Source organism: Hominimerdicola alba (genome assembly GCF_900112155.1).
In the GTDB taxonomy this organism is placed as follows: Bacteria; Bacillota; Clostridia; order Oscillospirales; family Ruminococcaceae; genus Hominimerdicola; species Hominimerdicola alba_D.
Genome location: NZ_FOKQ01000001.1, coordinates 115,344 through 230,686, shown reverse-complemented (window position 1 = coordinate 230,686; position 115,343 = coordinate 115,344). Strand labels below are relative to the sequence as shown.

The window sequence follows — 115,343 nt, the reverse complement described above, 5'->3', positions numbered from 1 at the left end:
CCGCACGATAATCGGGTTCAATTTTTCGCTTATGGTGCTGGGCGCGACAGGGGTAATTGCCCCGACTACATCTGCACTTCTACACAATTCATCTACCCTTGCGATATCACTGGCGAGTATGAGGAATTATCTTAAATAGCAGAAGACCGCTTTTCGGAAAAAGAAAAGCGGTCTTTTTTTCTGGTATCAGCTGTGATATTCCGACAGCAGATTTTTCAGCGCACTGACACTTGAAGAATGCAAGTGCCTTACAGGTGTACCCGATTTCTCGGTATGCTTTTTGACACCTCCCAGCATCTTGTGGGAACAAGTCCCCGTGAACACGATAACAAGGTCGGGCTGACCTATCTTGTTCTCAAAATCCGCAGGCATCTGTGTGAACACCTTCGACTTACATTTGTAATACTTGCAGATATCCTGATATCTGGTCGCCATGCGGTCATTTCCGCCAACTATAACAACGCTCATTTTAGTTCCTTTCTATGATTAGTTTACACTAACCTCAGTCGAAATAAATATGGTTAGCTATTACTAACCATATTTATTATACCATAGATCGTTGAGTATGTCAATAGCTTTGACGGGTTTTTTTCACATATTTAAAAGCTTCTGTTACGCCTGCTTTTCAGCCCTGATGAAAGCCTGACTGCACCATTCCAGTACCTTCGGGAACACATTGTCAAAGTCCTGCGGTGTGTACTTCCCGCTCAGTTCAAGCATATACCTGTCTTCGGGACTGACCTTTTCTATCAGTTCTTTCTTTGTCAGCAGAAATTCTCCGCTTTCAAGATAATGCAGATTCTGTATCAGAAAGAAAAAACCTTTCATGGTAAATGGCAGCTTCGCCGCACTGTTTTCCTTGTCCGTATGTATATATCGGTGGCACAGCTCATGGTAAAGGTTTCCGAGACTTACCTTTACATAGTTGACCTCGTCTTCTCTTCCTGCTTCGGGCAAGAGCCCTGCCAGCGTGCCGTAAAGGTCTTTGGTAGTGTATCTCAGCTGTATCACTTCAAGTGGATTCCAGCGTGCAAGTTCCTCTCTGCCGCAGATAAACCCGCAGGACTTTTCATATTCCCCGATCCTTTTGAGTATCTCACGGTAGATATCCATATCCTCAGCACACAGCCCGTCTATGACCGTCATTATATCGATATCGCTGTGCTCGGTGGCTTCACCCCTGAGAAAGCTTCCCTGCAAGCCAAGATATACCAGCCTTTCACCAAAAGTGCACCTGCACTCGCTTATCAGCTTTTCCAGATGATCTTCAAGTATGAACATGATACCCTCCTGAATTTATGAAATATTTGAACAGGTGAATAGTGTATCACACTTGATGATATTTGTCAATAGCTTTTCGGGATTAATGGGACTATCGCGACAATATCATTAATGCACGCAGGATAGTTCACCCCAGTGCCACATCAAGTGCCATCATCAAGGTAAATCCCAGAGAGAACATCAGCACACCGATGTTAGAATGCTCACCCTCGGACATTTCCGGTATAAGCTCCTCCACCACCACATATATCATCGCACCCGCCGCAAAGCTCAGAAGATAGGGCATCGCGGGCAGTATAAGTCCCGCAAACAATATGGTAAGCACAGCACCTATCGGCTCTACGGCTCCCGATAATACGCCGTCTGCAAAGGCTCTGCCCTTGCTTTTGCCCTCAGAGTGAAGAGGCATGGATATTATGGCACCCTCAGGAAAGTTCTGTATCGCAATACCAAGTGCAAGTGCGAAGGCTCCACCTGCATTTATCTCCGCTGTCCCCGATAAAAGCCCAGCATACACGATGCCCACAGCCATTCCTTCCGGGATATTGTGAAGTGTCACTGCTAGCACCATCATAGTTGTGCGAGCGAGCCGTGACGGCATACCCTCGGCTTTCTCGGCATTCATGTGAAGATGCGGTATGACCGTATCGAGAAGCAGCAGAAAAAGCACTCCGCACCAGAACCCAATAACAGCAGGCAGGAATGACAGCTTTCCCATACTTTCCGACTGCTCCATCGCGGGTATTATCAGGCTCCATATCGAAGCGGCGGTCATAACACCTGCCGCAAAGCCAGTCAGCGTTCGCTGTACACCTTTGCCAAGGCTTTTCTTCATAAACAGCACACAGCCCGAGCCTAAAGCTGTCCCCGCAAAGGGCAACGCAAGTCCGAGAAATATTTCCCTTGTCATAGCATCACTCAAACCTTCCTTATGTAAAAATCACACCTGTCAGCATCTTTGCCGAGAGTTCCTTTTCGCTCAAAAACAAGCCCAGGCAGGCTGCCGTAAACACGTTCGTCATTGTCGCAAAATATCTTTGTGATTTCGGGACAGCCAAGCTCCGTGAAGTATTTTTTGTAAGGACATTCCAGGATATCCATTCGGTATTCGCCCTTTTCTTTTGGGTAGAACCTGTTCTTAAAACCGCAAGACGAGCCGAATTTCATTTTAGTTATAGGATCCCACATTCTTACGAAAAGTGCGGGCATGAAAGGTATCTTCATTGCCTTTTTCAGACCATTGCTTGCCTTTGCACATATTGTAACAGCCGCATTTTCGATGACCAAATATGCCTGTTCGTCGGTCATAAACTCCTTGCAGGTGATGTACACCGCGGCGGCAGGGAATATTTTTTCGTCAGTGTGCGAATGGACACCCTTTGGCAGGTCAGCGTATTTTTCAAGATATTTATTGAGCCTTGATTCGGCTCTGCGCCAGAGTTTCAGGCATTCCTCTTCGGAAAGTATCTTGCCTATCTCGTGGCGCAATTCTATTTTTGCTGACATTATCTGTACGGCAGACTTCATTTTAATTCTCCTTTCGCGAGACGATTAGTGTTAACTAACCATATTGTAATTATATCATACTCTTTTTAAAATGTCAAACTAAAATATAAAAAACACTTGACAAATGATAGAGAACAGTGTATACTAATAACGTTGGTGTACACTTTTCATTTACTATTTCGGGAGGTGAGATCATGCCGAGAGACAAAACGCAGAGCCACGAAAGGATCATTCAAGCTGCCAAAAAGGAGTTTATGGAGTACGGCTTTACAGATGCTTCACTCCGAAGGATAGCAGCTGAGGCAGGTATCCAGGTTGGCGGGCTTTATAAGCATTTCGGAAGCAAAGAGGAAATGTTCGCTTCGCTGGTGGATCCTGCGATAGAAGGGCTTATGCAGTGCTTCCATGAGATTGAAGACGATTATTTTGATGAGATCGGCAAGGTGGCGGCGGAATCTATATGGGAAGACCAGACTGAGACAGTCAGATTTATGAGCTACATCTACGACCATTTTGACGAATTCAAGCTGATAGTTTGCAGGTCACAGGGTACAAAATATGAAAACTTCACCCATGACATAGCAAAGCAGGAGGAAGAAGTCACCATAAGATATATGAACGCGCTGAAGAAAAGCGGCATAGCTGTCAATGACATAGATGAAAAGGAGTTTCATCTGCTGGTTACGGCAAGCGTTGAAGCTATACTTCAGGCTGTAATACATGATTTCACGAAAGAGGAAGCCATGCACTACGCTCATACGCTAGAAAAGTTTTATCTACCGGCGTGGAAGGCTTTATTCGGTCTTTATAGCAATCCAACTAGATAAATTCACAAAATCATATCGCAAAAGCTAGGATATATGGGTTTTGAGACGGGATCATGTCTGAATTTTAAGGCTGATTGCTATAGTACAAGGGAAACGCATCATCGGCGTTTCCCTATTATACAGTCTATAAGTTAGTTAGAGCTAACCATTTTTAAACGGAGGAGAATTATAAATGAAGAAAAAACGAAGTCTTTTATCTTGGGTGCTTGAATTTGCAGGGAGAAAGAAAGTCTATTTCGTAGGTAGCGTTTTACTTGCTATCCTTGGAGTGGCTGCATCATTTATCCCGTATCTGATAATGGCGGATATTGTAGAAAAGCTGCTTGTAGGAAACAGAGAATGGGATTATTACCTGAAACAGATATTGCTGATGGGGCTATTCTGGGTGATAAGAGTCACACTTCACTCATTCTCGACTTCATTATCTCATGTAGCAACATTTACTGTGCTTGGCACTATCCGAAAACAGCTCTGCGAAAAACTTTCAAAGATACCCCTTGGCTCCGTGCTTGATGACAACAGCGGCAGCTACAAGAATATCATCGTTGACAGAGTGGACTCCATGGAAACTACTCTTGCGCATATCGTGCCTGAGTTTACAGCGAATATCCTGCTGCCTGTCATAATGTTCATCTATCTGATTACTCTTGACTGGCGGTTAGGTTTATCTAATCTCATTGGTGCTGCCATCGGTATCATCTGCGCAACGGTCATGTTTGCAAGAAGCAAAGGCGGCTTTGAACTATCCATAGCAAAGACCAAAAAGCTCAATGATACCGCAGTGGAGTACATAAACGGAATAGAGGTAATCAAAGCCTTCGGAAAGACTGGCAGTTCATATGAGAAATTCGTGACAGCCGCAAGAGAGGGTGCAGATGTTTTCATCGACTGGATGCGCAGGTGTATCTGGCCGCAGTCGGGAACGATGGCTTTTCTTCCTGCGACATTCTTAGGTGTTCTGCCGGTCGGTCTTTTGCTTGTGAAGAACGGTTCCCTTACTGCGGTGGACTTCATCACAGGCATCATTCTCTCGGCAGGACTGATAACGCCCCTTGTGGTAGCATTTTCTTACATGGACGATATCCTGAAAATGAAAACCATCTTCGGTGAGGTGACAGAGATCATTGAGCGTGAGGACATGGTAAGACCACTTGATCTGACAAAGAAGCTTGTCGGTTCGGACATAAGGCTTTCCGACGTGCGTTTCACCTACAAGGACAAGGAAGTACTGCACGGGATCAATATGGAGATAAAACAGGGCGAGATAGCTGCCATCGTCGGTCCGTCGGGTTCGGGAAAGAGCACTATTGCAAGGCTAATCGACTCGCTTTGGGATACCGATTCCGGCGATATCACGTACGGCGGTGTGAATATAAGAGACTTGCCCCTTGATCATTACATGGCTCAGATATCCTATGTGGCTCAGGAAAACTATCTTTTTGATTTGTCGATAAAAGAAAACATCAGGCTGGGCAGATCGGGGGCGACTGACGAAGACGTTATAAATGCGGCAAAAGCGTCGGGCTGTCATGATTTCATTATGGGGCTTGAAAACGGATATGATACGGTTGTCGGCGGAGCAGGCGGACATCTTTCGGGCGGCGAGCGGCAGAGAATATGTATCGCAAGGGCGATGCTGAAAAATGCACCTGTTGTCATACTGGATGAAGCGACCGCTTATACCGACCCCGAAAACGAAGCTCTTGTTCAGGCAAGCGTTGCAAAGCTGATACAGGGCAGAACGCTGATCGTGATCGCACACCGCCTTTCAACTATCGTAGATGCGGATAAGATTTTTGTTGTCAACAATGGAAATATCGAGGCTTGCGGTACACAGCAGGAACTGCTTGAAAACTGTGAGCTTTACAGAAAAATGTGGGAAGCACACAGTATGGTGAAGGACAGCGACAGCGGAAAGGAGAAAGCTTATGCTTGAAATGATAAAAAAGTTCTTTGACTTCTGTAATGACAGGAACAGACGAAAATTTTACAAGGCTATCGTACTGGGTGTCATTGAAGCAATGTTCACCGCCATGAAGATACCCGCCGCATTTGTGGCAATAAAAGCGGTGCTTGACGATCATATCAACACAAAGTCGATGCTGACCGTCATAGGTCTGATGCTGATAAGTACACTTGGAAAGACGGTGATAAGCCGCTTTTCCACCATGCTCCAGACAGAAGCAGGATATGATACTGCCGCACTCAAACGTATCGAGATAGGCGAGCATCTGCGGTATCTTCCCATGGGCTACTTCAATGATACAAGTCTCGGGCATATCACATCGGTGGCTACAAACACTATGGAGCAGATGGGTGATATAGCCACCCGTGCCATTATGCTGGTATTGCAGGGCGTTATCACTACTGCGGTCATCGCGCTTTTCATGTTTTTGTTCGATGTTCGTATTGGTCTTATCTCTCTGGCTGGCATCGGCGTTTTTATACTGGTGAATCAGTGGACGAACCGCTGTGTTGCAAGGGTCGCTGATGAAAAGCTTTCAGCTGACAGAGAAATGGTAGGCGTGATACTGGAATACATTCAGGGCATTTCGGAAATCAGGAACTACAACATCATCGGTCTCAATCAGTCGAAGCTCAAAAACTCCATTGAACGCAAGAAAAATGCTGATATTTCCGCAGAGCTGGCGGCAATTCCCGCCGTCGGCGTTCAGAATCTGATATGCAAGCTGATAGGCGTTGCGATAGCGGGCGCATCGGTCTATTTCTATCTTAACGGAAGTATGGGGCTTGTACACACCATAACTATGCTGCTGTGTTCCTTCATGGTGTTTGAATCGCTGGATTCGGCAGGTATCTACACCGCTCTTCTCCGTGTTATCGGAAAAGGCGTTGATCTGGCGAATGAGATCCTGGACATCGAGCAGATGGACACTGACGGAGAAACCATCACACCTCAGAACAGGGATATCCGCCTTGAACACGTCAGCTTTGCCTACGAAAACAGGAAGATCATTGATGATGTATCGCTGGAAATAAAGGAGAACACTACCACTGCTATCGTTGGTCCATCGGGGGGCGGAAAGACTACTATAACTTCTCTTATCTCCCGTTTCTGGGATGTTCAGGAGGGAAAGGTCACACTCGGTGGAAGAAACGTCAAGGATTACAGTTTTGATTCGCTGATGGAGAATTTCAGCTTTGTATTTCAGCGGGTATATCTTTTTGAGGACACTATCTCCAACAATATCCGTTTCGGCAGACCCGAAGCGTCAATTGAGGAAGTCAAGCAAGCTGCCAAGAAAGCCGCCTGCCACGATTTCATTATGTCGCTTCCAAAGGGCTATGATACCGTGATCGGCGAGGGCGGTGCGACACTTTCAGGCGGCGAAAAACAAAGGCTTGCCATTGCCCGCGCGATAATGAAAGACGCGCCTATCATAATACTGGACGAAGCAACAGCAAATGTTGACCCCGAAAACGAAAAGGAACTCACCGAAGCCATTGAGAACCTGACCAAGCACAAGACCATCATCATGATCGCCCACAGGCTGAAGACTGTGAGAAACGCCGATCAGATCATCGTTGTGGACAAGGGGCGCATAGTGCAAAAAGGACGGCACGAAGAATTGATGGCGCAGGAGGGCATCTACAAGAACTTCATCAGCGGCAGAAAACAAGCGGTAAGCTGGAAACTGGCATAACTTAAAATTCACTATAAGGAGAGTTAAAAAATGAATGATAAGAAATTACAGGCAAAAGATTTTATCACGATAGGCATTTTCACGGCGCTTTTGTTCGTTGTAGAGTTTGCCTGCGGAATATTGGGATTTATCCACCCCTACATAGTGGCGTCTTATGTAGTACTGATACCGATAGTCGGTTCTATCCCGATGATGCTGTTTTATACGAAGATAGAAAAATTCGGTATGCTGACCATAATGTCCGTGCTGGTCGCGATCATCATGTTCGTTACGGGTATGGGATATCTTGGTGCACCGTTTATCATTGCCGCCGGTGTCATAGCCGATCTGATCGCAAGATCGGGCAGATATAAGAGCTTTAAGAAGACAATCATCAGCTATGGTGTTTTCTGCCTGTGGATATGTGCGAATTATTTCCCCGTAGTTATCACAGCAAATTCTTACAGAAAAAATCTGATCGAAGGTGGCTACTCAGCAGAGTACTGTGATAACCTGTTCCGAGCTATCAACTCAAAAACCATCGCAGTACTGCTTATACTTTGCTTTGTTTTCGGCTGTGTGGGGGCTTATGTGGGCAAGGCTGTTGTAAAGAAGCATTTTGAGAAAGCAGGTATCGTGTAATGTCCTTAAAACTCGATCCCAGAACAAAGCTGTACATGATATTCGTGGTGTCAGCGGTGGTTATGATGAGTGCCACAACGCCATTTCTGTGGGCGGTTCGGATATCCATGACCATGATACCGATACTTTTGCTTATCATTGAAAAGCATTATGCGGCGGCATTTCGGTTCCTGATACTGTATGCGGCAGCCCTGATAGTTTCATTCCGATTCCTTTCTGAAAACTCAAAGGGGTTTCTGTCGGCGTTCCTTGTGGGGTATTGCAGTATCATCGTGCAGTTCATGCCTGCGATGATAACTGCGTGGTATGTGGTGAGGACTACAAAGATTGGCGAATTTGTCTGCGCAATGCAGAAAATGCACATCCCCGACGGTATCACTATCTCACTTGCGGTAGTCATGAGATTTTTCCCCACCATAAAAGAAGAATACACCGCAATCCGTGATGCCATGAAAATGCGGGGTATCATGTTGGGCGGAGGAGATGCCGCTGGTATTATAGAATACCGGATGATACCGTTGTTGTTTTCCTGTGTGAATATCGGAGATGAATTATCCGCAGCCGCTGTGACAAGGGGCTTAGGAGGAAAGGTAAAAAGAACCAGTGTGCAGGTGCTGAAAATGAGCGTGGCAGACTATCTGCTGATGCTTTTGTTCACGGCAGCACTTGCCGTTTTTGTGGTTTTTAAGTATATCAAATGATGCAGACGATAGCGAAGATAGATAACGTCACGCACAAGTACAAGGGTGCAGCTGAGAACTCGCTTGACGGCGTTTCTCTGACGATACATAAGGGCGAAACAATTCTTTTATGCGGTGCATCGGGCTCCGGAAAGACTTCTGTGATACGGCTGCTGAACGGACTTATCCCGCATTACTATCATGGCGATATGACGGGTTATGTCACGGTGAACGGGCATGATATCGCTAAAACTCAGCTCTATGAGCTTGCGGGTATCGTGGGTACAGTCTTTCAGAATCCGAGAAGCCAGTTCTTTTCGGTTGATACCGACGGTGAGATCGTGTTCGGTCCCGAAAACATCGGGCTTGAACCCAAAGAGATCAACGCAAGAAAAGAGATCATAGCAGAACAGATGAAGCTGGACAAACTGCTTGGCAGAAGCCTTTTTGAATTATCAGGCGGCGAAAAACAGCGGATAGCCTGTGCTTCGGTGGCAGCGCTTCTGCCCGAGATCATATTGCTGGACGAGCCTTCATCGAACCTGGATATGCAGGCAGTATCAATGCTGCATGACATAATCTGTGAATGGAAAAAGCAGGGCAAGACCATAATCATTTCCGAACACAGGCTCTGGTATCTGAAAGACATAGCAGACCGTGTGATCTATATGGACAAAGGCAGGATCGTCCGTGAGTGGTCGGGCAATGATTTCGCAGAGCTTTCGGAAGAAGAAACAAAGCAGATGAAGCTTCGCCCGACGAACATAAACGAGCGTTATCTTGCACTGCTTTCGGGCAATGATGAATCGGGCTCCAGGCATACAGATGTTTCCGACGGGATAATTCTCAGGGAATTTTATTTTTCCTATAATCACAAGCCCTGTCTTCTGCGAAGAAAGATATTTACAGCCGCTGACGGTGATGACCTCAGCTTGTGTATCCCGAAACTTACTATTCCCAAAGGAAAAGTGACCGCAGTTATCGGCAGCAACGGCACTGGAAAATCAACATTTCTCCGATGTATCTGCGGGCTGGAAAAGGACTGCACGGGCGTTATCATATCAAAGGGGAAGGAATACAGAAAACGTCAGCGCATCGGCTTTTCCTACATGGTCATGCAGGATGTGAACCACCAGCTATTCACCGACAGTGTGGAAAAAGAGGTGCTGCTTTCGATGAAAGAAAAAGACATAATCAGGTGCCATGAGATACTCGATACCCTCGGCTTGCTGGAATATAAGGGCACTCACCCAATGGCTCTTTCCGGCGGACAGAAACAGCGTGTGGCAATAGCATCTGCAATTGCAGCAGGCGCAGAGCTATTGCTGTTTGACGAGCCGACCTCCGGACTGGATTATGCCCACATGGAAAAGGTAGGAGAACTTCTGCGGCAGCTTGCGGATTCGGGCAGTACAGTGCTTGTTTCAACTCACGATCCCGAATTTATAGAGCTGTGCTGTGATCACACACTTCGGATAAAAAAAGGCAGGGTGGATTCATTGGATTGACTGTTATCATGTTATATATGGTGCTTCTGTTATGACACGTTCTAAAGTATTTTTCGGTAAGTCGTTTCCTCTGCAAATGCTGAGATAGTGTGCTGATAAATAGATTTACAAGGGCTCTGTACCACAAATGGTAAACAGCTTCATCGAAGAACACAACCGACTTTTAAGCCTGTGGGAACAGGTGAAGGATTATTATACTCTCTCCGATAAGGGTGAGCTTTCAGAAAGCGAAAAGCTGATGTTGTCGATTTGCAAACGTGCGATGACGGACAATGGCATATATACTCGTGCAGATTTTGACCAACTGAAAGAACGAACCGGAATGATCAACAGAAAGATAAGCAATATGAGTAACAGGGCTGTTTCACCAAGCACCAATACAAAACCTCCCACAGCTTTTACACTGCGGGAGGTCTAGAAAAAACTGTTATAATTTCAAAAAACTACTTGACAGTAATGCTGAACGCTCTGCTGCTGATATCAACGGTATCCCATTTGCCGCCGACCTTTGCGCATATGACCATCTTGTAGGTCTGACCGGGTCTGAGCTTGGGCGAGGTAAAGCTTGTTGTACCCGCTGGGATATCCTGATTGACTACAATCCATTTGCCCGAGGCGAATACAGCCACGCCGTAGTTCTGAGCACCCTTGACATTTGTCCAGTTCAGCCTGAACTGGTGGTATTCCTCGTTGTATTCGATGGAAGTTACCGAAGGGAATCTCGTTTCGGTATCCTTTGGAGCAACAATGACAGCGTTTGAAACATCCTGTACCCAATTGCCCGATAACATCGTTACCACAGCCACCTTGTACTTTTTACCTTCTTTAAGGTTTCTGAGTTCATAGGTATTATCGGTGCAGGTATCAAAGAGCTTCCATTTGCCGTTCACGTATCCCGCGATACCGTATTTTTCCGCACTGCCGACTTTATCCCAGCTGAGCTTTACAGCGTTGTAGCCCTGTTCATATGATATCTTGGGGGCAGTGTAAACGAGCTTGGGTATGGTAACTTCCTTGGTGTCATTATAGGTCTTATTGTTGAAAGTAACAGTCGCTTTGTATATGGTTTTCCCCTCGGAGGTATAGGTCGGATCAATGGTTTCCGTTTTTATCAGAGCATTAGAACTGCTTACCTTTCCGCATTCAGCACAGGTGGAGGATATCGTCGCCCGCGAATAGTCCTTGCTCCAGTTCCATGTGGGTTCTACGAAGCTGTGACCCTTTGCCTTGACTACGGTAGCCGAAAGCAGTATCTCTTTGGTACCCTTATCATCAGTGTAGTATTTTCCATCGGAACAGATGTAGTATTCGATGTTGCCCTTTTTTGTGCAGGTGGGCTCGACTGCTGCTACCTTTGTATATGTATGATGAACGGTAACGGGTACGCTTATACCCTTAATTGTAAGATAATGCTCGGTATCATTCGGAGTGAATATCGCCTTGAAGTTTTTTGTGCCAATGTCGCCAACGCTAAGGTTGCTGTCTTCCCAGCTCCATGTGCCGTTATCTGCTTCGGGAAGCTTGACATCGGCAAGCGTGCTGCCGAAAGGCACATTGACATTATCAGGGATGTTGTATACGGGACGCTCCTTTATGCAGAAAGTTTTAGTTACAGTGCCGTAAAAATCGCCTATGCCGTTTATATGCATCGTAGCAGTGCCGACATCGATGTTGTTTTCGTAGGAAACGGTATAATCAACATTTTCTTTCAGTCCCCTTGTGCCGAAGTTTATCTCGTGCTTAGGCCTTATGATCCTGCGTGTGAATTGCTGATCAAGGATATCTGCTATATCTGCCTTATCAATAGCTTCAGCACCGAGCTTGCGGATGCCTGTAATGTATTTTTCATCACCTGTTTCATAATACTCATGATCATTGTCAAGCTTAAATTTCAGATTGCTCAGTCTGCTGTTCTCGGTATAATATCCGCCTAACAGATAATAATTACCTGAAACGTTCCTGTAGAACGGACCGTCACTATCATCGTTGAGAAGATCGTAATATCCGCCCCTGACATAAACATATGCACTGACCGTATTTGTTCTGGTGATATCATATCCGCTTATATATGTTCCGCTGAGAAGCTCGACAGTTCCTCTGCTTATCATTATCAGGCGAACGATATTTTTATTGACAGCAGTGAGCCCGCCGCCGTGTCCGCTGTCAAGGAACGTGATATGACAATCGTTGTGATCTATATATAGATAGTTCTGTATCTTACTTGAACCTTGACCGTCAAAATTTATCGTATTGCCGTTGAAGTCTACAGTAAATGTTTTGCCGTTATTTATCGTGACTTTAGAAGAGATGGTGAACGAATCGGTCAGCATGATAGTATCGCCGTCATTGACTTTATTTACAGCACTAAGAAATTCGTCAAGATTTGATGCATCATAAACCGATGTAGTGTAGATCGGATCGCCTAATTCGGGCATATCAACTATTACGATATCGTTATCGGTCTCATTGTCTGCATAAGCTGTTATCGCGTTTATGCCGTAAAAGCCTTTCAGAACTCTTCCTGATGGAACAGCACCCGCAGCGCAAAGCAGTGCCAGCATACCTGCAAATGTGCGTTTTGTGATATTATGGGTCATAAAGATCCTCCTCCTGTTGATCAATGATATGTTTGATTCCAGATACATCCGTCGGATTTCATACAAAAATTATTATATCATGATTTGATTCAAATATCAAGAAAATTTAAATATTCATGAATGCCTTCTTTCGATTTCGTGAAATATAACAAATAGCATTAATGATTAAACCACATTTGATACAAACAAATATCATAATACAGCTGTTTGGGCTTTTACCGATACATAGCAGCTGATTACAAATGCTTTTCAAAATCCGCTTAAAATTTCTGACTGCTCTATTATTTGCTCTAATAATAATAGTATGTTGAAGAATTAAAGCGGTTTATTACAATATAAATGGTAGTATGTTACAATTTTACATCATCCTTTCGTTTTAGTAAAACAAATAAAAAAGCGGTGAGAGCAGTCCGTTGGTATGACTATATGTGTGCTGACGGGCTGTCTATTTTACATTTAAACTGCTGTTGCTACAGTTCAAAATTAAAGATAGATAGCGGAGAATTTGGCTCACCGCCTTTTGGATATACCTTTGACATCAAAGATAACTACTACTCCAAAGCGAATCGACCAAGCTCTGTTCGGTGGCGACTTCTCCTATAAAAACGAGATTTGAGTAACAACTCCCTTATAGTTGCTTCCTTTCATAACTCTGAGGGGAAATCAACGCTGATCGTGGTAAACAACGTTTAACTACCGAAATACAGTAAAAAGCACAGCTGAAAACCACTAAGCCAGCACCATTAATATATTGCTAATGTTTATTATTTTTTGATATATGTTTAAAGATATTTAAATACATTGACAAATTGTATTTGCTTTGATATTATATACTTGGTAAAATGTCTATAATTTACCATATTTTTTTTGAAAAGGAATGATTAAAAATGAAGAAAGTTTTCAAGCGGTTCGCTTCTTTCGCAATGGCATTAACTATTGCAGGATCTGGAGCGGTAATAACAGGGACTTTTTCACCGAATTCTGTCGGGATAATGACAGCACAAGCATCTGTAATTGAAGGGAAAGCGGTTTCTGACTATTCTCTTTATACAGGAGGAGTTAATACTGACCTTACGATCAAAAGGAAGCCTGATAACAAGTCTGCGAGTATGGGAGTTTTAAAAAAAGGTACACCTGTTGTAATATACGAAGTTAACAATGGCTTTGGCAGAATAGATAAAGGCTGGATCCAACTTCGTTATGTAACTGTTGACCTGAATACTGTTTTTAAAGATATTAAAAATATCAAAAATATAAAAGCTGTAGAGTTTGTATTCAAAAATCAGTTCATGGTTGGAAAACCGTCAAATGATTCTAAAAAGAATACTTTCGCACCAAAAGAGACCATAAAACGATCTGACATTGTTTCTGTAATTTACAATATGGCAGGAAAACCATACACTCATTATGAGAGGATATTTAAAGATGTGACTTTTGATAAACCGTGTAAATATGCTGTAACATGGGCATATAGAAACGATATTGTAGCGGGGTATGCAAACGGTAATTTTGGCATCAATGACGATGTTACGATCGAACAAGTAGCACAAATGCTTTTCAAGTATGCAAAGCTATGCGGATATGACACATCATTCACCAAAGGTGAATCATCAAAGTATAAGCAGAGTGACTGGGCAAAAAAATCAGGTGCTGTTGACTGGGCTGTTCATCAGAAAATATTAACAAAAGCTAACACTAACTCCTCATATAATGCTACCCAAAAAGCAAGTCGCGAGCTGTGTGCAGACATGGTTAAAAATTTAATGGAGAATCATTTATAAGGATCAATAAGAATTAAAAGCGAACCGCCCTGCTTTGCACATAAAGTACAAAGCGGGGCAGTTTAGTTTGGCTCTCCGCGTTTTTTCTGCACGAAGCTCGTCATATTCGCTAAATTCCAAATAATGTAATCCGCAGTTTTTTACAAAATTTATGTATAAGATATCTAAAATGTCTGAATCACTTGATAAAAATAAATGAATACGATATAATAATTAACGTTAAGTTAAATCATTGACCTTTTTCCTCGGATAATACAGAGTATCCAGTGGAAAATCTTTTTTCGTAAAGAGGAGGAAAGCAAAAATGAGAGTACACAATACCGGAAAACGTTTTGCTGCCGGAGTACTGGCAATTACCCTTGTAGGGGGCGCTGTGCCCGCAAACATCGGGGTATTTGACCTGTCAGGCAGTACTGTTGTTGTGGCAAGCGCAGAAGAGTCGGAACAGAACATTTCCAAAGCAACCATAACAATGAAAGCACACTCACCCAAAGTCCTTTCAGTAGAGCTTGACGGAACTATACTTCAGAAAAACATCGATTACACCGTTTCTTATACCCAAAAGGATACCGACGGAAATACCATTGAGTTTTCCGAGCCCCCTAAAGCGGCAGGCAACTATCAAGCTGTCATCACCGGTATCGGCGATTATCAAGGGGTTGTATACAGAGCCTTTGATATCGTAGGAAGCGGTTACGAGGGTATTTCGATTATCGACGGCGGTCAGGGTACCCATACACCTTCAAATGAACATCTCTGGCTGATATTCGACAAAAACAAAAACACCAAGTGGTGCAGCAGAGTAATAAGCGCAGGCGAATATGCAAACAGAGACAGTGACTGGCTGCTGTTTGAAGCAGATACACCTTTTGCAATTCATAACTATGTTCTGACTACCGCAAATGATACTTCAAGATACACGGGCAGAAACTGGAAAAGCTGGCGTATCTACGGAAGCAACAGCGCTGCGGCAGCGGAATACTCCCCTACTTATACCGACCATAAAGTAACAGATATTGACGAAGATATCTGGTCACTGGTACATCAGGTAACAGACGATACTGTTTTAGAACCTGTGAATTTCACCGAATTTCCGTATGCTGTCCCTCATAACAAGTGCAAGTATAAGTATTATCTGCTTATTCTTGATGATATCGTTGATTCATATGATAATATCGCGCAGATGTCCGAAATAGAGTTCAATGCCGATCTGCCTGTAACAGTTACTCATGTTGATGCTGTACCCGTGGGCTGTCTTAACGAAGGCAACATCGAATGCTGGTACGATGAGTACAACGATAAGTATTATCTCGATGAAGAAGCAACAAAAGAGATAACCGAGGAAGAAGTCATTATCCCCACCATAGGCAGACATACATACGGTGAACCCGAATGGAACTGGGACGAGAAAACCCAAACCGTTACTGCCACATTCACCTGCGAAGCCTGCGGCGAAAAGCACACTGTTGATGCAGAGATACAGCGCAGTTCTATCGCGGCGACCTGCACCACACCCGCATATACCAGCTACACCGCTGTCGTTGAATTTGAAGGTGAAACATACAGGTCTAAACCAAAAATTTATAAGGGTGCAGGCGCTCTTGGTCACAGCTACGGCAGACCCGAGTGGAAGTACGACGAAAAGAATCACACCGTGACGGCAACTTTTAAGTGTGAACGCTGCACAGATGTGCAAACCATTGATGCGACCATCACTTCAAAGACTACCAGCCCGACTTATATCAAAGATGGTAAGATAGTTTATACCGCTGCCGTAAAGTTTAACGGTCAGACCTACACCACAAATAAGACAGTGATTTTAGACAAGCTCACCTACACTCCTCCAACGATCACCTACCTGAAGGGTGAGGGCGCTGTAAAGCTCCAGTGGACTGATATTAAGGGTGCTGAAAAGTACGGTGTTGCAGGCTTTATAAACGGCAAATGGAGAATGATCGATGAGGGCGAGGGTACATCCTATATACTAAAAGACCTTCAGGCTGGCAAGGAATACAAAGTATGTGTAGCCACAAAACTTAACGGCGAATGGTTCACCGATCCGTCCAATGCTATCACAGTAACTCCAAAGCCCAAGGCTGTAAAGGACAATCCCGCTGTTACCTATGCAAAGGGCAATAACGCTGTCAAGCTCAGCTGGGATACTGTTGACGGCGCCGAAAAGTACGCAGTTGCAGGATATGTAAACGGCAGATGGCAGATACTGGCTGAGGGAATCGGTACTTCATATGTGCTGAGAGACCTCAAGGCAGGATTCCAGTACAAGGTAGCAGTATCCGCAATGTTCAACGGCAATTGGAACACAGATTTCAGTAATGCCATAACTGTGACCCCAAATGCAGCTGCCACTTCTCCATATCCCAAATTCGAGACACAGGTTAAGGACAACAGGATAGGCTTCAAATGGGAAGCAGTTCCAGATGCCGAGCAGTATGCGATAGCGGTATACCGTGCAGGCAGATGGGTCCCCATGAAGCAGTTTGACAGCAGCGTTCACACATGGACAACACCCCAGGTCAAAAGCGGTACATACACGGCTGTTGTAATAGCTAAAATAAACGGCGAATGGGTAACAGCTCATGCTTCCTCAAACGCTGTTACTATCAAGGTATTCTGATACCGGCTGATAATAATTTATCAGAATATTACAGAAACAACAAAGCGGCAGGGACAACAGTCCTTTGCCGCTTTATTCTAATTTTGTTGACATAGCTTTTCAAATATCTTCTATATGGTTATCCCGCTGACCACCTGACTTATAGTAAACAAAGTAATAAAATAATGTCAGCAATATTTATCCCTGTCGATCAGCATTTTAAGTGGTGTGCTAAAGGGATCGTCAGAATTTTCTATTATGATTTTAAACTCATTTCTTTTGGTAGGGTATGCACTAAACCTCTGATATATCTTTGTTAAGCTTTGCCCTTGTTTATTTGAGGTTTTCGTGGTATAATACATTGTTGTGGCGGGCTTAGATATGCCACATTACATATTTAACGAATAAGAGGTCGATCTCATGAAAAAACAACTTATCTGCGGACTTGCAGCGACAGTGCTCACTACATCCGGCGGCGGAACAGCACTCGGAAATGCAGTTGAAATGAATTTTGAGATTTCGGCAAGTGCAGCTCAAAATCTTGCATTCGGGGATTTCAGGTATGTAAACAGCGATACAGGTGTTACGATAACAAAGTATGTCGGCGAGAATAATAAAGTCATTATCCCTGATACTATCGACGGAAAACCTGTTACGGCCATCGGTGACAATGCGTTCAATTCGTGCTTTGATATTAAAAGTGTAACTATACCGAACAGTGTTACAAGCATCGGAAACGACGCATTTAACTCTTGCTGGGGTCTTACAAGCATAAACATCCCGTACGGTGTCACAAGCATCGGAGATTATGCGTTTGTAGATTGCGCCCTGACAAGCATAAACCTTCCCGACAGTGTTACGAGCATTGGAGATTATGCATTTTCATCATGTTCAAAACTGACAAGTATAGATATCCCGCGCAACGTTTCGAGCTTTGGAAAGAATGTATTCGCTGTATTCGTTGATGGCTCCAATCTTAAAAGTATAAACGTTGATCCCGCCAACAGCTACTATACCTCAGTAGACGGTGTTATGTATAACAAGGATATGACAGAACTCGTGGCTTTCCCGAATGGTAAAACAAGCATAGTGCTCCCTGACACTGTTAAGGGTATAGACGAAGCCACTTTTCAGTACTGTAGAAATCTGGAAAGCGCGATCATTCCGGGCAGCGTTAAAAGTATAGGTAAAGAAGCTTTTTCCGAGTGCAGTAAACTTAAAACTGTAACTATCCGTAACGGCGTTAAGAGTATAGGAAAATCCGCTTTTGAAGGCTGTGAAAAGCTCGAAAGCGTGTCTATCCCTGACAGCGTTGAGAGCATTGGCGATAATGCGTTTTATGACTGCAAGGCTATGACAAGAGCGATTCTCCCGAAGAGCAATATAAGTATCGGTAAATACGCTGTCGGTTACTACTACTATGAAAACTGGGATAATCCATATGCTGACAATTCCGAGACCCGTTTGCTCCAGAACTTCAAGATATACTGCTACGAAGGCACAAACGGCGAACAGTACGCGAAAGACAACAAGATCGCCTACGAACTGATCGAATCTGCAACCCCTGTCGTTACATACACCCCTGGCAAAGGCTGTGTTACCCTCAACTGGGAAGCAGTCGCAGGCGCGGAAAAGTACGCTGTCGGGATCAAAATAAACGGCAGATGGACTGCCATAGAAAAAACATACGACACTTCATATGTGCTGAAAGGTCTGAAAGCAGGCGTTAAATACAACGTTGCGGTCATTGCGATGCTTAACGGCGAGTGGTACACCAATTTAAAGGGCGCGATAACCGTTACCCCAAATGAGCCAGTTTACAACTACCCTACAGTAACAGATATCGAATACAATGAGCAGTTCCACCAGTTCAGACTGACCTGGACCGCAGTTGAAGGTGCGACAGAGTACGGCATTGCATTGAAAATCGCGGGCAAGTGGAAAATTCAGGCTTATACCGACAAGACCACATACACTTCACCCAAACTCAAACCCGGCAGCGTTGCCGAAGTTGTGATCTGTGCCAAGGTAGACGACGAATGGGATACAAGAAATATCGACAGCAGGGCTTTCAAGATCACAGTGAGTGAAAAAAAGACCGTAGACAGCGGAACTTGCGGCAAGGACGTGACATGGACGCTTGACGATGAGGGTACGCTTACTTTCAGCGGCACGGGAACTATATCGCGTTCCACGTATATTGATAAAGATGTAAAAAAAGTCATCATCGGTGATGGTATAACAAGCATCGGCGGCGGTGCTTTCTCCGACTGCAAAAACCTTTCAAGCATCAATATCCCGGACAGTGTTAAGATCATCGGCAGTTACGCTTTTACCGGATGTACAAGTCTTAAAACCGTAACTATCCCCGAGACTGTTACGTTCATCGGCTATAAGACCTTTGGTTACATGGATGACAATTACTTGTATGGAGAAGGGATCTACGGCTTCAATATCCGTTGTTATAAAGGCACTGCCGCTGAGGACTATGCTTACGATAATGGAATCCCCTACACACTTCTTAATGATAAATTACCTGATTTTACAGCCGTTCCGGGCAAATATAGTGCAACACTCAACTGGGGAGCGGTCAAAAACGCAGAGAAGTATGCTGTTGCAGTCGAGGTGGACGGAAACTGGACTCTTGTACAGAAGACAACAGACACTACATACACGCTGAAGGGTTTGAAGCCGGGTACAAATTATAAAGTAGCGGTCATAGCAATGTTCGGCGGCGAATGGAACTATGATTTCTACAATGCGAGATGTATTACCACGAATGCCGATCCTACAGTACCAGATGTTGAATACAACGAGGAATTCCACCAGTTCAGACTGACATGGAAAAAGGTCGAGGGCGCTGAGAAATACGGCATTGCCGTAAGAACTGCGGGTAAGTGGAAAATTCAGGCCTGCACTGATAAGACAGTCTTCACTTCTCAAAAACTTAACCCCGGAAGCACCTTAGAAATTGTCATCTGCGCCCGTGTCAACGGCGAATGGGATACAAGCGATATAAACAGCAAAGCTTTCGAGGTCACTGTAAAATAACAGAATATCATAAAACAGTCTGCTTTTGCAAAAGGAGAAAATCATGGATTATAAAGTATTGGATGATTTTGAAAAAGTTAGTGATGTAAGTCCTGAAACTATCAAAAAGTATGAGGATTTGCTTCCCGCTGAATGGATCGGGTTTTGGAAAGAGTATGGATACGGTTCCTTCATGAACGGTTATTTAAGGGTGATCGACCCTGATGAATACAAGGATTTTTATAATGAAAGCGTTTTAAAGCTCTACAAGGAGGAAGCTATACCGGTCATGGTAACAGCCTTTGGAGATATTATCGCTTTTAAGATCAGTTTTAAAAATGATGAAAAAAAGTGGAGTCTGGAGTGTGCGTATTACAGATATGTACGTTCAACATTTTTTCTGCCATCGGTAGAACACTTCTTTGAGGGACTTTGCACTCCCGAGGTTTTTGGTTTTGAAGAGAATTTTACATTTATAAAGTATGCCGAGGCGGTAGAGAAACTCGGAAAACTAAAATACGATCAGTGTTTCGGATACGAGCCGATATTAACGAAGCGAAGCAAAGAAAAGCTGACTGATCTTCGTATTGTGGATACAAAGGCTTACTTAAAAGCAGCATTTGTACAGAATAGTAGAATCGAAGATCTTATGCTGGATGGAAAAGTCATAGATGTCTCATATTCCGCGAAAAAAGAAAAGAAGCCCAAAAGGGTGATCGCAGACAACCCATATGAACTAAAGCCCATCAATGAACCTGCACTTAAATTTGATAATTTCAATTTCAAATTATGTATCATACAGGTGCTTATGTATGAGAAGAAGCTTCTGAAACCTGTATTTGATATATATGAGTTTTCCAAGTGTTATCCGCCGCGGGAGATCAATATAGATGAAGAAGGTTATGACCCGATCAAACCTGCCATTGAATATTTTAAGAGACTTGAGATACCGACCTCTCTTGCTGATGAGATCAAAGAGATAATCATGGATGGCGGCAATGATATCTATGGTCAGATAATTCCGTTCTGGGACGGAGAGGATGAATATTTTGACCTGAAAAGAGTATCGGATGCAGAACTATCTCAGTTTCCGAACCTGAAGCACATGGTACTTATTAACAGCCCTGAAAATCTTGGCAAAACGCTGTTAAATAGACTGAAAAAACATGGAATCGAAGTAAATGAATGATAAGCGGATAACTGCTTTTTCCTTAGCAGTTATACAAAATAATACGGCAGGGATGAACAGCTTCCCTGCCGTGTTTTTATTCAAGTTAGATCTTTGCCGCTTTCAGTGGCATCCTTAGTGATATGCCAGGTATCGTCGGTAAAGGATAAATGCAGTATACGCCTTTCGCCGTTATTATCGATGATGACCACCGCGCCTTTCACATTTTTGTCTTTATCGGCTGTACTCACAGAAGATGACCGTTCATCGTACTGCATATCGATTTTTATGATCCTGCATTTTGGGTATTTACTTTCGATAATGTCAGTCATCATTCTTCCCCTGCGGTCTTTGTTCGGTTTAAACAGCCGAATCAGGATGATGAACGGAAGCAGAAGTATCAGAAATAAAAGGTTGAGTTTATTCATGTTTTTCCTCCCTGCATAGTTTATTATCTTGTCTAAAATAGTATAGCATACTTTCGTACAGAAAGCAAGAATGGATTCTTTTCACTCAGATTTTGATCGACAATCTGTTCCGATCATGGTAAGATTTAGTTTGTAAAGCAAATAATTTAGCTGATGATCAGACTACTGCATCCAGGCTTCCAAATTTGAATTCTTTCAGATTATTTTATCCATCTCCACCCCCAACATATAAAAAACGTCTCTCTTCGGAGGGACGTTTTTTTAATTGTGTCATGCGTAACACAAAGGATAAAGCTTAATATACACATATGAGTATTCTCTCCAAACGCCGTCGCAGACCGAATGCAATTCACATAAAGTTATTTTTAAATTAACACAACGTTTGTAACTTTCCGGTGATTTGCTCGTCTAATATAGTGTATGATAGCAGAGCACATGGTTGATAACTATTTATTTGAAAGTGAAGGTAATAAAAATGAAGAGAAAACTATTCTGTGAAATTTCCCCACTAACTTACGCATTGTCAGTCAAAAAGTGCGAAGCCCTCAGGTTTTTGCACGATATCAAGGACAAGCACACATTCGCACGCACATTCTCCGAAGACAAACTTGAATACCTGATCTACAAGCACAACTCCCTTATCCGCAGAAGACTTGGCAACGTTGATATGCATCTTCAGGAAAACAAGGCTGTTAACCTTTCCCTTGCCGCACCCAAGATAAACACCGTGCTTATCCGCCCCGGTGAGACTTTCTCATTCTGGAACCTTGTGGGCAGTCTCACGGTGAAGAAAGGCTACCGCGAGGGTCTGACCATATTCTCCGACCACCCGTCATCGGGTCTCGGCGGCGGCATGTGCCAGATGACTAACCTTATCCACTGGATGATACTCCATTCCGAGCTCACCATCACCGAGCACCACCACCATGACCAGATAGACCTCTTCCCCGATTTCAACAGGACCATACCCTTCGGCACTGGCACTTCCATAATGTATAATTACCTGGATTACCGCTTCCGCAACGATACCGATAATACATACCAGCTTATCATCTACACCACCGATGAATACCTCTGCGGCGAGCTGAGAGCCGAGAAAAGGCAGTCCTACAAGTTCCATATCCAGGCTGAGAACGTGTACTTCTCCCGCGAAGACGGCATAGTATACCGCAACGGCGATGTTTACCGCGACAAGATAGACCGCCGCACAGGCGAGCACGTTTCAAGAGAACTGATAAGACACAACCACGCAAGGGTGTGCTATGATACCTCAGACCTGACAATAGTCGAGGAAAAGAACGCAGGCTGAAAAAGCAGCAATATACCTATAAAGCAAAAGACAGATATCCCGCAGGATACCTGTCTTTCTTTATATAATATCATCAGGTGAGGAAATCAAACCAATCAGCCGAGAAGTTCCAGCAGCTTTTCAGCCGCTTTCTCGGTGTCCTCGGGGCTGCCGAAGGTGGAGAATCTCAGATAACCCTCGCCGCACTTGCCGAAGCCCTCGCCGGGGGTACCGACTATCTGTGCTTCGTTCAGCAGCTTGTCAAAGAACTCCCAAGAACCCATGCCATTGGGGCACTCCATCCAGATGTAAGGCGCGTTCTTGCCGCCTGTGTACCAGATGCCCAGCTTGTCAAGAGCCTTCATCAGGGTGCGGGCATTGTTCTTGTATACGTTGATGTTCGCGTGTATCTGCTGCTGTCCCTCAGGGGTGAATACCTCGCAGGCAGCGCGCTGTATAATGTAAGATACACCGTTGGTCTTGGTGGTGCGGTTGCGTACCCACATATCATTGAAGTTCATGCCGTTGCGCACAAGGTCCTTGGGTATAACAGTGTAGCCCAGACGTGTACCTGTGAATCCAGCAGTCTTTGAAAGTGAGCATATCTCAATTGCGCAGGTGCGTGCACCCTCGATCTCGAATATGGAATGAGGCAGACCCTCTTCCTCGATAAAGGATTCATAAGCCGCATCGAACAGTATAACAGAACCGTGAGCATTAGCCCAGTCCACCCAGACCTTCAGCTGTTCCTTGCTGAATACAGCACCTGTGGGGTTGTTGGGTGAGCAAAGGTATATCAGCTCAGCCGATGTATCATCATCGGGCAGGGGCAGAAAACCATTTTCTCTGGAAGAAGGCAGATGAACTATCTCTCTGCCCCCCATGATGTTTGCATCAACATATGCAGGGTATGCAGGCTCGATTATCAGCGAACGGTTTGAACGGTCAAAGATATCAAGGATATCACCCAGTTCGTCCGATGCACCCGAGGATACGAATACCTCGTCATCTTCCAGGGCTACTCCCCTGCCGCGGTAATAATCAGCGATAGCCTTTCTCAGGAAAGGCGCACCGCACTCGGGCATATAGCCGTTGAAAGTCTTGGCATCAGCCTGATCGTCAGCCGCCTTGTGCAGACCCTTGATAACAGCGTCGCAAAGTGGCAGAGAAACATCGCCTATGCCCAGACGAAGGATATGCTCATCGGGGTGTGCAGCCTGATAAGCCTTAACTTTCTGACCTATGTTATAAAAAAGGTACGAAGCCTTTAAATGGGAATAATTCATGTTAGGTGTAAGCATTTTTATCACTCCTGTATCTTCATTTCGTATTTATCCTTGTGTGCTTTTTCGGGAACGGGTGTGGGATAGTTTCCGTTGAAGCAAGCCTTGCAGCAGCCCGCACCCAGATTCAGCTTGTCCAGCGCTTCCATGGGCAGATATCCCAGACTGTCAGCGCCCATCTCAGCCGCTATCTCTTCGGGGGTACGGCGTGCCGCTATAAGGTTCTCCTCCGAATCTATATCAGTGCCGTAGTAGCATGGGTGCAGAAAAGCAGGTGCAGATACGCGGAAATGTATCTCCTTTGCTCCCGCCTCTCGGAGAAGTGCAACTATCCTGCCCCCCGTAGTGCCGCGTACTATGGAATCGTCCACCAGCACAACGCGCTTGCCCTTTACAGTCTCTTCTACAGCCGAAAGCTTTATGCGCACCTTGTCCACACGACTCTCCTGTGTTGGGGATATGAACGTCCTTGCAACATACTTGTTCTTGATAAGCCCTATGCCGTAGGGTATACCCGACTTCTGTGAGAATCCCAGCGCCGCATCAAGTCCCGAATCAGGCACTCCTATTACGATATCTGCGTCCACAGGACAGCTCTCAGCCAGTATATGTCCTGCTCTCAGCCTTGCGGAATGTACCGATACACCGTCGATAACGGAATCGGGACGAGCAAAGTATATGTACTCGAATATGCATATGCTCTTGGGCTTTTTGACGCAGTGTGAACGGTCTGAACGCACACCGTCCTTGGAGAATATCAGCATCTCTCCCGCTTCGATATCACGGACGAACTTCGCACCCACCGCAGTGAGCGCACAGCTCTCCGATGCCACCACATAGGTGCCGTCAGGCATCTGTCCGAAGCACAAGGGTCTGAAACCGAAGGGGTCACGGCAGGCAATGAGTTTTGTGGGGCTCATCACCACAAGGGAATAAGCGCCTTCGATTATGTCCATTGCGGAAAGCACTGCTTCCTCGATAGAGCCTCTGATAAGACGCTGCTTTGTTATTATGTAGGCGATGGTCTCAGTATCGGAGGTGGTATGGAATATAGCCCCCGAAAGCTCCAGCTCGCTTCTCAGCTCTCCCGCATTGGAAAGATTTCCGTTGTGAGCCAGCGCCATGCGCCCTTTCATGTGGTTGACAACTATTGGCTGACAGTTGCGCCTTTCGTTGCCGCCTGTGGTAGAATATCTTACGTGTCCCACAGCCATATTGCCCTGTGGCATTTCTGCCAGTACACGGTGGGTGAATACCTCACCTGCAAGCCCCACATCTTTGTGGGCGGTGATGACACCGTCCTCACAAACTGCGATGCCGCAGCCCTCCTGACCTCTGTGCTGCAAAGCGTAAAGACCGTAGTATACTATCTCGGCAAGATGGGATTTCTGCGGGGAGTATAAGCCGAATACCCCGCACTCCTCATGCAGACCGCTCATTTGCCGCTCCTCTCTGCCGCTGCTGAAACGAAGCCCATAAACAGCGGATGAGGACGGTTAGGACGGCTCTTGAACTCAGGGTGGAACTGTACGCCCACATAGAAATCACGTTCAGTGAGCTCAACAGTTTCCACAAGTCTGCCGTCAGGTGACATACCGCTGAGGGTAAGACCCGCATTTGACAGTGTATCGCGATAATCGTTGTTGAATTCGTATCTGTGGCGGTGACGTTCGCTTATCTCATTCTTGCCGTAGCATCTCTCCATGGTTGTTCCCTGAGAGATAACACATGGGTAAGCACCCAGACGAAGCGTGCCGCCCTTGTCGATGCTGTCGCTCTGACCGGGCATAAAGTCGATGACCTTGTGCTTGCATACCTCGTTGAATTCGCCCGAATCAGCATCGCTGATTCCGCATACATTTCTGGCATATTCGATAACAGCTATCTGCATACCAAGGCATATACCGAAAAACGGGATATTGTTCTCTCGTGCGTACTTGACAGCCTGTATCATGCCCTCAATACCTCTTCCGCCGAAGCCTCCGGGGACTATGATACCGTTAACGCCTGCAAGGGACTCGCCGATATTCTCAGCCGTGAGCTTTTCCGAATCCACCCAACTGATATCAACGTGTGTACCGATGGAATATCTTTCTTGGCGAAGTGCCTCAGCCACCGAGAGATAAGCATCGTGAAGCTCGGTGTACTTACCTACCAAAGCTATCTTTGTAGTGGTATCAGCAGACTTTATCCTCTCCACCATCTCGCACCATTCATCAAGATGCGGGCGGGGAGCAGTTATTCCCAGCCTGTCACAGACAACATCGGAGAATTTAGCTTTCTCCAGCATCAGCGGAGCTTCATAAAGATCAGGCAGTGTGATGTTCTCGATAACGCACTCGGGGCGAACGTTGCAGAAAAGTGCTATCTTCTGGAAGATAGATGGCTCCAGAGGTCTGTCACAGCGCAGTACGATGATATCTGGATTAATGCCCATGCCCTGAAGTTCCTTTACGGAATGCTGTGTAGGCTTTGACTTGTGCTCGTCCGAACCGCTCAGGAAAGGAACCAGTGTAACATGGATAAACAGAGCGTTCTCTCTGCCCACTTCAAGGGATATCTGCCTTACAGCTTCAATAAAAGGCTGAGATTCGATATCGCCGATAGTACCGCCTATCTCGGTGATGATAACATCAGCATCGGTCTTCTTGCCCACAGAGTATACGAATTCCTTGATCTCATTGGTGATATGAGGTATCACCTGCACCGTTGAACCCAGATATTCACCTCTGCGCTCCTTGTTAAGAACATTCCAGTATACCTTACCCGTGGTCAGATTTGAATACTTGTTCAGATCCTCGTCGATGAAACGTTCATAGTGTCCAAGGTCCAGATCGGTCTCGGCACCGTCCTCGGTAACATATACCTCACCGTGCTGATAAGGGCTCATGGTACCGGGGTCTACATTTATATATGGGTCGAGCTTCTGTGCAGCCACAGTCAGCCCGCGGGATTTTAGCAATCTACCTAGAGAAGCCGCGGTAATACCCTTACCAAGTCCCGAAACGACTCCTCCCGTAACAAAAATATATTTTCTCATCAGGCTGTCCTCCTTATTCCGCACTTGCGCCGTAGTTTGAAAGTACTCTTGCCGAAGGGTCGTTGACGTTGCAGCCTTCCCATGACTTGTTAGGCATCCAGAAATCAACGATCATCTCGCTCTGACCCTCATAATATTTCTCGAAAATCTCGCGGTAAAGCAGAGATTCCTTAGTGAAGGGCTGAGCGTGTGTGTACTTCTTTCTCAGTGTTTCAAACTCTTCCTCTGTGTAATAATCCTCAGCATAAGCCTTCAGATAGTTTACCAGAGAATGTCCAACAGCGTCGGAGAACGCAGCCTTTTCTCTCCAAAGTATATTCTCGGGAAGAACTCCGTCAGCCTCAAAAGCTTTACGCAGCAGGAACTTGCCCTTGCCGTAGGTGTTGAGCTTCTTTTCGGGGTCTATCGCCATTACGTATTTAACAAAATCAAGGTCGCCGAAAGGCACTCTTGCTTCAAGTGAGTTTACAGAGATACATCTGTCAGCACGCAGAACATCATACATATGAAGCTCGCGTACACGCTTCTCGGCTTCACGCTGAAATTCCTCAGCAGAGGGAGCAAAATCGGTGTACTTGTATCCGAAAAGCTCATCGGATATCTCACCTGTCAGCAGTACGCGGATATCGGTCTGCTCATGTATAGCCTTGCAGATAAGGTACATACCCATGCTTGCACGGATAGTGGTTATATCAAATGTTCCCAGCAGATGCACAACATCGTCCAGTGCCGCAATAACATCGTCCTTTGTTATGATTATCTCAGTATGCTCAGAGCCGATATAATCAGCGGTCTCCTTAGCATATTTCAGGTCGATGGCGTCTTCCGACATACCGATAGCGAAAGTCCTGATGGGCTTATCGGATTTCTGCTGTGCGACAGCGCATACCAGTGAAGAATCCAGACCGCCCGAAAGCAGGAAGCCTACCTTTGCATCAGCCACCAGACGCTTCTCGATACCTGCAACAAGCTTGTCATGAATGTTCTTGTAGATAGTCTCGTGATCATCATGACATACATGATCAGGTCTTGCGATATCATTGTAGCAGTGGAACTTGCCGTCCATATAATAGTGTCCGGGAGGGAAAGGCATGATCTTGTCACAGATGTCCACAAGGTTCTGTGGCTCGCTTGCGAATACAACAGCACCATCTTTGTCATGACCATAATAAAGGGGACGTATGCCGATGGGGTCACGGGCAGCGATGAACTTTCCTGTCGCACCGTCAAAGATTATGCAGGCAAACTCAGCATCCAGCATAGCGAACATATCGGTATTGTACTGCTCCCACATTGGCAGAAGTATCTCACAGTCCGAATCGCTCTGGAAACGGTAGCCCTTGCTTGCAAGATCATCTCTGATCTTCTCAAAGCCATAAAGCTCGCCGTTGCAGACAACATAGCTGTTACCCAGCCTGAATGGCTGCATACCATCAGGGGTAAGACCCATTATCGCAAGCCTGTGGAACGCCAGGATACCACTCGGTACAGCCTCATAACGGCTGTCATCAGGTCCTCTTGATTTTGTCCTTTCAAAACATTTTTCCATAAGGTCACGGTCAGCTTTGACCGAGCACCAACCCATAATACAACACATAATCTGATTCCTCCGAAAAACGGAACTTGGCTGTCGCATTTCTGTGGCAGCCATTTCCTTATAATTTAAGATAGGATTTTAGTATAACGCTTATTTAACACCGAACAGCAGCTCGTCGTAGGTCGGGAACGGCCAGAACTTTGCAGCTGTGATCTTTTCTGCCTCATCGCATGATGCACGGAGCTTTTCCATAACACCGAGAAGTTCATCTCTGATGATGTAAGCGGTATCGGTAACGCTGTCTGAATCCTTCACCTTATCGAGAACGCTGTCAAGTTCGTCAAGGCTCTGATAAGCCTCTCCTGCATAGCCGGACAGCTTCTTCACTGTCTCGGTCTCATAGGTGCAGGCAAGATCGGTAGCAAGTGATTTCTTTGCATTTGCGGTCTTTGCAACGAATGCTGCATATTCCTCGATAGCGGGAAGTATCTCGCGGCGAGCCAGCATCTCCATGGTCTTGGCTTCGATAACAACAGCCTTGCAGTAGTTCTCCAGAGTGATCTCTGTACGGCTGCGGAGCTCAGCTTCGGTGAATACCTTATGAGCAGTCAGCATCTTGACGTTCTTCTCGTCCATCAGATGAGGGATAGCATCGGGAGTTGTGCGGTAGTTCAGCAGACCGCGAACCTCAGTAGCTTCCTTGATCCATGTATCATCATAGCCGTTGCCGTTGAAGATGATGCGCTTGTGATCGGTGATGGTCTTCTTGATCATCTCATGGAGAGCGTCCTCGAAGTTGTCAGCCTTTTCCAGTCTGTCAGCGTAGATCTTCAGGCTCTCTGCCACTGCTGAGTTCAGCATGATGTTAGCACAAGCGATGCTGTCAGCAGAACCGACCATTCTGAACTCGAACTTGTTGCCTGTGAATGCGAAAGGCGAAGTACGGTTACGGTCTGTGGTATCTCTTGTGAATCTGGGCAGTACGCTTACACCCAGCTTCATTACAGTCTTCTCAACGCCCTCATAAGGAGTATCGTTCTCGATAGCCTCAAGGATACCCTCAAGCTCCTCACCAAGGAAGATGGAGATAACTGCGGGAGGTGCCTCGTTAGCACCCAGACGGTGATCGTTGCCCGCGGTAGCAACGGAGATTCTCAGCAGATCCTGATAATCGTCAACAGCCTTGATAACTGCGCACAGGAACAGCAGGAACTGTGCATTCTCATAAGGTGTCTCGCCTGGAGTCAGCAGGTTAACGCCTGTATCGGTAGCGATAGACCAGTTGTTGTGCTTACCTGAACCGTTGACACCGTCAAAAGGCTTCTCATGCAGCAGGCAGACCAGACCGTGCTTCTGTGCAACCTTCTTCATGATCTCCATTGTCAGCTGGTTGTGATCGGTAGCGATGTTTGTGGTAGCGTAGATAGGTGCAAGCTCGTGCTGTGCAGGAGCAACCTCGTTGTGCTGGGTCTTTGCAAGGATGCCCAGCTTCCACAGCTCCTCGTTCAGGTCGGACATATAAGCCTCAACTCTGGGCTTGATAACACCGAAGTAGTGATCGTCCAGCTCCTGACCCTTGGGAGGCTTAGCACCGAACAGTGTTCTGCCTGTATAGATAAGGTCTTTTCTCTGATCGTACAGCTCCTTGGGGATGAGGAAGTATTCCTGCTCGGGTCCCACAGAAGTAGTAACGTGTCTTACCTGATCGTTGCCGAAAAGCTTCAGGATACGCAGTGCCTGCTTGTTGAGAGCTTCCATTGATCTCAGCAGAGGTGTCTTCTTGTCCAGAGCCTCACCGCCGTAGGAACAGAAAGCAGTAGGAATGCACAGCGTCTTGCCCTTGATGAATGCATAAGATGTAGGATCCCATGCGGTGTATCCTCTTGCTTCAAAAGTAGCTCTCAGTCCGCCCGAAGGAAACGATGATGCATCAGGTTCGCCCTTGATGAGTTCCTTGCCCGAGAAGTCCATGATAACTCTTCCGTCGGGAGAAGGGCTTATAAAACTGTCGTGCTTTTCAGCAGTGATGCCTGTAAGGGGCTGGAACCAGTGAGTATAATGTGTAGCTCCCTGCTCGATCGCCCAGTCCTTCATAGCCTCGGCAACTGCATTGGCAACAGTGATGTCAAGCTTCTCGCCGATCTCAATAGTATTCTTCAGTGAATTGTAGACTTTAGATGACAGTCTTGATTTCATAACTCTGTCATCAAAAACCTTGCTTGCAAACAATTCGGGTACCGTACTCATTATGATTTCCTCCGTTCGTTATAAACAAAAGCGTCTCCGATGAACAGAGAGTATTATCCCTGTACCGAAGACGCCATTGCCTTATAAATATAGAAAATTATATTTAGGAAAGACTTTATACTTTCCATATGCCTTTCCAATGTCAACAAAAAAAGACAAAGAGCCTTGAAACCTAAGCTTCATTCAAGACCTCTTTGCCTTCCATGATTCGTATTATACACCATCCCGAAGCATTTGTCAAGCACGTTTTTCACAAAAGTCGTGAAAGTTTACAAACCGAATCTTGCAAAATTTTCACAAATCTTGCAAAACCCCTTGACAAAAATGAAATTGTGAGATATAATACTTGCAAATACTGCATGAGCAATGGCGTTCATTCTTTTTTATTGCCGTGAAGCGATTCACGCCGATAAAAAAGGGTGAACGTTTTTTTTATGATAAGGAGTGCTGAAAATGAAACTTGAAGGCGAAGTTCGTATACCGTCCGGCTGTGCGATAGCGGCAGTCATTTCAAGAGAGGGTAAAGGGATAACGGGAGATGTTATCTATAATGCCATGAAACCAATGCACGACCGTTCAAACGGTCTGGGCGGAGGATTTGCGGCTTACGGTATCTATCCCGAATACAAAGATCTGTATGCTTTCCATATCTTCTTCGATCACCGTTCCACCCGCAAGGAATGTGAAGCTTACTTAAAGGAACGTTTCGAGATCGTAAAGGGTGAGCTGATACCCACCCGCAAGATACCCCAGATCACTAATGAACCTATTATATGGAGATACTTCTGCGCACCGCTTGGTTCAATGGTTGCTTCCGAGCAGGTTGACGAAAATGAATTCGTAGCACGCACAGTAATGAAGATCAACACCGAGATGAAGGGTGCATACGTATTCTCCAGCGGCAAGAATATGGGATGTTTCAAAGCCGTTGGCTATCCCGAAGACGTTGGTGTATTCTATAAACTGGAAGAGTACGAAGGCTATTCCTGGACAGCCCACGGCCGTTACCCCACAAACACCCCCGGCTGGTGGGGCGGTGCTCACCCCTTCTCCCTGCTGGACAGCTCCATCGTCCACAACGGCGAGATATCTTCCTACGATGCAAACCGCCGCTTCATTGAGATGTTCGGCTATAAATGTACATTACAGACCGATACCGAGGTCATCACCTATATCCTCGACTATCTGCTGAGAAGACAGGGTCTTACTATGGAGGAAGCTGCTTCCGTTATCGCAGCACCTTTCTGGTCAACGATAAACTCGAAGCCCGAGAAGGAAAAAGAAAGACTTACATTCTTAAGACAGGTGTTTCCAAGTCTGCTGATAACAGGACCTTTCTCAATAGTATACGGCTGGAACGGAGGACTCATGGCTCTTAACGACCGCCTGAAGCTCCGTTCGATGATAACCGCCGAAAAGGACGATAAAGTATTCATAGCCAGCGAAGAAGCCGCAGTAAGGGTAATGGAGCCCGATGCCGAGAACTTCTACGCACCAGCGGGCGGAGAGCCTGTTATAGTAAGAGTCAAGGAGGGTAAATTCTGATGATAGATCATTTTATATATCCCGAGTTCGAGGTAGTGCGCAACGATAACCGCTGCATACAGTGCCGTGTCTGTGAAAGACAGTGCGCCAACGAAGTACACAGCTTTGACCCCGACCGCGGAATCATGCTTTCAGACGAAACTAAATGCGTAAACTGCCAGCGCTGCGTATCTCTATGTCCCACAAGAGCGCTCAAAATAGTAAAGAGCGACTGCCGTCTCCGTGAGAACGCAAACTGGGCTGACGATACTATCAAAGAAGTTTATAAGCAGGCAAACAGCGGCGGTGTGCTGCTGTCATCAATGGGCAACCCCAAGCCTCTGCCCGTTTACTGGGATAAGATCCTGATAAACGCATCTCAGGTAACAAACCCTCCTATCGATCCCCTGCGTGAACCTATGGAGACCAAGGTCTTCCTCGGCAAAAAGCCCGAAAAGATCAAGCGCAACGAGGACGGAGAGCTTGTCACCGAGACTTCTCCTCAGCTGGAACTCTCCATGCCCGTTATGTTCTCTGCCATGAGCTACGGCTCTATCAGCTATAACGCTCACGCTTCCCTCGCCCGCGCAGCTACCGAACTGGGTATCTGCTACAACACAGGTGAAGGCGGTCTGCATGAAGACTTCTACGTATACGGACCCAACACCGTCGTTCAGGTTGCATCGGGACGTTTCGGTGTTCACAAGGATTACCTGGAAGCTGCCGCAGCTATCGAGATAAAGATGGGTCAGGGCGCAAAGCCAGGTATCGGCGGACATCTCCCCGGTGCTAAGATCGTCGGCGACGTTTCCAAGACCAGAATGATACCAGAGGGCTCAGATGCTATATCCCCTGCACCTCATCACGATATCTATTCCATCGAAGATCTCCGTCAGCTGGTATTCTCCCTCAAAGAGGCTACCGAGTATAAAAAGCCTGTTATCGTAAAGGTAGCAGCTGTTCATAACATCGCAGCTATCGCCAGCGGTATCGCCCGCAGCGGTGCTGATATCATCGCTATCGACGGCTTCCGCGGCGGTACGGGCGCAGCTCCCACACGTATCCGTGATAACGTTGGTATCCCCATAGAGCTTGCACTGGCATCAGTTGACCAGCGTCTGCGCGATGAGGGCATCAGAAACAACGTATCCCTGGTAGTAGGCGGTAGTGTACGCTCCGCAGCAGATGTTGTAAAGGCAGTAGCACTTGGTGCAGATGCAGTATATGTTGCAACAGCAGCACTGCTGGCTATGGGATGTCATCTATGCCGTACCTGCCAGAGCGGCAAGTGCAACTGGGGTATCGCAACCCAGAGACCCGAGCTTGTTAAGCGCCTGAACCCAGATATCGGTTCACGCAGACTTGTAAACCTCATGGACGCATGGCGCCACGAGATCAAGGAACTTATGGGCGGCATGGGTATCAACTCCATCGAGAGTCTCCGCGGCAACAGACTGATGCTGCGCGGTGTAGGGCTTACCGATAAGGAACTCGAGATACTCGGTATCTCCCACGCAGGCGAATAAGGAGGGTCATTAAGATGAAAAGAGTATTTGTTAACGAGGAATGGTGCCTTGGCTGCCACCTCTGCGAATATAACTGCGCTTATGCCAATTCAGGACTTTCCGATATGGTAAAAGCGCTGAAGGGCAAGGATATCTTCCCACGCATACACATCGAAGAATCCGAGGGCATAACCTATGCGGTTTCCTGCCGCCACTGTAAAGACCCCCTCTGCGTAAAGAGCTGTATAGCAGGTGCTATATCCATAGAAGACGGTACAGTAAAGATCGATAAGACCAAGTGTGTCGGCTGCCTTACCTGCGTTCTCGTATGTCCTTACGGCGCGGTAGCAGCAGGTCCCGAGGGTGCAGCACAGAAATGCGAGCTTTGCCTTGCAAACAGCTGCGGATCTCCCGCCTGTGTAAAGGGATGCCCCAACAATGCCATAGTTTATGAGGAGAGGTGAGCAAAGTGGCTGAATATGTTATCATAGGAAACGGAACAGCCGCAGTCGGCTGCATAGAGGGTATCAGGAGCATCGACAGCGAAGGTGCTATCACCGTTATCTCGAGCGAAGAGCACCACGTTTACTCCCGTCCTCTTATATCCTATCTGCTCGAGGGCAAAACAGACCTCGAAAGAATGAAATACCGCCCCGCGGATTTCTACGAGAAGAATAAAGTCAATGTAGTATACGGCAAAGCCGCAAAGATAGATACCAAAAAGCAGGTAGCAGTTCTGGAAGGCAAAGGAAAGTTCGGTTATGACAAGCTCTGTATGTGTACAGGCTCTTCCCCTTTCGTTCCTCCTTTTGAGGGTCTCGATAAGGTGAAGGCTAAATATTCCTTCATGACACTTGATGACGCTCTTGCACTTGAAAAGGCACTCACAGATAAATCCCGCGTGCTGATAGTCGGCGCAGGTCTTATCGGTCTTAAATGTGCCGAGGGTATCGCTGAAAGAGTTGGCAGTATAACCGTCTGCGACCTTGCAGACAGAGTTCTCTCCTCTATCCTCGATGCTGAGTGCGCTGCATATATGCAGAAAGAACTGGAATCCCACGGTGTAAGCTTCATGCTGGGCGATACCGCTGTTAAGTTCGATAAGAACAAGGCTTATATGAAGAGCGGTTCCGAGGTGGAATTCGATATCCTCGTACTCGCCGTAGGTGTAAGAGCCGAGACCGAGCTTGCAAAGCAGGCAGGCTGTGACGCTAACAGAGGCATCATCATCGACACCAAAATGCAGACCACCTCAGCAAATATCTATGCCGCAGGCGACTGTGCCGAGGGTTATGACAGCTCCATCGGCGCAAACAGAGTACTGGCTATCCTGCCCAATGCCTATATGCAGGGCAGATGCGCAGGCATAAATATGGCAGGCGGCTCTTCCGAAATGACCGACTCTATCCCCATGAACTCCATAGGTTTCTTCGGTCTCCACTGCGCAACGGCAGGTGCTTATCCCGAAGACGGCGAGATATACGAGGAGCGCACCGATAAGGGAATAAAAAGGCTGTATTTCAAGGACAGCAAGCTCGCAGGCTATATGCTCATAGGCGATGTCAACAGAGCAGGTATCTATACTTCTCTTGTACGCGAAAAGACAGTCCTTGACGAAGAAGAGACCGAAAAGGTCAAGAAAATGCCGTCACTGGCTATCTTCTCCAATGATAAGCGCAAAACAAAACTCGGAGGTGTGGTATGATGAATATAAATGCAACAGGGCTCGATTATAAAGAGCTCAACGAATCCATAAGACAGGTACACGGCAGCTGTACAATAACCAACTGTCTCGGACAGAGATTCATCGCCGCAGGCATCTCCAATATGACACTGAAGATAAGCGGTATCCCTGGCAACGCCCTCGGCGCATACCTCAACGGCGCAAAGATAGAGGTAATGGGCAATGCTCAGGACGCCGTAGGCGATACCATGAACGACGGCACCATCGTTATCCACGGCAACGTAGGCGACGCTGTGGGCTACGCTATGCGCGGCGGACATATCTATGTTCAGGGCAATGCAGGCTACCGTTCGGGCATACATATGAAAGCCTATGAGGATAAGCAGCCCGCCCTCATCATCGGCGGACGTGCAGGCAGCTTCCTTGGCGAATATCAGGCAGGCGGAACTATCGTCGTACTTGGTCTTAACGGCGATGATAAGCCCATAGTCGGCAACTTCCCTTCCACAGGTATGCACGGCGGAAAAATGTTCCTGCGTTCCGACTGCAAGGGTATCCACTTCCCCCATCAGGTACACGCCCGCCCCGCTACCGAAGATGATCTCAAGGAGATATCTCACTATCTCAGAAGATTCTGCGTCTACTTCGGTCACGAACTAGACGAGGTACTTGACCACCCCTTCACTGTCGTTACCCCCGACAGCAGCAACCCCTACAGACAGATGTACGTTGCAAACTGATGGTCATCACTGTTAACCAACATTGTTTAGCCCATAAGAATCAACACATATCGAAAAGCCCTTGCTCTCACCCCCTGAGAGCGGGGCTTTTTGCTATATATCCAAAACTACGGAATAAACCTTTCCACGCAGTACAGCACTTCTCAGCCTGATATTCAGCAATCAGGCACAGCAGGATATCAAATTGCAAAACGATATATAATATTTGTATTGCAATACTATTTTTCTGTTTTTCAATAATTTCGTATTGACAAACGAGTTTTGATGTGTTATAATACGAACATGCAAAAAGGATCGCCTATCAGTAAAACGATTTTTAAGGAGTTATGAATAAGATGTTATTTGTGTTTTTGGAGTTTATAATTGGAGATATATTTTTTATAGTAGATATATTTAAAACTATCATGTTAATTCTTACTATCTGGAATATATTTAACTGCATAGCAGATGATTCAAAAATAGAAAACCTTATATCATCTCTTACTGTTTTATTGGGAGCGGTATTTTATTATCTTTTATTTAATATAAGCCTAGACGTAGGCGATAACGGTTCAGCTTTTTATTACAGAACTCTTTCACCTGAGTATTGGCTTATCGATTATGTAGTTGTTTTAGGATTTATCGGATATTTTATATTGCTGTATAATAAGGCAAATAAACTTTCGCCGCTGTTATCAGCGCTGTCTATAGGCACAGTGGTAATCCTGAATATCTTTCAGATCGCATATGCTTTCCAGATCAGCGTACATCTCCAAGATTCAAATAAACTTATATATCTGTACCATGCCAATATCCTGCTTATGTCAGCAAGAGTAATATATAGACATATGAAAGAACAGGTCGAAATTTTCAGAAACAGGCTGACCGAAAATGAAGATCATAAAAAAGTCGGTCATATATCCAATAAGATAGATAGTCTGTCGAAATATTCATTATTTATTTTTGTTGTATTTCTATTGCTTGTTGCCTTGATCGAGCTGATATTCGTACTTCTTGGACAAGGACTTGATGCACCCATTAAAGCATTTACAGAAACAGCAGATTGGAAATTCTCAAAGTATATAAAACCGCCTTATTTGAAGTAAGGTACCACATATCGATTAATGTAGCCTCAGACTGGCAAAAAAACATAAAGGAACACATTTCAGTAAAACTATATTAAGGAGAAATATTTGATCATGTTAGGATTGCTTATTGTGGGCATTGTAGCTTTTATTATTCCCGGGATACTTACATGGTGTAATGTATATAACTGCATAGCAGATAAACCAAAGAAGGAAAAACTCACATCAACTCTCACTATTTTAATCGGAGGAATGCTGTATTTCCTTTTATTAGATATTGAATTTGAACCTGCAGGTGATTGGTATGAGGTGATCAATACATTACAACATCACAACATTCTGTCATCTGAGTATTGGCTTATTAAATTTATAGTTCTTTTCGGATTTATCGGATATTTTATATTGCTGTATAATAAGGCAAGTGAACTTCCGCCGCTGTTGTCCGCACTGTCTATAGGTGCAGTGATGATCCTGAATATCTTCCAGATAGCATATGCCTGCCAGCTCCTTGTAAATGTAAAAGGTGATATAGATTGTTTGCTATATCTGTACCATGCCAATATCCTGCTTTTGTCAGCAAGGGTAATACATAGACATATGAAAGAACAAGTCGAACTTTTCAGAAACAGGCTGACCGAAAATGAAGATAATAAAACTGCCGACCGTTTACTTAATAAGGTAGATAGTCTGTCTAAATATTCAATCCTGATATTTATTGCCTTTTTCTTCCTTGTAGCTTTGATCGAGCTGATATTCGTGCTTTTGGGTCAGGGATTTGATGCACCCATCAAAGCATTTACCGAAACCGCAGACTGGACATTTTCAAAACAGATACCACCCCCTCCTGTGGATTATGACGGGCACTATCTGTGTACTGTTGCCGCAGGCGGACATCGTAAAGTTGTAAAACCTCTCAGGTTAGGTACAAGACGTAATGAAACCATAGTAGTTAATCGTCAATTGTGTATCGCAAACGCTTTTGAAGAACTGATACAAGTGAAAACTCCGAAATTCCACAAAAAGATCAGAACATTTTATAATACACACGGCTATCCGCTGTCACGAAAGATCACATCACCTGCCAGAGCAGATATAATATACATTATCATGAAACCATTGGAATGGGCATTTCTTATATTTCTCTATGCCTTTGATCTTCGTCCCGAACAGCGGATAGCAAGACAATATAAGTACATTGAACCAAGTAAAAATTAATATGTGACCCCGAAAACAAAAAGCCCTCGATAATGCTGCACAGCATTATCAAGGGCTTTTTTTCATGCATAAAACTCTGTGCATATCATACATATCCTACGCGAAAACATTGTACAAACAACTGTTTTTAAATTTAACCCGGACATATTTCTGCAAGAGTTGTACAAAAACGTACAACTTTTTCATTAAATACACTGTTAGTAAGAAAGGTTTTACCGGCTGAATGCCGTTTACATAGATAGTACCGATACGCACGATGGCAGGCAGCCACCCACTGTGACTACGGCACACCCGGGAGGCGTGTTATACTGTACCGGTTCAGCAGCTTGACAATTGAATATTATCGTTCAAAATGCAGAAACAAATTAGGCGAAAAGTATCAGAAAATAGCGTATGAATTGTAGGTTATAACCATATTTGATAACCATTTTATCTGTATTTGTCACATTGACTTTCTTGCACAAATATGATATAATATAAGTAGTATTTTAGATATTTTTATATACTATTAACAATATTTTAAGGAGGTATAACTATTGAGAAAACCAGTGCTAAGAATAATAGCCGCCCTCACTGCAGCTGTTTGTATGGCTTTTACTTCTATCCCGGCATGGGCGGCAACACAGACTGATCCTTCAATGATAGATTATAATCAAAGCGTTATGGAAGCCCGTGAGAACTATATAAAGAAAGTCGGTGAAGCCGCACTTTCCTACACCACCGAATTAATAGATGTCAGCGCACTCAGACTCAGGGCAAATTCGGACGATATCAGTGATTTTCAGATGGCAGTACAGGCTAATTATCCCGAGCTTTTCTATTGGAGATCCACTCGCTATTATCACAATGGTACATATGTCACCCAGATGTGCCCCGTTTATTCGTATGATAAAGATACAGCAATGAGTATGCTGGCTGAGTTCTATAACGAGGCTGACAAGTATCTCGCACTGGTAAATGACAGTATGTCAAACCTTGAAATAGCCATCGTCCTCCACGATGCCATTGTAAACGATGTGGCTTATGAGTTACCCGACGTGGCAAACAAAGATACTTACAGCCTGATGCTGGAAAAAGTCGGCTACTGCGATCTATATTCAAAGGTCTATGCCTACCTCCTTTCACAGTGCGGCATACGTTCCGAGATAGTTTTCTCTGACTCGATGAACCACGAGTGGCTGAAAGCCGAGCTTATCCCGGGCAGATATTTCAATATCGACATAACCTGGGACGACCCTACCCCAAATGTCAACGGCAGAGTTCACCACACATATTTCGGACTGAGCGATACCGCCCTGCAAAGCGATAACTCTCACTATGATTATGACAGCATATATCCCGATGATAAATACTTTGATAACTCGGGCATAAATGACCTGGATACTGCCATCGTAGAGCTGAACGGCGAGCTGTATGCGATTTATGAGGGCTCAAACACCCGTGACAGACAGCTTGTCAAGCTAGACATCGTTCTCGGTCAGAACAGCGGCAAACTTGAACGGACTACCGTTTCAAGGCTTGATAACATGGTATGGTCGGCCGGAAGCCAGGGATACTGGATGGGCATTTATACAGGACTTTTCAAGCACGGCAGCAAGCTATACTATAATACCCCCGATTCAATCTGTTGGATAGACCCAGCTACCTCAGAAAGCGGCGTTCTTGTAAGACCAAGCAAACCCTCCGGTAAGTACATTTACGGCTGCTATATCGATAATGGTAAGGTATATGCGGTATACAAGTCTTCACCAAATGATTCGGGAACTCTCACATACTCGGCTGTGTATGACCTGGGCGATGAACCCTATACTCCCCCCGTACATGAGCATAGCTATTCTTCAACCCCCACATGGAACTGGTCTGAGGATATGAGCAGAGCCACAGCAACTTTCAAGTGTAACGGCTGCACCGATACCCAGACAGTCAATGCCAATATCGTTTCATCATATAACAGCAGCGGCGACCTCATCTATACAGCCACTGCTCAGTTTGGTGGAAGAACTTACACCGATGTCAAGACAGTTTCGCTGTATACGCTCACTATCCCCGAGGCGCTCAAGATCGTCGGTTCGGATAAACCCGCAGTCAACGGAAAGTATTACAGCGGCACGAAGGTCACTGTAAAGCCGCGTGATGAGTTTGGTGTATCAAAATATTCACTTGTGAATATCTCGGATTATAAACAGGATTCCGACGGTTCTCTCACAGTTACAATTGCAGGCAACGCCGAGATCAAAGCTGAATACAAGGTCTACACCACATTTATAGAGGGTTTCAGCGTTACCCTTGGCAGCCGCATAGGTCTTAATGTTTACTTCAAACCCGAATATGATATCGTAAATGACGGTTATATCAACATCATCGCAAACACTGGTGAGACCAGGATAAATTTCAGCGATATCACTCCTGATGAAAACGGCAGATACAAGGCAACATTCTATATGTCCGTCAAGGATATAGATGAAAAGGTAAACATCAGCTTCGGCAACGGCAGCGGCAATAATGTTGAATTCTCACTGATGAATGATAAGGACTTTGTAAAGAGCATTGATTACAGCCCCACTGATTACCTCAACGTCCTCAGTAACAGCAGCGACCAAAAGCTTGCAGCCCTTGCTGAATCGGTAAAAATTTACGGCGATAATGCCAAGGCTTTCTTTGATGGCAGTGCACCCGATAAAACAGTGACCGGCCTGACGGCTAATGATGTTAAGATCTTTGCACCTTCAGTGACCGCCGGCACAAGCACTGTGTACTACGGACAATCCCTGCTGCTTCGTTCAAATACGGCTCTCAGGCTGTATTTCAAAGGCAGTGTAAGCGGATGCAGAGTGACAGACAGCAGAGGAAGGAACGTTTCATTTGTTACAGGCACAGCATCGGGAATGAACTATGTTGAGATACCCGATATCACAGCTGAAAAGCTTGAAAACACGTTCAATGTCATCCTTGCAGACGGCGGCAAAGTAACACTTAGCCCAATGACTTACGTCTATGAAACACTTCTCCACTATCAGAATGATTCTTCAAAGGCACAGCTTTGCAGCACTGTCAGGGCGCTGTACAACTACAATAAGGCAGTACAGAATTATCTTAGCTGACAACTAAAAATATCACTCGGGGACGGTGGAATATCGTCCCCGAGTTTTTGATGCAAAAAAGAGCTGTCCGCAAAGGGACAGCTCCATAGCTTTTATTCTGTTCTGAGTGCGATAACAGGGTCTTTCTTCGCCGCGATACGTGACGGGAACAGACCTGCAAGCAGAGTAAGAACAATGCTTATCGCTACCAGTATCACCGCCGCCGCAACGGGGATCGATGCCCTCATGGGTACGGTGGTAAGGTGTGCGATTATAATGTTGATGGGTATGGTCAGCAGGTAGGAAAGACCTACGCCAAGCATGCCCGCTACAAATCCTACTATTACAGTCTCCGCATTGAATACACGGGAGATATCGCGCTTTGAAGCACCTATGCTTCGCAGTATGCCTATCTCCTTTGTTCTTTCGAGAACGGAGATGTAGGTGATTATGCCTATCATGATAGATGATACTATCAGTGAGATAGCTACGAATGCTATCAGCACATAGCTTATCGCATTGATGATAGAGGTAACAGAAGACATCATCTTGCCCACGATATCGGTATACTCTATCTTTGCTGAATCCTCAGCTTCAGCGTTGTATTCATCGATTATCTCAACTATGCGCTCCTTAGCGGCGAAATCCTTGGGGTAGATATTGATGCCGCTGGGGCTTTCAAGAGTTGCATAACCAAGGGTGAGCATATTTGCATCGTAGGTGGAAGTTGAATACTTGCCGCTGTTTGCCAGAGCATCTGCGTTATCCTTTGCAGACTCGGTTATCATGTTCTGCATCATTTCCAGCTGTTCATCTGTAAGGCTTGCAAGAAACTCTTTCTGCTGGTCGGTGAGACCGCCCATAAGACTTCCGCTGCCGCCGTTCTGCATAGCGCTCATATCCAGCCCCGACATTGCGTCCATGCCCATATTTGTGAGGTCGGACATCTGCTGCTGTGTACCGCCCTGAGCCATCAGTGCGGCAGCTTCTTCCTCAGTCATACCTTCGGGGAGCTGACCTGCCATAAGTGCGGCAAGCTGTTCATCGGTGAGCTGAGGCTGCTGTTCAGAAGCAGGAACTTCGGAAGGCACCTGCGACATCAGTGCTGCGAAATCCTCATCGCTCATTCCTTCGGGCTTCTGACCCTGCATCAGTGACGTGATCTGTTCATCGGTAAGTCCCGCCATAAGATCTGTCTTATCTGCCTGAGTGCTGTCAACAGTTTCAGCGGAGGTGGGGTTTTCCTCGTTGGTATTTTCATCCTCTGGCTCAGGGTTTTCGGGCTTGAATTTAAGACCTGTGAAAACATCGATATCAGGTGAAGCCTGCTGGTCTTTAACTATCTCGCTGTTCTTGACTTCGTTCACGAGATACTCCATAAGCTCATGCTTATATGCGATACCGCCGTTGAGAGAAGTCGCAGTAGCATCCTCATTTGGGCGGATGATACCAACAACGCTGACTTTCAGACCATTGTTTACAACGTCAGTCATGTAAGCCTCGTCCTCTTTCATGTCCTCCCAAATGCCGTCCTTTTTACGGTAAAGATCAGTGGAAGGTACGACCATGAAATCAAGGTCAAGGAGTTCATCATAAGTATAGCTGTGCTGTTCGTTTTTCAGCTTTACATCTTCGCCCATAACTGCACGGCGTACTATACCGTTTATCTCGGTGGAATCAAGAAGACCCAGGGAGTAAAGGATATAATCGTTTATCTCATTGTGCTTATCTATTATCAGCACTACCTCTTGGTAGTTTTCAGGCATACGTCCTGCAACTACATCATACTGGGCATTGATGAGGTCTTCATTTTCAATCATCTCAGACCATACATCCATACTGCCCATGCCCATTGAGCTGCTCATGGACATTCCCATCATCTGGGTATCGCTGAGGTATCCCATATCAAGAAGTACCTGTGAGGGGTTTACCTGATAAACGCCGTCTGAAGTATCCGCCTTGAAAACATTGAGCTTGGTTGCATAGCTGTACTTGATATCAGTGGTCAGCTTCTTTATCTCATCATTGTTATCGAGGAAGGTCTTGAACTTTTCAAGGTCGTTGACCTTTGTCTCCTGCATCAGGGTATTTATCATCTGCGCCATCTGATTCTGTGAGTATACCTTATCCATACCGTGGTCGGGCTCAGCATCGCGGGCTTCAGCCATGGTATCCATTATTTCGCTGAGACTGGTGGTAGTCTTTTCGATAGTCAGCGGGAATGTGGACAGGGTATCCGACTGCACCTGATCAATATAGATCTGCACACCGTTGGATATTGAAAGTATCAGTGCGATACCGATAATACCTATGGAACCCGCAAAGGAAGTCAGCAGAGTTCTCGCCTTTTTGGTCATCAGGTTATTGCGGCTGAGGGAGAGTGCTGTAAGGAAATTCATTGAAGTTTTCAGCTTTTTGCGCTCTGCCTTTTTCTCGGAAGCAGACTTTTTATCAGCCTTTATATCCGCTTTGAACGGGTCGGTATCATCGGTAACCTTACCGTCCAGAAGCCTGATTATACGCGATGAATACTGCTCGGCAAGCTCAGGGTTATGGGTTACCATTATTATCAGCTTGTTCTTGGAGATCTTTTTGAGTATCTCCATTATCTGTACGCTGGTCTCGGTATCCAGTGCGCCTGTGGGTTCATCGGCAAGCAGGATATCTGGGTCGTTTACAAGTGCTCTTGCTATAGCCACACGCTGCATCTGTCCGCCTGACATCTGGTTAGGCTTTTTGTTCAGCTGGTCGCCCAGACCAACCTGTTCAAGGGCTTCCACCGCCCTTTTTCTTCTTTCGCCCTTTGATACGCCAGAGAGAGTCAGCGCAAGTTCAACGTTTGCAAGCACCGTCTGGTGGGGTATCAGGTTGTAGCTCTGGAATACGAAGCCTATGGAGTGATTTCGGTAGCTGTCCCAGTCGGCATCTTTGAAATCCTTGGTTGACTTGCCGTTGATATTCAGGTCACCTGAAGTATACCTGTCAAGTCCGCCGATGATGTTCAGCAGAGTGGTCTTGCCGCAGCCCGACTGTCCCAGTATGGAAACAAATTCGTTCTCACGGAAATCGATGCTGACACCGCGGAGGGCATTGACCTTGCTGTCACCGACCTCATAATCCTTGGTGATGTTATTCAAACTTAACATACATTACTTTCCCTTCTCTAATTTAACACTTTCTAGCTCTCCGGCATATTCGCCGAGATTGTTTATAAGTTTACAGCTGACCTCATAGAAAGTTTTAAGGTCTTCCTTCGGGATATCCTTTGAAACTTCCGAAGATATCTTCAGAAATTCCACCGAAAGCATATCACCGAGTATTTTTCCCTTTTCGCTTGGGATATAGCGCATACCGCGCTGTTTGTCCTTATCCTCGGGGTTGCGGATTATATACCCGTCATTCTGCATATCCGTCAGCATTCTGGAGATAAGCGCTTTATCATAGCAGGACATCTCTTTCAGCTCAGTGGCAGAACATCCGCCCTCGGTACCGTTGATGATACCTAAGCATACCGCCGATGAGATATTCAGTTCCTTTGATGCGGGGATACAGGAATATATCCTGGCAAAATAATGACCCTTATGTATCATCAGCCCCGCCAGATTTTCCAGCAGCGACCTGTCCAATCTATCGCCCCTTTCTGTACAAAAGTCAAATAGGTTGATTTCTCAACCTATCGTGAAGTATAGCACATCTAAGTTGATTTGTCAACAACGCAAACGTTTGCGTTTGTGAATTCTATGTAAATAATATGCAAAAAGTCCGACAACATTCACAAAGGCTGTCGGACTTATGATAATATTATTCTTCTTCGTTAGTGCCTAAAACGGCAGTCAGCTGCATGATAAGCTCGCTGAAATATCTGTCACCTACCTCACCGACTTTTATCGGCTTGGAACGGTAGTGGTCTGCATTGGGACGATGGAGTTCCAGTTTTTCAATGGAGACATCTTCGCCCTCGAAATCGTAGTTGACTATGCTTGCGCCTGAGAAAGCAAGCTCGGCATGGACACCATTGTTTACGGTGGTACCGTCGGGCAGATTCTCGCGGCTGCTGATATCCTCGCGCCAGAAGTAGTAGAAGAATCCTGCATCTTCTGCATAGCCCTTATACCAGCCTATCTTGGTGAGTTTGCCAATGAGGGACAGGCTGTTGAGCTCGATACCCTCAAAGCGGAGTATCTCAGTGAATTCTCTTTCCTCGTCGGTCATGGTATAGATCTTTCTGTCAAGCTGTGGGAAAGGCTGTTCTATCTCGTAATCGGAGAGCTGTTCTTTCCATGCTTCTATGTCATCCTTGGTGAGTTCCAGCGGGTGTACAAGACCTATCTGACCATTCTCGGGGAGCTCTGTCTCATCGTCATCTACTGTATTGAAGCTTCCCTCTTCGGTATAGCGGAATGATTGTATCAGCTTGCCGTCAGCATCGTAAAGTCCCCAGATAAGACCTGTTGCAAAGCCGTGCATAACTGCGTTCTTAACAAAGAGTGCTTTCCAGCCCTCGATCGACCATTTTCTGTCATTCATCAGAACGCTTTCAAGTCGGGCTTTCTGGTTGGTGGCAACGGTCTTCAGCTGCTTTTTCATCTCCTTAAAATCAGCGGCTGCATTTGCTGCCTTTTCAGCATCGTCATTTGCTCCGGGCTTGGGCAGATTCTTCACCTGCTTATCGCCGCAGAATATCTCAAGGGTATTGCCTGTGCCAAGATATACCTTGAACTGACGGGGACCGAAATCGAACTCGCGGCACATATTTTCATCAAAGCCCAGGTCGGGTACTATCTTATCCGCAAGTTCCTCGGTGGTAAGACCAAGTTCCTTGGCGGCGTTGCTGAGAGCATCTGCCGCAGCGGAACGAACCATCTTGTTTTTGAACTTGCGTGACATACCGTCAACGTTCATGAGGGCGGTGGTGCTTCCGCTGAGTGCCATAGCACGTACAGCTTCTGATGCGATAGCGCCTCTTGAATTTTCGCCCCACTGCTTTATGTACTGCATAAGGATATCCACCATGGCTTCACCGCCGTGGATAGCCGCGAAATAGAGCACCCACTTGGTCTTTGCCTGTGCACCAAGGTCTACCCATTTGCCGAAAACATTCTGTGCAAAGGTGTTGAGTTCACGGGTGTTGAGGTTATCGGCAAGGTTGTTTGCGGCGGCACTGACACCAAGTTCGCTCATATTCGCGTAGCAGAGCAGCATAGCTTCAAGATACTTCTGCTCAACATCACTGCCGTCTGCATTATGTACGGAGTAATTACAGCCCTCAAATGCCCACGCTACTTTCTTTGCCTTGCCACCCTTGGTCAGTTCTTCAACGGTATCAACTGCGGAGAGAGGTGCGCCGCCTGTGGTATCACCCGAAACAGCCGCGCCTATCAGTACGGCTATCTTATCCTTTATCTTTGCGGATTTCTCCTTTTCAAAGGCGGCTTCAAGTGCTTCCTTATATTCGGCACTGCCCTGTCTCTCAATAGATGCCAGAGCAAGTTCACGGGCGGAAGCTTTTTTCTTTGAGAGCAGCTCGATGATATCATCTTTCCACGCGGGCTGACTACCTAGTATCTTGGCAAGGGCTGTTTTAACTGCCTTGCTGCTGTCATCAGCAGAAGCAAACAGCTTATCCTTGAACAGCTCAGAGTCGAAACCGTATGCCATAATGCCTATCTGTCTGGCAATAGCAGAAAGCGTTGAAAGCTCTGTTTTGAGCAGGAGGTCTTTGTGCTTGGCGGCTTCGGCGGCTGTTTTTGCGATAGTTTCATCTTTCTTGGAGTACATATTATCGATATAATCGCCTGTACAGCTGAGGATAGCATTCATGGGCAGACCTGCCTTTACAAGGCAGTCAAAGCCTTCACTTACATTTCTGCCATAGTCGAGACCTGTTGCCCTCTCGGTGAACCACGACTTGCTGTAGCCTGCGTTAACAGTCATTTCGGCTGCATAAAAGCGGCAGAAGAAATCGTCTGCACCAACATCATGGAAATAGTCGAAAGTATCGCTCATGCCCCTTGAAGTGGGAGCATCCAGCATTTTATCCAGAACTTCCTCGATGGGCTTGTTGCCCTTGATATACTCGATGATATCGGTGGCATCGTCGCGGTGGGTGTTGCTTACTATGGTCAGAGCCTTTTCACGGACAGCACTGAGTACATCGGGACAGGGCAGACCGTTGGCTTTCAGCATTTCAGCCATATTTTTGGCAGCACCTACGCTAACATCGTGGAGCATGGTATTGGTGAAAATATCGGTATGCTCTTTAAGCATATATTCAAGATGAGGGCGCAGTACAGGCACACTATGCTTTTCAGCGAGAAATCTGAGATATCCGCCTTTGATTGCCGCAGGTTCTTTATCCAGAGAATCAAGGAATTTAGGGCAGAAGTGGCGCAGAGCGAAATCAGGGAGATTTTTTACCTCATATTTACAGCGCTCGGAGAATTTAGCCTTTCCCATGTCAGAAAAGCGCAGGCATTCACCCAGCAGGACGGTATATTCCCAGCCCTCGGAATTGCGGACAGGCTTGGGTTCATTAATTGTTGCCGTATAGTTTACTATCTTCTTTATGAGGACAGCGTCCTCTTTCTCATCTGCTTTATCAAGAGCCATAGCGTACATTACCCTTGCTGCCCAATAATTAGTTTCGCATACCAAGTCTGCAATAGCTGCTATCTCATTAGCGGAACGTCCCTCAGCCACGAATTTGCTTTCATTCGCCCTTAGTATGGCGAATATGGAAGCACCTGCTGTTGCCCACAGCTTTGCTGTCGTTTCACCGGCCCAGGGTGTAAGGCATTCAAGCAGTACATCGTAGTATTTGACCGATTCATAGCTGTTTACAACATCCATCATATTTGCCACACAGCTTGCACCGAATGCCGCCCATAGGAAGCACACGAACCTGCTTTTTATCTCGCTGTCCCGCGGCTTAATTATCCATTTTTTTACTGCCAGTGAGTAATTGGTAAATGAAGTTATACTCTTTCCGTAGGCAGATGTCATCTTTACTTTTTTCAGCAGGCTGTCATCACGGGGAGAATCCATATCCATGTACTTAACAAATATCTCCTCGTTGCTTTTTATCATGCCCCTTTCAGTCAAGTAAGAGGCAAGCTTTGTCATGCTTTCAGAAACATCACCGTAGATCATTTTAAAATCTCCTTTCGTTTATGAGTTTATTTCACGAATATCATCGGGCTGCATACGTGACAATGCGCTGATGGTTTGCAGCCGTCCCTCACCTGTTGTTATATAGTCTGAGAGCTTTTCCATGCTCAACAGCATTTCTCTTGCATTGCCGCCTGTGCTGTGGCGGAAGGCTGAAGCGCCTTCGATAACTTTTACTGCCAGTTCTGCAAGACCTTTCATGCCGCAGTTTTCGGCATATTTTACCAGCTTGTCATCATCGCGTATCTCGGAACGAAGTCCGCAGTGCAGGATAGCGCTCATCATTTCCCTGAGTTTTGAAAACAGGTTCAGCAGAGTTTCCGCGTAGCCTGCATAGGCTGCTGCGCCCTCATATTTTTCGGGGAGCTTATAGCCGCTGCACTCAAAAGGTACGATGAAATCGTATATCTCTATGGGGAAGAGAGTTAGCTCGCCGTCTTCGATGCCTGCCACCGCAAGCAGGGTGAAGCAGGTGTCCTTATCGTCTAGCATACGCTTGCCTATCTTTTCAAGGGTCTCGATGAAAGACTTGGTCTCGGCGCGGAATTTCGCCTTGATATTTATTCGGCAGCCGTTAACATCCTCGATTTCCATTATGAACTGCTGATCGTACTTATCATAGCGCTGACTAAGGCAGGCGGTGGGTCTTACAAAGAAGAGCCTGTCCGTTTCAAGGTCGCCCGCTTCGTCAAGGGCAGAGGCTATCTCCCTGAAATCATCCTTGATCAGGTCATAGACCTCGGGAGAATTCAGACTGACCTTTGACTTGTTCATGACCTTGGTCTCGGCGGAAGTCGATAATTTATCATCGCTTATCTTAGCGTTATAAAGCACCAGACTGTTCTTCATCACCGATTTAAGAGGGACAGCTAGATCCCAAGGGCATACCGATGGAGTTCTGCGGCGCTTTTTTTCGTTCTCGTAAAAAACTGGTCTTAGATCGGACACGGTAAGGAAGTTCCTGCCCGATGTTTTATTCACATCAAGGAAGTAGTATATCTCCCCAACATAATCACCGATATCAACATCACGGGCACCTACGGGCATGAGAGAAAGCTCACCGTCGAGTGTTGTATACTTTCTTTTGAACTCGCCCAGGTCATCTTCGGTGAGCTTTTTTTCTTCAAGCTCACGGAGAAGCTCATCGCATTTCATGAGCCTTTCGGTGAATTTGCTCAGGTCAAAAGCTGCGCGGCGCTCGGTATAATCCGATAGCCTGCCGCCTATCTCGCGCATTATTTTTTCTGCCGCGGCGGCTTTTACGCTGTGGCATCTCACTGCGGCGGCCTCTATCCTTGCGGGCATATCCGCAGGGGTGCGCACAAGTCCGTCTGCGAGGATATCTGCTAAAAGCCCTCTGCAAAGTTCAGCACAGGCTCGTACTTTAGCTGTGTCCTTTTCGGAGAGATACACCGTTTCGGGCTCTGATGGTACAGGCTCGGGTGCGGGTACTTCTGCGGTCTCGGCGGAAATTTCCTCTGCCGTGTTTTCAGCCGCGGCAGTCTCCAACACGGGTTCGGGAGCGGCGGCTTCATCTGCGGGGATTACGCCTTTCATCACCACGAGAGCGCCAACGATATGTCTGCAAACGGCTCTTGACGGACAAGTGCAGGTGCTCTTTTCAAGAGGTGATTTAATGGTTACAGTCTCGCCGCCGAAATCAAGAACTATGCTGTCATCTGTCTCGGTAAAGTCAGCGGGGGCTCCCTCAGCGTCTTTGCAGGCGCGTTTATATGTGCCTTTGTTGGCAAGGTTCACAAGGGTATCCTCATCAGCTGAAGCTATGAGTTTTCGTATTTCTTTAACTGCGTCTGTCAAGCTTTCACCCCCCACTGAATATCCTGCCTACGTAATCCCCAAGCTGGTCGGGGGTAAGAGCGCCCACGAAAGCGCCCATATCTGCCAGCCGCTGACCCAGGTTCCTGTCGAATGCGGCATTTGCGTTTTCATCCAAAGCGGTAAGGTAGCTGAGCTTTGCACCGCTGGTTATTATATTTCTGCTGACGTTCATCAGCGTATTTACGGGGCCACCCTCGTAGAGGTCTGTCACGCATATCACAACTGTCTGTGAGGGGGCTGTTATCAGCTTTTCGCAGTAGCACATCGCCTTGCCGATATCAGTGCCGCCCCCCAGCTGTACGCTCATCAGTACTTCGGCAGGGTCTTCTGCCTGACCTGTGAGGTCAACTATATTGGTATCGAATATGACCAGCTTGACCTCGGCAAAGGGCAGTTTAGAGATTATCTGCGCCATTACAGCGCTGTATATCACAGAGCCCACCATGGAGCCGCTTTCGTCAACGGCGATAATGACAGTCTTGTTGCTGTACCTTTTAACGCGATTGGAAAAGTAAATCTCTTTCAGCATAAGCTGTCCACTCTCACTGTCATAGTTTTTGAGATTGCGTCGGATAGTCTTTTTGAAATCCAGATTTCTCGCCGTATGCACGGGGCTGGAGCTGTTGCGGTCTATCCTGCCTAGTATGGACTGTCTGACGCTGTTTTCCAGCTTTTCGCGGAGTTCATCTGCCACTTTGGCGGCTATGCGCTTTGCTGTTTCAAGGACTTCACCTTTCATCAGGTGGCGCAGCTGCATGATGGTCTTTAACAAGTCCATATTCGGTGTCATTTTTTCAAGAACTTCCTTATCGGTGAGAAGCTCGGTAAGGTGGAATTCATCGAGGGCGTGCTTTTCCAGAACGTCTGCTGTTTTGTTCGGGAAAAGTTCGCGGACTTTGTTTATCCACTTAGCGGCACTAAGGGTAGAATCTCCCCTGCCTCCCGACCTGCTTCCCTCTTCGCGGACATCGTCACCCGATGAACGGCTGTAAAGGTAATCCAGAAGGTCTTCCATATCCGCAAAGGCGCGGAGTTCTGAGGGAGTACCCGAAAATTCAAGGTCACGGTCAGACTGACTGCCCAGAACCAGTCTCCAGCGGTTCACCGAAAGTTCTCTGCGTTCATCTTCCGTCACTGCATCTCACCTCCATTCAGCCGTGCTGTGATAAGGCTGTCGAGCTTTTTGCCGAACTCGAACAAGCCCTCGTCTATGGTATCGCCATAGATTATATCCTTGTCCTTAACGCCGTGTATGCCTGCCACAGCCTTTGCTATGGACTGTATCTCCGATGGCGTGAAATAGGAGAATGCAAGGCGCATGGAAGGCAGTATCTCAAGGTAGTCTTCCCTTTCAAAGCCTGTTATCAGCTCGTCTGTCATGTACAGGAAAGAGTCATCGGCAAGGACGATATCACCTGCGGTGCAGAACAAGCCTTTGAGATAATCCGCACCCTGCATACGCACCTTTTCGGAACCTTGCAGAAAGCCGCGCATAGCGTCCTCGGCGGCGCTTCGGCGGGAAGGCTCGAGAGCATATAGCAGACCCATCGCCGCGCCGTAGACTTCGGGGTTTTTGTCCTTGGATCCCACCAGAGTAAGCAGAGCGCCCTCAAGGGTATCGCGCCAGTTTTCAAGCATACTGCCTGTCAGGCTGTACATCCGGCGCATAACGTCCACTACATCAGAGGCTGTTTCTTCGGGAGAATTAGCCATTGATGGCAGGGCGGGGATAAGTCTTGACATACATTTTTCAAGGCAGGCGAAAGAAGAACTGTCCTCAAATTCGTACAGTTTTTGCAGATCGCAAAGTCTGGCAAAACAGCGCAGACCCTCGCCGATGGAGAAGAAATCTCCGTCTTCGGAAACTATATCGTAAAGCAGTTCTTTCTGATGACCTGTAAGTGGTATGCCCATTAGGAAGCAGTCGATGGCGGTCTGTGCCGCGTCCTGACATCTGCGGTGCTCCGTGAGGGCGCGTGCCGCCAGATTGGTGCAGGCTTCCTCGATGGTGAAACCGTCAGTGGTGTGGTCGATGAGTGCGGCATCCACCTGAGGAGTGCGGCGGTACTTCCAAAGCTCCCGCACACGGCTCCTGTCCTTTCCTCGTTTCAGGTCGGGACCTTTTGTGAGGGTGGCAAAGCCTGTATCAAGGTAAGTTATCCTGTGCATAAAGCGGCTGAGATTCAGCCCTCTTTCCCCCAGGAAAAGGGGTACATCAGCTTCCTGCGGGATAACGCTTGCGTATTTGAGTTTGAAGATATCGCACTGCTTTTCAAAGTCTGCCACAAGGGGCGGAACATGGGTCTTATCGCCGATATGACCGATGCCGTCACCTGTTGCAAGGCGCCTCATGATATCCAGAGGCATGGCGGAAGATATGGTCTTTTCGCCCTTGATGAACGCTGAAGTGATACCGTCAGCAAGCTCGGAGATACCACACTGGCTCACATTTCTAAGGGCAGCAAGACCGTTCATTACGGTCTGGGCTGAGGTGATATCGGCTATGGAAATGGCGATATCCTTTTTTGAGCTTTCCTTGGCGGTCTTGATAAGAAGTTCAAGAGTGGCATCATTATAGACATTCGCAGGGTCTGCGCCGTTCACGATGCGCTTCATTATACCGTCGTAGAAAGCGGGAAATCTCATGCCCGAAGCATAACCGTGTAGCGCATCTGCAGCTTCGTAGGAATATGCGGTGGGAAAAGAACCCTGAATATCGGGTGTCATTTTGTGGAGCTTTTCAGCTTTGATCTTTCCCGATTTAAGCAGCTTTGCCAACCCTAAGCTGTGAAGTCCGCCTGTGACCACGAGGACTTTTTCGCCTTTGTCCAGAGCTTCTTTTATGCGCAAAGCCATATGACGCTCACGGGCGAGGGTGCCATCTGCTTCAAGCTCGGAATCCTTTTCCTGTGCGCGGGTCAGCACGCAATAGGTGTGCATATTTTTACAGAATTCGGCTGGGGTGAGTTTAAGACCTTCTATCTCAAAATACTTCTCCCAGAACTCTTCAAAATTGCGTATGCCTGTTTTCTCGCATAGCTTTTTATAGAACTTCGAGCGGATAAGGCGGGTGTCATCGGTATAGCTGTGCTTTTCTTTCTCGGTGCGCAGACCTTTGCCCTTTGCTGTGTTGATAAGTATCTCGCAATATGGCAGGTCGATGAATGCCGCACGTATGCCTTTAGCGGCAGCGGCGGCGAGAGCGTTGAACTCGGGGGAGGAATAGAGGAACGGGTAGTAGCACTTGTAATCCTCTGCGTCCTCGCTGACCAGCTTCTTTTTGTCCTTGTAGAAGTAGTAAAATGCCGCAGGAAGTTCAGTGCGCTCATCGGTCAGCACAGGGATAAGACCGTTGGCATTTTCGGGACCTTCAACCAGTATCGCAGTTGGTGAGAATTCTTCCACCGCACGAAGAATCTGATATGAACACACGGGGCTGTGGTGCCTTACAGGAAAAAGCAGAAGATCCCCAGAAGTATCATATTTTAAAAGCTCCCCTGCTTCACCTGTTATCTCAGCAAAGAGGCTGTCTTTGAATATTCCTTCCATGCGCCACCAACCTTTTTCGCTTTCTCCTTGACTGCTGTTCTGAAATATGCTTTCAGCTTTTCGAGATCGTCCTTATTCTCCTTGCACACCGCCCCGAGAAGATTCTCGGTGAGTATGCCAAGATCAGCTGTGCCATCACCGTAATACCATGCGTGGCTGATAGTCTGATAATAAACAGACACAGCTTCGGCGGTACTCATGACAGCGGCAGGTTTTTCCACCACTGTGCCCTCAGATGTCTTGCCCTCGCGGAGTTCGTGGTATGTAACTGCAAGAAGTTCGGCAACATCGGTATCTACGGGGCAGTCGATATGACCAGCCTTAGCCATATTTTCTGCTTCACGGATAATGATCTCCTTTTCAAGGCTGACATCGCTGACGGGCTCGACTGTTTCAAAGTTGAATCGTCTTTTGAGAGCGCCTGACATTTCGTTAACGCCTTTATCGCGGGTGTTTGCGGTGCCTATTATATTGAAGCCGCGTTTCGCCTGAACAAGACCCTCATCGCCAAGTTCTGGGATATTGAGTATCTGGTCGCTCATTACGGAAATAAGGCTGTCCTGTATCTCAGCAGGAGTACGGGTTATTTCCTCAAAGCGGGCGAAGATGCCTTTTTCCATGCCCACAAGCAGTGGCGAGGGAACAAGTGCTTCGCGGCAGGGTCCCTTTGCCAGGAGCAGAGCATAATTCCAGCTGTACTTTATCATGTCCTCGGTAGTACCCGCGGTGCCCTGAACTGTATTGGTGCTCACTCCGCAGCAGGCTGCTGAAAGAAGTTCTGAGAGCATGGTCTTTGCTGTACCCGGCTCTCCAACCAGCATAAGACCTCGGCTACCCGCCAGAGTTATGATACATCTTTCAACAAGAGCATCGTTACCATAGAACTTACGTGGTATCTTGACCTTTCCCTCGGGGGTATCAACTTCCCCGCCGAGTATGAAAGTGCGTACTGCTTTAGGTGAAAGCAGCCAGTTTTCGGGCTTTTTGCCATTATCGTTATCCCGCAGTGTCTTCAGCTCATCGGCATATCTGATCTCCACGGGTGGCTTTATATAGTTTTGTTCCATAAGACTTGTCCTCCTTAGTTGTTCACGAAATATCCATGCATTGATTATACCATATTTAATTTCAGATTACAACAGATTTTTATAAAAAATGAAATGCAGTACAACTTTCTGTACTAAAAAGAAATGTTCGTGGCAATAAAAAACTGCTCTCCGCAAAAACAGAGAACAGTTAAAAAGCTATTTATTTACCAGTATTTGCCTTCCCCAGGACAGCTTTGTTCGGGTTTCAGCGCACGGAGTTCCACATAACAGCCGCAGACAGCGCACATACCGTTTGAAAGCTGTTCGCACTGTTTGCACAGTGTAAGTCGGCGCTGATATTCTTCCTCGTCCACACGCTTATCCTCGGGAACGGCGGCGATATACTCCATTAGTTTTTCGGTGTAAGCATCGCGGTCGATATCCGCCAGCAGACATTTTTTGCAGATTATTTTCATAGTGACCTCCGTATGTTCTTCAGTCTGATTATATATAAAAAAGACCGCCCATATGAACGGTCTTTTACTGGTCGGAGTGACGGGACTTGAACCCACGGCCTCTACCACCCCAAGGTAGCGCGCTACCACCTGCGCCACACCCCGACGAATCGTTTATATTTAATTAGTTGAATCGAGGTGACGTGATTTGAACACGCGACTTCTACGTCCCGAACGTAGCGCTCTACCAAACTGAGCCACACCTCGATATAACAAGACCGCCCAAAATGAGCGGTCTGTTTTTTAGTCTGGTCGGAGTGACGGGACTTGAACCCACGGCCTCTACCACCCCAAGGTAGCGCGCTACCACCTGCGCCACACCCCGACGACTTAATTATTATAGCATATCAGTGTCGATTTGTCAAGAACTTTTTTCAGATTTTTTTGAAAAGTTCTCGCAAGCTGAAACTGCGTGATTTCCGATAAAAGCAAGTAAACGGAGCGTTTTGTAACACTCCGTTCTCAAACTATTTACAATTATCTTTTTACGAAATATTCCTCATACCATACAAGGAATGTGTATATCGTCCAGATCTTACGCCAGTTATCGGAGTTTCCGCCGACATAATCAGCATAGATAGCATTGATCTCATCAAGGTCAAAGAACTTCGCAGCCATATCGCTGTTGAACTTCGCCCTTACATCAGCGTTGTAGCGCTCATCAGCGAGCCAGAAGCGGATAGGAACGACAAAGCCCAGCTTCTTGCGGAATGCTATCTCAGCGGGCAGTACCTTTGCAGCTGCGGTACGGAATGCCACCTTGTTCTTCTCTTCGTTTACCTTGAAGCGTGAGGGCATACGTGAAGCGATATCGAATACTCTCCTGTCAGTCAGGGGCATTCTTATCTCCAGACCTGCGGCTTCGCTCATCTTGTCAACGTTCAGGTAGATATCACCCTCCAGCCATATCTGGATATCCACATCGGACATTTTTGTCAGCGGGTCAAGACCCTCGGTCTCATCGTAGATATACTTAACCAGGTCTATTGGCAGATAGTTAGGGTCATAGTGCTTGAGTATGCGCTGCTTCTCATCTTCCTTCATAATGTTGGTGTTGCCCACATAGAAGGTCTTGAGATTATCGCCGTAGCGCTCTGCGTTGCGGTACATATTGTATCCGCCGAAGAATTCGTCAGCGCCCTCGCCGGAATAACAGAGCTTTGTATGCTCGGCGGTAGCTTTGCAGGCGATGGCGAACACGATAGCGGAAGCATCACCAAGGGGCTGCTCCATATTATACATAACGTAGGGTACGATATCGAAATACTGCTCTGGAGTGATCTTGCAGCGGTTGTTCTTTCTGCCAAGGATATCAGCGGTCTGCTTTGCAAGTCCGCTCTCGTCGAAACGCTCCTCGTCGTAACCGCAGGAATCTGTCACCTGAGCATCGGACATAGCCAGAACGTAGGAAGAATCAACGCCGCCGGAAAGGAAGCTCTCAGCGATCTCTCCATCTTCCTTGACCTCAGGGAAGATATTCTGTATGGTGGTATGTATCTCGTCAGCCCAGTCTTCTAGAGACTTGCTCTCATCGGGACGGAACTCGGGATGCCAGTAGCGGGTGATGGAAGTCTTTCCGTTTTTGTGGACAAGATAATGTCCGGGCATCAGCTTCTTCACACCCTTGAAGAAAGTGTCCTCGCCTGCCACGTAGGTCAGGGTCATGTATATCTGGAGCATTTTCTCGTTAAGCTCCTTGACGAAGCCCTCCTGCTCCATTATACGGCGGATAGTGGTGCCGTAGAGCAGTCTGCCGTCAGCGGTCTCGTAATAATAAAATGGCTTTGTGCCGAAATGGTCGCGGACGCAGAAGATCTCGCCGTCATTTTCAACGGCGAAAGCGAACATACCGTAAAGATGGTCTGCCACAGCGGTTCCCCACTTTTCGTATGCCTTTACCACGATAGCCTTTTCTCTTTCGGCGCGGGGAAGACTGCTGTCAATGCCCAGCTCTTCGCAAAGCTGACGCCAGTTGCGTATATGACCTCTGTATTCGTTTAATTCTATCATTGATTACACCTCTCAAAATTAATATATACTTATATATTATACCATGCTCAGCCGATAAATGCAAGTGCGGGTGAAAAATTTTCAGCAAAAAGACACTTCAGCCCAAAAGCAGAAGTGTCCGTAAAATCATTATGTTGTTGAAAATATCATTTTCTTGAATCAATGACAAACTTGTGGCAGTAGTGTCTGATGAAGTGATCCATGTTCTCGTTGAACATCCTTTTCAGGGTGTCATTAGAATACTGTGAACAGCTATCCTCATCGATGAGCCATATCTTATAGGCTTCATTTGAAGCATGGATGGAAGCTACCCTGTAATCATACTCATCATCGGTAAGCTCCTTGGGTCTGGAGCCATCCAGTGCAAGCATATTCACCTTATCGCCCACAATGCCTGTACCCATAAGATGATGTGCCATTTTCTGGGCGGCAAACTCAGCATCGCCGCTAGTCTCAGATTCGATTATCGCACGCTCAAAAAAACTATCCTTATCTGCCAGCATCTGATATGCATATACAGCATATCTCTTTTTGCCTGCAAGTACGGAAGTATCAGTAAATGCGTGCTCGCCTATCTCTCTTACACTTTCGGGGATAGGCATAGGCTCCATCTTTTTGTTGCTGAAAAAGGCGGTGGCGCCGATAGATCTTACTGTATCAGGGATATTCACTGTCCTGAGATGACGGCAGCAGCCGAAAGCATAGTCACCGATCACCTGCAGACCATCGGGCAGTTTGACATGTCTGAGAGTGCTGCAGCCGCCGAAAGCAGCTTCACCTATCTCAACAACACCATCGGGAACTACAATATCAGAAACGCCCTCTTCTTCAATATAGCCAACAAGAACGCCATTTTCTATCTCAAATGCCATATTATCTTCCTCCGTATTTTGTCACCAAAAAACTGCACAGTGCTTTATTTATCTTCATTTTATCATTGATTAACCCGACATTATAATATTACAATTATTATACAATATCAACAGTTGGTTGTCAATGGAATTAAAAACATTTTAACAGTACAAACATAAAATAAAGCCTGTTAATGTTAAAGACGACGATTTAATATATGCTATAATCCATTAAAAAGCAAACTTATCATTTTCACTGTTTTTTTATGAATGTTATTCCGAGCAAAACAAGCCAACAGCATTATCAAATTGGCATTTTCTAAATGATCCGGATTTGCAATTGATTCATTCGCCAGAGTTTTCATCTATAAAAATGATAATCGTAGCTTAACATATTCTATAATAAAGCCCCCTAACTTATTGAATGTTTTTCTAATTAAAGTTATCCAGCAATGTTACGAAAACGTTTTTGGAAGACGAAAATTTATCATTAAACGTTCAGTTTGTTCCCGATTTTCGTAGTATGTCATGATCTTTCGTTATTTTTCCACTTTTAAAAGCTTGAAATTTATCATTTTGTATGCTATACTAACATTATAACAGGTTTATCATTGACCTGAAAGGAGCAATATATGAGCATTAAGATTTGGGGAGCTTTCAACGACCGCACAGAGCATGAAAGCTTCCATATAAATATACCGGGCGAGCCATGCTATATGCTGGTGCATTTTCACGATCCTGTGGAGCTTCTGCTTAATGGAAACACCATCATCACCGAACCACACGCCTGCGTGATATTCCCGCCTGACAAGCCTGTGGACTACAAGTCTCTTAAGGGCGGATTTACAAACGACTATGTAAAATTCACATATGACGACGAAAGGCTTCTTGAAAACAGCAGACTTCCAATAAACAAGGTTTTCTACATTGAGCCCAGCTGGAAGTTCATCGAGAGTATTTCGCGCATCACATGGTGGCTAACCGATGTTATGATAGATCACAGCCGCGAAATGGCTGATGCTCTGCGATGTGTGATAGACGAGCTGTGTATCAACCGTGTGGATATCAGCCCGAAAGCAAAGCGGGATAATCTGACTGTTCAACGTTTGCGACAGATACGGTCAGAGGTAATTTCTGCGCCCGGAGAATGGTCAGTGGAGCGTATGGCTGAGGCTTTCTTCATGACGCGCAGTCATTTCAGTGTGCTGTATAAAAAGCAGTTCGGGGTATCTCCGGGGGAGGATATACAGCGGATAACCATGGAGCTGGCGGCTTCCCTGCTGAAAGAAACTCATATGAGCGTTGAGGAGATATCACGGAAATGCGGTTACAGCAGCAGTGAGAATTTCATAAGGAGTTTCAAGAAGATATTTGGGACGACTCCGCTGAAGTATCGGCATAGCGTGGAGCAATAAGCAAATAGCGAGATTTCGTTGCATCAAGCCTGCGTACAGAGCAAACAATAAGAGAAAATCAAACTAACGATAAAAGCGGGCGGTCATCAAAATTCATGCATCTGCGAAATGATGACTACCCGCTATTTCTAACCGTGTCAAATGACGGTGCGGCAATATTTTACGGACATAGTTTGAGCGTATGCACTGGTTTTGCATACGCTCGATTTTTTTGTTAGCAGTGACTGCGTAGACCGCGCGTTTAGTGTCTTTGGCAGTATACGCGAGATTTTAGTTTTACAATTCATTCGGTGTATTCGATATCCGTTTCGACTTCAGCTTCTTCCTCTTCATCTGCGTCTTCCATTGTCAGTTTATAGTAGTCATCTTCCCCACCGTTCAAAACTACCATTTCCAGAAAATTATGATTCTCATAGTAGCTGAATTTTACGCGGCTGCTGTATCCCCAGAGGTCAGCACGGACATCTTTGGGAAGCTTTTTGTATTCGCTGACATACCATATGGGACAGTCATTAAAAAGTTCTGCGCTTGCTATATCTTCATAGAAATCGGCATCGCACTTTATTATCGGAGTACATCCGTACTCCTCTTCTATCCTGTCAACAAAGGCACGAAGACTGTCGGCTACCTTTTCTTCGTCTGAGGGAAGTACCGAGTAGAAAACACTCAGGTCACAGTCAACCACCGGACGGAGCCTTCCTCCCATGCCGCCGCATACTTCGATGAAATGCTCTGCCTGCTCTTCACCGTCCCGCATGGGGTCGAATACGTGTATCATACCCGTAGGCAAATCGGACTGACCCGAGCCCTCTTTATTCTGCTCGAATAGCTTATCCTCGAAAGAGACGCCCTTAGTGGCGCGGATATAGCATATCTGGATATTCTGCTGCGCAAAGCGTTTCCACTGGACTTCACCTGCTTTTTCGGTGATAACAGGTCCTCTTATGGGATAATCGCGCTTTCTGGGCTCGTTGAACCACAGATGTCCCGAGAAAAAGAGAAGTCCGATATCAACGGCTATGACCGTAAAGCAGAGTACTATAACGCCGACTATCAGTCTTCTCAGCCAGTGCTTTTTCTTCTTTTTGGGAGGTCGTTCCTCCTCGCCCTCAGGAGTTTCGACTTCGGGAAATTCTCCGTATTCTTCCTCCGGGATATCGTCGAAGTCGTCAAAATCATCGGAATAATCCTCGGGATTATCTTCGTACTCGTCCTGAACATCTTCGTATCCGTCCTGAATGTCCTCGTATTCGTCGAAAGGATAGTCGTACTCTTCGCTATCATCTGCGTACCTATCGGGATGATCATCATACTCCTCAAAGTCATTGTTATACTCACGGTAGTTACTGAAGTTATTATTTGGCACAACAGTGCGGGGACGGATATAATTTGAATAATCATCGGGGACATCCATGTATTCCCTGTCAATTTCAGCTCTCGCCTCATCGCTGAGGCGAAAGCTGTTTTTGGGCTTATCATTATCAGGTCTATTTTCCATCAGAAACCTCATACTTGCTGTTAAGCTCGGCAAAATTATGGCTTTCAAGCTTTTCAGAAACTACGGCTGTGATATCGGCAAAGGCGTCCTGAAAAGGACATCTTCCCGATGCGCCTCTGTTACATTCCGAATCGGGCTGTAAACATCTTGAAAAGCAGTATGTACCCTCGATAGCCTCTATAACCATTTTCAGCGTGATATCCTTTGGTTCCATTGCGATGACATATCCGCCCTGGGTGCCTTTAAAGGACTTCACTATCCCTGCAGACACCAATTTGCGGAGTATTTTCAGCGAGAATCTCAGGGTAACACAGGTCTGTTCGGAAATAGTCTTTGCATCGAGCCTGCTCTCTGATCTGCACAGCAGGGACGTTATCCTTACTGCGTAATCAGTTTCGAGAGTTATGTACATCTCGCCCTCCCTTAGTCAAGATAATCTCTGACCTTGTTGCTTCTGTTGGGGTGACGGAGCTTACGCAGTGCCTTTGCTTCGATCTGGCGGATACGCTCTCTGGTTACCTTGAATTCCTGACCAACTTCTTCAAGTGTTCTGGATCTGCCGTCCTGGAGACCGAATCTCAGTCTGAGAACCTTTTCCTCACGCTCGGTAAGGGTGGAGAGCACCTGATCGATCTGCTCTTTCAGCAGTACGAGTGAAGCTGCTTCGGCAGGAGCAGGAGCGTCATCATCGGGGATAAAGTCACCAAGGTGAGAATCTTCCTCTTCACCGATAGGTGTTTCAAGGGATACGGGATCCTGAGCTATCCTCATGATCTCACGTACTCTTTCAACGCTCATATCCAGCTCTTCAGCGATCTCCTCGGGTGACGGATCGTGGCCGTTTTTGTGCAGGAGCTGAGAAGATACTTTCTTAACCTTGGTGATAGTCTCAACCATGTGAACAGGGATACGGATAGTTCTTGCCTGATCAGCGATGGCTCTAGTGATAGCCTGTCTTATCCACCATGTTGCATAGGTGGAGAACTTGAAGCCCTTTTTGTAGTCGAACTTTTCAACTGCCTTGATAAGACCCATGTTGCCTTCCTGAATGAGGTCAAGGAAGCTCATGCCTCTGCCCACATATCTCTTGGCTATGGATACGACCAGACGCAGGTTAGCTTCCGCAAGACGCTTTCTTGCCTTGGTAGCTTCCCTGTCGTTATCGCCTGACATCATTTCAGCCAGCTGTATCTCTTCTTCGGAAGTCAGCAGGGGAACTCTGCCTATCTCCTTGAGATATATCTTAACGGGGTCGTCAATGGCAATACCGTCAGTGGAAAGCGCGATATCAACGTCGTCCTGCTCCAGCTCGTCATCGGGGTTAACGAAATCCAGAGTATCGTCAACTACTACGTCGTCGATGATCTCTATATTCAGGCTGTTGCAGGTGTCATAGAAATTATCCATCTGCTCAACGTCGAAATTCAGCTTTTCCAGTGCATCAGTTATCTCCTTGGTGGTCAGCTTGCCTGTCTGCTTGCCGTGTTCCATCAGGTTTTCCATTATCTTGCTCTTATCAGTCATGTTCAACTCTCCTTATTTAGGTGACCTTTATTTTGTCTGCGTCAGCATTTTTTCCTGCGCAGTTCCTCCATCATTTTCAAGTAGTCCTCGCTGGTCTTCTCTTCCTGCGCCGGCGGAGCATTTCTCTTATTATACGCCTTTATGGAAGAAATATACTGTTCAGCGACTTCCCTGTTGACATTCAGCTTCGCGTACTTTGCGAAAGACCGTCTGACCATGTTTTGTTCCTCCTCCGAAAGCTGTTCGCAGATAACGTCCAGCGATATGATATCGCCTACCGAAAGTCTGCCCGAGATATCGACGAAAAGCTTTCTGTTGAATTCATCCGTGAACTCTTCGGGTGAGATGCGCTGACCTATCTCCTGTGCAGCATCACTGTTGCAGCATATGTAGTAGATAAGTCCACGCTCGCAGTAGACTGCTTTATTCGCTGCTGTTTCTTCATCGGCTAGGATGGTCTGTCTTACTTCTTCACGCTGCTTTGAACGCCTTTGGGTGTCCATCATACGCACCATGATATCATCTACCGCCGCTCTTATAACATCGAAAGAAACATTGTACTGCTCCGACAGCTGTCTTTCCATGGTATCCCTTGCGGTGCTGTCGGGTTCGCCCGCTATGGACGCATAAGCCATTTTCAGAAAACGTATCTTATCGTCCCTTTTATCAAGATCAAGTCCCCGCGAATAGTACCCTAATTCAAAATCAAAGCCGTCTGCGGCATTATTTATCAGATATCTGAAATGGTCTTCGCCGAACTTGTTTATATACTCATCAGGGTCTTTTGCGCCCTCCATATGGATAACACTGCTGCCCAAGCCTCCGCTTCTCAGCATACCCACCGCTCTCAGAGCGGCTTTCTGTCCGGGGTCATCGGCATCATAGCAGATAACTACCTTATCGGCATAGTTCTTCATCGCCTTGACCTGTTCGGGAGTCAGTGCTGTACCACATGATGCCACCGCATTGGTGAATCCGTGCTGGTACAGGGAAATTACATCCAAGTTGCCCTCGCAGAGAAGCAGTTCTCTGGTTTTTACGGACACGTCTTTCGCGTAATTCAGAGAGAAGACAAAACGCGCCTTTGAATAGCCGTCAAGCTTTTTCTCGTCATTCGTCCTGCGGAATTCTTCGGAAGTGGTATCGCCTGTGTTGAGGTACTTTCTTTTATCGTCCCCAAGGGTTCTTCCACCGAAGCCGACTATATTTCCCGCTACATCGATAAATGGGAACATTGCCCTGTCCATGAAGAAATCGTAAGTCCTGCCGGAAGTCTGAGAACGTCCCAGAAGCGATGCGGAAACAAGTTCATCCTCGCTGTATCCACAGCCCAGCATATATGACTTCAACGCAGTAAAGCTTTTAGGAGCAAAGCCCATGCCGTACTTTTTAATAACATCGGCTGAAAGCTTTCTGGTATGTACCAGGTAATTCAGACACCTGAGACCGTCCTGAGTTTTCAGCTGGTCGCGGAAAAACCTTGCCGCGCACTTGTTCATCTCGTATATGCGCATCCTGCGCTTATAGCTTTTATCATCGCCGCCCTGCCATGTGGGTACTGTCATTCCCGCACGCTGGGCAAGATAATTGATTGCATCCATAAAGCCGAGGTTTCTGTACTTGCGTACAAAGCTGACAACATCTCCGCTGACACCGCAGCCGAAGCAGTGGAAAAATCCCTGTGAGGGCACCACACTGCACGAAGCTGTGCTGTCATCGTGGAAGGGGCATTTGCACATATATCCCCGACCCGAAGTTTTCAGCTCGATGCCGTTTTCACGCATTACCTCGTTGATGGGGTTCTCATATTTCAGCTTTTCAAGAAATTCCTGATCCAAGAAATGACTCCCCCTCTCCTGTGCGGCTGAACATTTGCTTTACTTTATCATCCACGCCGCGGGAATGAAAAGTTCCTTGAAAGTTTCCACCGCGAAAACATCGGTCATTCCCGATATGTAATCGCAGACCGCCATATCTATGCCGTAATGATAGGCAAGGTTCATATACATAGCAGGCAGTCTTTCAAGATGGTCTGTATAATACTTATATAAATATGCTATCATATCCTGCGCCTTGCGTTCCTCGGATTTGCAGGCGGGATTTGTATAAACACTGTCGAACATAAATCTGTGCAGTGCTTTGTAAGCTGTTTCCACCTCCGGGGTCATTTTCAGTGAATCCTCGTCACCCGCTTCACCGCTAAGTCCGCACTCGATGAGGGAACTTACGAGGGTGGTTATGCGCGAGGATTTATCGTGACCCAGCACAGAGGTTATCTTCGATGGTATATCCTCTTCCCTGAGTATACCCGCCCTTATGGAATCGTCGATATCGTGGTTGATATAGGCGATAACGTCGGCAAAACGCACGGCATAGCCCTCATAGGTCTTTGCAACGCTGTTGGTATGCTTCAGTATGCCGTCCCTGACCTCATGGGTAAGGTTAAGTCCCTCGCCGCCGCGTTCAAGTTTATCCACCACCCTGAGACTTTGCTCGTAATGATGGAAACCGCAGGGGCTTAATTCGTTCAGCATACGTTCACCGGCATGACCGAAAGGTGTATGACCCAAATCGTGACCCAAAGCTATGGCTTCGGTAAGATCCTCATTCAGCCTGAGTGCGCGGGCTATGGTGCCTGCTATCTGGCTGACTTCGAGGGTATGGGTCAGTCGGGTACGGTAATGATCTCCCGCAGGAGAAAGGAACACCTGGGTTTTGTGTTTCAGCCTTCTGAAAGAATTGCAGTGGAGTATCCTGTCCCTGTCGCGCCTGTATTCAGAGCGTATGGGGCATTTCTCCTCAGGTCTTTCTCTTCCTGCGGAACTATCAGAGAATGCGGCTTTTTCACAAAGGATACTATGTTCAAACTGTTCCCACTGTTCTCTGGGCAGCATATCATCACCTCCGACTTTTTTCGCCGTTTACTAGAATATACTGCATTCACTCAAAAAATACCTTTATTTTTTGAGATCGCCGCAATCGATTTGTAGGATATCACAAATTAACAATACAAATCAATCGCATAATATACAAATCAACGGTTATTTTCGGAGAAATCCGCCCACAAGCCATCCTGTATCTCATATTTCAGCTGACCATTGGAAATATCCGTCAGCTTTTTGGTAAAAGGGTCGGTCAGCTCGGACTTGACAAGCAGCTCCATAGTGACGGTATCGGAAAAATCCTCGCTCTTGGTGATGGCTTCAAAATCAGGCAGGATATATTTTATCTTGCCGTAGAGATTATAGTCGCAGGAAAATGAGATCATTGAACACTCGTACATATTCAGGATATCCGCTTCGGATATCGCCAGCGAACAAGCCTGGGAATACGCCCTCACCAATCCGTTTGCACCCAAGAGTATCCCGCCAAAATACCTAGTGACCACAACGCACACATCGGTAAGACCCGCCTTGTTTATTACATCAAGCACGGGTACCCCGCCTGTGCCCTGAGGTTCACCGTCATCGGAATAACGCGAAACATTACCCTCACGCACCACATAGGCATATACGTTATGCCTTGCCTTGCGGTTTTCAGCCTTTATCTTCTCGATAAACTCAACAGCCTGTTCAGCTGTTTTTACGGGGGCTATCTGTCCTATAAAATCGCTTTTTTTCTCGGTATAAGTGCCCGTGGCACAACCGTAGACCGTTTTGTAGTTCATACACTGTCCTCTTTCGATATAGTTTACCCACTTGTATCTGCGGAGTCTCTTTATATACAAAAAAGAGCGGAAAATTTCCGCTCTTTAACTTCCTGATAATTAGTCGAGGTTGAATCTCTTCTTGAATCTGTCAACACGTCCGCCGCTGTCAACCAGCTTCTGCTTACCGGTGAAGAAAGGGTGGCACTTGGAGCAGATCTCGACCTTGATATTCTCCTTGGTGGATCTGGTGTTTATAACGTTGCCGCAAGCACAAGTAATTGTAGTCTCGACATAGTTAGGGTGAATACCTTCTCTCATCAGAACTTACCTCCTTCCAAACTAAAAATTATGGCTCATAGAAGCCCATCATCCTTAGTTCAGACAGTAGTTCTATGCAGCATTCATTATTAAGTCCTTTCAGACTAAAATATTATACCATCATCAAGCAGGTTTGTCAACGCTTTTAATAGTTTTTTTACAATTGATTATCCTCCACCGTATCCTTATCGGCATAACGAACTCTTGCTTCCTCTATCTTGTCATAGGCGGATTTGAAAGCTTCGATTACTTCTTCATCGAACTGCGTGCCTGAATTTTTGACTATCTCGTTATAAGCGTCTTTGGAATCCCAAGCCTTTTTGTAGCTTCGGCGGCTTGTGAGAGCGTCATAAACATCAGCTACCGCGACTATACGGCTCTCGGGAGCTATAGCGTGACCTTCCTTACCCAGGGGATAACCGTTGCCGTCAGCACGCTCATGATGTTCGAGAGCTATGGTCTTGGAAAGCTGCATAACATCACCCTCAACACGGCTTAGAAGTGCTGCACCGTAGGTGGTATGGGTCTTTATCGTTGCGAATTCATCGTCATTAAGTCTGCCGGGCTTGTCCAGAATCTCAGAGGGCACTATCAGCTTGCCAATATCATGCATTGTTGACGCAAGACCGATGAGCTGAACTCTGTCGGCTTCAAGACCCATTTCAGCGGCTATTATCTTTGAATACTCAGCCACTCGCCTGATATGCTGACCTGTCTGACCAGATTTGTTTTCGGTGATTTCCGCAAATGACACGATTATCTCTTCCTGTATGCGGTTGGTCTCGTTGGCTTTCTTTTGCAGATACGCACCGTATTCAAACAGCACAGCGAAAAGCCTTAGAATCATGAACATCAGTATGGTGACCACGGGATTGCCCGATAATGCGAAAAGCAAGGTCAGGTAGGAATACTTTTTCATCATTCTGCCTGTTTCCTGTGTAAAGGGCTGACCCTGCCCCACCACGGCTTTGACAAGTTTCTGATAAAAGCTGAGGATCATCACAACCAGTGCTGAATACAGGGAATAGAGGAAGTATCCGATACCTGAAACGTAATATTCATCAAGATCATCGAAAGCTACTGTCAGGTCAAAGGCATTGAAATCGAAGTCCTTGATGTAGATACTTTCTGCAAAGCCTTTGGGAAGTTTGTCGTAGATAAGCGAACCTACCGCGCAGAGAAAACTCAGAACCGCTGATATCAGGAATCCGATTATCAGCACGTTCATGACTTTTGAAAACCGTCCGCCGATCTTTTCTATATGGGCTATCATGCCCTTTAACTCGTTTTCTTCCACGCAAAGACCACCACCTTTTGAACAACCAGCGTCACAAACAAGAAGCGAGGTTAATTATCATAATTTATATTTTATTTTAACATATCGTGAAGTAAATGTCAATTATATGCTTTGACGAAATATCATGCTAAAATAGGGTGTATTTGCCGGATGGAATTGTTTTGCCTGTCAAATATCGGATATTGTTGGTATTGTCGGATATCTGTTTCGGGCGGTAATTTGGTGGTTTTCGCCCCTCGTTCCTCGGGTCGAGAAATCAACGAGCGTACCGCCGTTGATTTCGGGCGCGGCAATAATTTTACGGACATAGAAAGAGCGTGGACGGTTGTATTGTCCACGCTCATATTGTTGTTATTGCCACGCCCTATTTGAACGTTAGTTTGCTTTTCTATTTATAGCACGGTTTTCACGTCGCTTTTGCACCTTGACCGAGAGGCAGAGCCTCTCGCGAAGGGCTTGAGCCAAAGCTCTCTTCCTTGGCATTTTTCGCCAGATTGTAGTTTTAAGTTTCAGAAGCCTTGTTATCTTCTTCGGAAGCCTTATTATCTTCGCCGCGCTTGAATTTTCCGCCGTTCATATTGCCGGGTCTGCCCATGCCGCCAAAGCCGCCTTTGCTATTGGAAGTGATAACACTTTCAAGTGTTATTTCTTCACTTTCACCACCTGCGGATACTGTATAGGTCTCACCCTGTTTCAGGTCGGGAGAGGAAAATATCACGCCCTGCCAGGTCTTAGGGTTTGTGAAACTCAGGATAACATTTCCGTCCTTATCGGTCACGGTGAATTCGGTATCGGCTGAGAAACTTTGTGTGAAATCATGGAGAACAGCGCACTGTGTGGTGCCATCTTCGTCAAACATTTCTTCCATGCCTATAGCACCCGATGCGATTATCGTGCCGCCTGTGATGGTGGCTTCACCGTTATGATCGACCGAGCCGTTTGCGCCGTTTTCGGTACCGCTGACGTAGATGGTACCGCCCTCGATGATGAGGTCGCCGTTGGAATCAAGACCATCGCCTGCTGAGTTGACATTCAGTGTGCCGCCGCTGATTTTCAGGAAAACGCCTTCCTGTGCTGCGAACATATCCCTGCCCATGCGGTCGGATGAACCCGTATCACTACCGCCTGCGCAGTTGATGCCATCGTCAGATGCGGTAACATTTACTTCGCCGCCTGAGATGGTGACTGTCATGCCCTCGATACCCTCATAGCTCTTGGAGATATCCACTGTGCCGCCGCTGATGACCAGATCGCCGCCAACGTGGATACCATCATCGCCCGAACTTGCGGATAAGCTGCCGCCGCTGATGCTTGCTGCGCCGTCGCAGTGCAGGCTGTCGTCTGCGGAATCTATGGTGATTTTTCCGCCATCAATTATAATATTCCCGCCTGATTTAAGGGCTTTTGCTGATGTAGTTTCAGTGGTCTCGGATCCGGTCTGCTCGTTATCGGCTTGCTTATCAGCCGAAGTATCGGTATTTTTCTTATCTGAATTACCGCTATCGGGCTTATCGGGAGGAGTGAAGTCACCCTTGTCAAAGTCGCCCATATCAGGTGGTGTGAAGTCACCCTTGTCAAAGTCGCCCATATCGGGAGGTGTGAAATCGTCCTTATCAAAGTCACCCATATCAGGTGGTGTGAAATCGCCTTTATCAAAGTCGCCAATATCAGGAGGTGTGAAATCACCGTTGCCGCCAAAGCCCTGTTTCCAGTCGCCATTGGGGAAACCATCAGACTTCATGGATGCGTTGGCACTTCCGCCGCCTGTGGTGATGTTTATGTCACCGCCGCTTATCTGGAGTTCCTTCGCCGCAGAAAGACCATCGCCGCCTGCATTAATAGTGAAATTGCCGCCTGATATACTAACGATGCCCTTGCCTTCCTCTTCGTCATTGGTAGACTTCACCGCATCGGTACCCGAGGTCAGGTCAAAAGTGCCTGCACTTATCTTCACGTTGTCCTTGCCGGAAAGCGCGGACGATACCGCGTTAACGGTGACATTTCCGCCTGTTACGACTAGGTCGTCCTTTGATACTATGCCGTGCTTATAGTTGCTTGTGACATTCAGTACGCCGTCCCCATTTATGGTGAGGTCGCACTTTGCGAATACTGCCGCATCGGTGTTTTCGCCATCAGCGAGGGAATATTCTTTTCCGTCGGTGAGCTTGTTCTCAGTGCCGTTTTCAAGCAAAAGGTAGACTTTATCTGCGGATTTTGCGGTGATAGCAGCGTTGTCGGTGCAGGTGAGATCGAGACCATTGAGCACCAGCTTGACTTTAGCCTTTTTATCAGCTTCGATGACTATCCTGCCGTTGGCACAGCTGCCGCTGAGACGGTAAGTGCCCTCGGCGGTGATGGTGAGGACAGTACCCTCTGCAGAAATACCGCTGCCGCTTACTTCAATACCGCTGTCAGAGAAAACCGCGTCTATAACATCGTTTTCTTCGTAGCCAACTTCGATATCGTCAGCCGAGATACCGGCATCTGCCGCTGTTACAACAAATGAATTATCAGCCTTCGAGGAAGAGCCCTTGCCCTTTCCAGTATCTGCACAGCCTGTCATTGCAAGTATCATCAATGCGGCCGCTACGGCAGCCGCTCTTTTCATCGCACTTATTTTCATCGCAGATTGCCTCCTTATTAAATAATTAAATCTTATAACATTAGTTTTTTCTTTTTTTACTCACCCGAAAAAAACGCTTTCGGGCGAGTAAAAATCCTAATTATCAGAGTCTGTCAGCGTTTGCCATTTTTCTTGAGCAGAGTATCTCAAGATTGCCATTGCGAACACGGAGCTCGTCAATAAATGCTTTTTCGCTTGCGCCCTTTTTGAGTGTTACATTATATTTCAGCTTGAAAAGGCTGCCCATATTGGTGGTCTTTACCTGATCGAGAGTAGCATTTGTTGTGAACTTTCTGAAAATGTCGTCAAAAACATCGCTGTAGTCAAGGCTTTCGGGGATAGTGATGGTCAGCTCCTTTTCGCTGGTGTCATTTTCGATGAAAGGTATATAGAGATAAGCAATGTTCAGCGCACATACGATCAGTGTGAGAATGACTGCAAGTTTCAAGCTGTTAGTGCCTGTTGCGAGACCTACTGCCATCGCCAGGAATATTGCCAGGATATCCTTGGCATTTCCCTGCATGGAACGGAACCTTACCAGGCTGAATGCGCCTGCAACAGCTACGCCTGTACCGAGATTTCCGTTTACCAGCATAATAACGACCTGTACTATCACGGGCAGAAGTGCCAGCGTTGTCAGGAAATTCTTTGACTTATTCTGCTTGTAGCAGAAAGCAAATGCTATAACAGCACCTATTACTAGCGACACAAGGGTGCACACTGCAAATGTCCCGTTGGATATGGTCGTATTTCCGACAGATGATGTAAGATCCGCCGCATTCAAGTTTAATTCATTAAGCACAATCGTTCACCTTACCTTTTACATTTTCGCGGTTAAGTCTGAGGTATTTTTCCTGGTCGAGGGCTTCGCTGAAAACCCGCTTGTAAGCTTCACCATACTTTGAGAAGCTGCCGGGATATATTTTCATATCATCCAGCAGACGGCTGAGCCATATAGGCATAGCGCCGGGGATCTTTATCTCCATGATCCTTGTATGAGGATCCAGAAGCTTATCGCCCCAAACGCCCTTTTCAAGCCTTACTTCATCCTCACGGTAGGTGATGTTGCCGTCGAAGGTTATTCTCAGATCGGGATTATCTACTCCTGCAAACGCTATCCTGTCATAGCTCAGATACATCGCAGGTCCGATATCACGATAGTATTTCAGGAAATACTCGATCTCCTTCTCTATCTGCGGGTTCTTGCCGGGGTTCACGCCGAAGTTCACAAATTCGTAGGAATCTATCAGGGACATATCAACACGTCTTTTGTAGACAACGCCTTTGTACTTCTTCTTCAGCTCAACAAAGACCTTAGAATCCTTGTTGGGAACGCCGTAGCTCCTTATACGCAGCTTTTCCTTGTATACGGGCTTCTCCATGGAAGTCCTGATAAGCTGATGGTCGGGAGTATCGTAATATATGTTGCAGATCGTCGTAAGTCCGTAGTTATCGGCAGCGGCTCTTCCTGTCATTGCACGTACGAGCTCTTCCTGCTGTTCATCGGTAACTATGTATTTCTTCTCAACTCTCTTGAATATTTCCTGTATTGCGCCCATATATCATCACTTTCCTTTCCGTATCTTTTCTCTTCCCATGGTTCAGTTTTTCTTCCTATGATTCAGAGTATACACCCTCAACCTAAAACTTAGCTTAACCATTTTGATTCTTCCATAATTTTTTTTACAGACACCTGAGTTTTACAGTAAATACGATCTTGCCGTCCTCAGCCTTGCAGGAAATTTTTCCTTTGTGAGACTCGGTTACGGCTTTGGCTACCGACAATCCTATGCCGTAGCCTGATTTTGTTTCACCGTCCTCGCGCTTACGGGACTTATCTGCCCTGTAAAAGCGGTCAAACAGGCGTTCGGGCTGTGAAGGAGGCTCTGCACAGTCGTTCTTCACCCGTATGACAGCGTGTCTGCCGCTTGCCGTCTTTTCGACGGAAGCTTCTATACTTCCGCCCGCATCACAGTACTTAACGGCGTTTTCGGTAAGTATGGATACGAGCTGTCGTATCGATGATTCATCGCCATTCATGCGGATACCTTCCTGAGTGCTGATGGCAAGGGAAAGTCCCTTGTTCTCCGCAAGTGTCCTGAAAGGTCCTGCTATATCGGCGAAAGCGTTTGACAGATCGAACTCGGCAAATACGAGCTTTACGCTCTCTTCATCCATTCGTGACAGTCTCAGCAGATCAGCTATGAGACCGTTGAGCCTTTCGATCTGATTCTTGATGCTGATCGTCCACTCGCTGGGTTCGTTCAGCATCTCGATAACTTCGGTATTAGCCTGTATTATCGCCAGCGGGGTCTTTATCTCATGCCCCGCATCGGTTATGAACATTTTCTGCTTTTCGTAGTTCTCGATAAAAGGTCTGACAGCGAACCGTGAGCACACGATTATCAGCAGGCAGACCAGCAGCCAGCCGCCTATGGATATCGCTGCTGATATCAGCAGGAATAGGCGCTGTGTGCGTATGTCTTCGCGGCAATCGAGAAAAACGAACAACTTTCCGCCAATGGTATCCCTGACCTCAAAGCGGTAATTGCCCTGAAATCCTGAAGTCTTCCCCGAAAGGCTGACTTCTTCGGCATAGCTGAGTGCCTCGGCAGAAGTAACTGCGGCAACATGACCTGTATTGACCTCCACAGGTTCAAGTTCCCTGTTATAGCGAATGTAGAAGTACCTTGTCTGGTAGCGTGTCTCCTCATTGAGCTTGAAGCCAAGATCGGGAAAACGCTTTTCTTCACCGTTCATGTCAGGCGGGAAGAAACGTCCTCCTCCGGGACCGTTACCGTTGTTGTACATCTGCTCACGCCACATACCGAATTCTGGAAAATCTCCGTCATTCTCGCAGAGTATATTCATGAGCTGCGTCTGGCGCTTATGCATCTCGCCGATATTTATAACGTTTATCAGTCCTACGACGATAAGCTCCACCGCAAGTACGCTTGCAGCAGCTATCAGCACAAATTTGCGCCGCAGCCTTTTTATCATTCTCTGACCTCCAGCGTGTATCCGACGCCGCGGCTGGCTTTGATCTCAACATCGGCGCCTACCGAGGCAAGCTTTTTCCTGATATAAGAGATATAGACCCAAACCACGCTTATCTCGGCTTCCGCATCAAAGCCCCATATCCTTTCCATCAATTTTTCTGTGGAAATGAGAATATTGCGGTTGAGCATCAGCATTTCCAAAACCTGAAATTCCTTATTGCCAAGTTTTGTCTCGCCGTTTTCGGTGGAGATAACGAATCTCTCCCTATCCAGCGTTACATTTCCGACTTTCAGCAAATTCGGTGAAAACTCGGTCTTGCGCCTGGTCATGGCTCTTATCCTCGCAAGTAGTTCACCCATGGCAAAGGGCTTGGTCAGGTAATCATCAGCGCCAGAATCCAGACCTGTTATCCTGTCTTCGACCTGAGATTTTGCAGTAAGCAGCAGTACGGGGGTGTGTATGCCTTTTTCGCGGATACGCTTCAACACAGTGATACCGTCAAGGCCGGGCATCATGATATCAAGTATCACTCCGTCGTATTCAGCTCCGATGATATAATCATAGGCATCATTTCCGTTATAGACTGCATCGACAGAATAGTTGTTGTGTTTAAGGACTGCAACAAGAGCGTTGGACAGTTCCTTTTCATCTTCGGCAAGTAGTAATCTCATAATTTTCAGCTCCTTTGCACTGTTTTAGTTAATTTTATCTTACAATGCACAGCTTAATTTTAATTTAAATTTTAAATCATTATACCATATCTCACCCCGTTTTGCAAGTTGATTTGTAAATCCTTTGTACTTATTCAGCCTTTTGTACAAATTTAAGCCGCGAATTACAATTTTTATGATAACATCAAAAATTATCAAAATCAAGCACGATATTGCGCAAATACGCGATTTTTCAGACATTTTTTGCTTTACTGGCTGAAAAAATAACAAAATTTCGTCATAAACTATTGACGAATCGCGATTATTATGGTACAATAATGCTGATATAATATACCTATTAAGAAATACTCTCTTTCTCGACCGCAGCACAAGTATAAACCGTAAAGGTAAGAATCAGGTTAAAAAAGAGCAGTTTCACAAGTTGTTTAATATTTTTTTACTTTTTGATAATTTTAGCGATTCTATGCTGTGTTCCTCAGCGGCTCAGCATTCACATATTCGGAGGAACCAATGAGAAGATTCAGGAGAGCTGCTGCAGCTGCGGCAGCCGCAGCTATAGTCAGCGTGTGCACAATGAGTGCAGGAGCTGATGGCGGATCGGTGGATATAGTCGTGGACCTCTCACAGGAGAGCAAGGCGATATCGCCCTATATCTTCGGCGTGAACGAAGAGCTTATGGGCGGCAGTGTAATGCCCACTGCGATACGTGCGGGTGGTAACAGATCATCTGCTTACAACTGGGAGACCAACGCTTCAAACGCGGGTTCGGATAAGGAACATATATCCGATAATTATTTTCCGCAGATAATGGATCCCAAGCTTGCAGATGTTCCCGGAGCCATGTCGATAAACCTCAAAAGAAAATGCGAGGAAAAGAACAACGCATACGCAATGACAACTCTGCAGCTGGCAGGCTATGTTTCGGCTGATATGAACGGTGCAGTATCCGAAAGTGAGAAAGCGCCATCGGACAGATGGAACAGGGTAGAGATAACCAAGGGCAGCGATTTTGCAGATACTCCTGACCTCACGGACGGGATTGTATACATGGACGAGTATGTGAACTATCTTGTGAATACACTGGGCTCTGCAAAGAACGGCGGTATACAGGGGTATTCGATGGATAACGAACCATCACTGTGGCACATGACCCATGCGCGTATGCACCCCGAGCAGTGTACCTGTGCGGAGATAGTCGAGAAGAACACAGCAATGGCAAAGGCTGTCAAAGATATAGATCCCGATGCCGAGATATTCGGACCTGCACTTTTCGGTTACAGCGCTTTCGATACTTTCTGTTCGGCAAAGGACTGGAAGGATATCAAAGCTGAAAGAGATGATTACCGCTGGTTCGTAGACTACTACCTCGACCAGATGAAGAAAGCCGAGGACGAAACAGGCACCCGTCTGCTGGATGCTCTCGATGTGCATTATTACACCGAGGCTAAAGGTCCATGCGGAGAGCGTTCATGCAAGCATTACAGCGATGAAGGGTGCGTTCAGGCGCGTTTCGATTCTGTGAGAAGCCTGTGGGATGACACCTACAAGGAGGATAGCTGGATAACTGATACTGGCGGGACTTTCCTGCCGCTACTTCCTAATCTGAAGCAGTCTATCGATCAGTACTATCCCGGAACGAAGATAGCCATAACAGAGTATGATTTCGGCGGAAGCTACGATATATGCGGAGCCATAGCCGAAGCAGACGCACTTGGCGCTTTCATGGAAAACGATGTTTATCTGGCAACGCTTTTTGCGATGGAAGCTGATTATCAGTGCGCAGCGATAGATTTATTTACTAATTTTGACGGTAACGGCGGTCACTTCGGTGATACGCTGAGACATACCGAATCCAGCGATTTTGAAAGATCGTCGGCTTACGCTTCCACCTTCGAAGACAACAGCGATGTTGTAACGCTGGTGGTAACGAACAAGTCCTTCAAGGACAAGACTACGGCGAATATCAAGATCAAAGGCGGAGAGTACAGCTATGTACATCTGTACGGACTGAACAATTTCGCACCGCAGGTATTCGATATGACCGACAGCAATGATGCCGTTCAGGTGATGGACAACACCATAACATATGAAATGGAACCCGAGACCGTGTCTTTGCTTCTGATAGCAAAAGATAAAGACTGCATACCTGATTTCTCTGCAGGAATATCCCCAAAAGCGGAAAGTTCCAGTGCAGAGGGAAAAGAAAAAACGGCTTCAGGAAATAACAAAGGCGTGATAGCCGCTGTTATCGGAGCAGCCGCTTTATGCGGTGCAGGATTCGGGGTATTCCGAGCAAAGAAAAAGAAGAAAACTTGAACATTATTAAGTTTTATGCCGAAAGGAGTGATGTACGGCAAAAGTTAACTAAATAGCCGAAAGGAGTTGAGTAATAAGGAGTAATTGGAGGACATGACCAAGGGTTATGTTAGATTTTCGATATTTAAGTTATATTTTTTATATAAAAAAATCAATTTTTAAGCTATAATTATGTCAATCTAAGGGCAGCAAATGCCCTGCCAATAAAGATTTACGGAGGAAATAAACATGAAGGTAAAAAGAATTTTTGCGGGACTTTCCGCAACAGTAATCGCAGCAACACTGGCAATGACAGCATCCGCTACAAAGCTGACTGACAAGGTATACCCCAGCGAGTCAGATGCAGATATCAACGATGCATATTATGGCCTTGGTGCTATGGGATTTTTCATGAATAATGACGGTAAGTGGGCTTGGAACCAGAGCGATTGGTTCGGCATCGACGAAGAGGGTAAGATCTCTGTTGAGTACAAGATCAGCCCCATACTCACTGACAAGGTCGAGATGGGCGAAAAGGGTACCCTTGGCGAAATGGGTGTTATGGTCTGCAACGTAGACAAGGCTCTCGGCAAGGCAGGTCTTGATGAGACAAGCTATCCTATCGAAGTTGCAGTCACAGAGGCTAAGTTCGTAGCTGAGGATGGCACTGAGACTGTTTTCAACGATATGCTCAACATTACCGAGATGCAGCGTGACGCTGAGGGCGACATCAGATTCCACATTCGTCCTGTTGATAAGGTTGACGAGGAGACCGGTGAAGTTTTACTGAGCGCTACTCCCGAGGCAGCAGGCTGGGATCAGGAAGGTGCTTTCAAGGGCGGTACACTGTACGTTACACTTGACTTTGGTGCACCCAATGCCGGTGGTTCAACCGAGAGCAAGGCTGAGTCAAAGGCAGAATCCAAGACTGAGAGCGCTGCTGATTCCAAGACTGACAGCAAGGCTGATAGCAAGTCTACAACAACTAACAATAACGGCACAGGCACAACATCTACTTCTTCCGCAGCTTCCGATGCTACTGACAACACCAACTCCAACACCGGTGCAGCTACAGGCGCAGTACTTGGTCTGATGGCAGTTGCAGCAGCTGGCGCTATCGTTGCTAAGAAGAAGCACTGATAACCGATGACCATAGGGTCAACACGGAGGGATATAATATGAGAAAAATTAAGCTTACAGCAGCAGCACTTCTTGCACTGGCACTTGCTATGGGCATGTCAGCCTGCAATTCAGGCAAAAGCAGCGATTCCGACAAAAAAGGCGGCGATGCTTCCTCAATGCCTGAAAAGAAGCTCGAAGAGAGCCAGCAGGACATTGTAACAAGACTTGCCGGCGAGATGGAGGACAAGGAGCTCGCAAACAACGAGATCGTTTGGTTCTCTTTCTACGACATAAATCCTACAGCTTCAGCTGACAAGGATATCGGCGTTGACCTGGCTCTGTTCCAGACCAAGTACAACGGCAAGATAGTATACAGACAGACTACTTGGGAAACTAAGTTCGACGACCTTGCAAACGCTATTCTGTCAGGCGATTCACCTGACTTTATCGGCGCAGACGATATGGACGTTTTCCCTAAGGGTGCTATAAAGAGCATGATCGAACCAATGGATGATTACGTTGACTTCGACAGTGCACTGTGGAGCCCAATGAAATCTGCTAACGACCAGTTCATGTACAAGGGCAGTCACTATGTGGCAGTTTCACGTGTTGACCCCAGTTATATCTGGATATATAATAAAAATGTAATTGAGGAAAATGGTCTCGAGGATCCCGCTGAGCTTTACTACAACGGCGAATGGAACTGGGACAAGCTTTCAGAAATGTGTATTGAGTTCACAGACGAAGAAGCTGATAAGTGGGCTATGGACGGCTGGTACTATGAAAATGCACTGACTGAATCCTCAGGTAAGCCTTTGGTAGGCATGGAGGACGGCAAGATCGTCAACAACATCAATACTCCTGAGCTGGCTAAGGCTCAGAACATGATGTACAACCTCCAGAAGAATAACGTTGTTTACCCCAAGCATCTGCATGAGTGGAAGGTAAGAGGCGATGTATTCGGTACAGGTATCGCTTCCGGCGAGACACTGTTCTATCCTATCGGTCTCTGGGCAATCGAGGACGCACCCAGCACTACCGCTCCCTACGGCGATCTGGCTGCAGGTGAAGTAATGTTCGTGCCCGTTCCCTGCGCTAAGGATACCGACAATATGTATGTTCCTTCAAGAGTTCACGGTTTCTGCATCGCTAAGGGTGCTAAGAATCCCGAAGGCGTTGCTGCTTGGCTCGACTGCACAAGATATGCAGAGATAGACGAGGCAGCTCACCAGATCACTCTTGACCAGTATAAAAACGACTACGGTTGGACAGATGAAATGCTCGAAATGCGTGACGAGATCTATGCAAGAGCTGCAGAGCATCCTGTATTTGAGTTCGCACAGGGCGTTTCCAGCGATCTGTCGAATCTGACTGATAGTATAATCAAGAATTCTATGAACCCTGCTGAGTCATACACATGGACCTCTACAGTTGCTGAGAACGAGAAGGCTCTCGATTATCTCATCAAAGAGGCCCAGGAAAAGACTGAGGAATAATATGATCTTGCTTTAATATCCTTCATTTTTATATTCCGGTTTTACAAAACGGCGGGCTTTTTCCAGTCCGCCGTTTTGGTTTCTCGGAATTTTGTATAATCTTTGAACGAATGTTTTAATTTTGTCACATTTCACAGAATATCGTGCTTACAATTTGTAATGACCTGCGAAATTCTGTGAAATCTGACAAAGATATTAGTAGATCAGCTTAACAGCAAGCTGGCTTAGTTTTGACAAGGAGACAAAAATGTGGTATGATACTGTTAAACAGACTTCTGTGAAGGGGGCGCTCTTCGTGGGCATCAACAAGGAACTTTCCCATCGTGAATTTATTCAGCGCGAAACGGGTGAGACTCACTCGCCTTACGAGAAGGAACTGGAGTTCTATTCTGCTGTAGCTGCGGGCAATATCGAGCGCGTGCGCAAGCTTTATACTCCGCTGGCTGTTGAAGGCTACGGCAAGCTCAGTGATGATCCCGTGCGCAATGTAAAATACCATCTGACTATCACGATAGCACTGATAGCAAGATTCTGCATTGAAAAAGGTCTTCCTACCGAGACCAGTTACACTATAAGCGACATATTCATCAACAAACTGGATGTTGCCACCGATCTTCTTCAGCTTGAGGACATTCACCGTGAAGTGTTCATAGAATATGCAAAGCGTATGCAGAAGGTAAATTCAGGCAACGCTTATTCAAAGCACGTTCTGATGTGTCTGGATATAATCTACGACAACATATACAACGGTGTACGTGTTCAGGAGATCGCAGACAGGCTCGGACTTACTCCCCAGTATCTCTCTAAGCTATTCAAGCAGGAGGTTGGCATGACCATATCGGAATACATCATGTCCAGGAGGATACAGGCGGCAGAAAATATGCTGAAATTCTCGGAGTACACTCCGCTGGATATCGGCAATTACCTGAATTTCAGTTCCCACAGCCATTTTATTGCCTGCTTCAGAAAGCACACGGGGCTGACACCAAAACAGTACCGTGAGAATTATTTTCGTATCAGCTGGCAGGACAGAGAATAATTCTGAGTTACAGCAATTTTGAAATAAAAGAATCAGCCATAGTATTTCTGATATGGATATCAGGAATGCTATGGCTTTTCTATTTTTGGGATATTGATAGTATAATCATTTAGGATAGTCGGATATTTGCTATGACCGGTAGTTTGCTGGTTTTCGCCCGTACGGAGTTAGGAACTTTTCGCGAAAAGTTTGCGCCAAAGCTCAGTTCCTTGGCAGTTTCCACATGATTGCGTATTTTTAAAAAGCAAAAGAAAAGACCCTCAGAAAGGGTCTTAGTCTTTGTCAGACGCGGGTGACGTCCGACGGATATATGGATATGGTTGGGTATCATTGCTCCCCTTGCGGGAAACAACGGAAGATAGCTTATTATTCAGCAGCTGTAAAACGTGCGAACTGATATTCAGCTGTTATAGGTGTTGTACCGTCGTATTTGCCGAGCCAGCCGTCAACGCCCTTGCCGTTCCATGCATTCATCATGATCTTGCCGGGAGTTACAGGCAGATTCTCAGTTGCTGTGTAAACAGCTTCGCCGTCAACATACCAAGTGATAGAATCCTCTTTCCATTCAAAACCGTAGGTGTGGAATTCTTCTGAAGCATCAAATCCCAGGTCATAGAGATATTCGTGATTGCCCTTGCCGTTGGTGTAATAATTGAACTGCACCTTGGTGGTATCCTTTCCAAGGAACTCGATATCTATCTCGTCCCATGGATTGCTGTCGGAAGGACCTGTATAAGTAAAGAAAGAGGAGACAACACCTACATTCTTCATGGGCTTCATGCTGACTTCGTAAAGTCCGTAGCCATAGAAATCGTTTGAGCGATACTCAGCAGCATTGTATTCATCTTCGATGACACTGCTGATAGTCAGCTTCATCAGACCGTCCTCAAAGGTAACGTTATCCTTTTTCCAAGTGCAGTCGAAAGGCGAGCCGTTAGACCAGCCATCGGAACACATAAAGCTGCTGGATTCACCTTTTGAGAAATCAGCCAGAACGGTGTAAGGACTGTCGTCCTCAGCTTCTTCAGCTGCAGATTCAGTCTGCTCAGCAGATGATACCTCAGCGGCGGAAGATTTTGTTTCAGCCTTGCTGCTATCGGATGATTTTGTATCCTGACAGGAAGCAAGAGACACAACAGTTAAAAATGCAAGCATTGATACAGCTATTTTTTTCATGCGATATCCTCCGTTCATTTCATACTATATATTCCGTATTATTTACCCTTCAATCAAACCTTTGTAGTCGTTTTCATTGAGTATATAATACATCTTTTTCCGAAAAAACTATATCATGTAAATAATTTTTATATCAAAAATATAACACAACCGTGATTATTTATCCTTGAATGTTTCACGGAAGGCTGTTACATTTTTGCCGTCTGATTTGCCGTATACAGCGAAAACTATGTGGGTGAAGCATTTTTCATAGCCTTCGTCCATAAGGACTTTTCTGAAATAATGCGAAACTTTCTGCGGTGAATTTCCGAAAGCTCCGCAGCCCCATGCCCCAAGAACAAGCTCTTTACAGCCACGTGAAACCGCTGTATGGAGCATTATGCGTATGCGGCGGGTCATGGTGGATTCAATCAGGCTGTCTGAAGCGATAAACGCTGCACCTCGCCTGTTCGGGGCGGGTATGGTGATGACCGACACCTTGAAAGGGTTTGCTGTCAGCTGAAGATCACTGCCGCGAATGACCCAGACCTCTGGGGAATAGAGCATATGATCTGATTCTACCTTGCTGAGGTGAGTGTTGTTGTAGCGGTACATTTCGCTTGCAGCCTTCGATGATATGGAGCTGTAAAGGGTACTGCACCTGCACAGCGCTTCTTCCTGGGCTGATGCACCTAAACGAAAACCTCCCCCTGCGTTGTGGGCATTGGCAAAGTTCATCACCATTGGCTCGTGCAGGCGCTTTGCTGCTTCAAATGAATCCTCACAGGTGACTTCGATGATACAGGGCGTCCCGACATGGTATGCCGAAATATCCTCTTTCAGCATAGCCTCCCCCATTGCAGAAGTTATTACCTCAACAGTTGATGTATCGTGCTTTGGCAGAGTTACCTTTTTACCATCGACAGTGTATTCAAGCTCGGAAGTGATTTTTATCGTTTCTTTTGCTATCGCGATATTATTCATATAATCACCTTATCAAAAATCCCGAAACGTATCTCGGTCTCAGGGTCATACTACAACGAACCTGTTCTTGCCGCCGTGTTTAGCATCGTAAAGTGCAGAATCCACACGTATAAGCAGTTTATCCAGAGTGTCGTCCCCTCTGGCTTCGGTCACGCCGATACTTATGGTGCGCTTCCCTGCCAATGGGAAATCTATCTCCCTGAATGCCTCGCACATCTCCCCTGCTGCATCGATGGCGTTGTTGATGTCATTGGGAATTAGCACCATGAATTCCTCACCGCCCCAGCGTCCTGCGGAAGCAAAATTGCCGCGGCTGGAAATCCCATCTTTCAGCATTTTCGCAAGACCGACTATGACATTGTCGCCCTCGTTATGACCGTAGGTATCGTTGACCGACTTGAAGTTATCGATATCTATCATTATCAGCGAAAGCTTTTCGCCACTGATAAGGCGCTCATTTATCCTGCGCTGTATCTCGGCTCGGTTGTAAAGCTTGGTGAGACCGTCACGTATAGCAGATTCTTCAAGTTCACGGAAAGCGGCATTTATATAGTTTGCCAGACGATTTATCAGCGCCATTTTACCTGTGAATTCTTCGCCGTCTATTTCAAGGGTCTTTGCAGGCAGGTCATCAGCCAGACCCTCACGCATACCTACAAGCACCATAGTTACGTTGTGCTGATTCACGTACTTATCGGTACGCAGGAACTCTCCAGAGGTATAGAATCCGGAGGTGGGAGCGATACCGCAGAACGGCTTGGATTCTTTGGATATCTCGTTATTGCCCCAGAAGCTTCGTCTTGCGGCGCAGGAGAAGATCTGCACGATCTCGGGACGGAAATCACGTATCCTTGCTCCCTCTTCGCGGACGCTGTCCAATATCGTGCCCGGGTCACCGTATGCAAGCTGTGCAAATTCATCGGACTCCATATCCGATGTCATTATTAGGGAACCGTCTTCAAGGCTGGCAGTTGGCGCGCGGAGTATATTTATACCGTGGCATTTATAGAAGAATGGAAATTCCAGCGAATGGTTAAAGAAGTGAGAATCATTTTTGATGTTGAGGTATTTATAGTAAACATCATAGGCAGGTGCGCCGTCCAGTTCATAGAGCCTGCTGCCCTCGGAACGGGTGACATGGAACATTTTGCCGAGAGGTTTCCAGCCTGTGACATAAGTCGAATCGATAGCCAGGTCTTCACCGCCCAGCAGCCAGAAAACTACTCCGCGTGAAGAGATACCACTGCTTTTTGAGAAAACGCAGGCTTCTTCATTATTGATATCCGAAGCGAAAGCACCGCCGCCAAAAATCTGTATATCCTCTCTGGCTCGGCTTAGATTATCGCAGAAGACTGTCATGGACATACCTCTTAAAGTTGTCACCAGCTCCACTGCCTTGACCCAGGGATTCTCGTCAATAAGATGAAGAATATCGCCTGTGACACTGTCGGCAGTTTCATCAGAGAGTTCGTACTGCCTGAACAGCATTTTGGTTGAAGGATATTCAAAAACGGTACATACAATGGAGATATCATTTCCTGAAAATTCTCCGCCAATGATATTACCGTTTGTCGAACAGCCGAAGTATTCAGCCTGCGGCAGAGCAGATTCAATGACTGAGCAGATATGTCTTATCTTTTCCCGGTCAACCAGTTCTGAATATATCTGAAAAACTATATGTGAATACACGCTCGAATCGCACCACAGCCTTATTTTAGTAAGTTCGGTCTTCAGCGTGAAGTCGTTATAATAATCAAACTGAAATTGTCTCAACGACAGCTCCTCCATTCAGTAGAAATCCATTATATTTATAGATTAGTATAACACATTTTTTCTAAAACTTCAAGATAATTTTAATATTTTTTCAAATGACAATGTGATTTTCATGAAATAGGTTATCACGCATTGACTTTTTTGTTTCAGCTTGGTATAATTAGTGATAAGCGAGGTGAAAATGCTCCATGAATAATAATGACCTTTTAAAAAATATTATCGAATATATTAAAGATAACGAAGAGCTTCTTGATTATCTTTCAGGTGAATGTGATCTTGATTTTGAGGATGACGAGGAACTTGCAGATGATCTGAGTTTTCTTACTGAGAACGCCAAAAGCAATTACAAGCTTGAACCCTTTGCCTGCGATGGTGAAGGCGGAATATATGCCCTGCTTGATGGTGAGATGGTGGGTATGATAGACTCTGAGGGGCAGTCGGGTATAGTCGCAAAAAACATCCGCGACTTTTTCAGCATCATCATTCACTGCGGATACCTTAAAGATTTCGGAAAGTTCGGATGGCTGGAAGATCATGATGAATTTTCTGAACATTTTATTGAGATCGAAGAAGATTTTCTGGAGGATTTTTCAGAGGAATTTCAGCTTGAAACTGATCCGCAGAAAATATTTCAGATGTTCAGAGAAGCTGTTCAAACACAACCCCAACTGAAGATCACAGCAACTTCAGAGGACTATGATGATTACCAACAGATATTTGAATTTTGACGAATTATAACAGTATTTCGTGTACATAGGCAAAAGGAGGCGGTCACGTGAAAAAGAACTGGCTGGTATCTCCGCCTGACAGGGACGGAAATTTCCCTAAGCATGGCAGGAGCAGGCAGACTATGGAAAATTTTGCGCACAATACTGCGGTATTCGCAGACAGCAAACACAGACCTCTCCACGGTCAGCGCACAAAACCACTTTGCGATATGCGCTACGGCACATATCCCCTAAGCTGGAACGGCTGTGAACTCATTGCCTGCTACAACTGCGCTGTTCTTCTCGGTAGAGAGATAACATTTCCGCAAGTGGTATTTGAGTTTGAGATAAACAAGATGCACTATATTTTCCCCAACGGATACTGGGGTACTGCCCCGAAGAAGCTGTGGTACTTTTTTAAAAAGCACGATATGCCCTACCGTTCCTACCGTGACGGAGGAGAGTTTGCAAAATACGCCAAGACCACAAAAGCGTCCTGCGGGATAATCTCTTTCTGGAACAACGAGCGTTCGACTGCGAAGTTCCACGGGCTTGATTTTTTCAGCGGCGGACTTCACACTGTAGCATACAAATACCGTGCAGGACGATTCCTCGTATACAATCTCTACGGCAATGATACATCAGTTCGCCACTATGCGGATATCGGTCAAGTTTACAAGGAAAACAGGTTCATCATAGGATATATTTTTGACGGCGATATCAAGGAATGATACTCCTCTGAAATACCGTGTATAGTTCAGGTTGACAATAAGCCCGTGATGTGATACAATAAATGTATACAAAATTTGGAGGTAATCACAATGGCAGAAATTAAAATTTCAGACAGCATAGTATATATAGGTGCTGACGATAAGGATCTGGATCTTTTTGAAAGTCAGTACGATGTTCCCAACGGTATGGCTTACAATTCCTATGCTATACTCGATGACAAGGTTTGCATCATGGATACAGCTGACAAGCGTGTCAGTGATATATGGCTCGCAAATGTTAAGAAAGCTCTTGGGGACAGAAAGGCTGACTATCTGGTAGTTCAGCACGTTGAGCCCGACCATTCCGCAAACATCGCAAAACTTATGGCTGAGTATCCCGATATGAAGGTCGTTGGTAACGCAAAGACATTCACCATGCTGGGACAGTTCTTCAATATACCCGATATCGGTGCTCGTTCTGTAATAGTTAAAGAGGGCGACACACTGGAACTTGGCAGTCATACCCTGAAATTCTTCATGACACCTATGGTACACTGGCCTGAGGTCATGATGACATTTGAAGTAAGCGAGGGCGCTTTCTTCTCCGCTGATGCATTCGGTAAATTCGGCACTCTCGATACCGATGAGGACTGGGCTTGCGAGGCAAGAAGATACTACTTCAACATTGTCGGAAAGTACGGCGCACAGGTTCAGGCTGTTCTTAAAAAGGCGGCTGCGCTGGATATCAAGATGATACTCCCTCTCCACGGTCCGATACTGACCGAAAATCTGGGGTATTATATTGACCTTTACAATACATGGTCCAGCTACGAGCCTGAGAACAAGGGAATATTCATCGCTTGCGCTTCTATACACGGCAACACTCTCGCAGCAGCTGAAAAGCTGAAAGAAATGCTGGAAGCAAGGGGCGCTGAGAAAGTTTCACTCTCCGACATTACCCGTGACGATCAGGCTGAAGCTGTTGAGGACGCATTCCGCTATGACAGACTGGTACTTATGTCTTCATCTTACGACGGCGGCGTGTTCCCTCCTATGGAAGAACTGCTGATGCACCTGCGTGACAAGACTTACAGAAACAGGAAGATTGCCATTGTTGAGAACGGTTCATGGGCACCTTCGGCTGCAAGGGTAATCAAGAGCTATGTTGAAAAGTTCAAGGATATCACTCTGGTTGAACCTGTTGTTACCATAAAGTCCGCACTGAACGCCGAAAGCGAAAAGGCTCTGGAAGAACTGGCTGATGCGCTGACTGCTAAGTGATCTGTATAGTTACATATTTAAATTCAAACAAAATTCCCCGAAGCATTTCACAGTGCTTCGGGGGTTATTATTATCTTCCGTTATGTATCATTATAAGCAGTATCGAAAACCAGTGGAACACGCTTCCGCCGATGGTGAAAAGATGCCATATTGAATGGAAGTAGCGCTTTTTCTTCATCACGTAGAAGAACACACCGATGGTGTAAAAAAGTCCGCCTATGAGCAGGAACAGCAGGGATATCTTGTTTATCGTCCTCAGCATGGGCTTTACCGCGAAGACAACTGCCCAGCCCATAAGTATATAACACACCACCGAGGGCTTGCGGAATTTTTCCAGGTCGATGGAGTTCAGCACTATGCCGACCACCGCCGCCGCCCATATCACACCGAAAAGCGTCCAGCCAAAGGCACCCCGCAGTGGTACCAGTGTGATAGGTGTATAAGTTCCCGCAATCAGGAAAAATATTGTGTTGTGATCCATTATGCGGAAAAATCCCTTTGCTCTGTCATTCGTAATGGCGTGGTATAAGGTGGACATGGTGTACAAGATTATCAGCGAAGCCCCGTATATCGCACTGCTGACAACGCCCCAGGCATCGGAGTAGATCACTGCGAATACTATCAGTATCACCGTTCCCGCGATTGAAAGTCCCCCGCCTACACCGTGGCTCACGGAGTTGAATATCTCTTCCCCGAGAGTATACCGTTTCTGTTTATTTTTGATGTCAGTGCTCACATTACCGCCCCTTTCGGTCTGTTTTCTCTTAGGTATATGATAGCACCGATGCTTGAAAAAGTCAATACTTTTTTAGACAGTTGTCAAAAAAGCTTCAGGGGATCGCGGCAGAAAAATCAGCTTTCTCTTTTCTCAATAAGGATATCTTTTTCTGGTGATTCGATCTCAAACTTATCGTGATCTACACGAATTATCAAAGTGCCGTAAGGCGCGGATATCAGCTCGTTCAGTGCAGGTTCAAACATCAGCACCGAGCCAACTTTCCACAGTTCCAGATTATCCGCATCGTTGGCATAATTCTCAGGCTCATTTCCGACACCAAAGTACCAGCCACTATCGCCATCTCTCGTAGGTTCATCACGGATACCGAAGCAGATTTTCCAGCCCTCGGCACGAACTTTTTTGGAAACTATCGCTGTCTTATCCCAAAGCTTCCTTCGTTCTATCATGGGCATATAGTATTTTTCCGAATCAAGAAACACTCTAACCGACTGTTCATCACAAATATCACCCTCGGGAAGATCTCTGATATCAGCATCCCATATCTTTTTTTCATCAGCATTATCTGTCAGAAATGCTGCTAATCTCAGAAGCTGATCTGCATCTGCTTCTACAGTATAAGTAACCTCTTCCGCATCAGCATGACCCTTATCGCCGAAAACATAAACGGATAATCTTCCGTCTGAATAAAGGGTCGCCTTTACCGCACCCAGGTTTTCTTTATCACCGTAGAAAATAAAAAAGCATGGGAAATGCTCGTTGACGAACCAATCAAAAGCCGTTCCGTTTTTTCCGTTCATATAAAAAACTGCGCCATCTTTTTCAAGATCAGCCGAACTTACTTCGGGAAGTTTGCTTTTCAGCGCTTCGTGCATATATTTATCTACCTGAACAAGTATATTATTCATAACTATCCACCGCCATATCATAAGTATTTTCTTGATTATATCAGAATCCGTTCCCATTGTCAACAGAAAAGCCACAGCACTTCTGGCTTCACATCAGAAATGCTATGGCTACAATTTTTTTTATCAACAAAAAACTTTTAGCTGAAAGCTGTTAGGATTTAGCTCCACTGGTAAACATCGTCAGAGCCGTAGTATATCCAGTTGTAGGTGAAGTAAACTGCTTCACCGTCGTGCATATCCAGGAAATAATATCCTATAACTGGCTTTTCACCGTAGAGGTTCACTTCGTCAAGCTCAATAAGGCAGTAGGTGCTGTCATAAGGACGTTCATCGGTTGCGGGTATAGCGCAGTAAGAGCCGACATTTTTCGTCATACTGTATTTGCTTACACCGTGTCCGTTGTGGAAAAGCTCATCGGTAAGAGTACAGCCCTGTGCTTCGTACATAGCGACCATGCCGTCATAATTCTGATCGGTGCAGTGGTGGCATATACCTCCCGGGAGCCACAGATTATCATTTGTGATACCTCCCTCGCTTTTAAAACACATTATGACAGCATCGGCAACTGTGCCGCTTCCCGATACCGGTGCAGTTGCTACCATTTCCATAAAAAGATCTGTACCTTTTAAAGTCGCCTTGAGGAAACGGAAAAACTTTGTATCAGCTTCCATGGTGAGGTCGATCTCGGAGCAGTCCCATCTGTCGCCGTAGTTTTCAACGAACTCCCCTACCGTCATATAGCCGCCCTCTCTGAAAATGTCATTAGCTATCTGGACATAGCCCGATGAAAGGGTCGCGTCCTTTATCTGCTGAGTAGTCTGAAAATCCATAGATGCTGGAGTTTCGGAAGCTTCATCGGTATCAGCGGGAGCATCTTCGCTTGCTGGTGCATTATCGTCAGCGGTGTTGTTTTCAGCTTTATCCACTGATGCCGAAGCCGCGGGCTTATCGGTAGGCTTGGCGTTCTTTTCCACATTTTCTCCACAGCCTGTCATTGCAAGACATAAACATACTGCTGCCACTACTGTTATTTTCTTGATATTCATTTTTATTCCTCCGTTAAGTCAATTTCAGTTTTTTGATAAATTGTCGATAAACATATCTATCCTGTGCTTGTTATCAAACCACTTGATATTTGCCTGTTTATCGAATGAAGCGGGACAGGTCGTTACAGGATCGGAGATCCCATATAATCTGGTGTGTGATTCCATAAATAAATCTTTCTCGATCTCATTCTTTCCCCTGAAATACACAAATCCTTTGTCGGTCACATTGAAAGTATCGCTTATACCGCCGTCATACTCAAAATGACCGTCCACTATCCTGTGGCGCAATTCGGTGTACTGCACTGTGTTTTCGTCTAACCTCAGGGGATTGACAGTACACACATTCTCGTTTTGTCCCGTGAATGTCAATCCGCCTACAAGTTCTGTATCCTCACGATGATTGTAATCTGCACTCGTAATAGAATCGCGCTCACCGCTGCTGTCACAGGTGACCATCACAGCATCACTGCCTATGTGTTTTCCATCATCTGTCACCTCGATATACGATTCAAGCAGAAGTTCGGGAACACCGTCGGCATTAACATCATAAAGCCCGCAGCGGACATTGTTGTGATGGTTGGCATAAATATCGATATACTCAAAATATGAATTCTGCCATACATTCAGGTTATTGCAGGAAAGCAAGGGTGCATCTTCGGTCTTAAGTTCATAGTTGCCATTCCAGCTTTCTATCCACTTGGCGAAATCGCCTATCTCTTCAAATCCTGTGGTCTCGTCAGCAATCAGCCTGTGGGTCTCGCTGTCAAAATCATATATACTCTTTGCTTCCTCGGCGCTCATACCCATACCGATATTAAGATGACCGCCCTCTTTGGTTGTGAATATCTCCTGCCTACTTTCCACGGTCTCGACACACAGCAGATCATTCTCCGACGGGTCACCCGAACACCAAATAGTCGGCTGAAAATCAGTATCTGCTCTGATGTATTTTTCCGAATATCCATAAAGACATCTTGTACCCACAGTAAGGTAATTTGACTCCTTATCAGTATTGAACCTTTTCGCAGATTCTGATGCCTTGCCGTATATGAAATATTCGGGGATATCGTCACCGTCCGTATCATACATGATACCCTTTAATCCCGATGCATCGCCGTATTCCTCAGTCAGCTTGCTCAGCATTTCCGCTTTCCAGTCAGGCTGAGAGGTAATGTCGTTTGTCTCTGTCTTAATCAGCTGAGGTTTCTGGCTTGTATCGCTGTCTTTTCCTACATCGGGAACTTTCTGAACTGCGGCATGAAGCTGACCTCCGTGGTCTTTGTCTTTCTTATCCGATCTGTTAACAGCTATAGTCACTCCGCCTGCAACCACACCTGCCGCGATGACAGCCGCTGCAACTTTTGCAGCTATTCCCGATTTTACAGCCGTTGAACTCTTTGCGGCTGTGGTGGCTGCTTTTGCAGCAGCACCCGCAGCGGTGGCTGTTTCCAGTTTTCCTGCATTTTCGGGTATGAATTTGAAGAGCGGAACAGCACACAGCACAACGCCCGCTTTTTGCAGTTTTTCAAGGTTAGCTTTCAGCTTCTTGCGCGCATTGAAGAGCCTGACCTTTGCGTTGTTCGCATTCGTTCCTGTAAGTTCGGCTATCTCGGCAATACTTTTGTTTTTGTAGTAAAACAGAAAGAGCGCCTCCTTGTATTCGGGGCTGAGTGCTTCCAGCTGTTCTGTAATTATCTGCTTGATGTCCTCATTAACAGCGTAATCCTCGGGGAGCATCACTGTATCTTCGCGGGCTTGTTCGTAAGCTAGTTCAAGAGCGCGGTCGGGGTCATCATCCTCGGGATCGGCTGGGATATCCTGTCTGCGTGATGCTTTTTCCTTGGCTTCCCAAGCCTTGCGCTTTGCTATAGTATGTATCCACGAATTGAATGACGAGGATTCTTTCAGCTGATCGATGTGTTTCATCATTTCAACAAAGGTATCGGATACAACGTCCTGCGCATCAAATTCTGTGAGCCCCTGCTTCATCACGAATTTTGTCAGGGTATCGCTGTACTCTCTGTATATCTCGTCAACTGCGGACTTATCTCCGTTTTTCGCCCTTTCAATAAGCTGTTGAATATTTAAGTCACCCATTTTCGTTACTCCTTATCATTGTATTTACCAAGCAGATCATCAAGCATACCATTTTCTGCCATATAAGCCAGGATAAGCGCTATCAGCTCATCAAGCAGAACTTCATCATTTTGTTCCCATTCCAGATCTATCCCTCCTTCTATGGTCTGAAAGGCTTTTTTCGCCTCTCTGTATGTTAGAGGGTCTATCTCTGCAAAAGGTTAATGCTTTTTTGAAAAAAATTTTTATTCCAGTGTTTTTACATAACCATTATACAATTTTAAAGGCTATCCGTCAAGAATATCTATAAAAGCAAAAGGCAGACACAGTACCTTACCTGCATCCGCCTGAATGTGTTATCTCCTTTTGTAAAGAACTATCTCCGGTTCACTGCCGTCAACGCTGTATGAAGATATCAGTATGAACGAAGCATCAGCCGCTACACCATAACAGACTCCCATATCCGCAAATTCTATCTGGGTGCCCAGGTAGATATTCTTGTCATTCAGAAGCTTCACCTTTTCACCGCTTGGCATAGTATATTCAAGGTTGATGAAACTTCCCGCAAGCTCACAGAGTTCTTCCGCTTTTCCTAAGCCCTCGGCTTTCAAAAGTTTGTTTATCTCCTCAAGAAGCTTAGCTTTGAAATCCTCATAGCCTTTTCTTCCGCCGACTTTTATGTACTCAGCAGCAACACATCTCCCCCCGAAAGGCGAACCGCAGGTGGCGGTACAGCCTTTACAGTTTTCCTTTATCCCACAATTCTCGCAGTTTGCTCCACAGTAGTTTTCCATATTGTTCTCCTTTCTTTAGACAAACAGTTACTATTGATTCTTCTCCCGTGGCATTTTATAAAGCGATACCGCTTTCAGTGCCAGCAGAAAAAACTCCGTCACTGCAGCATAAGGCACTCTGGTCATTATAAGGTACAGCACGGCCGCCATGCTCAGTACGAAGGAAATCGCTGTTAAAATCCGCTGTCCCTTTTCAGCTTTCAACCTATTCAGAATGATACCTGCCGATCCCGATGATACCAGTAAAATGAAAAGTATCCAGTAAACCAGAAGTATCGGCTTTTGGTGCGTACAATGCCACAATGTCACCGATGTGATATGACCGTTTTTTTCGCATGGATAAAGCGGCAGAAGTATAAACATGATGCTCATGACATCGGCTATGCCCGAAAGCAGGCGGTAAATGCTCCGCATATTTGAATCATTCTCGTCCCGCGCGGCTGTGATAAGTTCCTCGGAAGAAAGCAGAGAATCTATCGAAACAGAGAAATATCGGGATATCTCTTTTAGAGAATCGATGCTCGGGTATCCCCTGCCGGATTCCCATTTTGATATCGCAGTCCGCGAAACATACAGCTCTTTCGCAAGCTCGTCCTGCGTAAGACCCCGCTGTTTTCTCAGTTCCTGTAATTTTTCGTTGAATTCCATTTCTGCCTCCGTCAATCTTTTTCATTCAATAAAACTGCACCGTGATACAGCAGATACAGCCCTCCGCTGAGTGTCACCGAACCGATTATATCAGTCAGCCAGTGTACCCCCGAAACTGTTCGTCCGATGACCATAAACAGAGAAAAAAACAAGGCAAATATATCCGCCAAGAGTTTCAAAACTCCTGCCGAAGCCCTGCGGTGCGCCTGAAAACTCAGCGTAGGCATTACACTCAGCACCAGCAGAGTTGTGGATGAGGGATAGGAAGCTTCCATATAGCCGTTTATCGGTATGGGTCGATAATTTATGGGTATCATCTCGAATATAAGATACCCGAAGATCACCAGAATATAATAAACGCCCAGCAGTACGATATCAACATCGACCTTTAAAAGGCTTTTTCTTTTGACAAGCTGTGTCAGACCCAGTAAACCAAAGCCCATGCAGACAGCTATCGGCACAAGCCCAAGCCAGTCCGTGATGGTGTAAATGCTCATATGCACACCTGTGATATCATGAAACCTGACATTTATATCAGCAAAACCGATATCAGTCCCCTTTTGTCCCACCGGCTGAACATCTACCGTCTGTATCAGATATGTCCACATCGCAAAGATCGCCAGCATGACAACTCCAAAAATCGTCAGTTTCTTTCCCTTATTTCTCATCGCTCATTCTCCTTTAAGGTATTGCCTTTCGGCTGACCTTATGGTAACACACGAGCGGGATGATGTAAAGAATCTGTCCGTCACAGCCGTGATACGATTCGTGTCATGGCGTATTTTCGGGGATTTTGAGCCATCACCCGTATTGCTATCGACCTTTGTGTTTCTCTTTTTTCTTTTGCTGTTTCAGTTCAAAAAGGCGCTTCGCTTCCGCCTGTTTCTCCTCTCGTGTCCTGACCTTTCGCTCCAGTTTGTTCTCTTCCAGCTGTTTCTGAAGTGCCTGCTGAGATTTCGTACCGATACCTTTCTGCGCCATTTGCTTTCTGGCGTTCCGCTGTCTTCTTTTAGGATTATCTGCGGTCTTTCTCTTTTCAGCCTCGATAGCTTTGCTGAAAGGAAGTTCATCCCAATGCTTCAGAACAAATCCATAAACCTCGCAGTCAGAAGGTTCAGCGCCAAAAGTTACACGGCAGACCGAAAGCTTTCCGCCGTCACAGCGCTCAAATACCCCGACCCAGAAAGGGTCATCAAAATAGACCGTCAGCTTTCCTTCCATGGCTCAATAAATATGATCTTGTTTTTCATGGAAATCTTTGCCACCCTGTATCCGTAGACGGTAAGCTCTTTTTTGTAATTCAGGAATGAGTGGTCAATATCTGTCCCGCATATCTTTTCCACTTCATCAAAGGTAAGTTCAGCGGGCGAATTATCCCTGATGTATTCCCAGAGTTTGCTGTATTTGCTCATTTTTCCCTCTTTTCAGATATCCAGCAAAGGCACCCAGATACCGCTTTCATAATCGGGTGACTTCGGTTCGCCTGTGGAATAAACTTCTATCGTGGCTGTGCCGTCAGCATGATGTTGCTGACCGTCTTTCGGGAACCACTCCTGCCATACGTATGTGTTCAGTGCTTGCAGAGATTCGGGGATAGCACCTTTTGTTGAAAATACCGCCCAATCACCTTCACGGAAAGAGAAAAGCTCCAGTCCATCCGGAACTTCCCCGCCCTTGTAAAGACCCGCTATCCAGTAGGAAAAACAGTTATCCGATTCCACGCAGATAGCGTACATACCTATGCCGTTTTCAAGTATAGCTGCTTCCACGGGAGTTTCAGGCTTCATAGTCTGCCACAGCCTTGCATATTTCGCGTTGTATTCCCTCTCCCAGAACTGGGGACACTTGGTATAGCCCTCGCCGTTAGGTATCTCAGTGTGAAAGCCTATAAATGTCATTTTATGTTTCTTTTCATAAGTTACGTTCATTGTTACACCTCTCAGTATTCAGTTTAAGGCAGAAGCCAGTCCTTTGCCTTTTCGTAATCATCAAAAGTTTCCACGGCTATACACTTTGCTTTCAAAGCTTTTATCTCTCTGCGTAACCGACTGCCTACACCGACAAAAGCTATCTTCCTGAACACTTTTCCGCTGTTTTCAAAAGCAGAAAAGATCGTTTCGGTTATACGTTCGGTGATTTCGGTCTTATCCAGGTTGATGATCATAAATGCGGAAGATGAAGGTCTTGAAAAAGCCTTTTTATCACCGAGTAATTTTTCAATGACTTCATCTTCATATCCGCCCATGCCGTCAAGATGTTCGCACCAGATCGTACCGCCGTTATAGTTCAGTTCAAAGGATTTTTTCTTTATCGCCGCCTGTTGGATATCATCCATTTTCTGTCACCTTATCCCGTATGTATTCACAAAATGCCTGCTGAATTTTTCTATCTTTTCGATTGCTTCATCTGCCTTTTCAGGTTCGCGGTCACAAAGGTGTATCAAAGCTGATATCGGCGCAGTATATGCAAATGCCAGCATTTCAGGTTCATCACATCTCAGCAGACCTTTCTCCGCCATTCCCCTGAAAATATGGGCAAACATATCCGTCAGCCCTGTGAGAAAATGCTTAGTTGCCAACTCCTTTGCCCGCTCATCACGGTATTGCTCTATCGAAAGCAGTTTTCTCGTCATAACGACCCGCTCGTCATGCACCGTGAAATCCACCATACGCATCGTCATTGCCGTCAGCGCTTCAAGAGAATCTGGAACAGGCGGCAGATTTTCCGCTGAACCGAAACCCTTGTCATAATAGGCTATCATCTCGTCAAGCAGGCTGTTCCAGATATCCTCCTTACTTTTGAAATGCTTGTACATCGAGGATTTAACCAGTCCCAGCGATGCAGTCAGCTCTCGGATATTTGTACCCGCATAGCCCTTTTGCGAAAACTGATCCAGCGCCGCTTCCAGAATTCTTTCTTTAGTATCCTTTGCCATCGTTACCTCCGATCAAACAGTGACCAATCGTTCACTTATATTATAGTGAACTATCGGTCACTTGTCAAGGGGTTTTTGATATTTTTTTCATTTTCGTCCAAACAAAACTGCCGATGCGCTTTTAAACACATCGGCAGTAAGTATTTTATTATTCAGTCCTGAGAGCTGTTACAGGGTCTTTCTTAGCCGCTTTTTTCGCGGGGATAAAGCCGCCAATAAGTGTAAGGAATATACTCAGAACTATCAGTACCAAAGCACTAAGCACAGGCAGAGAAGCATTCACATCCTCTGATTCAGCCACTGCATGGATGACCGCATTTCCGGGTATCAGCAACAGAAGAGTCAGCCCGATACCGATAAGACCCGAACAAAGTCCGATGATGAATGTTTCCGCATTGAACACCTGTGAGATGTTTCTCTTTGAAGCGCCTATCGCACGGAGAATACCTATCTCCTTTGTTCTTTCAAGAACGGAGATATATGTGATAATGCCTATCATTATAGAAGATACTATCAGTGATACCGCAACAAAGGCTATCAGCACATAGGATATAGTATTTACTATAGTCGTTACTGAGGACATAAGCAGACCAACATAATCGGTGTAGATTATCTGGTCTTCATCACTTGCTTCACTGTTGTAATCCTTGATACACTGGGCTATAGCATCCTTAGATTCAAAATCATCTGCATAGATGTCTATCGAAGACGGAGCATCAAGGCTGACAACACCAAGTGTCGAGAGAGTATCATCATAGTCACCGCTAGAGATGTACATATCGTATATCATCAGCATCATTTCATCATCAGGTGATTCAAGATATTCGTCAAGAAAAGCCGACATATCGTTCTCGCTCATATTTTCAGGGTCAGTCATCGCCGCTGATATCGCATCAAGGTCATTGGAAGTTTCATCGTCAACCGCGGGAATATCCATTCCCTGAATATCCCCAGACATTCCTGACATAACACCCGCAAGGTCACCTATAGACATTCCTCCAATGGACATATCGCTCATGGACTGCATCATCGTGGTGTAAAGACCCGCTTTTTCACTTGTGTTCAGGTTCCTGATATAGGTCTTTGCGTCCTCTATCTTCTGCTTGTCATCAGAAGCCTCAAAGCGCATACCGTTGATAACATTTATCTCCTTGTTCGCCATCTGGGCTTTTACTATCTCGCTGTTGTTTGTGTAATCGATAAGATAATTTGTCAGCGCCGAGGTATAGCCGATAGGTGTACTGATAAGCTGAACATCGTTATTGCCGTTGGGCTTGATTACACCGACTATCTTCAGCTTTACAGCGCTGCCCAGCATATCCTCTATGACAGTATTTTCTTCGGTGATATCATCGTATGTGCCGCTGTCGTTCTTAACAAAAAGGTCGCACTGAGGGATAAGGTAATAATCCTTAGCACAGATATCAGCATAGTCCAGCTTTTTAATATCTATCTTGACCTCTTCGCCCTCATCAATCTGAGCCATAAGGTCTTTGTATTCCTGCGTCGGAAGAATACCAAGTTCATAAAGTGCAGTGGAAGATACCTCGTTGTTCTCGTCAAGCACCAGCACAACTTCATCGTATTTTTCGGGATATTTTCCGTAAAGAACATCGTAGTTCTCTGTCATCACATTGCTGACCTGTTCGCCGTCAGCACCTGCGATAAGCTGTGAAAAATCGGATGCATAAGCACCGCCCATCATACCCATCATTCCCCTGCTGCCAAGGGGAGTCGCCTTTATGGATTCAAGTGTACTACCGTCAGTGTTTACGAACTCGCCGTTATCATCATAGGTGTATACCCCGAATTTTGTATCGTAGGTATATACTATGCCGTTTTCGCCCACGTATTTATTTATCTCGCTGTCCTTGTCGTCGAGATATTTCTTGAAAGCGGTAAGATTGTTTTCGGTTATGCTAAGCTGCATTTCCGATTGTCTCTGAATGTCTGAAACGTCAGCATAAACACCGTCCATTTCGTGACCCTGTACCTCATCTTTTCCCCTGCCCATAGGCGCAGTCTCTATCACAGCACTCATATCGAAAGCCTGAGCTTCAATGCTGATAGGATAGGAAGACATGGTGCTCTTCTGCACATCGCTGATATAATTGTTTACGCCGTTTGAGAGAGAAAGTATCATCGCTATGCCGATTATGCCGATAGAACCTGCAAAAGCTGTCAGCAGAGTTCTTCCCTTTTTGGTTCGCAGATTGTTGAAACTCAGTCCCAGAGAGGTAAGCGGGGACATGGAAGACTTGCCCATGTTCTTATGCTCGGGTACTGAAAGATCAGATTCATCTACTTCAAAGGGATTTGAATCGTTTATAATCTTACCATCCTTCAGCTTGACTATCCTGTTGGCATATTCTTCAGCAAGCTCGGGATTGTGCGTTACCATTATAACAAGTCTGTCCTTTGCAACTTCTGCAAGCAAGTCCATGACCTGAACGCTTGTCTCAGAATCCAGCGCACCAGTTGGCTCGTCAGCAAGCAGGATATCGGGATCGTTCACCAGCGCTCTGGCGATAGCAACACGCTGCATCTGTCCGCCCGACATCTGATTCGGGCGCTTGTGGAGCTGTTCACCAAGTCCCACTTTTTCAAGTGCTTCTTTAGCACGTCTTTTTCTTTCGGACTTCGATATACCCGAGATAGTCAGCGCCAGCTCAACATTTGAAAGCACAGTCTGGTGCGGGATAAGGTTGTAGCTCTGGAATACAAAACCTATTGTGTGGTTTCGGTAGCTGTCCCAGTCCCTGTCCTTATACTTCTTTGTGGATATACCGTTGATAATAAGGTCGCCGCTGTCATAGCGGTCAAGTCCGCCGACAATGTTCAGCAGTGTGGTCTTGCCCGACCCCGAGGGTCCAAGTATCGCCACAAACTCATTGTCGCGGAAATTAAGACTCACGCCGTCCAGCGCAGTCTGCTTCAGATCACCCGTAATGTACTCCTTTCGGATGTCTTCGATCTTTAACATTTTGCTCTCCTTCTTTCGTTGTATTTTATATCTGAAATATTGCAGAGTGTTTTCACAACAGAGCAGATATCCTCTGCTCAGTTGTATCATTTTCTCCGCGTGTATCATTTTAACACGGTTTAGAAAAATAAAAATTATCATTATGTGATAGTAATGTGAAATTAGCTGAAAATAATGTGATACTGGACCGGCATTATCTTTCAGTTTATTTTCATAAAATTGACAATGTGCTAAAAGAGGCGGCTATTATATTGATGTCACGGTGTATAACAATTTTTCGCCATTGCCCGATCCGCACTCATCAAAAAAGCTTTACTTGCTGAGATTTTTGTGGTATAATTATCTGTGGACAGTATTCAAAAATGGCAATTTCAGAATAATGAAAGGCTGTTCTATGTGAAATGATATGACTGAAAGTTCAGCCCATACAAAAATTACTTACCCCGAAAGGTTGTGGACAACATAAAAGTATTTGATTTCGACAACACCCTATACCACGGCGAAAGCTCGATAGACCTGGCGTTTTATCTGATCCGCAGAAACAAAAGGATACTGCTATACGTACCCTCGATATTGATAAACCTTGCCAAGTACAAGATGTGCATTGTTGACAGGGAAAAAGCCGAGCAGGAGATCAACGATTTCCTGAAGATCGCAGTAAAGGACAAGTACGAAGCCGCAGAGATAGTCGAAAGCTTCTGGGCTGAAAATATCCACAGGCTCGACCATAACATTATAAAGCGCGTAAACAAGGACGATGTTATAATAACAGCCGGTCCCGATATGCTGATAAATGCCATAAAGGATAAACTCGGCACAGACAATATAATCAGCAGTATTATCGACCCCGACAAGCGTGAAATGGTGTATTTCAACTTCGGCGAAAACAAGGCCAAGCGCTATAAAGAGGTCTACGGTGACACCCCTATCGACAGCTTTTACACCGATTCGTTCAACGACAAACCACTGATGAAGCTGGCAAACAATGTGTACATAGTCGAAAAAGGCAGACTAAAAAAGATGACCGAACAGGGCAAAGCAAAACTATGATGATCCGAAACAGGCAGTACCCGCCAGAGGTGCTGCCTGCAATTTTTTGTCTTTATATTATCCGTTTGTTGTCTGATTTCATAGACCTGCTGATACATTTCGGGGATATTTTTCTGTTACCCGCTTACCTGCAGATATCTCATTATACTCACAGCGCTATCCTTATTATAAGCTTGTTGTTCATGTATTCCGCTGTGATAGTTCCGCCCATGCGCTCCACAAGTGTACGGGCGATGGACAGTCCCAATCCCGTTGAATGGTGTGCCGCTTCTACCGTGTAAAATCTGTCAAACAGCTGTTCAACATCCACCGATGACAGATCCTTTGCCGTGTTTGAAAACGTGATGACACCATCTCCGGAAAGTATTATCCGCAGATCGCCGTCAGAATATTTCAGCGCATTGTTCAGCAGATTTGAAAATATCCTTGCAAGATACTCCTTGTTGAGTTCACGTATAACAGTGTGTTCGGTCAGGCTGACCTCGGGGACTATCCCCTTTTCGTTAAGGGCGGCGAAGTATCCCATGATACTGTCCTCCAGTACCTGTCCAACATTTACTGACTCCGTCTGCATCTCGCTCTCATCGGATACTATTACCGAATATCGGAAAAGCTCCTCTGTCAGCTGCTTCATCAGCTCGGCGCGCTCTTTCATTATGGCGATATACTTTGCCTGCTTTTCGGGATCATCAGTCTGCTGAAGCATATCAAGATAGCCGTATATCGCCGTAAGCGGTGTACGTATATCATGGGATATATTGGTTATCGCCGTTTTCAGTTCCGTGTTGCCCTGATGATACTGCAAATGCTCTTTCCGCAGTTTTTTCAGCTGTTTGTTTATACTGTCAGCCAGAAAAAGCATATCCTTGTCACGGCTGGTGATATCTATAACCGTGTTGGTGTCATTCTGCAGCTTGTCGGAAAATCCCTCTACGATCTCCCGAGCCGATTTTTTCAGCAGATAAATTCTCACCGAAAGTATTATGATAACCACTATCGCCGCCGCAAGACACCAGACCATTTGCACACCTACTTTATATCACATTTTTTGAATTGATGAAGGCCTATCAGACTCATTACAGCTATCAGCCCTGCCGATACCGCATAGTTTTTCCATATACCCTCGGGTACCGCAAAGCAGGAAAAATAGAACACACAGCTCTGGGGGAATATTTTTGCTGCGATATCAGCGATAATGTTGTCATATTTGTACATACCGAATACAATCGATATATTCAAAATGTACTGAACAACAAGTATCACTATCGTGAGCTTTCCGCCCCTCATAAGATTTCCCAGCAGGAGCGAGATCACCGTGCTTTCAAATATCAGCATCAACAGCATCGCCGAAAGTGATACCAAAGTTGCTTTAAGATCATATCCCTCAAAATCGAAAACGCACACAGCCATGAATATCGCTGCGACCTGATACAATACAAAATATATCGCCGCTGCCGCGCTCATGGTTATAAGGTTTGAAAAGAATATATCTGTACGGGTATGTCCGCAGCAGATCATGTTCCTGATAGTGCCGTGATTGTACTGTGAATCCAGCAGCACCGCAACTGTTGCAGCCGCCGCAAAGGGTAACAGCATAGTCGCAAAGGAAGGCACAACACCGAGGATGTTTTCCTTTGTAAGTATCAATCTTGAATTTTCAGGCTGATTATAGTTTGGGAAAAGGTACATACCCGTTGTCAGACCTGCTCCGAAAATAACGCATATTATCGAAGTAATATAAAAGTATTTTGATTTGAACAGCTCGTGAAACTGAGCATTTAAAAGCTTAGTCATTGCCCGCACCTCCCACAAGTGATATATAAAAGCTCTCCAGACTCTCGTCGTGCTCTTCAACAGTGAGAACTTCGCAGTTCTCATTTGCAAGAGCCATCGAAAGCTGAGTTATGTTAGGCTTTGCGTAGATATCCGCGTGGCTATCGTCGATTATGGTATACTCAAGCCCCATATCGTCAAGAACTTTCGCCAGAACAGACGTGTTCGAAACGGTTATGCGCATACACTTGCGGCAGGCGGCTTCAAGCTCCTCGGCGCTCATCTCACGGACGATCCTGCCGTTGTCGATAAAGCCATAATGTGTCGCCAGCCTTGCAAGCTCATCAAGTATATGTGAAGATATCAGCACCGTGATCTTTCTTTCGCGGTTGAGCTTCAGTATAAGTTCGCGTATCTCAATAATGCCCTGAGGGTCAAGACCGTTTATAGGTTCATCAAGCACCAGCAGATCGGGATCTCCGCACAGCGCAACTGCTATGCCCAGACGCTGACGCATACCAAGTGAGAAATGCTTTGCTTTTTTCTTACCTGTATCTTCAAGCCCAACAAGTTTCAGTATCTCATCAATGCCCTCAAAACTTGGCAGACCTAAAATGCGGTACTGCTGTTTCAGATTATCCACCGCAGTCATGTCAAGGTATATGGACGGAGTTTCCACCACTGCACCGATTCTCCTGCGGGACTTGGAGATCTCCTTATCCGTAAGCTTTGCACCGTAAAGTTCCAGCTCACCGCTTGTGGGCAGCTGCATACCGCATACCAGTCGGATAAGCGTGGTCTTGCCCGCGCCGTTCTTACCAACAAATCCGTATATCGAACCCTGAGGCACATTCATCGTGAGACCGTTCAGTGCTTTGAAATCTTTATAGTTCTTGCAGATATCTTTTGTTTTCAGAACATATTTCATGATGTATCACCTTTCCTTTCTGAAAACATAATAACACATAATGGTCAAGACAGCGGCAAAGAAAATGTCAAGATTTCGTCAAGATTTGAATCTGAACCCTATGCCGTACACCGCTTCGATATGATCTCTGCCATTCACTGCTGAAAGTTTATGGCGGATATTGCTGATATGTTGTTTCAGCGAACGCTCGGTACAATCTGGTGTATCATAGCTTATCTTATCTAGTATCGTGGTCTTACCCACAGGCATATCGGGATTCTGCATCAGCAGTTTAAGTATAGCACACTCGGTGCGGGTAAGCTGTACTTCTGTATCATTAACCGCTACCGAAAGCCTGTCACAGCAGAGAGAAAGCTCGCCGCAGGTAATGGAATCAGAAGTGCTGCGGTCTTTCTGCCTGAGCTGTACAGATACCCTTGCAAGAAGTTCGCTTATATTGAAAGGCTTTGTGATATAGTCCGCAGCTCCGCCCATCAGCAGACCGACTTTATCGCTGATATCGGCTTTTGCGCTGACTATTATAACAGGTATATCCTTTATCTTAGGCAATATCTCCTCACCTGTCAGCCCCGGCAGCATAAGGTCAAGCAGCACAAGGTCGGGCTTGCTGTGAGAAAGTACCATCAGCGCCTCAGTCCCCGAATACGCTCTTAAAACCGTATGACCCTCATTCATAAGGGCTTCGGATATCATATCGCTGATGTTTGCATCATCGTCTGTTATCAATATTTTTGCCATGATCTCACCTCGTTTTTTTATTATATCACAAAACATAATTTAATGCAATGCCGCCTAAGATCAGACACGATCTTATATTTTCTGTATTTATTTATATTCACTATTGATTTTTTATGAAAAATATAGTATAATTCTGTTAAGCGATGTTACTCTAAAACGCATCATATCATACATACCATCAAGGAGGCTTTTATGGATCTTCAGGCATTTGTCAATAAATTCAAAATCATAGCGGGAGTTTACGCTTTCGATATACTGCCCGACGGCAGCAAAAGCGAGATCCGCATAATGGCAATAAATGATATAAACACAATGATGTTCAATATGCTCCCCGATGCACCCGAATTCTATCCCGGCGTTCCCCTTCGCAGATATTTCACCGAGGTAAATCTCGAAAACTTCATATATAACAGCGCTATCAATAATGAGCCGCTATACTCCTACGTTAATGCTTTCGGTATGTGGATAAAGGGTTTCTATCTGCCCCTGGATGAAGACGGAAATATCTTGAACGAAAAAGGAGAGCCCAACACATCGCCGAGAACGGCATACTGCCTGTACATAACTACCCGCTCAGCAGAACCCGAAACGGAATATATGACACAGCGTTCGGGCGAAGTTGCATCTGCAATAATGGAACTCAGTGTCAAGCTCAATAAAATGCAGAGCTTTGAAATGGCTATGAAAGAATGCATAAGCGAACTTAATAACATATGCAGTTCAGAATACTGTGCCCTTTATACCATTGATGCCCTTAAAAAGGAGTGTAAACTTTATAACGAAAACGGCGAACAGCCCGAGATGCTTGAAAGCATGACATCCGGAATGGGACGCACACCCTATGAAACAGCTCTCGCCTGGGAAAAAGACCTTGACGGCACTGACTGCCTGCTGCTGGACGACCTGAGCATAATCGAAGAACGCGATCCTGTATGGTACAGGTCTCTTAAGAGTTTCAATGTTAACAAACTGATACTTACAGCCATACGCTACGACCATGACCTGGTGGGATTTATCTGGGCAATCAATTTCGATACCGAGAAAACAATGGAGATCAAAGAAACTCTTGAACTCACCACATTCATGCTGGGTGCAAGAATTTCTCACCACCACCTTGTTTCAAGACTGGAAATAATGAGCAGAACTGACAGCCTTACACAGCTGCTAAACCGAAATGCGATGAACGAACGTGTTGAACAGCTGACCAACGACAAGTCCGCCAAGCCCGAGTGTATCGGCGTGGTATTTGCCGACCTTAACGGTTTGAAAGCAGTCAACGATGGCAGCGGTCATGCGGCGGGAGACAAACTTCTCCAGAATGCCGCAGCTTTACTGAAAATAGCTTTCGATGAGTATGAGATATACCGTTCCGGCGGTGATGAGTTCGTGGTACTGTGCCCCGATATCACTCCCGAAAAGCTGGAAGAAAGCGTTGCAAGGCTCCATGCCCTTGCCGAAAACACCCCGAATGTCAGCTTTGCAACAGGTGCAAAATGGTATAAGGGTGACTACGATATTTTCACCGCAATGCAGGCAGCTGACCAGAGTATGTATCAGAACAAGGAAGAATTCTACCGCCAGCATCCCGAGAAGAACTGGCGCAAAAATCTCTGATAATAACAATGACAAGACCTCCCGCGGATTTTCCACGAGAGGTCTTTTTATCGGCATAGTTTCATAATAACAAAAAATACGGGACGTCCAAAGCGGTCGTCCCGTATCTGTTTATGCTATTGATGTACTTGTAAAACTGATATTATCTAACAGTTACATTTACAGCGTTCTTGATAGCATTAGCGGTATCCCAGTTGCCGTTAACTCTTGCAGCGATAGCTACCTTATAGCTCATGCCGGGAGTCAGGTTCTTAGGAGTTACATAGCTGTTTGTGGTGATGTTGGAAGTCTGAACTCTCCACTTACCAGCCAGATATACAGCGATGCCGTACTTGTCAGCGCCCTGTACCTTATCCCAAGTGAACTGTACCTGGTGATACTGAGTGCTGTAATTTACCTTGATGTTTGTAGGATAGGTGTCGCCGGTGTTGTTTCCGCCGTTGTTGCCGCCATTATTACCACCGTTGTTGCCGCCGTTATTACCGTTGGTCTTGCCCCACAGATCGGTAGGAATAATGCTTATAACAGAGCTGTATGCCTGCTTAGGCTTGTAGCTTGAATCGAACAGCAGAGGAGTATCGGATTTTCTCCAGCTCATGCCGTCGTTGGTGCCCCACCATGTCAGTGAAGTTACAGCGTCGCAGTTAACGATATTCTGAACGATGCCCTTGTAGTAGCTAGCAAATGCGGAGTCGCTTGCGCCCTTCTGCATAACGTCCAGCTCAGTTACGTGGATCTCGATGCCAGGGATAGAAGAGAACAGATCAAGTGCGTTCTTATATCTTGAAGCATCAGGATAGTTTGTACCCAGGTGAGACTGCATACCGATACCGTCCAGGTTACCTGCTTCGTGAACCTTCTTGCAGAAGTTGTAGATGGAAGTTACCTTGCCATCGTCATACTCGTTGAAGTCGTTGTAGAACAGCTTGCAGTCAGAAGGAGCATACTTTCTTGCATAAGCGAATGCCTTCTGCATATAGCTGTCGCTGCCGTAAATAGCCATATAAGGAGACTGACCATAAGCGCCGTTCATACCTGCCTGTCTGAGGTTGCCGTTGCTTACTTCAAATGCTTCGTTAACAACGTCATAAGCATAGAGCTTAAGAGTAGGATAATTATCCTTGATCATCTGGAAAGTATTCTTGATGAAGTTTTCCATACGCTGATCCATTACCGACTGAGAAACAACTGAACCGTTGCTGTCGAAGTTCTGTCTGAAGAACCAGTCAGGAGTCTGGCTGTGCCAGATGAGTGTATGACCTCTTACAGGTATATTGTACTTAACAGCAAAGTCAAGGATAGTCTTTAAGTTGCTGGGCAGTTTTACCTGAGGATTTACGTTGTTGCCGTAGGACTTACTTGCATTCTGGTCAAGAATGTTATCGGGCTTCAGTTCGTTCTCGGGAGTGATGCTGTTGAAGTGCTTTCTGATAAAGTCAGGGTGTGAGCTAACTTCATAAGAGCTTACAGCAGTACCTACCTTGAATTCGGTAGAGAATACGTCCTTCAGACCTGCATCCGAAGTATTAACATCAGAAGAACCGGTACCTGTGCCTGTGCCGGAAGAAGAATCTACCTTACCGCCGCCTGTGGTAACGGAAGAAGCCTTGCCAGCCTTGGAAGCCTGTACGTTGTCGATATAGAAATCTGTCAGGCTGTCAGGAGCTTCAACATAAAGAACAAGATTGGAAGCGCCGCTGGGGATCTTGTAAGATGTATTCTCCAGCTTTGTCCACTTGCCGTTCTGTGCAGTAGCGGAAGCAACCTCATCATACTGCTCAGTACCGGAAGAATCAGTGTACTGCATAGTCATCTTCATGCTTGTGGAGGAACCGCTCTTCTGCAGAACGCCTGTGCTGAAGCTGAAGGAATTGCCGGGGACGAATGTGGAAGTGCTCAGGGGGATAGATGCACCGTGCCAGTTGCTTGTTCTGCCGCTTACATACAGTGACTTGCTGCCGCCGTAGTAGTTCTTGCTGTCGATAGCAACAGATGCAGCACCTCTGCCTTCCCAGTTACCTGCACCATTCTCAAATGTGCTGGTGAAATAATCGCCGTTAGAATCGGGATTTGGAACAGTTGTAGAACCACCATTGTTACCGCCATTATTGCCACCGTTGTTACCGCCGTTGCCCTTACCCTCGTACATCTTCAGGGTAACATCAGCCTGACCGTCGGATTCCCAACCTTCAACGTTGAAAGCAACTTCGTACAGGTTGCCCATCTTCAGACCCTTGGATTCCCATGCCTTGAAGTGCTCGGAAACGCTTATTGTGCCCTTGGTTCTTGTGTTCTGACGGATGCTGATATACTGTGTGAAATTCTTGTTGCCCTCAATGGTGTAGGAATTTCTTGCACTTGTATATATCTTGTATTCACTTCCGTCGATAGTTACAGAACCCTTGTACTGTGCTGTAGAATCCTGTGCGGGAGACCAGTTCTTCCAGTCTTCAATAATATAGTACTCTACCAGAGGATTCTGAGCCCAGCCGTAGATACAGATTCTGGAGTTACCTGATGAACCTGCGGACCAGCTGCAGTCGTAGTCACAGTAGAAATCACCATAGTCCTTGTAAGTCTTAGGGTTATTCAGACCCCAGTACAGACCACGGCGAGCAAGGAAGTTACCTCTTGATCCGTTAGGACCGCACTTCCAGGATGTGCTGAAACCGCCGTCATTGTCATGCAGTGTCATAGTAGACGAGTTAGGAGTATCTGCCTGCCAGATCTCGTGGTGATAATCGTTATACCAGCCAACTTCCTGTGTGTGCGAAGGGCTTGTTGTCAGCATCTTTGCAGCTGATACACTTATAACAGTCTGGCTGATCATAGGTGTCATTGGAGCTGTCAGCATCATACCTGCAATAAGAGCACTTACCGCACGCTTTGTAACATAATTCTTCATAAGCAAAAATCCTCTCTTTCCAAATAATATAGGTTAAAAGATCAAATTAAAAGAATTGTACAGAACCTGGTTTTACCTCGTCGAAAGCCCCATGTTTCGGCTTCAGACCCTGTACCCTTTCTTTTGTTAATATTTTATATTTTTTAAGAGATAAATTCAAATCGTTTTTTGCTATTTATCAGCTTCCAATATTCAAAAATTGCTATATTGCACTTTTACTATATTCATCACCGTATTTTTAAAATATTTGTAACATATTCCGACATCTAATTAACCAAATGTTGTTCTTTTCAATTATCTTATTTCATTATATCATTGTACAATTTCACTATGTTTTTATTCTTGCCGTTTTGTCCATATCCGTTTTCAGAAATGAATTTAACATATCCTCTAATGCACTATGATGTTTTCTATCAAAAAAGATCCCCCTGCATCTGCAGAGGGATCATCAGTTGATCATATTTCAGTAACGATCATTTGCTTACTTGTTTTCAATGCCAAGGTCAGCATTGAGCTTCTCGATGAAAGACAGACAGCCGTTAGTACCATCGATAGCACTTCTTTCCACTGTCATACCGAGACACCTACCGTCGGTATACGCCCAGTAGTTACTGTCATCTATGGGCACAAGTTCAAGCTTGCGCTTTGTACCATCGGTAAGGGTATATGCGAATGTGCAGGTGGGTTCACCCATCTTTTCGGGAATATCCTCCCTGAATTCGCCGTGCTTTATCTCAGATACGGAAGCGTACAGGTATTCAAAATTCTTTGCAGCTTCCTCATTATCCTTGGAAGTCACATCGACATCATCATAAACATATTTTGAATTCTCATGATCGACAGTCAGCTTGTGTGTCTCGCCGTTAACATCGATTTCCAGAGTTTCCGCATCATAGAATGAAACAGACATTGCCTGCTTTGTTATAAGATCCTGCCACTTGCCAGAAAGGAAAGCAGCACTGTTGCTTGATATCGCGCATACCTCGTATGTATCTGCATCATAACACCATACCTTCTCATCCTCCGCGCTTATCTCGGGGAATTCAAGAGTGATGGTCTTGTCAGATGTCTCCACCGTGAAAGTATAAGCAGGAGAATCAAGTCCGTACTTTGCCAGTTCGGATTCATCCTTGGTGAAGCACTCAAAATCAGCAGCCTCGATCCTGACCATGTTGGTAAGGATGGTATTAACCGTGATAGTGTCAATGGCAACATCGGTCACAGGACCATTGAAGGACCATACCGCAGTATTATCCTCATTTCGGCAGAGGTCGTAAACAACTTCATCGTTATGCACCAGTGCAAAACGCATTATCTCGTTATCGGTGCATTCAAGTAAGTATGGGTCGCATATCTTGGCTATATCGCCGCGAAGTTCAAGACCCGTAGCATTGTCGATACAGTATACCGTATCATCATCGGGCAGCATAACATAGCAGAATTCGTTAGTAACCGAGCTGCTACCAACATAGACAGTATAATCCTTGTCAGCTGTGTGGCATATAACCGTAGCAGGCGAATCCAGCCCATACTTGCCAAGATCATCTTTCTTCGTATCAGCTTTGTGATCGGCTTTTAGCTTGCTCATTGCAGATGCGATGACGTTCATCTGATAGCTGTAGGGAGTGAACTTGTAGGGATAATCAGTGTCTTCGAGAGTCCACTCGCCGTTATCCCCGCACTTCATCTTGAAATATCCCTCAGCGGTAGTGATATCTATAGCATTTACATCATTGGAATCAAATTCCATCAGTTTCAGAGAATCAGCCTCAGCCTTTTCAGCAGCTTCCTCTGAAGACTTCTTGTGATCAACATAGTAGTACGCGCCGACCGCACCTCCTAAGAGGAGAACAAGGGCAGCACCGGTAGCGATCATTGATCTACGGTTCATTCTGTATACCTCCGCTTGAGCAATACTGCGCCGCCGATAAGTCCGACAAAGACGGGTACAGCAATGAATATGACGTTTGTTACCTGTGCCTTTGAAGTAGATTCGATGCTCATTTCATCGAAAGTACGCTCCTTGCTTCCTATACCGAAGTCAAGTGCAAGTTCGGAATCATACATCCATGAGAATACGGAGAGCTGCAGATTTACTGGAATCATCGAGTAGTTCTGATCAATATTCTCATCGTCTATAAATTCAGCGTTACCGATGACCATTATCTTAGAATCCGCACGCTGTGTATCTGTAGAATACATTGCAAGTTCCAGAACGCTGTTACCCAGAGTCTCTCGTGGCTTAGCACCGCCCACAGGCTTACCTATAGCAGTCGAAGAACCGTCACCTATCTTGTCGATGGTCTCTAGGAGCCCATCAGAAAAAACGTGTGTGCTGTTATCGCCCTCGCCGTATATCTGTACAAAGCTTCTGGTATTGATCATTGCAGGGAAATAATTCTGATCAGTGAATTCCTTAAGACCGCTGGTGATGTCAATTTTAGTGGTTTCATCTGCAACAACTATGCTGCAGTAGAAACTTGTTGGATCATTCGGAGCGTAGAGATCGGGGTCTGTCTCTTCAACACGGTCGTAGTCCATTGCTATATTGTATTCTTTAAGCAGTTTCTCGATATTGACATAATCTAACTCAGCCTCATTTGGAGACATCCAGAAACAGATGTTACCGCCCTTATCGAGATAGTCGTTCAGAACTTTCAGCTCGTTTTCTGAGATATCATTCTTAGGAGCAGCCAGTATAACGATAGCAGCATCATCAGGAACAGAATCCTTGTTTGTCAGGTCAAGAGTGGCGGCAATATAGTTACGTGTAGCAAGTCTGCTTCTCAGTGTGGTGTAATCTGTGTCAAGAGGCTTCTCGCCGTGACCTGTCAGGAAATAGATCTTTGTCTCTCTGCCTGATACTACAGCATCAATCGCACCTGTGATGAGGTTCTCACCTGTGAAATACAAAGTGCTTGTGGTCTGATTGTCGGCAACACGTGTCTGGAACATGGTGTTGCCGGGTATACGCTTGCTTCTGCCTTCGCACTCAACAACGATATCGCCCTGAGAAACTGAAAAGCCCATATTCTGGAGTTCCTTTGTCTTATCGGGGTCGCTATCCGGATCGAAAGCCTGGAAATTTATGCAGTCGAATTGAGAATACTCTTTCATAGCATTGTAAAGCGGCATACTGTCGGTATCGGTTGAAAGCACGTCCATATCGAACAGGAAGTAGAAATTTACTTTCTTGTCTACGGAATTCAGATAATCCTTGGTAGAATCCGTGAGCTTGTATATACCTGTAGAAGTCATATCCCAAATGATATTCATACGTGATACCATCAGATTGATCAGGACGACTATCGCCAGCGATATAGCTGCGAAAACAAGTGCAACGGCAGTAAAGCCGTATGACTTTTTCGGTTTTTTTGTTTCATTCTGTGCCATGTATCATTCCCTCCAATCAGTTATGGCTGCGGCGGCGCTTTTCGATGTAAAGTACGATCCAGAAGAGCACCATAGCGGTCAGGCTCAGGAAGAATACAAGATCTTCAAGACGGAACATACCCTGTGCGATGAATACAAAGCGGCGCTGCATGGAGAACCATGTAACAACAGAATTAAGACGAGGGTTGCTCTCGATCATCTTAGATGCACCGATCAGATCCAGGGTCAGGAAGCCTTCCATGATTATCTCACCGATTATCGCAGCGATGATGGAGCTGCTCTGCATAGCAGAAATCAGCATACCAATAGCGATGCAGGTAGTTCCCCACAGGAAAAAGCTCACATAACCGCATATAAGAGAAGGCCATATAACAGTTCCGTGGAAAGAAACGTAGATCGGGAAGAACAGAGAAAGAACCAGCATAAATATAAATACTGTTACTATAGAAAAGAACTTCGCAAGAACAATCTGCGGAATGGTCAGCGGGCTGGTAAGCAGCTGAACTTCCGTACCGCCGCGGCGCTCATCAGCAAATGAACGCATGGTCAGAAGCGGTATGATGAATATAAAATAGAAGAAATTGTTATAGAACATATCAGGGAAGGAGAACTGGAACACACTGGTCTCCATATTTACGATCCTACCAACGAAAGCGAATCCGAAGATCAGCATGAACAAAGCCGACAGCACGTAAGCAAACGGCGAGTAAAAGAACGACTGGATCTCCTTTTTATATAAAGAAAACATTTTGCACACTCCTTTTACTTATTGTCGGATTTTTTATGGCTGCCCTTTTTGCGTGTGAGATCGAGGAATACCTTTTCAAGATCGGGTTTGTCCATAGACATCTCAACTATGCTTATGCCGTTTTCGACCATAGCAGACATGATACCCTGACGGACTTTTTCGTCCTCAAGACTGATCTTGAAGAAGAATGTATCTCCGCCCATTTCAAATACTTCCTTGATCTCTCTTATACCGTTGATACCATCAAGAACCATGGAAGCAGCGAGCTGATCGCCCTCAACAGTCAGGTTAAGTATAGTCTCACCCGCAGCCTTGCGTTCAAGATTATCAATAGTATCCACTGCACAGAGCTCACCCTTGTTGATGATAACAACGCGGTTGCAGACAGCGCTTATCTCGCCGAGGATATGAGAGGACAGTATGACCGAATGATCCTTACCGAGCTCACGTATAAAATCACGCAGCTCAGATACCTGAGACGGGTCAAGACCAACTGTAGGCTCATCGAGTATCAACAGATCAGGATCACCGATTATAGCCTGTGCCAGACCGACACGCTGTTTATAACCTTTAGAAAGGTTAACGATCAGACGACGGCGCATATCAGTAAGCTGAAGACGCTCCATAGCCTTCTCGATCTCTTTTTTGATCTCACCTCTGCGGATACCCTTGATGCCAGCACAGTAGCGAAGATACTCCTCAACTCGCATATCGGGGTAAAGGGGCGGTATCTCGGGGAGATATCCTATACATTTCTTTGCGGCTCTGGCATCCTCTTTAATATCGTGTCCGCAGACGGTCACGGTACCTTCAGAAGATGGCAGATAGCCTGCGATGATATTCATCGTGGTGGATTTGCCCGCACCATTGGGTCCGAGAAATCCCAGGATCTCATTATCCCTGATCTCAAAGCTCAGATCATTTACAGCTGTAACGTGACCGTAGTGCTTAGTCAGGTTTTTAACTTCAACCATTAAAAGGCTCCTTTCATCTCATCATATTATGGGTCAAAAAAGACCGGATTGTCAATGTGCCGCTGTACACCTTTTTACACGAACACACGTTAATTAGTATTATCCTACATAAAGATGGACTTGAAATGTACAAAATATGTATATTCCAATAACACTTGGTAAGAATTAATAAACCTAACTGACAGAGGCGAAAAAAAGTAGGAAGAGTGTACTCAGATTTGTATTGTTTTCAAATTCTTCATAAAAGTTGACTTTATCAAGGTTTAGACATATCAAATTAACCGTTATTTCAAACTCTGCGGAAATTGTCAGATAAAATAAATAATTAACATTCGGACTGGCTGTTAAAAGCGCCGAAAAATTGTTATTAAACGATTAAGTGCCCCAAAAAGATTGAAAAGTCAAGATATTAGATAAAATAGACAAATGCCGTTTATTTTAGGTAGGCAAACCGCTGAAAATAAAGTTTTTAATCGATTAAGTGCAGTAAAAAGCTTGAAAAATAAAAAATATCGTGTATAATAATTTGTGGAAACAGTGATATTATTGTGTGACTTTTGTGGGCAGCAGAAAACACACGGGTGTTAAAGTTTTTCTGGTTAACTGTTTATGGAGGTTAACAATGGTCAGTACCACTGTTACCGTAAAGAATGGCGCAGGCACGACCTGCAAACAATGCTCGGCAGACACTGCCGGCACAACTATCTACGAGAGGGGAATATTAAATGCTTCCTAAGAAAACAAAGGCTGTTGTTGCTAGTATTCTTACAGCAGCAATGACAACAAATGTCATCGCAGCAACCGTAGTTCCTGCATCTGCAGCAAGAACTAAGGCAAACAAGTATGGCGATTCAACCTATGCACAGCGTTTCATGTCCATGTATGATGATGTAATCACCAACGGACAGGCAAACGGCTATCTGTCACAGAACAACGGTGGTTCTGGTTCCTTCGGTGTTCCTTACCACGCAAGAGAAGAGCTGATCGTTGAGGCTCCTGACTACGGTCACGAGACAACTTCCGAGGCTATGTCTTATCTGGTATGGGTTGCAGCAATGCACGATAACATCGTAAAGAATTCCGGTGAGAAATTCTCCGGCGCTTCCACTAACGACCTTGCTAAGGCATGGAAGACAATGGAAGTTATGATTCCTGATGTACAGGATAGCTTCTGGCAGTCAAGCAGCGTAAGCTCTCAGTACTGCGGTGAGTATGATACTCCCGATCAGTGCCCCAACGCTTGGGCTGGTGAGGCTAGCAAGACTGCTGAAAACCCCATTTTCAACAAGTTCACAAGCGTATATCAGGGTAAAAACGGCAATGGCGGTCTGTATCTGATGCACTGGCTGGCCGACGTTGATAACTGGTATGGCTTCGGTTCCGGTACTGAATTCACATTCATCAACACCTTCCAGCGTGGTGAGCAGGAGTCTTGTTGGGAAACAGTTCCTTTCCCCTGCGTAGAAGAGAAGAAGTATGGTAACTCTCAGCAGGGTATCAAGGGTATCTTCAATAAGGACAGCCAGGTTACAAATCAGTGGGCTTACACCAACGCTCCTGACGCAGAAGACAGAGCTATCCAGGGTGTATATGACGCTATTCAGTGGAAGGTTGCTGATTCTTCTATCACCGCTAAGGCTTCTGAGATGGGTGACGAACTCCGTA

91 protein-coding genes and 3 tRNA genes (2 of these 94 cut by a window edge) are annotated in these 115,343 nt (G+C 45.8%); 32 read left to right on the top strand and 62 right to left on the bottom strand.

The window, feature by feature from the left end:
- Positions 1-139, top strand: the end of a protein-coding gene (locus BM265_RS00950; RefSeq protein WP_074959613.1) for a heavy metal translocating P-type ATPase. Its footprint begins 1,934 nt before the window's first position; only the last 139 of its 2,073 coding nucleotides appear in the window; its start codon lies beyond the left edge, outside the window; the stop codon is at positions 137-139.
- A 47-nt stretch (positions 140-186) separates the two neighbouring features.
- On the opposite strand, the gene BM265_RS00945 is transcribed toward BM265_RS00950, so the two are convergent.
- The 4 genes from BM265_RS00945 to BM265_RS00930 form a co-directional block, all read right to left on the bottom strand.
- Positions 187-468: a DUF2325 domain-containing protein gene (locus BM265_RS00945; protein ID WP_074959612.1), complete on the bottom strand. Its 282-nt coding sequence runs from the start codon at positions 466-468 to the stop codon at positions 187-189.
- Between the two features lie 144 nt (positions 469-612).
- Positions 613-1,281 carry a nucleotidyltransferase domain-containing protein gene (locus BM265_RS00940; RefSeq protein WP_074959611.1) on the bottom strand — a complete coding sequence of 223 codons (669 nt, stop codon included), beginning with the start codon at positions 1,279-1,281 and terminating at the stop codon, positions 613-615.
- Positions 1,282-1,408: 127 nt separating this feature from the next.
- Positions 1,409-2,191, bottom strand: coding sequence for a ZIP family metal transporter (locus BM265_RS00935; RefSeq protein ID WP_074959610.1), 783 nt, complete (start codon positions 2,189-2,191; stop codon positions 1,409-1,411).
- An 8-nt stretch (positions 2,192-2,199) separates the two neighbouring features.
- On the bottom strand, positions 2,200-2,808 hold the full coding sequence (locus BM265_RS00930) for an L-2-amino-thiazoline-4-carboxylic acid hydrolase (protein WP_074959609.1): 609 nt from the start codon (positions 2,806-2,808) through the stop codon (positions 2,200-2,202).
- A 173-nt stretch (positions 2,809-2,981) separates the two neighbouring features.
- On the opposite strand from BM265_RS00930, the gene BM265_RS00925 reads away from it, so the two are divergent.
- From BM265_RS00925 to BM265_RS00895, 7 genes are all read left to right on the top strand, one after another.
- The gene (locus BM265_RS00925) at positions 2,982-3,614 is read left to right on the top strand and encodes a TetR/AcrR family transcriptional regulator (protein WP_074959608.1); all 633 of its coding nucleotides are present in this window, start codon (positions 2,982-2,984) and stop codon (positions 3,612-3,614) included.
- 172 nt (positions 3,615-3,786) lie between these two features.
- Positions 3,787-5,550, top strand: coding sequence for an ABC transporter ATP-binding protein (locus BM265_RS00920; RefSeq protein ID WP_074959607.1), 1,764 nt, complete (start codon positions 3,787-3,789; stop codon positions 5,548-5,550).
- Positions 5,543-7,279 carry an ABC transporter ATP-binding protein gene (locus BM265_RS00915; protein ID WP_074959606.1) on the top strand — a complete coding sequence of 579 codons (1,737 nt, stop codon included), beginning with the start codon at positions 5,543-5,545 and terminating at the stop codon, positions 7,277-7,279. The genes BM265_RS00920 and BM265_RS00915 overlap by 8 nt, the downstream gene beginning before the upstream one ends.
- Before the next feature lie 30 nt (positions 7,280-7,309).
- Positions 7,310-7,900 carry an MptD family putative ECF transporter S component gene (locus tag BM265_RS00910; RefSeq protein ID WP_074959605.1) on the top strand — a complete coding sequence of 197 codons (591 nt, stop codon included), beginning with the start codon at positions 7,310-7,312 and terminating at the stop codon, positions 7,898-7,900.
- A complete protein-coding gene (locus tag BM265_RS00905) occupies positions 7,900-8,601 on the top strand; it encodes an energy-coupling factor transporter transmembrane component T (protein ID WP_074959604.1) in 702 nt (233 codons plus the stop codon). Before BM265_RS00910 ends, BM265_RS00905 begins: the two co-directional genes overlap by 1 nt.
- The gene (locus tag BM265_RS00900; protein WP_074959603.1) at positions 8,598-10,088 is read left to right on the top strand and encodes an ABC transporter ATP-binding protein; all 1,491 of its coding nucleotides are present in this window, start codon (positions 8,598-8,600) and stop codon (positions 10,086-10,088) included. Before BM265_RS00905 ends, BM265_RS00900 begins: the two co-directional genes overlap by 4 nt.
- Positions 10,089-10,215: 127 nt before the next feature.
- Positions 10,216-10,506 carry a hypothetical protein gene (locus BM265_RS00895; protein WP_074959602.1) on the top strand — a complete coding sequence of 97 codons (291 nt, stop codon included), beginning with the start codon at positions 10,216-10,218 and terminating at the stop codon, positions 10,504-10,506.
- A 25-nt stretch (positions 10,507-10,531) separates the two neighbouring features.
- Here the strand turns inward: BM265_RS00895 and BM265_RS00890 are convergent, their stop codons facing one another.
- Complete coding sequence (locus tag BM265_RS00890) at positions 10,532-12,685, bottom strand: fibronectin type III domain-containing protein (RefSeq protein ID WP_074959601.1); 2,154 nt, start codon at positions 12,683-12,685, stop codon at positions 10,532-10,534.
- 923 nt (positions 12,686-13,608) lie between these two features.
- On the opposite strand from BM265_RS00890, the gene BM265_RS00885 reads away from it, so the two are divergent.
- From BM265_RS00885 to BM265_RS00870, 4 genes are all read left to right on the top strand, one after another.
- Entirely contained in the window at positions 13,609-14,466 is an 858-nt protein-coding gene (locus tag BM265_RS00885; protein ID WP_207646938.1) for an S-layer homology domain-containing protein, read from the top strand.
- Positions 14,467-14,770: 304 nt separating this feature from the next.
- Positions 14,771-17,101 (top strand): fibronectin type III domain-containing protein, encoded by a 2,331-nt coding sequence (locus BM265_RS00880; RefSeq protein WP_074959599.1) that lies wholly within the window; start codon positions 14,771-14,773, stop codon positions 17,099-17,101.
- Between the two features lie 399 nt (positions 17,102-17,500).
- Positions 17,501-20,131: a leucine-rich repeat protein gene (locus BM265_RS00875; protein ID WP_074959598.1), complete on the top strand. Its 2,631-nt coding sequence runs from the start codon at positions 17,501-17,503 to the stop codon at positions 20,129-20,131.
- 43 nt (positions 20,132-20,174) lie between these two features.
- Entirely contained in the window at positions 20,175-21,299 is a 1,125-nt protein-coding gene (locus BM265_RS00870) for a DUF6892 domain-containing protein (RefSeq protein ID WP_074959597.1), read from the top strand.
- Positions 21,300-21,379: 80 nt separating this feature from the next.
- Here BM265_RS00870 and BM265_RS00865 read toward each other — a convergent pair whose 3' ends face one another.
- Complete coding sequence (locus tag BM265_RS00865) at positions 21,380-21,706, bottom strand: hypothetical protein (protein WP_074959596.1); 327 nt, start codon at positions 21,704-21,706, stop codon at positions 21,380-21,382.
- A 475-nt stretch (positions 21,707-22,181) separates the two neighbouring features.
- Here BM265_RS00865 and BM265_RS00860 point away from each other — a divergent pair, with 475 nt between their 5' ends.
- Entirely contained in the window at positions 22,182-23,015 is an 834-nt protein-coding gene (locus tag BM265_RS00860) for a VanW family protein (RefSeq protein WP_074959595.1), read from the top strand.
- Positions 23,016-23,110: 95 nt separating this feature from the next.
- On the opposite strand, the gene BM265_RS00855 is transcribed toward BM265_RS00860, so the two are convergent.
- The 5 genes from BM265_RS00855 to BM265_RS00835 form a co-directional block, all read right to left on the bottom strand.
- Positions 23,111-24,295, bottom strand: coding sequence for an LL-diaminopimelate aminotransferase (locus BM265_RS00855; RefSeq protein WP_074959594.1), 1,185 nt, complete (start codon positions 24,293-24,295; stop codon positions 23,111-23,113).
- A 5-nt stretch (positions 24,296-24,300) separates the two neighbouring features.
- A complete protein-coding gene (purF, locus tag BM265_RS00850; protein WP_074959593.1) occupies positions 24,301-25,716 on the bottom strand; it encodes an amidophosphoribosyltransferase in 1,416 nt (471 codons plus the stop codon).
- Complete coding sequence (locus BM265_RS00845; protein ID WP_074959592.1) at positions 25,713-27,317, bottom strand: CTP synthase; 1,605 nt, start codon at positions 27,315-27,317, stop codon at positions 25,713-25,715. The genes purF and BM265_RS00845 overlap by 4 nt, the downstream gene beginning before the upstream one ends.
- A gap of 13 nt (positions 27,318-27,330) precedes the next feature.
- Positions 27,331-28,914, bottom strand: coding sequence for an asparagine synthase B (gene asnB, locus BM265_RS00840; RefSeq protein ID WP_074959591.1), 1,584 nt, complete (start codon positions 28,912-28,914; stop codon positions 27,331-27,333).
- Between the two features lie 90 nt (positions 28,915-29,004).
- Positions 29,005-31,101, bottom strand: coding sequence for a glutamine synthetase III family protein (locus BM265_RS00835; RefSeq protein WP_074959590.1), 2,097 nt, complete (start codon positions 31,099-31,101; stop codon positions 29,005-29,007).
- A 453-nt stretch (positions 31,102-31,554) separates the two neighbouring features.
- Here BM265_RS00835 and BM265_RS00830 point away from each other — a divergent pair, with 453 nt between their 5' ends.
- From BM265_RS00830 to BM265_RS00795, 8 genes are all read left to right on the top strand, one after another.
- Complete coding sequence (locus BM265_RS00830) at positions 31,555-32,646, top strand: class II glutamine amidotransferase (RefSeq protein ID WP_074959589.1); 1,092 nt, start codon at positions 31,555-31,557, stop codon at positions 32,644-32,646.
- Complete coding sequence (locus tag BM265_RS00825; RefSeq protein ID WP_074959588.1) at positions 32,646-34,151, top strand: glutamate synthase-related protein; 1,506 nt, start codon at positions 32,646-32,648, stop codon at positions 34,149-34,151. Before BM265_RS00830 ends, BM265_RS00825 begins: the two co-directional genes overlap by 1 nt.
- 14 nt (positions 34,152-34,165) lie before the next feature.
- Positions 34,166-34,594 carry a 4Fe-4S dicluster domain-containing protein gene (locus tag BM265_RS00820; RefSeq protein WP_074959587.1) on the top strand — a complete coding sequence of 143 codons (429 nt, stop codon included), beginning with the start codon at positions 34,166-34,168 and terminating at the stop codon, positions 34,592-34,594.
- 5 nt (positions 34,595-34,599) lie between these two features.
- Positions 34,600-35,835 (top strand): NAD(P)/FAD-dependent oxidoreductase, encoded by a 1,236-nt coding sequence (locus BM265_RS00815; RefSeq protein ID WP_074959586.1) that lies wholly within the window; start codon positions 34,600-34,602, stop codon positions 35,833-35,835.
- Entirely contained in the window at positions 35,832-36,554 is a 723-nt protein-coding gene (locus BM265_RS00810; protein ID WP_074959585.1) for a GltB/FmdC/FwdC-like GXGXG domain-containing protein, read from the top strand. The genes BM265_RS00815 and BM265_RS00810 overlap by 4 nt, the downstream gene beginning before the upstream one ends.
- Positions 36,555-36,880: 326 nt before the next feature.
- Positions 36,881-37,639 (top strand): DUF6688 domain-containing protein, encoded by a 759-nt coding sequence (locus BM265_RS00805; RefSeq protein ID WP_143098640.1) that lies wholly within the window; start codon positions 36,881-36,883, stop codon positions 37,637-37,639.
- A 93-nt stretch (positions 37,640-37,732) separates the two neighbouring features.
- A complete protein-coding gene (locus BM265_RS00800; RefSeq protein ID WP_074959583.1) occupies positions 37,733-38,833 on the top strand; it encodes a DUF6688 domain-containing protein in 1,101 nt (366 codons plus the stop codon).
- 536 nt (positions 38,834-39,369) lie between these two features.
- Complete coding sequence (locus BM265_RS00795; protein WP_074959582.1) at positions 39,370-41,934, top strand: transglutaminase domain-containing protein; 2,565 nt, start codon at positions 39,370-39,372, stop codon at positions 41,932-41,934.
- 92 nt (positions 41,935-42,026) lie between these two features.
- Here the strand turns inward: BM265_RS00795 and BM265_RS00790 are convergent, their stop codons facing one another.
- The 13 genes from BM265_RS00790 to BM265_RS00730 form a co-directional block, all read right to left on the bottom strand.
- On the bottom strand, positions 42,027-45,059 hold the full coding sequence (locus BM265_RS00790; protein WP_074959581.1) for an ABC transporter ATP-binding protein/permease: 3,033 nt from the start codon (positions 45,057-45,059) through the stop codon (positions 42,027-42,029).
- A gap of 3 nt (positions 45,060-45,062) precedes the next feature.
- A complete protein-coding gene (locus BM265_RS00785; RefSeq protein WP_074959580.1) occupies positions 45,063-45,539 on the bottom strand; it encodes a MarR family winged helix-turn-helix transcriptional regulator in 477 nt (158 codons plus the stop codon).
- Positions 45,540-45,714: 175 nt separating this feature from the next.
- Positions 45,715-49,062 carry a DUF4132 domain-containing protein gene (locus BM265_RS00780; protein ID WP_074959579.1) on the bottom strand — a complete coding sequence of 1,116 codons (3,348 nt, stop codon included), beginning with the start codon at positions 49,060-49,062 and terminating at the stop codon, positions 45,715-45,717.
- Between the two features lie 18 nt (positions 49,063-49,080).
- Entirely contained in the window at positions 49,081-50,898 is a 1,818-nt protein-coding gene (locus BM265_RS00775) for an SWIM zinc finger family protein (RefSeq protein WP_074959578.1), read from the bottom strand.
- 4 nt (positions 50,899-50,902) lie between these two features.
- The gene (locus tag BM265_RS00770; RefSeq protein ID WP_074959577.1) at positions 50,903-52,054 is read right to left on the bottom strand and encodes a VWA domain-containing protein; all 1,152 of its coding nucleotides are present in this window, start codon (positions 52,052-52,054) and stop codon (positions 50,903-50,905) included.
- Positions 52,051-54,468 carry a DUF5682 family protein gene (locus tag BM265_RS00765; protein ID WP_074959576.1) on the bottom strand — a complete coding sequence of 806 codons (2,418 nt, stop codon included), beginning with the start codon at positions 54,466-54,468 and terminating at the stop codon, positions 52,051-52,053. Before BM265_RS00765 ends, BM265_RS00770 begins: the two co-directional genes overlap by 4 nt.
- Entirely contained in the window at positions 54,429-55,535 is a 1,107-nt protein-coding gene (locus BM265_RS00760; RefSeq protein ID WP_074959575.1) for an ATP-binding protein, read from the bottom strand. The genes BM265_RS00765 and BM265_RS00760 overlap by 40 nt, the downstream gene beginning before the upstream one ends.
- 185 nt (positions 55,536-55,720) lie before the next feature.
- On the bottom strand, positions 55,721-55,972 hold the full coding sequence (locus BM265_RS00755; protein WP_024857074.1) for a DUF6171 family protein: 252 nt from the start codon (positions 55,970-55,972) through the stop codon (positions 55,721-55,723).
- Positions 55,973-56,040: 68 nt separating this feature from the next.
- Positions 56,041-56,116, bottom strand: a tRNA-Pro gene (locus BM265_RS00750).
- A gap of 28 nt (positions 56,117-56,144) precedes the next feature.
- Positions 56,145-56,218: transfer RNA gene (locus tag BM265_RS00745), tRNA-Pro, on the bottom strand.
- Positions 56,219-56,260: 42 nt separating this feature from the next.
- Positions 56,261-56,336 (bottom strand) — tRNA-Pro (locus BM265_RS00740).
- Positions 56,337-56,488: 152 nt separating this feature from the next.
- Positions 56,489-58,021 (bottom strand): asparagine synthetase B family protein, encoded by a 1,533-nt coding sequence (locus BM265_RS00735; RefSeq protein WP_074959574.1) that lies wholly within the window; start codon positions 58,019-58,021, stop codon positions 56,489-56,491.
- A gap of 146 nt (positions 58,022-58,167) precedes the next feature.
- Positions 58,168-58,893 (bottom strand): leucine-rich repeat domain-containing protein, encoded by a 726-nt coding sequence (locus BM265_RS00730; RefSeq protein ID WP_074959573.1) that lies wholly within the window; start codon positions 58,891-58,893, stop codon positions 58,168-58,170.
- A gap of 611 nt (positions 58,894-59,504) precedes the next feature.
- Between BM265_RS00730 and BM265_RS00725 the strand changes: the two genes are divergently transcribed.
- A complete protein-coding gene (locus tag BM265_RS00725; RefSeq protein WP_074959572.1) occupies positions 59,505-60,287 on the top strand; it encodes a helix-turn-helix transcriptional regulator in 783 nt (260 codons plus the stop codon).
- A 283-nt stretch (positions 60,288-60,570) separates the two neighbouring features.
- On the opposite strand, the gene BM265_RS00720 is transcribed toward BM265_RS00725, so the two are convergent.
- From BM265_RS00720 to BM265_RS00660, 13 genes are all read right to left on the bottom strand, one after another.
- Positions 60,571-61,785: a glycoside hydrolase family 25 protein gene (locus BM265_RS00720; RefSeq protein ID WP_074959571.1), complete on the bottom strand. Its 1,215-nt coding sequence runs from the start codon at positions 61,783-61,785 to the stop codon at positions 60,571-60,573.
- Positions 61,775-62,197, bottom strand: a complete 423-nt coding sequence (locus tag BM265_RS00715) for an RrF2 family transcriptional regulator (RefSeq protein ID WP_074959570.1) — start codon at positions 62,195-62,197, stop codon at positions 61,775-61,777. The genes BM265_RS00720 and BM265_RS00715 overlap by 11 nt, the downstream gene beginning before the upstream one ends.
- A gap of 11 nt (positions 62,198-62,208) precedes the next feature.
- Entirely contained in the window at positions 62,209-63,309 is a 1,101-nt protein-coding gene (gene rpoD / locus BM265_RS00710; RefSeq protein WP_074834109.1) for an RNA polymerase sigma factor RpoD, read from the bottom strand.
- 41 nt (positions 63,310-63,350) lie between these two features.
- The gene (gene dnaG / locus BM265_RS00705) at positions 63,351-65,147 is read right to left on the bottom strand and encodes a DNA primase (protein WP_074959569.1); all 1,797 of its coding nucleotides are present in this window, start codon (positions 65,145-65,147) and stop codon (positions 63,351-63,353) included.
- 39 nt (positions 65,148-65,186) lie between these two features.
- A complete protein-coding gene (locus BM265_RS00700; protein ID WP_074959568.1) occupies positions 65,187-66,203 on the bottom strand; it encodes a deoxyguanosinetriphosphate triphosphohydrolase in 1,017 nt (338 codons plus the stop codon).
- 140 nt (positions 66,204-66,343) lie between these two features.
- A complete protein-coding gene (locus tag BM265_RS00695) occupies positions 66,344-66,976 on the bottom strand; it encodes a YigZ family protein (protein ID WP_074959659.1) in 633 nt (210 codons plus the stop codon).
- A 99-nt stretch (positions 66,977-67,075) separates the two neighbouring features.
- The gene (rpmE, locus tag BM265_RS00690; RefSeq protein WP_074959567.1) at positions 67,076-67,276 is read right to left on the bottom strand and encodes a 50S ribosomal protein L31; all 201 of its coding nucleotides are present in this window, start codon (positions 67,274-67,276) and stop codon (positions 67,076-67,078) included.
- A gap of 157 nt (positions 67,277-67,433) precedes the next feature.
- A complete protein-coding gene (locus BM265_RS00685) occupies positions 67,434-68,573 on the bottom strand; it encodes an HD-GYP domain-containing protein (protein WP_074959566.1) in 1,140 nt (379 codons plus the stop codon).
- A 502-nt stretch (positions 68,574-69,075) separates the two neighbouring features.
- Positions 69,076-71,196, bottom strand: coding sequence for a carbohydrate-binding domain-containing protein (locus BM265_RS00680; protein WP_074959565.1), 2,121 nt, complete (start codon positions 71,194-71,196; stop codon positions 69,076-69,078).
- A gap of 103 nt (positions 71,197-71,299) precedes the next feature.
- The gene (locus BM265_RS00675; RefSeq protein ID WP_242940740.1) at positions 71,300-71,998 is read right to left on the bottom strand and encodes a DUF4956 domain-containing protein; all 699 of its coding nucleotides are present in this window, start codon (positions 71,996-71,998) and stop codon (positions 71,300-71,302) included.
- On the bottom strand, positions 71,991-72,755 hold the full coding sequence (locus tag BM265_RS00670) for a polyphosphate polymerase domain-containing protein (RefSeq protein WP_074959564.1): 765 nt from the start codon (positions 72,753-72,755) through the stop codon (positions 71,991-71,993). Before BM265_RS00670 ends, BM265_RS00675 begins: the two co-directional genes overlap by 8 nt.
- A gap of 124 nt (positions 72,756-72,879) precedes the next feature.
- Entirely contained in the window at positions 72,880-74,196 is a 1,317-nt protein-coding gene (locus BM265_RS00665) for a sensor histidine kinase (RefSeq protein WP_074959563.1), read from the bottom strand.
- Positions 74,193-74,867, bottom strand: coding sequence for a response regulator transcription factor (locus tag BM265_RS00660; protein ID WP_074959562.1), 675 nt, complete (start codon positions 74,865-74,867; stop codon positions 74,193-74,195). The genes BM265_RS00665 and BM265_RS00660 overlap by 4 nt, the downstream gene beginning before the upstream one ends.
- A gap of 510 nt (positions 74,868-75,377) precedes the next feature.
- Here BM265_RS00660 and BM265_RS00655 point away from each other — a divergent pair.
- The 4 genes from BM265_RS00655 to BM265_RS00640 all read left to right on the top strand — a co-directional run bounded on the left by BM265_RS00655 (position 75,378) and on the right by BM265_RS00640 (position 80,819).
- Positions 75,378-77,183: a glycoside hydrolase family 44 protein gene (locus BM265_RS00655; protein ID WP_074959561.1), complete on the top strand. Its 1,806-nt coding sequence runs from the start codon at positions 75,378-75,380 to the stop codon at positions 77,181-77,183.
- Between the two features lie 228 nt (positions 77,184-77,411).
- The gene (locus tag BM265_RS00650; protein WP_074959560.1) at positions 77,412-78,302 is read left to right on the top strand and encodes an NPXTG-anchored protein; all 891 of its coding nucleotides are present in this window, start codon (positions 77,412-77,414) and stop codon (positions 78,300-78,302) included.
- A gap of 38 nt (positions 78,303-78,340) precedes the next feature.
- Entirely contained in the window at positions 78,341-79,780 is a 1,440-nt protein-coding gene (locus BM265_RS00645; protein ID WP_074959559.1) for an ABC transporter substrate-binding protein, read from the top strand.
- Between the two features lie 247 nt (positions 79,781-80,027).
- The gene (locus tag BM265_RS00640; RefSeq protein WP_081358323.1) at positions 80,028-80,819 is read left to right on the top strand and encodes a helix-turn-helix domain-containing protein; all 792 of its coding nucleotides are present in this window, start codon (positions 80,028-80,030) and stop codon (positions 80,817-80,819) included.
- Between the two features lie 366 nt (positions 80,820-81,185).
- Here BM265_RS00640 and bglS read toward each other — a convergent pair whose 3' ends face one another.
- From bglS to BM265_RS00625, 3 genes are all read right to left on the bottom strand, one after another.
- On the bottom strand, positions 81,186-81,995 hold the full coding sequence (gene bglS, locus BM265_RS00635) for a beta-glucanase (RefSeq protein WP_074959558.1): 810 nt from the start codon (positions 81,993-81,995) through the stop codon (positions 81,186-81,188).
- Between the two features lie 156 nt (positions 81,996-82,151).
- On the bottom strand, positions 82,152-82,958 hold the full coding sequence (locus BM265_RS00630; RefSeq protein ID WP_074959557.1) for a TIGR02452 family protein: 807 nt from the start codon (positions 82,956-82,958) through the stop codon (positions 82,152-82,154).
- 45 nt (positions 82,959-83,003) lie between these two features.
- Positions 83,004-84,731 carry a sensor domain-containing diguanylate cyclase gene (locus BM265_RS00625; RefSeq protein ID WP_074959556.1) on the bottom strand — a complete coding sequence of 576 codons (1,728 nt, stop codon included), beginning with the start codon at positions 84,729-84,731 and terminating at the stop codon, positions 83,004-83,006.
- A 188-nt stretch (positions 84,732-84,919) separates the two neighbouring features.
- Between BM265_RS00625 and BM265_RS00620 the strand changes: the two genes are divergently transcribed.
- The 3 genes from BM265_RS00620 (at position 84,920) to BM265_RS00610 (ending at position 87,429) form a co-directional block, all read left to right on the top strand.
- The gene (locus BM265_RS00620) at positions 84,920-85,459 is read left to right on the top strand and encodes a hypothetical protein (RefSeq protein WP_074959555.1); all 540 of its coding nucleotides are present in this window, start codon (positions 84,920-84,922) and stop codon (positions 85,457-85,459) included.
- A 47-nt stretch (positions 85,460-85,506) separates the two neighbouring features.
- Positions 85,507-86,169, top strand: coding sequence for a hypothetical protein (locus tag BM265_RS00615; RefSeq protein ID WP_074959554.1), 663 nt, complete (start codon positions 85,507-85,509; stop codon positions 86,167-86,169).
- A 90-nt stretch (positions 86,170-86,259) separates the two neighbouring features.
- Positions 86,260-87,429, top strand: a complete 1,170-nt coding sequence (locus BM265_RS00610) for an FprA family A-type flavoprotein (protein WP_074959553.1) — start codon at positions 86,260-86,262, stop codon at positions 87,427-87,429.
- A 70-nt stretch (positions 87,430-87,499) separates the two neighbouring features.
- Here BM265_RS00610 and trhA read toward each other — a convergent pair whose 3' ends face one another.
- The 13 genes from trhA to BM265_RS00545 all read right to left on the bottom strand — a co-directional run bounded on the left by trhA (position 87,500) and on the right by BM265_RS00545 (position 99,555).
- Positions 87,500-88,165, bottom strand: a complete 666-nt coding sequence (trhA, locus tag BM265_RS00605; protein WP_074959552.1) for a PAQR family membrane homeostasis protein TrhA — start codon at positions 88,163-88,165, stop codon at positions 87,500-87,502.
- 116 nt (positions 88,166-88,281) lie between these two features.
- Positions 88,282-89,073, bottom strand: coding sequence for an immunity protein Imm33 domain-containing protein (locus BM265_RS00600; protein WP_074959551.1), 792 nt, complete (start codon positions 89,071-89,073; stop codon positions 88,282-88,284).
- 158 nt (positions 89,074-89,231) lie between these two features.
- On the bottom strand, positions 89,232-90,119 hold the full coding sequence (locus BM265_RS00595; RefSeq protein WP_074959550.1) for a hypothetical protein: 888 nt from the start codon (positions 90,117-90,119) through the stop codon (positions 89,232-89,234).
- A gap of 24 nt (positions 90,120-90,143) precedes the next feature.
- Positions 90,144-92,216 (bottom strand): RNA polymerase sigma factor, encoded by a 2,073-nt coding sequence (locus BM265_RS00590; RefSeq protein ID WP_074959549.1) that lies wholly within the window; start codon positions 92,214-92,216, stop codon positions 90,144-90,146.
- Between the two features lie 335 nt (positions 92,217-92,551).
- Positions 92,552-92,989, bottom strand: a complete 438-nt coding sequence (locus BM265_RS00585; protein WP_074959548.1) for a hypothetical protein — start codon at positions 92,987-92,989, stop codon at positions 92,552-92,554.
- A 30-nt stretch (positions 92,990-93,019) separates the two neighbouring features.
- Positions 93,020-93,637 (bottom strand): helix-turn-helix domain-containing protein, encoded by a 618-nt coding sequence (locus BM265_RS00580; RefSeq protein ID WP_074959547.1) that lies wholly within the window; start codon positions 93,635-93,637, stop codon positions 93,020-93,022.
- 11 nt (positions 93,638-93,648) lie between these two features.
- Entirely contained in the window at positions 93,649-94,305 is a 657-nt protein-coding gene (locus tag BM265_RS00575; protein ID WP_074959546.1) for a phosphatase PAP2 family protein, read from the bottom strand.
- 145 nt (positions 94,306-94,450) lie between these two features.
- The gene (locus BM265_RS00570) at positions 94,451-94,858 is read right to left on the bottom strand and encodes a YjdF family protein (protein WP_074959545.1); all 408 of its coding nucleotides are present in this window, start codon (positions 94,856-94,858) and stop codon (positions 94,451-94,453) included.
- The gene (locus BM265_RS00565; protein ID WP_074959544.1) at positions 94,843-95,049 is read right to left on the bottom strand and encodes a hypothetical protein; all 207 of its coding nucleotides are present in this window, start codon (positions 95,047-95,049) and stop codon (positions 94,843-94,845) included. The genes BM265_RS00570 and BM265_RS00565 overlap by 16 nt, the downstream gene beginning before the upstream one ends.
- Before the next feature lie 12 nt (positions 95,050-95,061).
- Complete coding sequence (locus BM265_RS00560) at positions 95,062-95,565, bottom strand: GyrI-like domain-containing protein (RefSeq protein ID WP_074959543.1); 504 nt, start codon at positions 95,563-95,565, stop codon at positions 95,062-95,064.
- Positions 95,566-95,588: 23 nt separating this feature from the next.
- Positions 95,589-95,972, bottom strand: a complete 384-nt coding sequence (locus BM265_RS00555; RefSeq protein ID WP_074959542.1) for a hypothetical protein — start codon at positions 95,970-95,972, stop codon at positions 95,589-95,591.
- Between the two features lie 6 nt (positions 95,973-95,978).
- On the bottom strand, positions 95,979-96,572 hold the full coding sequence (locus BM265_RS00550) for a TetR/AcrR family transcriptional regulator (protein ID WP_074959541.1): 594 nt from the start codon (positions 96,570-96,572) through the stop codon (positions 95,979-95,981).
- Positions 96,573-96,720: 148 nt separating this feature from the next.
- Positions 96,721-99,555: an ABC transporter ATP-binding protein/permease gene (locus BM265_RS00545; protein ID WP_074959540.1), complete on the bottom strand. Its 2,835-nt coding sequence runs from the start codon at positions 99,553-99,555 to the stop codon at positions 96,721-96,723.
- A 453-nt stretch (positions 99,556-100,008) separates the two neighbouring features.
- On the opposite strand from BM265_RS00545, the gene BM265_RS00540 reads away from it, so the two are divergent.
- Positions 100,009-100,605, top strand: coding sequence for a haloacid dehalogenase-like hydrolase (locus BM265_RS00540; protein ID WP_081358321.1), 597 nt, complete (start codon positions 100,009-100,011; stop codon positions 100,603-100,605).
- Between the two features lie 148 nt (positions 100,606-100,753).
- Here BM265_RS00540 and BM265_RS00535 read toward each other — a convergent pair whose 3' ends face one another.
- The 4 genes from BM265_RS00535 to BM265_RS00520 form a co-directional block, all read right to left on the bottom strand.
- Positions 100,754-101,626: a sensor histidine kinase gene (locus BM265_RS00535; protein WP_074959539.1), complete on the bottom strand. Its 873-nt coding sequence runs from the start codon at positions 101,624-101,626 to the stop codon at positions 100,754-100,756.
- A gap of 8 nt (positions 101,627-101,634) precedes the next feature.
- Positions 101,635-102,399: an ABC-2 transporter permease gene (locus BM265_RS00530; protein ID WP_074959538.1), complete on the bottom strand. Its 765-nt coding sequence runs from the start codon at positions 102,397-102,399 to the stop codon at positions 101,635-101,637.
- Complete coding sequence (locus BM265_RS00525; protein ID WP_074959537.1) at positions 102,392-103,306, bottom strand: ABC transporter ATP-binding protein; 915 nt, start codon at positions 103,304-103,306, stop codon at positions 102,392-102,394. The genes BM265_RS00530 and BM265_RS00525 overlap by 8 nt, the downstream gene beginning before the upstream one ends.
- Before the next feature lie 78 nt (positions 103,307-103,384).
- Positions 103,385-104,044, bottom strand: coding sequence for a response regulator transcription factor (locus tag BM265_RS00520; RefSeq protein WP_074959655.1), 660 nt, complete (start codon positions 104,042-104,044; stop codon positions 103,385-103,387).
- A 192-nt stretch (positions 104,045-104,236) separates the two neighbouring features.
- On the opposite strand from BM265_RS00520, the gene BM265_RS00515 reads away from it, so the two are divergent.
- Positions 104,237-105,658 carry a GGDEF domain-containing protein gene (locus BM265_RS00515; protein ID WP_074959536.1) on the top strand — a complete coding sequence of 474 codons (1,422 nt, stop codon included), beginning with the start codon at positions 104,237-104,239 and terminating at the stop codon, positions 105,656-105,658.
- Positions 105,659-105,800: 142 nt separating this feature from the next.
- Here BM265_RS00515 and BM265_RS00510 read toward each other — a convergent pair whose 3' ends face one another.
- The 5 genes from BM265_RS00510 to BM265_RS00490 all read right to left on the bottom strand — a co-directional run bounded on the left by BM265_RS00510 (position 105,801) and on the right by BM265_RS00490 (position 113,678).
- Positions 105,801-108,563 (bottom strand): endo-1,4-beta-xylanase, encoded by a 2,763-nt coding sequence (locus tag BM265_RS00510; protein ID WP_074959535.1) that lies wholly within the window; start codon positions 108,561-108,563, stop codon positions 105,801-105,803.
- Positions 108,564-109,044: 481 nt separating this feature from the next.
- Positions 109,045-110,454 (bottom strand): DUF4340 domain-containing protein, encoded by a 1,410-nt coding sequence (locus BM265_RS00505; protein ID WP_074959534.1) that lies wholly within the window; start codon positions 110,452-110,454, stop codon positions 109,045-109,047.
- A complete protein-coding gene (locus BM265_RS00500; RefSeq protein WP_074959533.1) occupies positions 110,451-111,956 on the bottom strand; it encodes a GldG family protein in 1,506 nt (501 codons plus the stop codon). Before BM265_RS00500 ends, BM265_RS00505 begins: the two co-directional genes overlap by 4 nt.
- Before the next feature lie 16 nt (positions 111,957-111,972).
- Entirely contained in the window at positions 111,973-112,704 is a 732-nt protein-coding gene (locus BM265_RS00495) for an ABC transporter permease (protein WP_074959532.1), read from the bottom strand.
- A 14-nt stretch (positions 112,705-112,718) separates the two neighbouring features.
- Entirely contained in the window at positions 112,719-113,678 is a 960-nt protein-coding gene (locus BM265_RS00490) for an ABC transporter ATP-binding protein (RefSeq protein WP_074959531.1), read from the bottom strand.
- 725 nt (positions 113,679-114,403) lie between these two features.
- Here BM265_RS00490 and BM265_RS00485 point away from each other — a divergent pair.
- Positions 114,404-115,343, top strand: the 5' portion of a protein-coding gene (locus BM265_RS00485; RefSeq protein WP_074959530.1) for a glycoside hydrolase family 48 protein. The gene runs 1,688 nt beyond the window's last position; only the first 940 of its 2,628 coding nucleotides appear in the window; its start codon is at positions 114,404-114,406; its stop codon lies off the right edge, out of view.

Bases quoted from the DNA above. Each gene is read 5' to 3' on its own strand.
- BM265_RS00650 (WP_074959560.1), top strand. From the start codon at position 77,412: ATGAAGGTAAAAAGAATTTTTGCGGGACTTTCCGCAACAGTAATCGCA.
- BM265_RS00820 (WP_074959587.1), top strand. From the start codon at position 34,166: ATGAAAAGAGTATTTGTTAACGAGGAATGGTGCCTTGGCTGCCACCTC.
- BM265_RS00755 (WP_024857074.1), bottom strand. From the start codon at position 55,972: ATGAAAATAATCTGCAAAAAATGTCTGCTGGCGGATATCGACCGCGAT.
- BM265_RS00735 (WP_074959574.1), bottom strand. From the start codon at position 58,021: ATGATAGAATTAAACGAATACAGAGGTCATATACGCAACTGGCGTCAG.
- BM265_RS00500 (WP_074959533.1), bottom strand. From the start codon at position 111,956: ATGGCACAGAATGAAACAAAAAAACCGAAAAAGTCATACGGCTTTACT.
- rpmE (WP_074959567.1), bottom strand. From the start codon at position 67,276: ATGAGAGAAGGTATTCACCCTAACTATGTCGAGACTACAATTACTTGT.
- BM265_RS00515 (WP_074959536.1), top strand. From the start codon at position 104,237: ATGGATCTTCAGGCATTTGTCAATAAATTCAAAATCATAGCGGGAGTT.
- BM265_RS00730 (WP_074959573.1), bottom strand. From the start codon at position 58,893: ATGGCATTTGAGATAGAAAATGGCGTTCTTGTTGGCTATATTGAAGAA.
- BM265_RS00570 (WP_074959545.1), bottom strand. From the start codon at position 94,858: ATGGAAGGAAAGCTGACGGTCTATTTTGATGACCCTTTCTGGGTCGGG.
- BM265_RS00870 (WP_074959597.1), top strand. From the start codon at position 20,175: ATGGATTATAAAGTATTGGATGATTTTGAAAAAGTTAGTGATGTAAGT.
- BM265_RS00930 (WP_074959609.1), bottom strand. From the start codon at position 2,808: ATGAAGTCTGCCGTACAGATAATGTCAGCAAAAATAGAATTGCGCCAC.
- BM265_RS00535 (WP_074959539.1), bottom strand. From the start codon at position 101,626: ATGGTCTGGTGTCTTGCGGCGGCGATAGTGGTTATCATAATACTTTCG.
- BM265_RS00715 (WP_074959570.1), bottom strand. From the start codon at position 62,197: ATGTACATAACTCTCGAAACTGATTACGCAGTAAGGATAACGTCCCTG.
- asnB (WP_074959591.1), bottom strand. From the start codon at position 28,914: ATGTGTTGTATTATGGGTTGGTGCTCGGTCAAAGCTGACCGTGACCTT.
- BM265_RS00860 (WP_074959595.1), top strand. From the start codon at position 22,182: ATGAAGAGAAAACTATTCTGTGAAATTTCCCCACTAACTTACGCATTG.
- BM265_RS00765 (WP_074959576.1), bottom strand. From the start codon at position 54,468: ATGGAAGGAATATTCAAAGACAGCCTCTTTGCTGAGATAACAGGTGAA.
- BM265_RS00490 (WP_074959531.1), bottom strand. From the start codon at position 113,678: ATGGTTGAAGTTAAAAACCTGACTAAGCACTACGGTCACGTTACAGCT.
- BM265_RS00825 (WP_074959588.1), top strand. From the start codon at position 32,646: ATGATAGATCATTTTATATATCCCGAGTTCGAGGTAGTGCGCAACGAT.
- BM265_RS00510 (WP_074959535.1), bottom strand. From the start codon at position 108,563: ATGAAGAATTATGTTACAAAGCGTGCGGTAAGTGCTCTTATTGCAGGT.
- BM265_RS00720 (WP_074959571.1), bottom strand. From the start codon at position 61,785: ATGGAAAATAGACCTGATAATGATAAGCCCAAAAACAGCTTTCGCCTC.
- BM265_RS00915 (WP_074959606.1), top strand. From the start codon at position 5,543: ATGCTTGAAATGATAAAAAAGTTCTTTGACTTCTGTAATGACAGGAAC.
- bglS (WP_074959558.1), bottom strand. From the start codon at position 81,995: ATGAAAAAAATAGCTGTATCAATGCTTGCATTTTTAACTGTTGTGTCT.
- BM265_RS00890 (WP_074959601.1), bottom strand. From the start codon at position 12,685: ATGACCCATAATATCACAAAACGCACATTTGCAGGTATGCTGGCACTG.
- BM265_RS00760 (WP_074959575.1), bottom strand. From the start codon at position 55,535: ATGGAACAAAACTATATAAAGCCACCCGTGGAGATCAGATATGCCGAT.
- BM265_RS00560 (WP_074959543.1), bottom strand. From the start codon at position 95,565: ATGAACGTAACTTATGAAAAGAAACATAAAATGACATTTATAGGCTTT.
- BM265_RS00780 (WP_074959579.1), bottom strand. From the start codon at position 49,062: ATGATCTACGGTGATGTTTCTGAAAGCATGACAAAGCTTGCCTCTTAC.
- BM265_RS00580 (WP_074959547.1), bottom strand. From the start codon at position 93,637: ATGGAATTCAACGAAAAATTACAGGAACTGAGAAAACAGCGGGGTCTT.
- BM265_RS00725 (WP_074959572.1), top strand. From the start codon at position 59,505: ATGAGCATTAAGATTTGGGGAGCTTTCAACGACCGCACAGAGCATGAA.
- BM265_RS00810 (WP_074959585.1), top strand. From the start codon at position 35,832: ATGATGAATATAAATGCAACAGGGCTCGATTATAAAGAGCTCAACGAA.
- BM265_RS00910 (WP_074959605.1), top strand. From the start codon at position 7,310: ATGAATGATAAGAAATTACAGGCAAAAGATTTTATCACGATAGGCATT.
- BM265_RS00855 (WP_074959594.1), bottom strand. From the start codon at position 24,295: ATGCTTACACCTAACATGAATTATTCCCATTTAAAGGCTTCGTACCTT.
- BM265_RS00800 (WP_074959583.1), top strand. From the start codon at position 37,733: ATGTTAGGATTGCTTATTGTGGGCATTGTAGCTTTTATTATTCCCGGG.
- BM265_RS00545 (WP_074959540.1), bottom strand. From the start codon at position 99,555: ATGTTAAAGATCGAAGACATCCGAAAGGAGTACATTACGGGTGATCTG.
- BM265_RS00585 (WP_074959548.1), bottom strand. From the start codon at position 92,989: ATGGAAAACTACTGTGGAGCAAACTGCGAGAATTGTGGGATAAAGGAA.
- BM265_RS00805 (WP_143098640.1), top strand. From the start codon at position 36,881: ATGAATAAGATGTTATTTGTGTTTTTGGAGTTTATAATTGGAGATATA.
- BM265_RS00645 (WP_074959559.1), top strand. From the start codon at position 78,341: ATGAGAAAAATTAAGCTTACAGCAGCAGCACTTCTTGCACTGGCACTT.
- BM265_RS00875 (WP_074959598.1), top strand. From the start codon at position 17,501: ATGAAAAAACAACTTATCTGCGGACTTGCAGCGACAGTGCTCACTACA.
- BM265_RS00680 (WP_074959565.1), bottom strand. From the start codon at position 71,196: ATGAAAATAAGTGCGATGAAAAGAGCGGCTGCCGTAGCGGCCGCATTG.
- BM265_RS00520 (WP_074959655.1), bottom strand. From the start codon at position 104,044: ATGGCAAAAATATTGATAACAGACGATGATGCAAACATCAGCGATATG.
- BM265_RS00865 (WP_074959596.1), bottom strand. From the start codon at position 21,706: ATGAATAAACTCAACCTTTTATTTCTGATACTTCTGCTTCCGTTCATC.
- BM265_RS00495 (WP_074959532.1), bottom strand. From the start codon at position 112,704: ATGTTTTCTTTATATAAAAAGGAGATCCAGTCGTTCTTTTACTCGCCG.
- BM265_RS00630 (WP_074959557.1), bottom strand. From the start codon at position 82,958: ATGAATAATATCGCGATAGCAAAAGAAACGATAAAAATCACTTCCGAG.
- BM265_RS00575 (WP_074959546.1), bottom strand. From the start codon at position 94,305: ATGAGAAATAAGGGAAAGAAACTGACGATTTTTGGAGTTGTCATGCTG.
- BM265_RS00940 (WP_074959611.1), bottom strand. From the start codon at position 1,281: ATGTTCATACTTGAAGATCATCTGGAAAAGCTGATAAGCGAGTGCAGG.
- BM265_RS00660 (WP_074959562.1), bottom strand. From the start codon at position 74,867: ATGAGATTACTACTTGCCGAAGATGAAAAGGAACTGTCCAACGCTCTT.
- purF (WP_074959593.1), bottom strand. From the start codon at position 25,716: ATGAGCGGTCTGCATGAGGAGTGCGGGGTATTCGGCTTATACTCCCCG.
- BM265_RS00640 (WP_081358323.1), top strand. From the start codon at position 80,028: ATGTGGTATGATACTGTTAAACAGACTTCTGTGAAGGGGGCGCTCTTC.
- BM265_RS00900 (WP_074959603.1), top strand. From the start codon at position 8,598: ATGATGCAGACGATAGCGAAGATAGATAACGTCACGCACAAGTACAAG.
- BM265_RS00600 (WP_074959551.1), bottom strand. From the start codon at position 89,073: ATGAATAATATACTTGTTCAGGTAGATAAATATATGCACGAAGCGCTG.
- BM265_RS00905 (WP_074959604.1), top strand. From the start codon at position 7,900: ATGTCCTTAAAACTCGATCCCAGAACAAAGCTGTACATGATATTCGTG.
- BM265_RS00655 (WP_074959561.1), top strand. From the start codon at position 75,378: ATGAGAAGATTCAGGAGAGCTGCTGCAGCTGCGGCAGCCGCAGCTATA.
- BM265_RS00530 (WP_074959538.1), bottom strand. From the start codon at position 102,399: ATGACTAAGCTTTTAAATGCTCAGTTTCACGAGCTGTTCAAATCAAAA.
- BM265_RS00945 (WP_074959612.1), bottom strand. From the start codon at position 468: ATGAGCGTTGTTATAGTTGGCGGAAATGACCGCATGGCGACCAGATAT.
- BM265_RS00665 (WP_074959563.1), bottom strand. From the start codon at position 74,196: ATGATAAAAAGGCTGCGGCGCAAATTTGTGCTGATAGCTGCTGCAAGC.
- BM265_RS00620 (WP_074959555.1), top strand. From the start codon at position 84,920: ATGAATAATAATGACCTTTTAAAAAATATTATCGAATATATTAAAGAT.
- BM265_RS00610 (WP_074959553.1), top strand. From the start codon at position 86,260: ATGGCAGAAATTAAAATTTCAGACAGCATAGTATATATAGGTGCTGAC.
- BM265_RS00550 (WP_074959541.1), bottom strand. From the start codon at position 96,572: ATGGCAAAGGATACTAAAGAAAGAATTCTGGAAGCGGCGCTGGATCAG.
- BM265_RS00555 (WP_074959542.1), bottom strand. From the start codon at position 95,972: ATGGATGATATCCAACAGGCGGCGATAAAGAAAAAATCCTTTGAACTG.
- BM265_RS00885 (WP_207646938.1), top strand. From the start codon at position 13,609: ATGGCATTAACTATTGCAGGATCTGGAGCGGTAATAACAGGGACTTTT.
- BM265_RS00590 (WP_074959549.1), bottom strand. From the start codon at position 92,216: ATGGGTGACTTAAATATTCAACAGCTTATTGAAAGGGCGAAAAACGGA.
- BM265_RS00880 (WP_074959599.1), top strand. From the start codon at position 14,771: ATGAGAGTACACAATACCGGAAAACGTTTTGCTGCCGGAGTACTGGCA.
- BM265_RS00525 (WP_074959537.1), bottom strand. From the start codon at position 103,306: ATGAAATATGTTCTGAAAACAAAAGATATCTGCAAGAACTATAAAGAT.
- BM265_RS00595 (WP_074959550.1), bottom strand. From the start codon at position 90,119: ATGAATATCAAGAAAATAACAGTAGTGGCAGCAGTATGTTTATGTCTT.
- BM265_RS00845 (WP_074959592.1), bottom strand. From the start codon at position 27,317: ATGAGAAAATATATTTTTGTTACGGGAGGAGTCGTTTCGGGACTTGGT.
- BM265_RS00895 (WP_074959602.1), top strand. From the start codon at position 10,216: ATGGTAAACAGCTTCATCGAAGAACACAACCGACTTTTAAGCCTGTGG.
- BM265_RS00790 (WP_074959581.1), bottom strand. From the start codon at position 45,059: ATGTTAAGTTTGAATAACATCACCAAGGATTATGAGGTCGGTGACAGC.
- BM265_RS00835 (WP_074959590.1), bottom strand. From the start codon at position 31,101: ATGAGTACGGTACCCGAATTGTTTGCAAGCAAGGTTTTTGATGACAGA.
- BM265_RS00670 (WP_074959564.1), bottom strand. From the start codon at position 72,755: ATGGGCGCAATACAGGAAATATTCAAGAGAGTTGAGAAGAAATACATA.
- BM265_RS00830 (WP_074959589.1), top strand. From the start codon at position 31,555: ATGAAACTTGAAGGCGAAGTTCGTATACCGTCCGGCTGTGCGATAGCG.
- BM265_RS00920 (WP_074959607.1), top strand. From the start codon at position 3,787: ATGAAGAAAAAACGAAGTCTTTTATCTTGGGTGCTTGAATTTGCAGGG.
- BM265_RS00505 (WP_074959534.1), bottom strand. From the start codon at position 110,454: ATGAACCGTAGATCAATGATCGCTACCGGTGCTGCCCTTGTTCTCCTC.
- BM265_RS00925 (WP_074959608.1), top strand. From the start codon at position 2,982: ATGCCGAGAGACAAAACGCAGAGCCACGAAAGGATCATTCAAGCTGCC.
- rpoD (WP_074834109.1), bottom strand. From the start codon at position 63,309: ATGACTGATAAGAGCAAGATAATGGAAAACCTGATGGAACACGGCAAG.
- BM265_RS00695 (WP_074959659.1), bottom strand. From the start codon at position 66,976: ATGAACTACAAAACGGTCTACGGTTGTGCCACGGGCACTTATACCGAG.
- BM265_RS00700 (WP_074959568.1), bottom strand. From the start codon at position 66,203: ATGCTGCCCAGAGAACAGTGGGAACAGTTTGAACATAGTATCCTTTGT.
- BM265_RS00935 (WP_074959610.1), bottom strand. From the start codon at position 2,191: ATGACAAGGGAAATATTTCTCGGACTTGCGTTGCCCTTTGCGGGGACA.
- BM265_RS00565 (WP_074959544.1), bottom strand. From the start codon at position 95,049: ATGAGCAAATACAGCAAACTCTGGGAATACATCAGGGATAATTCGCCC.